The organism is Pannonibacter sp. SL95, assembly GCF_026672425.1.
In the GTDB taxonomy this organism is placed as follows: domain Bacteria; phylum Pseudomonadota; class Alphaproteobacteria; order Rhizobiales; family Stappiaceae; genus Pannonibacter.
Map to the genome: position 1 here is coordinate 283,180 of NZ_JAPPRC010000006.1, position 111,417 is coordinate 394,596.

Genomic DNA, 111,417 nt, shown 5'->3' on the forward strand with positions numbered 1-111,417 from the left:
ACCCGGTAATGCCCTTGCGGCCGGATTCCACCCGCACAAGGCAACGGCCGGGCGCGTCTGCTTCCTGGTCGCCGTAGATCTCACGCCGGACAACATTGAGATAATCGGCCCGGTCAACGACATAGATGTTGAAGTTCGCCTCGGTTCCAGCCTCGGCGAGGCGGGCATCCAGTGTGGGGATCTTGCGTGGCAGCTCGGCAAGGAAGGCCTCGACGGCGGGCGCACGGTTGCGTGAGGCCAGATTGTGGATCCGGAAGCGCACCGGCTTCACGTATTTCTTGACGAGATAGGGCTGCCAGCTCCAGGCGCGATACTCGAGCCCGAAGACGGTGTTGGTGAAGCCCTCGATCAGTTCCTCGGCGGTAAAGCTCTCCGGCCCGGCCCGCGCCGGTACGCTTACCAGCAGGCAGACCGCGACCAGCATGGAGACAGTTGGATTGGGCAGCATAGCGAGGGACTGAAGACCCAAAGGTTCATGGCCGGTTGCCCGCCATCCGGGCTTGCCTGCGCAAATGTACCCAATGCGGTAACGACTTGGAAAGCAAATCTTCTTGTTCAGGACTTCGCCGGACAGGCTGTTGCAGCAGCTCTCCCGAGGGAACATTTCCTTAAACATCGACAGATATAAATCGTGAAAAGAGGATGGATTATCTGCGCGAGCGGTGACGGTAACAGCGGGAGTTGGCATGGCTGCGGTCAAGCGTGTTTTCCGGGCGGAAAGCCTGTTTCGCGAAGCGGCAGGAGCTCAGGGCCTACCCGAGCGCAGCGAAGAGCAGCGCCATCGCGAGCTGATGGCCGAAATGGCCTCGCTGCGGGCGCTGATGAAAGGCGCCCCCGACCCCAAGGAAATGAGCGAACACGTGTTGCAGGAGTTCCGGCGTGAACTTGGCGAAGCCGCCAAGCTCAAGAAGGAACTCGATGCCATGTACGAAGCGATCCTGATGACCAAGAAGGAAATCGCGGCGCTGCATCACACCACTGGCTCCGAGGGGCCGGAAATGACCCGCGTCACCAACGAGCTGGACGCGATCGTCATCGGCACGGAAGGGGCGACCGAAGCCATCCTGTCCGCGTCCGAGTTCATTGACGAGACTGCCAATACCCTGTCCGCACGGCTGAGCGGCCAGGACCGCGACATGGCCAACGACATCCAGGAACGCGTCATCCAGATCTTCGAGGCCTGCAACTTCCAGGATCTCACCGGTCAGCGCATCTCCAAGGTGGTCGGCGCGCTGCGCTTCGTTGAAGAGCGCATCATCGACATGATGAACATCTGGGGCGGCATCGAGGCCTTCAAGGAAATCGAGTTCAAGATGCGCGAGAGCAACTCGGAAGGCGATGCGGCGCTGCTCAACGGCCCGTCGCTCAAGTCCGACACGGATACGGTCAGCCAGGACGACATCGACGCCCTGTTTGCCTGAGTGGCTCTACGCGCGGAATTCGGAAAGGCCGGCTTGTCCGGCCTTTTTTGTTGTTCGGCTGATTTCGACGAGCGAAAGTCTTGCTCCGTGTCACTCCGGGCGAGCAACGCGAGGCCCGGAGCCTACTCATTCGCAGAGCGCTCATTTCATTCGGTTCACTCTGATCGAATGCTGCCAGGCCTCGCGTTTTTCAAAGGCTCTGCAAGCGAGTAGGCCCCGGCTCTGCGCTGCGCTTGGCCGTGGTGGACGCCGGTGACTTGCTTGCATGCCCAGTGCCTATGCCCCCCCACACAAGAAAATCTCCCACGCCCTCGCTCCCCCGCCGTCCGGGCCTTTTCTGTTGTTCGATTGCTGGTTTGGTGATAGGAACAAATTAAGAACATGTCGAGGTGATGATGAACGCGCCGATGGACGAAACACTGCCGGCCGGCCTGATGTGCGGCGCTGACGGAGAGGTTCGCTGCTGGTGGCAGCAGGGGCTCGACGACTATGCCCACTACCATGACCGGGAGTGGGGCCGTCCGGTGACGGATGATACGCGGCTGTTCGAGAAGATCTGTCTTGAAGGCTTTCAGTCGGGCTTGTCCTGGCTGACCATCCTGCGCAAGCGCGAGAATTTCCGCGCGGCCTTTGCCGGGTTCGACATCGACCAGGTGGCCGCCTTTACTGAGGCTGATATCGAGCGCTGCGTGGCGGATGCCGGCATTGTGCGGCACCGGGGCAAGATCGTCTCGACCATCAACAACGCCCGGCGTGCACAGGAACTGCGTTCTGAGTTCGGCACGCTGGCGGCCTATTTCTGGGCGCATGAACCCGGCCCGGCAGACCGGCCCGAAGTGTGCGACCACGCCACGCTGAGCAAGATGGCGACGTCCCCGGCGAGCCTTGCCATCTCGAAGGATCTGAAGAAGCGCGGCTGGACCTTTGTCGGCCCGACGACTGTCTATGCCTTCATGCAGGCCATGGGCCTTGTCAATGACCACCTTGAGGGCTGCTGCGTCCGGGCCGAGATCGAGGCGGTCCGGGCAAAGTTCGCCCGTCCGAAACGCGGATAAAAAAGTCCGCGCCCTTTTTGCAAACGGCGCGGACAGTTCGTGGAGTGCATCCCTTCGGATGCTTGGCAGTCTGACCCAGGGGATCGTCAGGCTGCCTGGATCTCGCCGATGAACTTTGTCACCTGCGTGCTGAGGCGGCCGCTGCGATCGGCGAGCGCGCGGGCGGTCGACAGCACTTGTGTGGTGGCGGCGCTGTTTGTCTCTGCTGCCTCATTGAGGCTGGCGATGTTGCGGGAGACTTCGGTCGTCCCTTGTGCCGCTTCGGTGATGTTGCGGCTGATTTCATCGGTTGTCGTGTTCTGCTCCTCGGCAGCTGCCGCAACGCCAGAGGAAATGTCATTCAGGTCGGCGATGATGTTGGCGATCAGTTCGATCACGGGCACCGTGTTCTGAACTTCGGACTGCATCTTGCCGATCTGGCCGGTGATCTCTTCGGTTGCCTTTGCAGTCTGGTTGGCAAGCGACTTGACCTCGTTGGCAACCACGGCGAAGCCCTTGCCGGCCTCACCGGCGCGGGCGGCCTCGATGGTGGCATTCAGCGCCAGCAGATTGGTCTGTTCGGCGATGCTGCGGATGAGGTCGATGATCTCGCCGATGGCTTCGGCGCCGGTCTGCAGCGACGAAACGCGGGACGTTGCCGATGTCACGTGCTCCTTCGCCGTCGCAGCCAGTTTCGAGGTCTTGACGATCTGGGCGCTGACTTCCCGGATGGACGATGACATCTCTTCCGTGGCACCTGCGACCATCTGCACATTGGCCGAGGCCTGTGTGGCGGCAGATGCGATCGTGCCGCTCTGCGACGCTGTTTCCTCGGCCGTGCTGGCCATGGACTGAGCGGTCGCCTCCAGCTCGGTTGCAGAGGAATTCAACACGGTCAGAGCCTGATCGACATCTTCCTGGAAGCGGAACGTCAGCTGGCGGATCTGTTCGGCGCGTTCAGCCTTGCGGGATGCTTCGGCGACCTGTTCCTGCATCATGTTCTGACGTTCGGAGGCGTTGGTCTTGAACACTTCCATGGCCTTGGCAATGGACCCGACTTCGTCGGTCTGGTCGGCATAGTCGACCTTGAATTCGAACTCACCCTTGGCAAGGCGCTGCAGGCCGTCGACCATGACGGTCAAGGGGCGAACGATGAAGCGACGTGAGACAAAGAAACCTGCAACCAGACCGGCTCCAATGCCAATGACAGCGACGGCGATCAACAAGAAGCCGGAACTGCTGGCCATGTCGCCCGCTTCTTCGGAGCGGCGATTGCCAGTGGCTTCAGAGAAATCGACATAACGCAGCAGCGCTGTCGCGATCTTGTCGGCGAGTTCGCGTGAGGTTGCGACTTCGGTCAGGATTGCCTGCTGATCCGCGGTCAACGTTGTGTTCGAACTGCGCTCCGCCACATCAAGCGCACGGGCCATGCGCGGCGTGTATTCGTCGAACAGCTCCTGGATTTCGATCAGCATCCCGCGCTGCTCGCCTTCGGCGTTTGCAACGGCGGCGGCAATGCGTTCGCGGAAGGAGGCCTGGGTCGCCTCGATATCGCGGCGAATGGCGGCAGCTTGACCGGGATCGGCCGCAAGCCGGTATTCGGCGCGGCTGAGGGTCAGAATGTTCTGGTTCATTTGGGCGCCGAGTTTGACGTCAGAGGCCGTCCGGTTGATTGCTCCCGCTGCTGTATTCAAATGGTCAAGCGAGACGTAGCCAATACCGGAGTTGATGAGCGAGATGATGCTCAAGAGAAAGACAACCGACATGACCTTGCCGGAGACCGAGATATTACGCATGAACATTGTTCGTGCCTCCAGAGCGTAGTTGCGGAGGGTGATCAGGAAAAAGATTCTTGATATACGGAGATCATCAGCGGTCAAAATTGACCGAATGTTAAAAAGTTATAGAATTATTAACAGAGTTAACTTGAACATAAAGGCATTCCGTTTGGGAAGCTAAATCCTGCTAACCATACCGTCCAAAATACTGACGAAGCCTGTGATCCAAAACGGAATTAGCAGTTTCCGCGCTGCACCTACCGCGCCGCGGGAGGCAGGCACGAAACGAAAAACGCCACCGTGTCACAGCGACACGGCGGCGTTTACCTGCAGGCAGAATGTCTCAGCCGTTCACTTTTTCCGCAAGCGGGTCGAACAGACGGTTGGTGGCGCGGAAGATGTAGTCGGGCTTCTCGACGCTGACCGCGGTGGCGCCATGGGCGATCAGCATCTGGGCGCAATCGGGGGCGAGATCGCGCGGGCAGAGCAGGCTGAGGACGCCGCTATCGGCGGCAAGGCCGTAGATCAGCTCGGCGCCCATCGGCAGGATGTCCTTCACCGCGCCGCGGGTGTCGGGGACATGGGCGCGGACGAGCCGGCTGCCCCGGGCGGTTTCTTCGGCCGCGACCCGGTCGAGGATGGTGCGGGCGGCGGACAGCGCCTCGCCGCTCCAGTCGGCCTTCAGCGAGGCAACGAGATGCGCCTGGCTTTTCAGGATCACGCCATCGGCGAGGATTTTCAGCGCATTGGCTTCGAGCGTTGACCCGGTCGTGGTGATGTCGACGATCAGCTCGGCAGAGCCGGCCGCCGGCGCGCCCTCGGTTGCCCCGGCGCTTTCGACGATCCAGTAATCGGCAATGCCGTGACGGGCGAAGAAGGCGCGGGTGAGGTTGACGTATTTCGTGGCGACGCGCATGCGCCGGCCATGGCGGTTGCGGAAGTCGGAGGCGACATCGCCAAGATCCGCCATGGTCTCCACGTCGATCCAGGCCTTCGGCACGGCGACGACCACATCGGCCGGGCCGAAGCCGAGCGGGGTGACGACATGGACGAGCTTGTCCGGCGTCGCGATGCTTTCATGCACCAAGTCCAGACCGGTGATGCCGAAATGGATGCTGCCGGCGGCCAGCTCCCGGGCGATCTCGGAGGCGGACAGGAAAGCGATCTCGACGCTGTCGAGCCCCTTGATGGCGCCGCGATAATTGCGGTCACCGCCGGGCTGGACGATCTTCAGGCCGGCACCGGCGAAGAACTCGGAGGTGTTTTCCTGCAGGCGGCCCTTGGAGGGAATGCCAATGATGAGCCGGGTCATGCGCGGGCCTCCAGCACAGCGGTGAGACGGTCAAGCCAGAGCGAGAAACCGACGGCGGGAACCTCGTCATTTGCGCCAAGGAGACGCAGCAGCCGGTCGTAGCGGCCGCCGCCCAGAAGCGTGCCCGCGTTCGCAGCGCCGGGGGCGCTCACCTCGAAGACGAAGCCGGTGTAATAGTCGAGCCGGCGGCCGAAATCGGCAGCGAAGCGGATCTGGGTAAGGTCTAGGCCATGGCTCACCATGGCTGCCGTGCGGGCGCGGAAGGCCGCAAGCGGGGCGGCAAGATCAAGGCCATGGCGGGTCGCAAAGGCTTCGAGCGCGTCTGCGCTCTCGTCTGGGCGACCCGTGATCGCAAGGTACTCGCTGAGGATGCTGGCAGCCGTCTTGTGCGTGCCTGCGCCGCTGGCAAGCGCGGCCTGTTCCAGGAAGCGTTCGGCGATCTCGCTGGCGGTGCGGCCGCCCACGGCGGAAATGCCGGCAATGGACAGGAGATCGGCAACGACTTCCTGCGCGGCATCGGGATTGGCACCCTCCAGCGCGGCGAGGAAGCCGAGGCGGGCGTCGCGGCGCTGGTCGGACGGGGCACCTGCGCCGCTCATGCGGGTGATCGCTGCGGTCAGGCGTTCGCCTTCGCCAAAGAGATCGCGCAGGCGGCGCTGCCAGACGACCGGCAGATCAAGCCCGGCCAGAACGGCGGAAAACAGGGTCTCGTCGCCAATCCGCACCACGGGATGCTCAAGGCCGAGATCGGCCAGAACGGAAAGGGCGAGCGCCAGCATGGCGGCATCGGCGTCTTCCCGGTCGGCGCGGCCGAGGCTTTCAGCGCCCACCTGCGGGATCTCGCCCAGCTCGCCCGGCCGCTGGCGGAACACGGACCCGGCGTAACAGTAATCATCACGCCGGTAGGCCGGCTCGCTTTCGAGGTGCTGGCGGCAGACCGGGATGGTGAAATCCGGGCGCAGGCATAGCTCGCGCCCGTCGGCGCCGCTGGTCAGGAACAGACGACGGCGGATGTCCTCGCCGGTCAGGTCCAGGAACACGTCTGCCGGCTGCAGGATCGGCGGGTCGATGCGGGTGTGCCCGGAAGTTTCCAGCCGGGCAAGGGCCTTGCTTGCGAGCGCGGCGGGCGAAAGATCAGGTCTCGACATGTCCGGGTCGTCCCCTTCAGGCGTTGGCCAGCTTGCCGCGCGAGCGGTCCTCGGCCTGCGCGGCCAGCATCTTGCGCACGGTCTCGACCAGGTCGGTCTCGCGCACGGTCTCCTGCGCCGGGCGGCTTTCGCGCCATGTTACATTGTCGGTTATTTCACCTGAAAGACGCTTGCCCTCGATGAGGTCCTTGATCTGGATCTCGCCGTTGGCACGCTCCTCCGAACCCTGGATGATGGCCAGCGGGCAGCCGCGCTTGTCGGCGTATTTCAGCTGGTTGCCGAATTTCTTCCAGTTGCCCTGGTACATCTCGGCGCGGATACCGGCGGCGCGCAGCTGCTGCGTCATGGCCTGATACTTCGCAAGGGCGGCCACATCGCCGTCCATCACGGTGACCAGCACCGGCTCCAGCACTTCGGCCACATCGAGCTTGCCGAGGTTCTTCAGCGCGCTCATCAGGCGCGAAACGCCGATGGAGAAGCCGGTTGCCGGAACGTCGCGGCCGGTGAAGCGCTTGACGAGACCGTCATAACGGCCACCGCCACCGACGGAGCCGAACTGGACGACCTCACCCTTCTCGTTGGTGACCGGGAAGGTCAGCTCGGCCTCGTAGACCGGGCCGGTGTAATATTCGAGGCCGCGGACAACGGCTGGCGATATGAAAACGCGGTCAGTATAGCCAGCTGCGATAATCAAACTCGCGATTGTGTCGAGTTCATCAAAGCCTTGATTTGCAGTCTCATTATCACCGCAGATTGCCTTGATGCAATCGAGGGTCTCTTTTGCACTGTCTCGCGTGGCTTTTAGTAGCTCGACAACACGCGCGATACGCGGGGCGTCAAGTCCGGCACCTGCAGTGAAATCACCGCTGTCGTCCTTCCTGCCCGCTCCGAGAAGCAGCTCGACACCTTCGATTCCGAATTTGTCATACTTGTCCATGGCGCGCAGGACGGTCAGACGGCGTTCGGCGTTTTCATTACCGCCTAGGCCAATGATCTCCATCACACCGTCAAGCAGTTTGCGATTATTCACGCGAATAACGTACTTGCCCTTGAGGCCAAGCGCGTCGAGCGTGTCGGCGAACATCATACACATCTCGGCATCTGCGGCAGCGCCGGGCGCGCCGACGCTGTCGGCGTCGAACTGCATGAACTGGCGGAAACGGCCGGGGCCGGGCTTCTCGTTTCGGAACACCCAGCCGGCTCGGTAGCTGCGGAAGGGCAGCTGGATCTCGTTGATGTGCTCGGCGACGTGACGCGCCAGCGGCGCGGTCAGGTCATAGCGCAGGCTCATCCACTGCTCGTCGTCGTCCTGCACCGAGAACACGCCGGCATTCGGGCGGTCGGTGTCGGGCAGGAACTTGCCGAGGCAGTCGGTGTATTCGAAGGCCGGCGTCTCGATCGGCTCGAAGCCGTAGAGCTCGTAGACGCCCTTGATCTTCGCGAGCATATGCTCGCTGGCACGGATCTCCTCAGCCGACCGGTCGACAAAGCCGCGCGGCAGCCGCGCCTTGAGTTTCTGGGACTTCGGATTGGACATGGGGATCACGGTACTTTGAGGAAAGATCAATGCCTCCGCTGTCCCCGACCGGGGACAGCAGGCAGGTGTTTCCTAGACGAAACAAGGGGGGCGGGCAAGGCCGGGTGCTGTCGCGTCAGCCTGCGGGAGGCCGTCGCTGTTCCTCAGCCGTTGTCACGATCGAGCGTATCGAACACCGTCTCGATGGCTTTCAGCTGATTGCTCTGGAAAGCACGGCCAGCGGCGAACCAGTCATCAAGGATCGAACCGGCCGGCGGCGCAGCCGGGGTTTCCGTGTCCGGTTCGGGCGTCGGCGCAGCCGCAGGCTTTTGCGCCGGCCGCTGGGTTGCCTGAGGCGACGAGGGCGAGCTGGCGGACGGGGCAGCGGGAGACGCCTTGTCGCCAAGGCCGAGGAAGCTGGTCCAGAAGGACTGCACCGCACCGGCATAGCCTGCCATCATCGCGGCGGGGGTCGGCACGGGCTTGGGCCGGCCACGGGCATAGCCGGCCATGAAGGCATCGAACAGGTCGCGGGCCTGTCCATGCAGATAGGGACGGGCAACCTGTCCCATGGCAAGGGTCGCTGCGACCGGCATCAGGGCCGTGATCGCGTCCTGCTGCACGCCGGTGAGGCGGGCGACCTGATCGGCGATCGCCTGCTGCACCGGAGCTGGACCAAAGAACCAGTTGGTCGGCGCTGGCGCTGTGCCAAAGGAGAACGGATCGGCTTGCGTTGGGCTTTGCACCGACATTGGCATCGGCATCTGCCCAGCCTGTCCCTTCAGCAGGCCGAGGAAGCCCTGAAGGCCATCCGGCGCTGCGGTGGTGTGGCGCAGGCCGGTGAAGGCGGCCGGCAGCAGGGCACCCATGGCGCGGGTGACATCCGCGTCGGCAAGACCAAACTGCTGCCGCATGGTTGCGACAACACCTGCCGGGTCAAAGGAGGAAAACAGTCCGCTCGGGTCGCTCATGCTGCCTCACACCGGAATCGCATTGTTCCACATGATCAGCCTTCGCGCCCGTGCGGTCAAATGTCCTCTCTGATCAATACGCATAGTCCTGATAGGCGCGGCGGACATCACCGCCCCAGGCGCCATGATAGCGCTCCAGCATCTGGTCGGCCGGCGACTGGCCAAGGGCGAGGGCTTCTTCCAGCGAGGCAAGATGCACCCGCTCGTCCTGGCCGCCATCATTGAGGCGGGCCCGGCGCTTGAGGCCTTCGCGCGACAGGGCCAGCATCTCGCGGGCGAGATCCAGCACGGTCCCGCTGCGGAATGGGGTCTGCAGGCCGTGGATCGGCACGTCATTGCGCAGGGCGAGGCGTTCGGCCTCGGTCCAGCCTTTCACCATCTGCCAGGCGTCTTCCAGGATGCCCTCGTCATAGAGCAGGCCCACCCACAGGGCGGGCAGGGCGCAGATCCGGCGCCAGGGGCCGCCGTCTGCTCCGCGCATCTCCAGATACTTCTTCAGGCGGACATCCGGGAACAGCGTCGACAGGTGGTTGTTCCAGTCGCCGATGGTCGGCAGGCCGTCGGGCAGCTTGTCCTTCAGCGCACCGTTCATGAACTGGCGGAAGGTGGTGGTGGTCGCCTCGAAGTAGGTGTCGCCGCGCTTGACGAAATACATCGGCACGTCGATGGCCCAGTTTACATAGGCCTCGAAGCCGAAGTCCTCGTGGAAGGCAAAGGGGATCGGGCCGGAGCGCTGGTTGTCCGTGTCCTTCCAGATCTCGGCGCGGAAGGACTTGAAGCCGTTCGGCTTGCCTTCGGTGAAGGGCGAGTTGGCGAAGATGGCGGTGGCGACCGGCTGCAGCGCCAGACTGACGCGCATCTTCTTGACCATGTCCGCCTCATCGGCGAAGTCGAGGTTCACCTGGATCGTCGAGGTCCGGTACATCATGTCGAGGCCAAGCGAGCCAACTTTCGGCATGTAGCCCGACATGATGGCATAGCGCGACTTCGGCATGACCGGGACATCCGACCGGCTCCAGGTCGGGGTGAAGCCGAGGCCAAGGAAGCCGATGCCCAGGGGCTCGGCAATCTCGTTGACCTGCGCCAGATGCGCGTTGGTCTCGCGGCAGGTCTGGTGCAGGTTGTCGAGCGGCGCGCCGGACAGCTCGAACTGCCCGCCCGGTTCGATGGAAATGGCGCCGCCCGCGACCGGGTCGGCGAGGCCGATGATGTGCCCCTTGTCGGAGATGCGCTCCCAGCCGAGGAGGCCTTCCATGCCTTTCAGCAGGGCCTCGATGCCGCGCGGGCCAGCATAGGGAACCGGCGACAGGTCGGCCTTGTAGAAGGCGAATTTCTCATGCTCGGTGCCCAGGCGGAACTGGTCCTTGGGCTTGGAGCCCGAGGCAAGATGGTCAGCCAGTTCCCTGACACTGGTGATCGGCGTCGAATCGATGGTGTCGCGAGCCATGGGGGCGTCTCCGGCAGCGGGTTGGGGCGGCACAATAGCGGTGCCCCGGCCCTTGAACAAACACGTAGTTTCACAAATGCGCGATCAGTTTCGCGGACGGCATGTTGCGGGCGCGTGCCCGGTTGGCCGCGTCCTGCGGCCGATGGGTCATTTCCAGTCGCCAAGCACCGCCTGCACCACGGCAAAGGCGGCAACGGCGGCCGTGTCGGCGCGCAAGACGCGCGGTCCGAGCGGGATCGGCGTGACGAAGGGCTGGCGGCGCAGCAAGGCGCGCTCGTCCTCCGAGAAACCGCCTTCCGGCCCGATCAGCAGCGCCAGCGGACGGGCGCCATCGGCCTTCAAGGCCTCAAGCGGGCCGAGCGGATTCTGGCTTGCCTCGCCCTCGTCGCAGAAGATCAGCTGGCGGGAGGCATTGTCCTTGTCCCAGCTGCCGATGACGTCGGCAAGCTGGCGCGGTTCGCGCACCTCGGCCAGCTGCAGGATGCCGCATTGTTCGGCCGCCTCGATGACGTTGGCGCTCATCCGCTCGGTGTTCACCCGCGTCGCCTGGGTGTGGCGCGTGAGGACCGGCGACAGACGCGAGGCCCCCATCTCCACGGCCTTCTGCACCATGTAGTCGAGGCGTGCGTGTTTCAGCGGGGCAAAGAGATAGTCGAAGTCGCTCGCCGCCGGTTGCGGCCGGGTCTGTTCGGCGGGAACGAGTGCACAGGTCTTGCGCGTCGGCGTCTCGACCTTCGCCCGCCATTCCCCGTCGCGTCCGTTGAACAGCAGCACCTCGTCGCCCGCGCCGAGCCGCAGCACGTTGAGAAGGTAGTTGCTCTGGTCCTTGCTGGCCTCGACAGCGCTGTCGCCTGCAAGGGGCGCGTCCACGAAGAGACGCTGCATGCGGAATTCATAACGGGGCATGGCAGGTCGCAGGGGTCGTTGGAAGGAAAGGGCAGGTGCCAGATGTAGTTCCGCCGCCCGTCAGGTCAACGGGCGGCGGACAGGGATCAGGCCTTGGCCGGGTCAGCTTCGGTTGCCGTGTGACCGCCATGGGCAGCATGTCCGGAGGGGGCAGTTTCGCCCTCATCCTCGTCATGCTTGCGGTCGGCGTGGCCGATGTACATGTAGAACATCGGCACCACGAACAGCGTGAACAGCGTGCCCACCGACATGCCGGTGCAGATCACCAGACCGATCGAGTAGCGCGCCGCCGCACCTGCGCCGTCGGCAATCACCAGCGGAATGACGCCCAGCACCATGGCACCGGTGGTCATCAGGATCGGACGCAGGCGTTCACGTGCAGCCTCGACAATCGCCTCGCCCTTGCTCATGCCATGCAACTCGCGCTGGGCATTGGCGAATTCGACCATGAGAATGCCGTGCTTGGTGATGAGACCCACCAGCGTGATCATGCCGACCTGGGTGTAGATGTTCAGCGTGCCGGCCCCCAGGAACAGGGGGACGATGGCGCCGAAGATCGACAGCGGCACCGACATCATGATGATGAAGGGGTCGCGGAAGCTTTCGAACTGTGCCGCAAGCACCAGGTAGATGACGACGACGGCGAGGGCGAAGGCGACCAGGATGGTGTTGCCTTCCTTGACCTCGAGGCGCGACTGGCCGGCGTAGTCCTCGAAGAAGCCTTCCGGCATTTCTTCGCCCGCGATCCGCTGCAGGGTGGCCAGCGCCGTGCCCGTGGTCACGCCCGGCATCGGCAGGGCCGACAGGGTCGCGGAGTAGAGCTGGTTGAACTGGTCCACCGAGGTCGCGGTCGCGTCCGTCTTGATCGTCACCACCGAGGACAGCGGCACCATGGCCCCGCCATTGGCGCGGACATAGAGCTCGCCGAGGAGTTCCGGGTTCATGCGGAAGTCCTTGGAGACCTGCGGGATGATGTCATAGGCGCGGCCGTCACGGTCGAACTTGGACACCGAGGCACCACCGACCATGAGGTTCAGCGTCTGGCCGATGGCGGAGACGGGAACACCCAGCGCGGCAGCGCGGTTGCGGTCGATCAGGACCGTGGTGCGCGGCTTGTCGAAGGACGCCGAGTTCTGGACCACGATGAACTGGCCGGAGGCCATCGCCTTCTGGCGCACGCTTTCAGCCACTTCATAGACCTGCTCGGCCGAGCCGGTGGTCTGCAGCACGAACTGCACCGGCAGGCCGCCGCCGGAGCCCGGCAGTGACGGCGGAGCAAACACGAAGGCCTTCACGCCGGCTGACCGGTTCAGGCCCGCCTGCACCATCTGCTGCACTTGCTTCTGGCTGACGTCCCGCTCATCCCAGGGCGTCAGAACCCAGACGGCAAACGCAGAGCTTGTCGCTCCGTTTCCAACGATCTGGAACCTGGCTGCGACGCCGGGCACATCATCCGTTAGGGCGTAGAACTGATTGGTGTAGAGCTGAGTGTAATCGGAGGTGGCGTATTCTGGACCGTTGACGAGCGAGAACAGCGCGCCCCGGTCTTCGTCAGGGGCCAGCTCGGAATTGGTGTTCACGAACATGTAGCCCGTGGTGCCCATGAGCCCGAGCACCAGCACCAGCGTTGCCGGCTTGTAGCGCAGCGACGACTGGAGCCGCCGGCCGTACCAGTTGGCAAGGCCGTTGAAGATCTTGTCGATGAAGCTCTGGAACTTCGTCGGCTCGGCAGACAGCAGCCGGGCCGACATCATCGGCGACAGGGTCACCGCGACAAAGCCCGAGATGAACACCGCACCGGCCAGCGTGAAGGCGAACTCCCGGAACAGGGAGCCGGTCAGGCCCGAGGCAAAGCCGATCGGGGCATAGACCGCGCCGAGCGTGATGGTCATGGCAATCACCGGCCCGAAGATTTCCTTCATGCCGATGATGGCCGCCTGCAGCGGCTTAAGACCTTCCTCGAGATGGCGATGGATGTTCTCCACCACCACGATGGCATCGTCCACCACCAGACCGATCGCCAGAACCATGGCGAGGAGCGTCAAGGTGTTGAGCGAGTAATCGAGGCCCCAGAGGAAGAAGCAGACGCCGACAAGCGACAGCGGGATCGTGACGATGGGGATCAGAACCGCCCGGAACGAGCCCAGGAACAGAAGAATCACCAGGATCACGATGACGACGGCTTCAGCGATGGTCTTGAACACTTCCTCGATCGAGGCGCTGATGAACTCGGTCGAATCGTAGACGACGGTCAGCGTCATGCCTTCCGGCAGGTTTTCCTGCAGCTTCGGCAGCGCGTCGCGGACTCCCTGGGCAGTGTCGAGCGGGTTGGCCGACGGCGTCGGCATGATGCCGAGGAAGATGCCGCCCTCCCCGTTGAAGGACACGCGCGTATCGGTGCTCTTGGAGCCCAGTTCCACGCGCGCCACATCGCGCAGACGCACGACGTCGATGCCGTCCGAGCGGACCGGCAGGTCAGCAAAGGCTTCCGGCGACTGCAGCGTCGTCTTGGTTTCGATCTGGTAGGCGACGAACTCGTTCTCGGTCTTGCCTGGCGCGGAGATGAAGTTCGCCTGCTGGATCGCGCTGAGAACTTCGGCAGCGGTGACATTGCGCGAGGCGAGGCGGATCGGATCGATCCAGATGCGCATCGCGAAGGTCTGCTCGCCGAGGATCTGCGCGTCGGCGACTCCCTCGACGATGGACAGTTGCGGCTGGATCACGCGCGAGGAAAACTCGGTGATTTCCTGAGGCGACATCACGTCCGACAGCACGGTCAGATACATGATGGCGAAGGACTGGCCGGTGCCCTTCTGGATCACCGGATCCTCGGCCTCCTGCGGCAGCTTGCTGCGGACCTGCTGCACCTTGGAGATCACCTCGGTGAGCGCCTTGTCCGGGTCCGAGTTCAGCTTCATGTTGACGGTGACCGTCGACATGCCGAGCGAGCTGTTGGACTTCACATAGTCGACGCCTTCCGCCGAGGCGACAGCCTTGGCAATCGGCGTGGTGATGAAGCCCTGGATCAGTTCCGAGCTTGCGCCGACGAAGATCGTGTTCACCGTGATCACGGTTTCCTCGATCTTCGGGTACTGGCGGATCGACATGTTGATGATGCCCTGCGCCCCCATCAGGAGGATCAGCAGGCTCACCACCGTCGACAGCACAGGCCGGCGGATGAAGATTTCAGAGAAATTCATCGCGTCAGCCCCCGATCTTCATCTCGGCCGCAGCCGGATTGACCGTGTTGTCGATCGTCACGCTGTTGCCGACGCTGAGCTTGTTCTGCCCGGCGCTGACAATCTGGTCACCGGCGGAAAGGCCCTTCGTCACCTCGATCAGCCCGCCGAAGCGGCGGCCGGCGGTCACGAAGACCTGACGGACAACGAGCTTCGGTGCGGCGGCCGAGGTCTTGTTGGCAGCCTCGCCGCCGGTGCCGGCGGACGCCGGCGCAGATGTATTGGCCGTGGCCGGCTTGTCATCCTCGACGACCTTGAAGACATAGGTGCCGTAAAGGCTCTGCACGACAGCGGTCTGCGGCAGGGCGATGACGTCCTTTTCGGTCGGCAGCACGATGCGGACGAAAGCGAACTGGCCGGGGAACAGGGCGCCGTCCGTGTTGTCGACCTCTGCCTGCAGCGAAATCAGCCGCGACTGCGGATCGATCTTGGGATCGATGCCGGCGATCTTGCCGGTGTGGGTGTAGACGCCCTCGCTGAGGCCGATCTGCACGGCCTGGCCGATCTTCAGTTCGGTGAGCTGCTGTTCGGGAACGGTAAAGTCGACCTTCATCACCTTGAGATCCTGCAGCGTCGCGATGGCCGTTCCGGCGGGCACGTACTGGCCGACGTCGATGCGCGAGATGCCGATGGTGCCGGAGAAGGGCGCAACGATCTGCTTCTGGTTGATGGCGGCCTGCACGCGCTCGAGCTGCGAACGGGAGGCGTCGAGGGCGGCGGTCGCGTTGTCGAGGTTGGACGTGGAGTTGAAGCCACGATCGGTCAGGGTCGACGTGCGCTTCAGCGCCTGGCTGTCGCGCTCGACATTGGCCTTGGCGGCGATCAGATCAGCCTGCTCGGTCTCGTCATCAAGCTGCACCAGCAGCATGTCCCTGGCCACGTCCTGGTTGGAGGTGAAGTAGACCTGCTTGACGATGCCCGAGGTGCGCGCGGGGACGTCGACACCCTGGCGAGCCTTGACGGTGCCGATGGATTCGATGCCTGGGGTCCAGTCCTGCGGCTTCACCTCGACGGTCGACACCGTCACCGGCGGGCGCGGCTGCTTGAAGTAGGCAGCGATCATTTCGCCCTTGAAACCGACAAACCAGAAAGCGCCATAGCCAAGGCCGGCGACGACGAGAAGGGCAAGGAGAAAACGGATGATCATTGAACCTGGCCATGCGGCTGAATATGCCGCGCAAGAGAGTGAACCGGCACCCGGACGGGCACACGGTCATCATAACAGACTGAAGCGACAGACACGACACGGACCTGTTTAACCGCATGCGCACCCAATCCAGACTTGCTAACTTTACCGTCTGCACGGTAAAGTCAAGTGTCGTTGCACACAGCTGGGATCGAGCAGCCCTGTTATGCATCAGCGACATGGCGAGGGGCAGACTGGGACGAGGCCCGGGAAACAGGCAAGGCAAGCGTGACGAGCGAGACAGGCAGTTCAACGGGAAAGCGCAATCCGCGCAACCGCGAGCAGACCCGCGAGCGTCTGGTCGATGCTGCCATGGATGTTGTGTTTGAAGATGGCGCCCGCCGCCTGTCACTGGATGCCGTTGCCGAGCGCGCCGGCGTGTCAAAGGGCGGGCTGCTGTATCACTTTCCGTCAAAGTCCGAACTGCTGCAGGCCATGGTCGCCCGTCATCTGGCCCGGCTGGCTGAAGCCATCCGCGCCGCTCACGCCGATCTGACACGGGACCGGCAACCCAATGCGCTGATCCGGGCCTATCTTACCGCCGTTTCGCAGGATCTGTGTACGGAGACCCAGGCTCCGATGGGGCTGGTGGCGGCCATTGCCGAGGAACCAGGTCTCCTGGAGCCAGTGCGCCTGCACAATGAGCGCCTGCTTGTGGAACTTCGGGCGACAAGCGAGACCCCGGACCTGGCCGAACTCGCCTTCCTGGCAGTGGAAGGCATCTGGTATCTGAAACTGTTCGGCTTGAAGCATTTCAGCCAGGCTCAGCTCGAGGCCCGGCTCGAGCTGTTTGCCAAGCTTCTTGCCGTGCCGCCGAGTTGTTGCGCCTCCTCCTGCTAGATCCGGCCAACAGAGCGGGAGCCATTCACGGCCTTGCTTCAGCCGTTTCGAACAGGAAGGCCGGCGGCCGATCAAACGGTGAGCCCAGCATCGCAAGCCACAGGCTGGTGGCAATCTTCTCCGCCTGGCGGATGACCACGGCGGCGGCCTCAGGCTCCTGGAACACATCCTGTGCGGTCGAGCGGAACAACTCGAGCCAACGCCGGAAGTCGTCGGTCTCGACCTCACCTTTCATCTGCATGTGGGCGGGAACAGGGCGGCCCTTGTACTCTCCGCTCTTGAGCAGCACGGACGCCCAGAACAGTTTCATCTTGTCGAGATGCACGTCCCAGTGGCCGGCCATGCGGGCGTCGAAGATGGGGCCAAGGCGAGCGTCAGCCCGGATGCGCAGATAAAAGCTGTCGACGAGTGTGGCGATGTCCTCGCGGGTGATTGACCCATGCAGCGGAACGCGCTGCACAGCGGGGCGGATGTCGATCGGATCCATCGAAGAGCTTTCGGCCTCGGCACATTGCGGACAGCGCCAACGTACTGTCAGGCCGCAGAGATGGCGAGCAGGAACCGGGCTTCGCGACAATGCGCCGCTTGGCACGCCCTGAGGTCAGACGGGCTCTGCTTGCAAAACCCGGCCTTTTGGCTATGTTCCGCGCGCAATTGGCCAGAGGCCTCCCCATGGCGGCGAGGCCATTCAACGTGACGAACGGACCGTCTCCATGGAAGTGAGTTCCCTGCATCAGGCTGGCGCGGCAGCTGCCCCGGTCCCGGCCGGATCCATGGCGGTGCCGGAACTGACGGTCGTGCTGCCCACCTACAATGAGCGCGCGAATGTGCCGCTGATCGTGGCGGCGCTGCACAAGGCGCTGGCAGGTGTTGCCTTCGAGGTGGTCTTTGTCGACGACAATTCGCCCGATGGGACGGCCGCAGCAGCCCGGGAGATCGCTGCAACGGATCCACGCGTGCGTGTTATCCGCAGGGTCGGCCGGCGTGGTCTGGCCGGCGCCTGTATCGAGGGAATGCTGTCGTCTTCTGCCCCGTATGTCGCAGTGATGGATGCGGACCTGCAGCATGACGAGACCTTGCTGCCCAAGATGCTGGCGGCGCTGAAGACCGGTGACGTTGATCTGGCGGTCGCAAGCCGCAAGGCCGAGGGCGGTGCCATCGGCGAGGGCCTGTCGAAGGTCCGTGCGGCAGGCTCCAACCTTGCCAATGCCCTGGCGCAGAAGCTGCTGAAGGTGACGCTGACCGACCCGATGAGCGGGTTCTTCATGCTGCGCCGTCCGATTGTCGACGAGCTGGCGCCGAAACTGTCGGCGCAAGGCTTCAAGATCCTGCTCGACATCGTTGCGAGCGGCGAAGGCCGCCTGCGCATCGTCGAGTTTCCCTTTGTTTTCCGCGAGCGGCGCGAGGGCGAGAGCAAGCTCGATACGCTCGTGACGTTCGATTACCTGGGTTTGCTGGTGTCCAAATATTTCGGCGACCTCGTGTCGGTCCGCTTCCTGATGTTCTCGCTGGTGGGGGCCAGCGGTGTGCTGGTGCATCTGTTTGCGCTGCGTGGCTCCATGCTCGGGCTGGGGCTTGATTTCAACGTGGCGCAGACGCTGGCGACCTTTGTCGCGATGACGACCAATTTCGCGCTCAACAACCAGCTGACCTATCGGGATCGCCGCCTTTCCGGCCTGGCGATGCTCCGCGGCTTGTTGACCTTCTACGCGGTGTGCAGCGTTGGCGTGCTGGCCAATGTCGGCGTCGCCAACCTGATCTACGAGAATGAGCCGGTCTGGTGGCTGGCCGGCACGGCCGGTGCGGCCATGGGCGCGGTCTGGAACTACGCCGCCTCGTCGGTCCTCACCTGGCGCAAGGCATGAGTGGCCCGTACCCTGGCGCCGCCGCGCGTGACCACGGCACGCAACAGCTGCCGGCCTGGCTCGCGCCGCGTTTCGTGCTGGGGGTGGTTGTTCTTCTGACCGTGTTCCGCCTGTGGAGCGCGGACAATGCCGGGCTGGTCGAAGACGAAGCCTATTACCGGCTCTGGGGGCTCTACCCGGCCCTTGGCTATTATGATCATCCGCCGATGGTCGGCTGGTGGATCTGGCTTGGCCAGGCGGTGGCCGGTGACACGGCGCTGGGCCTCCGGCTGATCGGTGTCCTGTCGGCGGCCGTTGGATCGCTGGCGCTGTGGCGGATGGCGGACATCCTGTTTGACCGCAAGGTCGCGGGCCTTTCGGTGCTGTTTCTGAATGCGACGCTGCTGGTCGGCATTGGCGGGATCCTGATTACGCCGGATGCACCGTCCGTGCTGTTCTGGGGCCTGACGCTGTGGGCGCTGGCGGAGCTGCACGTGTCCGGACGGGCCAACTGGTGGCTGGCCGTTGGCCTGTTCGCCGGTTGTGGCCTCTTGTCGAAGTATTCCGTTCTCTTTCTCGGCGCGGGGATCGTGCTGTGGCTGCTGGCTGTGCCGTCGGCCCGGCGCTGGTTCTTCTGCTGGCAACTGTGGCTGGGCGGCGCGCTGGCGATTGCCGTGTTCGCTCCGGCGCTTGTCTGGAACAACGCCCACGACTGGGCCTCGTTCTACAAGCAGTTTGGCCGTGCCGGGCGCGGTGGCGGCTGGACGAGCAAATACATCTTCGAATTCATCGGCGCCTTTGTGGGCCTCCTCAATCCGCTGATCGCGGTGCCGGCCGTCGCCGGTGCCGGGCTGCTGGCGCGGCGTCTGCGGCACGGTGACGGGGCGGCCGGGCTGCTGCTTCTGACCTCGCTGCCGTTCCTGGCCTATCTTCTGTTCCATGCGCTGCATTCGCGGGTGCAGGGCAACTGGCCGGCACCGCTGTTCCCGGTTGCCTGCGTGATGGCGGCGGTGTTCATCAGCGGCCAGACCGGGCGGATCTGGCGCGGGGTCGCGATTGCCGCGATCGGGATCGGGCTGACGCTTGGGATCGTTGTGCAGCTGCACGCCGTCGATGCCTTTACCGGCCGGTTCGCCCGCAAGGATCCGACATTCCAGCTGCGCGGCTGGCCGGAGATCACCGGCGAGGTCGAGCGGATTGCAGCGCAGGAAGGCGCAGCCTATGTCGCGACCACCGGCTATGGCCTGACTGGCCAGCTGGCCTATGGTCTGCGCCATGCCGGCCTGCCGGTCATCCAGCTCACCGAGCGCATCCGCTATGTGATGATGCCGGCACCGGACCGGGAACGGCTGGCCGCGACCGGGCTCTATGTCGCCGAGGCGCGCCGCGACGAAAGGGTCAAGCTTGAAGCGCTCTACGGCGAGGTGACGCCCGTTGCGACCCTCACCCGCAGCGTCCTTGGAACACCGCTGGAGGAGCTGGTCGTCTACCGGCTTGCCAATCCCAGGAGTGATCCGCTGGAGCCGATCAACCCGCAGGCGTGGCTTTCCGGCAACGCACCTTGACCGGGTGATTGCTGCTCTTGCGTCTGAACGTACCGAAATCATTGCCTTTTCCCCCGATTATGCCGTAGTCAGATCACGGGGTCTCGCAGCGGCATGCGGGTGGGGGCAGACATGAAGCGCATCACGCTTGCGGCGGTCGACTATGGACTTGCCTTCGGCATTGACCGGGCCTTGCGTGATTTGCTGTCGAAAGGCCGCCTCAGCGCTGTCGGCTGTCTTGTCGCATCGGATCTGTGGAGCCGGGAATACAAGCCCTTGCGTGAAGTGGCTGACGCAGTCGGCGGGCACGGGCTCGTCGGGCTGACGGCCGTACTCAGCGGCGAAGACCTTAAGCCGCAAAGCCAGCGCTGGGTGTCGACCTTCGGCGAGACGTTCAAGTCTCCGGCATGGTACGCGCGCCGGTCGGTGACCGGGCTTCTTCCGGATGAAGTCATCGTCGCCGAACTGGAGGCGCAGATCGCGCGGTTCCAGGACTACTGGGGCGGGGCGCCGCAGATCCTGACCCTGCGCAACGGGCTGATGCGGCACCGCGCCATAGCGCGGTTGGTGCTGACCGCGCTTGAGAACCAGAAAGTTGCTCCCCTGCCGCTGCTGATCTACCCGCAGGCGGATGGATGGGAAGCGCGCCGCTTTGCCCGCTTTGCGGCGCGGCATGGGCTGGAGACGCTGCCTTGCGGGCCTAGACTGCCGGATCTTGTCGACGAAGCGTCATTGCAGGCGGCGCTGCGGCTGCATTTCGACGGGTTGCCCGATCGTGCGGTGGTCGTGTGCAGGCCGGGGGAAGCCGATGACCGGCTGCGCCGGATGGAGCGCCAGCAGCAAGTGGAGCAGCGCGAGGTGCAAAGGCGCGTGCTGGCCAGCCAGACCTTCTTCAACACGCTCGCCGAGAAGGACATTTTCCTCTACTGAGCGCAAAAGCGAAAAAGCAGCCCGCGGGGGAGGGCTGCTTTTCGGAACTGTCCTTTGGACGGACGTAAGGGGAAGCCGGAGGTCTTTTGCTTCCCTGCTTGTACATATAGGCCGAGTTTGAGACAGTGCACGTGATACAGGTCACAGATGTGCAGGGCAGGCACGTCTGACGTTGGCCACCATTCGACGTGCTGTGAGGGCATCAGCCGTGGCGGATCTCGCTGGCTTTCTGGAAAACAGTTTCACCTTGCAGGGCCTGCCTTGCGAACTCGCAGACGGGCTGAGCAAGCTGGCCCGGCCGATGAAGGTCAATGCGGGGGCGATCCTGTTCGAGGCAGGCGATCCGGGCAATGGCTGCTACGCCATTCTGGAGGGATCGCTGAAGGTTTCGATCCTCTCGGTCGAGGGGGACGAGCAACTGCTGGCCGTGCTGGGGCCGGGCGATCTCGTCGGCGAACTGGCGCTGCTGGACGGCCGCCCGCGTTCGGCAACCGTGTCGGCCCTGAAGGCCGCGCGCCTCGCCTTCATCGACAAGCAGGCCTTCGAACGCTTCGCCGATGAAAACCCGCAGCTCTACCGGCATATGCTGGCCATCGTCGGCAAGCGGTTGCGTCACTCCAACGACGTGCTTGCGGCGCGGTCGTTCCTGCCGCTGCCGGGCCGGGTGGCGCAGACGCTGTTGCAGCTGTCCGAGACTTTCGGCAAGCCGCTCGACAATGGCCGCATCCTCATCCACTACAAGCTCAGCCAGTCTGAAATCGCCAACATGGCGGGAGCTGCGCGCGAGAATGTCAGCCGCGTGCTGAACGAGTGGAAGCGGCTGGGCACGATTACCCGCATCTCCGGCTATTACTGTCTGGAACGCCCGGAAATCCTGCAAAAGGCGGCAACGCTGTAACGGCGGCCGTATTCGCGACGATTAACCTCGACCTGTTTCGTCAGACAGCTTCAGCCGGCGGGTCGATCCGTGCGGGCTGCGTGCCGATGATCATGTCGGCCAGTGTCTGGCGATCAAGGCTGTCGAGAAAGGCGCGCGTTGCCTGAGCCATGGCGTGTTTCAGCGCGCAGCGCGGCAGGAACACGCAATCCCCGGGCTCATGCTGGAGGCAGGCGACGACGCCAAGGTCTGCCTCCATTTCGCGGACAACGGCACCGAGCCTGACCTCCGCCGGGTCCTTTTTCAAGGTCAGGCCACCGCCGCGCCCGCGTGTCGTGGCAATGATGCCGGCCCGGCCGAGCTGGGCGACGATCTTCATGACATGCGATTTCGACAGCCCGAGCCGGCGGCTCAGGCCGTCCACGGTTTCCGGCTGTCGGGTCTGTCCCAGATGAACAAGGATCCGCAGGGCGAAGTCGCTGGCTTGGCTGAGGCGCATGGGGTTCTTTCAAACATTCATTTCAGATGTTGATTTTAGATCGGCGTCATGCAATAAAAAAGATGCATCTAAAATGAATGTTTGAGGTTGCAGCATGAGCATCGTCCCTGAGGCCGCGCCGGGTGGCCATCAAGAACAAGACCGGTCAATACCGGTCCGGTTCGCCCTGCATCCGTCGATCACGGAAGCCAAGATCGCGCGTCTGGTGGAACGCTTCTATGGCGAGATCCGGCAGGACCAGCGCCTGGGGCCGATCTTTGACAAGCGTCTTGCCGGCCGGTGGGAGCTGCACCTGGCGAAGATGCAGATGTTCTGGCAATCCGTTCTGCTGCGGAACGGGGCCTACAAGGGCAAACCCTTGCCGGCGCATCTTGCGCTGAAAGAGCTGGTCGCTGGGGATTATCCGGCATGGCTCAGCATCTTCCGGCCGGTTGCCTTCGACGTCTTTGGCCCGCAGGCCGGTCCTCTGGTCGTCGACTGCGCCGAACGGATTGCGCAGAACCTGCAGCTTGCCAGTTTCTTCAGCGCCAGCCAGTCAGAGCTGACGGCTGTGTCCGCGGCCCACAATAGCGAGGTGCGCGATGCTTGAGACTATTGTACTTGTGGCTGAAGTGATCACCTTCGGCTGGTTCATCGTCTTCTCGATCATGCTCGTGTCCATGTATCTCGACTCGCGACAGATGGTCAGACCGCGGCTCGACGCGATCGGGCGCAGCTTGATGTTCAATGCCCGCCTGGCCTTCACAGCCGGCATCATCGCCCTGTTTTACCTTGCACTTTCGGAGTTTGGTCTTGTCTGAGAAACTCTCCCCCGCAACACAGGCATTCATTGCGAAGCCGGCGATCCGCGTGCTGCCGTTCATCCTGATCTGGATCGCGGCTCCCATGCCCCTGTGGCTCATGCTTGTGCTGAAGTTCTTCTACTGAGGCCCGGACAGTCGTGGCCTGTCGGCGGCGCGGAGAGACTGACAGCGCTGCCCGCGGGGTAGGCAGCGTGAAAAATGCGCATTCAAACCTGCGCGAATTCCATTAGGCTCGGCACAGTGATTTGAGCGGAGACGAGCCTTGACTGACGTTGCATCCCAATCCCCTTCCGAAGTTCTGGCAGAAGCTCCGAGCGGCGACCTGACTCTTCGCACCATGGCCATGCCGGCTGACACCAATGCCGCCGGCGACATTTTCGGCGGTTGGGTACTGTCCCAGATGGATCTGGCGGGCGGTATTGCGGCAGGGCAGCGGTCCGGATGCCGCGTGGTGACGATCGCGGTCGACAAGATGAAGTTCATCCGCCCGGTGCATGTGGGCGATGTGCTCTGCGTCTATTCGCGGGTCGGCCGGGTTGGGCGCACGTCCATGGAAATCAACCTGGAAGCCTGGGCGCTGCGCCATCGGTTCGGGCACCGCGAGAAGGTCACCGAAGCAACCTTTACCTTTGTCGCTGTGAACGACGAAGGCCGGCCGGTGCCGGTTCCCCCGGCGGCTGCCTGAGTACAGGCCCCACCAAGCTTGCCTGTTTCAAGAACTGTCGCCGGGGCTTTCAGCCCCGGCATGACAATGGCATCTCCGCACATCCCGCAAATGGGCAAGCGCAGACAGTCATGAGCTGCACGCAGCGTGAAATGCGCGCGCGAGCTGTGAAAATTTTGGGAAAAATCCGGGAACTGGGACGATTATCCGCGCAGGATCTGCCGGGCGCGACGCTCGAGATCGGCGTAGAGATTTTCGTCGATGGCTTTGGAACACCCGGAGTTCCACAGGGACATGAGCCCTTCAATCCGGGTCCGGCGCATCTCTGAGGTCAGCGGCGCATGCGGACGGCGCAGGACTGAACGCAGTTTGAACTGGCGCAGACGCTGCAAGACATAAAACTCCGAGGCGGTCAGCTGGTCATAGGCAGGAATCACGCCCAGATCAGCCGGCTGCACCCCGGAAACGACAAGGAGGGGAGAAACAGTCATGGCCTTACTCTCTTTCGACATTAAAAAATCCTCCGTCGGTTGCCCGAGGAGGACTGGCGCATTGAAGTACTGACCGCTTGGTTGCCGGACGCATCGCTCCAGCCACATCCCTTTGCGGAGACCACCTTGCCCGGACAGGCAGGTTGGCGAGGGCGCCAGCCCTACTCTTGATGATGGCCGCGTTATGCCATGGACGGTGCATGGGGTCAATCACCTGAAAGGCCCGGTTGGAGCTGTTTCCCAGTGCTCCGTTTGAGCCTCGCGCGAGGTGGTCAACAACTCCTTAACGGGATGCACCGCAGGGTGTCGGCGGCGCAGGTGAGCAGCGCAGGCAGGGATGCGCGCAAGGCCAGGGGACAGCGGGAGGGGACAGATGACAGGCGAAGGGATGAGCCGCCAGGGGCTGTTTGATCCGGCCCGGCCGTTGACGGCGATGATGCTGGCCTTCTGCGCCTGCTATGTCGACGTTGTCTGCGTCCTTGGCCTGTTCCACACCTTTACCGCCTTCGTCACAGGCACGCTTGTCGTGCTGTGCACGGAGATCTTCACCTTGCCGGAGGACGCCAAGCTGAAGCTGGTGGTGCTCGCGACCTTCTTCGCCGCGACGCTCGGCTGGTACGAGCTGATCGTCCGCCTGAAGGCCGCAGGGCATCTGCGGCTGGCGCCGCTCCTGGTGCTGGAAGCCGCGTTGCTGGTCGTGTTCCTGCTGGTGACCGTGCTTGCCGGGCCTCTGGAACATCCCCTGGCGCTGGCGACAATTGCTGCCGTGATGATCTCGACCCTCGCCATGTCGCTGCAAAACGTGATCATGAGCGAGCTGCTGAACTACCACGCACCGACAACCTTCATGACCGGCAACACCATGCGTCTGATTGCCGGACTGGTTTCCGGCTGGCTGGCCACGGCACCGGCTGCACCCGAGCAGGTGGCGGATGCGCGGGCGCGCGCCATCCAGCACGCGCAGGTGATCCTTGCCTTTGTCGGCGGCGGGCTGATGGCGGGCTTCGGTATGATGCAGGTCGGCTTTTATGCGCTGCTGCTGCCGGTCGGCATCCTGCTGACCATGGCCGCGGCACAGCGGCCGCAGTCATCCGGGCAAGGCTGATCCGCCACGTCCGTCTGTCACAGCCTGCTGGCGGGCGCGTCTTTAACTCATGACCCTGTCCATATCGGGAGGCGCGGCCTCCCGCAGTCATGAGGACCTGCCATGCCGGCTCAAGATGATCCCAGCCTGATGATGATCAACGCCAACAACGTCGGCTTCGGGACGGTGCGCCTCGATCCGGCGGCAGATGCGGGGGATTATCGCAACCACCTTTCCTTGACGCCGGCGCAGATGCCAAGCGTCTATTATGGAAGCCCGCTGAACAACAATTCCGTGCGGCTGCGTCCGTTGCATGAACACGGCTTTGTTGCCACCACAGCCGGCACGCGGCTGTATTTCGCCGTGGCAGGCCTGCTCGGTGACATGCAGAACCCGCGCAACGCGCTGTCGACGAGCTGGGAGGCGGTCACGGACCCGGTCTACAAGAGCAAGTACTACGTCTATGTCCGGCTGGGTGTCTCTGGCACCGACTTTGCCCAGACGCTCGCGGCGCTGCAGAACACGGCCCAGCTGATCACCACCGACGAACTGGTGAACGCCAATGCCGCCAACAACGTTACCGGTCTCACGCGGGTTGTCTATGTCACGGCCGGAGACCTCGCCGGGACGTTCTGGGCCTTCAAGCGCTCCGGCTGGAAAAGTGACTTTATCGGGCGCAGCGATGTCAACAAGCGCTATAGGCCCCTGTGCCTGATGGATTTCCCGATCGGGGCCATGCAGGTGGCCGCCGCGCAGGCGACGGGCGCCAATTTCGGCAACGCGCTGGCGCTGATCCCGGATGACAGGGCGAATGTGCATGTCGGCCACAGCCTGATCGATGCCAACAATCTCAGGGCCTACTATCAGGCGCAGGTCTACCCAAGTCCGGCCGGGAACGTGGCCGGCAACACGATCTGGACCAACTTCAGCCGGCTGGGCACATTCCTCCAGCGAGCATCCTACCCGGGTCTGCACGGTGTCGCGGTGACTGGCCCGAACATCCGGGCAGGCCAGCAATATTATCCGCGTGACTACTTCCGCAGCTTCCCGGTCTATGACCGCAACCTGCCATCCATCCAGGTGACGGCCAACCAGGCCGGCACCATGGCGGCGATGATCAATGGCTTCGTGAACGCCTGATGTGAACTGCTGGCGCGCGCGGTCCCGCCCGCGCCACTTCGCTCAATAATGCGGCGGCTTGTCGATCCGGTGGGTCGGCAGACCTGTCTCGATCAGCTCGTCGATCTGGTCCGTCATTTCCATCAGCTTGCGCGTCAGCCGGTCGATTTGCTTGCCCTGCTCGATGACCACGGCATTGAGCTCGTCAATCGTGTGATTGGCATGAGCAAGGTCGATTTCCAGTTTCTCGATCCGCTCTTCGGACATGGTGTCTCCGGGGGCCGTCAGGGGTAACAGACGAACCGCCTACGCTCATTTCCGCGTGAGGACAAGATGGCCGGGGCTTGGAAAGCGCGGCAGGCGTGCTAGATCAAATGCGTCCTACCCTTGCCTGCGCCGCCCGGCCCGGGCAGCCCAGCGAAAGCACTGCCATGACGACCCTTGCCGATTTTCCGATCACGCGGAAGTGGCCGGCCCAGCATCCGGACCGCCTGCAGCTCTATTCCCTGCCGACTCCCAACGGCATCAAGGTCAGCGCCATGCTGGTGGAAACCGGTCTGTCCTTTGAGGCCCACCTGGTTGACTTTGCCAGCAACGACCAGCTGACGCCGGAGTTCCTGTCGCTCAACCCGAACAACAAGATCCCGGCGATCATCGATCCGAACGGTCCGGCTGGTCAGCCGCTGGCACTGTGGGAGTCCGGCGCGATCCTGATCTATCTGGCCGAAAAGACTGGCCAGTTCCTCGCGAAGGATCCGGCACAGAAGTATGAAACGATCCAGTGGCTGATGTGGCAGATGGGTGGGCTCGGTCCGATGTCCGGCCAGCTCGGCTTCTTCCACAAGTTCGCCGGCCGCGAGTATGAGGACCGCCGCCCGTTCGAGCGCTACCGCGACGAGGTCAAGCGCTTGCTCGGCGTGCTCGACAAGCGCCTCGAGGGCCGCGACTGGATCATGGGCAGCGATTACAGCATCGCCGACATCGCCTGCTGGCCGTGGCTGCGGACAATCTCCGGCTTCTATGAGGCCGCAGACCATGTCGACCTGGCGAGCCGCACCAACGTGCTGCGCTGGTTCGAGGCCTGCATGGCCCGTCCGGCCAGCGAGGCTGCGGTCAACATTCCGCCGCGCGGCTGACGCGGGGCCAGACCAGACCCGCGTCCGCTAGGGCGTCGATCAACCCGTCGCCTGCCGTTCTGCCAGTTCTGGCGGTTACGGCAGGCTGGCGTGGTCGATCACATATCGGATCGCGTCGCCGTCATGAACCTGACGGAAGATGAGATAGTGCGAGGGGCCGGCCATCTCCCCGGCCGCCAGGGGGCGGGCGGTCTTCAGCGCGGCCACCTGGGCCTTGCCGATCGGATGGACGGTGAGCTGCGTCCCGTCAGCGCCAACCATCGTGTAAGGCGCATCGCCCGGTTGCCGTGCCAGGAAGGTCGCGGCGGGTTCGGCCTGCATGTAGCCGGACAGTTGCAGCATCGTCGTTTCGGTATGCGCGAAGGGCACGCCATCCCGTTGCTTGCTGTTGTGCCAGGAACAGAGCGGCATCAGGTAACAGATGCCACCGATGGCCACAGAGCCATCGCTGTTCGGCGTCATGTGGCCGCCGACATTGAACGAGGGATGCGACGAGGCATCCGTCGGCAGGGGCGAGGTGACATAGCAGTTTCCATTGATGCCGTTGTCGATCAACAATTGCTTCCAGGTCACGCCATCGATCTTCGGGTCATCCGTGCTGCCGTCGACGTTGTAGAGCGTTCCCGGGTACTGGACGACTGTTGCGGAGGTTGACGTCAGCACCGCATCGCCGAAATCTTCGTAGAACTGCTTGAGGATCTGCGCTGCCTCAGGTGTTGCCATGTTTGCCTCCTGCCCTCAGGGTTGATTGTCCTGTCGGCAGCATCATCTCGCCGCCTTCAGGGAAAGACGTTTGGCCGTCTCTCATGTGCCAGCCAAGCACGACAGGCGTGAAATGAACGGATGACCGGATGCGCGACAGCCGCCGGTTCGACTTAAATCCCCACGGATGACAAAAATTTAACTCGGCGCTGCCTTTCGCCCGCCCATATTCAGGGTCACGCCATTGTTTCGACCGCGCGCGGCTGCTTCGGCTGCGCCAGACCGGGAGACCGAATTTCATGCGGATGACCGCCGCCTATCGCCGTTGCCTTGCCGCAACCCTCCTGTCGGCCACCTTGCTGTCGCCACTTGCCCCCGTCGCCCTGGCGCAGACCGCCGAACCGCCGCGCATTGCGGCAAACCTGTCCAGCTTTACCCTGGCCAACGGGCTTGAGGTGGTGGTGATCCCTGATCGCCGCGCGCCGGTGGTCACGCATATGGTCTGGTACAAGGTCGGGGCGGCCGATGAGCCGGCTGGCCAGTCGGGTGTTGCGCATTTCCTCGAGCATCTGATGTTCAAGGGCACCAAGACGCGGGCCAACGGCCAGTTCTCGGCCACGGTCGCCAGCATCGGCGGCCAGGAGAACGCCTTTACCAGCAATGACTACACGGCCTATTTCCAGCGCGTGGCAAAGGAGCACCTGCCGCTGATGATGGAACTTGAGGCCGACCGGATGCAGAACCTCGTCCTGACCGACGAGATCGTGGCGCCGGAACGCGACGTGGTGCTGGAAGAGCGGCGCATGCGCGTCGACAGTGACCCATCCTCGCGCCTGCAGGAGGCGCTCTCCGCCGTGACCTACGTCAACCACCCCTATGGCTCGCCGGTCATCGGCTGGGAGAGCGAGATCGAGGCGCTGAACAGCAAGTCGGCGATCGACTTCTATGACCGGTTCTACACCCCGAACAATGCCGTGCTGGTGGTGGCGGGCGATGTGGACGCCGACGAGGTGCGCAAGCTGGCCGAGGCAACGTATGGCAAGGTCGAGCGCCGGGCCGAACCGGACGCGCGGGTGCGTCCCGGCGAGCCGCTGCTGGCTGGCAGCCGGTCGGTGCATGTGGAAGACGAACGGGTGCGGCAGCCTGCGGTGTCCTGGACCTGGCTGGTGCCAAGCCAGACGACGGGCAAGGACCGGGAGCCCGAGGCGCTGGAATTGCTGGCGCAGATCCTGGGCGGCGGCCCGACGAGCCGGCTCTACAAGTCCGCGTTCCTCGACAAGCAGATCGCCGTCGACGTGGGCGCCTATTATCTCGACACAGCGCTCGATGGCACGCGCTTCATGCTGTACGGCTCGCCGCGCGGAGAGGCCACCCTCGCAGATCTGGAAGCGGAGTTCACCACAGCGCTCCGCGATATCGCCGACAAGGGCGTCAGCGAGGACGAACTGAAGCGCGCCAAGCACAGTCTCGTGTCCTCGGCCATCTACGGCCAAGACAGCCAGATGGGCCTCGCACGGTTGTTTGGCGCAGCCCTCACCAGCGGCCAGAGCATCGAGGATGTCCAGAGCTGGCCTGCCCAGATTTCCGCTGTCACGGTCGCCGATATCCAGGCCGTGGCCAAGGCCTATCTCAGCACCGACCCGATCGCCGGCTATCTGACGCCGCCGGATCAGGACCACCTGCTGAAGCCGGCTGCCAATGCCGGCGCACCGGCCGGTCAGAAGTCCTGAGTCCAGATTTCGTCCGATCCCGAGAAGGACAGACCCATGTTTCATTCCCTCGATTTTCTGAAGCGGACGGCCCGTGTCGCCTGCGTCGGCTCGGCTCTGCTGATCGCTGGCGGATGGCCGGCGCTGGCCACCACGATCCAGCGCGTCACCAGCCCCGGAGGTGTGGAGGCCTGGCTGGTGGAAGACCAGACCCTGCCGATCATCGCCCTCAATTTCGCCTTCGTCAATGGCAGCACACAGGACCCGGCGGGCAAGGAAGGCGCCGCGTCGCTGATGGCGGCCTCGCTCAATGAAGGGGCGGGCGATCTTGATTCCGCCGCCTATCAGGCGCGCATGGAAGAGCTGGCGATCAGCGTCAACTTCGATGCCGGCACGGACCAGACCTACGGCAGCTTGCGCACCCTGACCGGCACGCGCGACGAGGCCTTTGAAATGCTGCGCCTGGCCGTCAACGAGCCGCGCTTTGATGCCGACGCTGTCGAGCGCATGCGGGCGCAGATCCTGGCCGGGCTGAAACAGGCCGAGGAAGATCCCGATTCGGTGGCCTCGCGCAGCTTCATGGAGGCCGCGTTCCCGGGCCATCCCTATTCCCGGCCGGGCAACGGCACCCTGGCCAGCATGGCCACGTTGACGCCGGAGGACCTGAAGGCGCAGCGGCAGAAGCTGTTTGTCCGCGAGGGGCTGGTGATCGGCGTGGTTGGGGCGATCGACGCCAAGACACTGGCGCCGCTGCTCGACACGGTGTTCGGCCCGCTGCCGGAAAAGAGCAGCCTGCCGAAGATCGCCGACGTCACGCCGAAGACCGGCGAGCGTATCACCCGGACCATGGACGTGCCGCAGACCACGATCCTGATCGGCGTGCCCGGCTTGAAGCGCGAGGACAAGGATTACCAGGCGGCCTTTTTGATGGATCATATCCTCGGCGGCGGCAGCTTCACGTCCTGGCTCTATGAGGAAGTGCGCGAGAAGCGCGGCCTGTCCTACGGCGCGGGCTCGGATCTTGTGCCTTATGCCCACACCGGCCTGCTGTTTGCCTCCGCCGCTACCCGGGCGGACCGGGCAGGCGAGACACTCGACATCATCCTCGCCCAGTTCAAGCGGATGGCCGAGACGGGACCGACGGCGGAAGAATTGGCAAAGGCCAAGGCGTTCCTCACCGGCTCCTACGCGCTGCGCTTCGATACCTCGGGCAAGATTGCCAGCCAGCTCGTCGCGCTGCAGACAGCAAAGCTCGGGATCGACTATTTCGACCGCCGCAATGCCGAGATCGAGGCTGTGACCCTGGATGACGTCAAGCGCGTCGCCAAGCGCCTCCTCGAAAACGCCGCGCCGCTGGTCGTCACCGTTGGTCCGGCCGCAAGCTGAGTGAAGCCTGATTTCCCTAAAGGAAACCAAGGCGGCCTCCGGGCCGCCTTTTTTGTATTTTGTTGGGCCGTACCAACCTTACCTGCCGTCGTTGCGTCTTTGCGCTCGCGGAGACAGACGGAGTGAGGGAAGCACCGCAAGTTCATGACGTGGTCTTTGTCCCAGGCCTCGTGGTTCTTGCCGGCCCAACGGGTCCCGGCACAGGGCCGGGACGGATTGGAGGAGCTTGATGAGGCCGCCGCGCCGTCCAGGCAGAGGAGATCGGCAGGGCTATCAAGATGCCATGCGGGCTTGGGTTGTTCCTGCAAACAGCCGCAGAACAAACAAAAAGGGCGGCCCGAGGGCCGCCCTTTCCGTAACCAAAGCTGATGGTCGGCTTTATGGACTTGCTTGAAGTCCATGCCGCACCCCGTGCCCGCATGGCGGGCACAGGACTTAAGCTGATGGTCGGCTTTATGGACTTCTTAGAAGTCCATGCCGCCCATGCCACCCATGCCGCCGCCGCCCGGCATAGCCGGAGCGTCCTTCTTCGGCAGCTCGGCAACCATGGCGCCAGTGGTGATCAGCAGGCCTGCGACCGAAGCGGCGTCCTGCAGCGCGGTGCGCACGACCTTGGTCGGGTCGATGATGCCGGCTTCGATCATGTTGACGTAGGTTTCGGACTGGGCGTCGAAGCCGAAGCTGACGTCGTTGCTTTCCAGAACCTTGCCGACCACGATCGAGCCTTCAACGCCAGCGTTCTCGACGATCTGACGGATCGGGGACTCCAGAGCGCGCAGGACGATCTTGATACCGGCCTGGATGTCGGCGTTGTCGGAAGACAGCTTCTCGACAGCGGACTTGGCGCGCAGCAGCGCAGTGCCGCCGCCCGGGACGATGCCTTCTTCAACCGCAGCGCGGGTTGCGTTCAGGGCGTCGTCAACGCGGTCCTTCTTTTCCTTCACTTCGATCTCGGTCGCACCGCCGACGCGGATGACGGCAACGCCGCCAGCCAGCTTGGCAAGACGCTCCTGCAGCTTCTCACGGTCGTAGTCCGAGGTGGTTTCCTCGATCTGCGCCTTGATCTGTGCAACGCGGCCAGCGATGTCGTCCTTGGAACCAGCGCCATCGACGATGGTGGTGTTTTCCTTGGAGATCGAGACCTTGTCGGCCTTGCCGAGCATGTCGAGCGTGACGCTCTCCAGCTTGATGCCGAGGTCTTCGGAGATGACGGTGCCGCCGGTCAGGATGGCGAGGTCTTCCAGCATGGCCTTGCGGCGGTCGCCGAAGCCCGGAGCCTTGACAGCAGCGATCTTGAGGCCGCCGCGCAGCTTGTTGACGACGAGGGTCGCCAGGGCTTCGCCTTCGACGTCTTCAGCGATGATCAGCAGCGGACGGCCGGACTGAACAACTGCTTCGAGGATCGGCAGCATGGCCTGCAGGTTGGAGAGCTTCTTCTCGTGCAGGAGAATGAACGGCTTCTCCAGCTCGGCGAGCATCTTCTCTGCGTTGGTGACGAAGTACGGGGACAGGTAGCCACGGTCGAACTGCATGCCTTCGACGACTTCGAGTTCGGTCTCGAGCGACTTGGCTTCCTCGACGGTGATGACGCCTTCGTTGCCGACGCGCTGCATGGCTTCGGCAATGTCCTTGCCGACCTGCACGTCGCCGTTGGCGGAGATGGTGCCAACCTGGGCAACTTCTTCCGAGGTGGTGATCTTCTTGGACGAAGCAACGAGGTACTTGACGGCTTCAGCAGCAGCCATGTCGATGCCGCGCTTCAGGTCCATCGGGTTCATGCCGGCGGCAACAGCCTTGGCACCTTCCTTGACGATGGACTGAGCCAGCACGGTGGCCGTGGTGGTGCCGTCACCGGCGATGTCGTTGGTCTTCGAGGCCACTTCGCGCACCATCTGGGCGCCCATGTTCTCGAACTTGTCTTCGAGCTCGATTTCCTTGGCGACGGACACGCCGTCCTTGGTGATGCGCGGTGCACCGAAGGCCTTGTCGAGCACGACGTTGCGGCCCTTCGGGCCGAGGGTCACCTTCACGGCATTGGCGAGGATATCCACGCCGCGCAGCATCTTTTCACGGGCATCAGCGCCGAACTTTACGTCCTTAGCAGCCATTTTCTCGTCTCACTTCTAATAGGGTTGATGTCAGAAGAATCCGGAGGTCCGCCAGAAAATCAGGCGATCACACCCATGATGTCGGATTCCTTCATGATCAGCAGGTCTTCACCGTTGATCTTGACTTCGGTGCCGGACCACTTGCCGAAGAGCACGCGATCACCAGCCTTCACGTCAACCGGGATCAGGTCGCCGTTGTCCTTGCGGGCACCCGGGCCGACGGCGACGACTTCGCCTTCCTGCGGCTTTTCCTTGGCGGTGTCCGGAATGATGATGCCGCCGGCGGTCTTCTCTTCGGAGGTTACGCGACGAACAACGACACGGTCGTGCAGCGGACGAAACGTCATTTGGCTCTTTCCTCTCATGCGGCGTGCCCCCATCTGAAAGCAGCACGCAATCCATTAGGTTGATGGCTCGAGAGAGCGCGGGAGATGATCCCGCGTCCTGTTAGCACTCCTCAACAGCGAGTGCTAACGCGTCCACGATGTAGGAGCGAGCCTCTGGCTTGTCAATGGACGCAAAGGTCAAAAAATGCGGCCGCCGGGATGGCGTCGAGAAACAAGGAAAACAGGGTAAACGGTGCGCGCTTGGCGATGATCAATCCGTTGCGGCTAAGCCGCATTGATCGCGTCGGCTCGGACAAAGCCGCGCAGGGTGAGGCCGGGGCCGGTGACGAACTGCGCAGGCCGGTCCATCCCTTCATCGGCGGCAACAAAGAGGAAGCTGTCGGCTGTCAGTTCGTAGATGGCCGGCAGGCGCTTGCCGGCGTCCTCGCCGATGCCGTCGATCCAGGTGATCGACTTCGGCTTGCAGGTGGCATCAAGTTCGAACACACCCTCGAGGATCGTGTCCTGGCCGGGGACGGCCACATGAAACCCGGTGCCATTGATCGTGGTGATCGCGCCAGGCAGACCGTGGCTGTCTGGCGGGTTGATGAGGCCATTTTCCTCGAAGCGGACCTGGAGCCAGCGGCCCTGCAAGGCCTGAAGGTCGGCTAGGGTCTGCTGGTCCATGGGATCTGTCCTTCCGCGTCTTGCGCCTGGCAGTGGCTTACTGCAGCCGCTCGGACCAGGACTGCTTCTTGCGGTAGATCGTCGACGGGCTGATTTCCAGCGCGGCAGCGGCCAGGGCAATGTTGCCGTCGAAGGCGTCGAGGGCATCCTCGATGATGCGGCGTTCCTGCGCCCACAGCGGTTCGATGCTGGAATGCGGCCGGCCGGCGCGAACAGGACGGCGCTTGTCGCGGGGATCTTCCGCCGGAGACCGTCCGCGGCTGAACGTGTCGCGGATCATCAGCGGCAGCATGTCATAGGCGACAGCGGCAGCGTCATTCATGATGACGATCTGCCGGATCGTGTTCTCGAGCTGACGCACGTTGCCGGGCCAGCCGTAGCTCAGCAGGCGGGCTTCTGCGTCGGCATCAAAGCCGCGGAACGAGCGGCTTTCTTCAGCGGCAAAGCGCGTGAGGAAGCCTTGTGCCAGGGGCAGGATGTCATCGCGCCGGTCGCGCAGCGGCGGAACGACCACCGGCAGGACATGCAGGCGATAATAAAGATCCTCGCGCAGCCGTCCCGCCGCGATTTCCGCCAGCGGATCGCGGCTGGTGGCGCAGATGACACGGACATCGATCTCGAGATCGGTACCGGTCGTGCGTGACGGCACCATGCCCGTCTGCAGCACGCGCAGAAGGCGGCTCTGCAGCGCAGGGTCCATGTCGCAGATCTCGTCGAGATGCAGCGTGCCGCCGTCGCACAGGCTGAGCAGATCGCTGCGTCCGCTGCGGCTGCCGGTCAGGCCACCGAACAGCTCGGCTTCGAGTTCGTCGGCGCTGAGGCTGGCGCAGTTGATGCTGACGAGCCGGGCGTCGCTGCGGCTGGACAAGCCATGGATGGCTTCGGCGCACAGGGTCTTGCCGGTGCCGGCCTCGCCGGTGATGAACACCGGGGCGTCAGATGGAGCCAGCCGACGGATCGTTGCGTAAAGCTGGCGCATCGTCTGGGACTGGCTGCTGAACCGGCCCACCGGTTGCGCGGTCTCCAGCGCGATGGTCGCGCCGGTCTCGGACGGACGGCGCTGTCCAGTTGGCTGGAAGCGGCCGCGCTGCATGTCCAGCTGGGTCCGCACCTTGTGGGTCAGGGTTTCCAGCGAATACGGCTTGGCCAGGAAGTCATGCGCACCCGCCCGCATGGCATTCAGCGCCCGGGTCATCGACCCTTCCGCGCTGACTGCAATGATGACGGCGCTGGGGCAGCGGACGGCGAAACGTGACAGGGCGTCGTCGCCGCCGATCGTTTCCATGTCCAGCACCAGAACATCCGTCGGCGCGAGGGCGAGATCCTCGAGGCACTGACGCGCGTCGGCGTAAAGAATGGGTTCTGCGACGGTTCCGGGCAATTTCGCGCAAACCGTGGCTGCGCGCATGGCGTCAGCTGGAGTTGCGTCCAGGACTCGAACTTGGAGGGACCCATGCAGGTCCGGTATGCTCCCCATGCCCGGGATACTCCCGTTGTTGTGATGATCCATGCGGCAGGACGATCGATGTTTGTGGATCAACATTCGTCGAACAGGGTAAACAAAGCGTTGTCACACAGTCACTTTGCGCCCCAGCTGGCTTGTCCCGGGCGTAACCTGCGGCGGCGCAGGTGAGGGGGCAACGGGGTGACGTAGGGGCGCGCTGGGCGCGTGGCTGTTGAACCCTTCGCCAGCGCGAATTCGACAAGGCGTCGCGAAAGTGCCGTCCGGGAGACGATGCCCCCTAGATGCCGCCGATCACGAGCCCGGCGACAAAGGAAACGACGGCAACCAGTCCCACCAGCTCCGGCCGCCGTGAAAACAGGCGGGCGAAACCCGCTGGCTCCGGCGGTCTTGCAGCGGCGGGATGCGGCAGAGGCAGCTCAGGTCCGGGCCTTGCAGTTTGCCCGGACGGTACAGGCGGAGCAGCAGGCACAGCCGATGGCTCGATCATCTGCGGTTCGTCGGGAAGCGCGGGCCGGCGCTGCAGGATGAACTGCGGCACATAGGATCCTTTCGGGATCTCGATGCGGATCGGGTCCTCCTGCCCCGTGCCGGCATAATAGTCCTGCAAGCGTTTGCGCAGACGGGCGGCTTCGACGCGCACAATCGGGTCTGTCGTCGGATTGAAGTCATAACCGCGGCCAAGCGCTTCGGTGGCGATGGTGTAGCCCTTCAGCGTCACGGGCGGGAGCTGGCACGTGGCTTCGACCACATAACGCAGAAACGCGCGGAGCTGGTCTGCCGAGGCGAATTCCGGGCTGGACAGGATCTTGTGCAAGGCAAGGCGGATGAGGTCGGTGTCCGGCAGACTTGCTGCCGGCGTCGTCCCGTGTGATCCGAGGCTGTTCTCGGCGGCATTGGTCTGGTTGCTTGCTTCAGCCTGAGGCAGGGCATACCAGGGCGGACCGCTCGTCGGGCCGGTCCCGATCCCGTCCAGGTCGTCGCCCGCACGCCCGTTTCTCACGGGTGTCCCGTTCCTCAAAGGTATCGTGGTGTCGGCATGCGTGCCGTCCTGCACTGCCGTTTCATCCATGCCGCCGTCTCCCGTCTTTGCGGTTGAGATCGTGCGGGGTGAAGCCCTCCCGAGAATTCCCCCTCATTGAGGCTAGTGCCGCTGCGGCAAATTGAAAAGCGGAAATCGTTAACCTGTGCCATGCTGCAGCCAGGCGTCAAAGCGGCAGAACGGCGCCCGGCGCATGCCTTAACCGGGGACAATAGGCAAATATTGCCTTGTTTGTCGGCATGGAGAGTCGGAAGCCCCGGGCCTTTGGGGCAAAATCGTTAACACAATCTTGATTCGGGGCGAGTTCGACAAAACGATATGGGGCGCGGGACAACCCTTCTCATTCTGATCTGCATGGGCGTGATTGCCCTGTCGTCGGCTGCTGTCCTGGTGTTCCAGTTTGGTCGCCCGCCCGGCGAAGCCCTGTCGCTGTCCCTCGCTCTCCTGTGCACCATGATCCTCGTGCAGGTGCTGCTCAGCCGCTCCCGCGACCGGGGGGAGGTTGCCAACGCGGTTGACCGGCTCGAGGAACGTCTCGCCGAGATCGATGATGACGTCACCAATCTGGAAGGCCGTCTGACCGGCGTCGAGCACACGGTGCCGCGCCGGACGCGGGAGGCCATCGATCCGCTATTTGCGGAAATCGAGGTGCTGGGCACGCTGGTGAAGCAGATGGCCGAGGCCATGTCGGACATGGAAACCCGGCTGGAGGACCAGCAGGCCCTGGCTGCGCCGCAGCCCATGCCGGAACTCACCTACCATCCCAATTCGCCTTACGCGCAGCCGATGCACCCGCAGCAGCCTGGCTACGCGCCGCAGCCGCAGATGTATCAGCAGCCGGCCCCCGGTTATCATCCGCAACAGCCGGGCTACGCGCCCGGCTATCAGCAGGCGATGCAGCCCGCGGCGCCCCAGCCGTACCAGCCAGCGCCGCAAGCGCCGCAGCAGTCCTATGACGTCGGCGGCGTGTCGCGCATCGAACCCGTGCTGGGTGACCTGCCGCCGATGCAGCAGGAGCCGCAGTCTGATCCGGCGATGCGCGAGCTGATCCGGTCCGCGCTGAATGCCAACCGCGTTGACCTGTTCCTGCAGCCAATCGTCACCCTGCCGCAGCGGCGGGTGAAATATTACGAGAGCCTCACCCGCATTCGCGACACCAACGGCGAAATGCTCGAGGCGTCGGTGTTCCTTCCCGAGGCGCTGCGGTCCGGCCTCGTGCCACGCATCGACAATCTGCTGCTGTTCCGCTCGGTGCAGGTGGTGCGCCGGCTGGCAACGCGCAATCGCGACGTGGCGCTGTTCTGCAACATCTCGTCCCTGTCGCTGGTGGACGAGACCTTCTTCCCCGGCTTCCTCGAGTTCGTGCGCGCCAACAAGAACTTCGGCGAACTGCTGATTTTCGAGTTCACGCAGGATGATGTGGCGCAGATGGGTGTGGTGGAAATGGAAAGCCTTGGCGCGCTCGCCGAGCTGGGCTTCCGTTTCTCCGTCGACCAGATCCACGACCTGAAGATGGACTTCCGCGCGCTCGCCGAGCGCGGCTTCCGCTTTGCCAAGCTTAATGCGGACTACCTGATCGGACGGCGGCCCACTGATCACGGCCATATCCATCCCGCCGACTTCGGCGATCTGCTTGGCCGTTACGGCATGGAACTGATCGCCGATCACGTCGAGACCGAATCGCAGGTGCTCGAATTGCTGGATGCGGACCTGACCCTTGCCCAGGGCTTCCTGTTCTCGCCGCCACGCCCGGTGCGGGCGGAGGTGCTGCAGGGCGCCCCGGCCCCCGCGCCGCGCAAGCGCGCCGCAGGGTGATGCCGCGCGGATTGCAAACTGCGGCGTCTTTGCAAACAAGGTGAGGCCAGGCGCGCCAACGGGTTGGTGCTGAGTTCACTTGCTCTCCGTGTCACCCCGGACGCAGCGAAGCGGAGATCCGGGGCCTACTCGCTTGCAGAGCCCATAGAAGCAATTGAAGCGCCGCAAACGGCGGGCATGACAGCAGGCTAAATCGCGATGCCGGTATCATCGCTCTGCAAACGAGTAGGCCCCGGCTCTCGCGATGCTCGGCCGGGGTGACAAACCGGAACCGGCAAACAACAAAAAAGGCGGCCACTGGCCGCCTTTGTCGCTTGTTGACGTCCGCGCCGGATCAGCGGCGCTGGATGCAGTCTTCGGTCGGGGAGGGGGTGCAGTTCATCTTGATCTGCGCGCCTTCCATTTCGAGCGTTTCGCGGCGCTGGACGTCCTTGGTGTCGGCCGGCTTGTTGAGCGGCGCATTGGCGGCCGGGGTCGAGTAGGTGACAGGCGGCTCGACGAGGTAGCGCCGGACCGGCTGGCCATCGGGCCCGAACAGCTTCGAGGTGTCGATCTGGCCGGCACCTTCGTGCTGCTGCTTCATCTCGGCCGGGGTCATCAGCTTGCCGCTGGTCAGCTCTTCGTCGCGCTTTTCCGCTGCGATGTCGCGCGGCTTGGACGACCCGAGCTGGATGCCGCGCATCTGCTCCGGCGTCAAAAGGTCGGTGCCGTTGCCCTTGGCATAAAGTGCCTTGAGATCCTGCAGTTCCTGGTTCTGCGGCTTCGGCCAGTTGGCAGCCTGCTCGGCGGTCGCGGTTTCCGGCTGCGGCAGCTCGGTCAGCTTGGCCGGCATGGCGAGCGGTGCACGCGGCTTGTAATCGATCGGCTTCTGCTTGGGATCGACCGCGCCAAGGCCTTCCATGATCTTGCGCACGGCAGCCTGGTCGACGCCTTCCTCATGGCCATTCGGGTCGGTCACGCAGCCGGCAAGGGCGATGGCCAGAGCCACAACGGCGAGGCTGGCGCGACGCGCGGACTTGCTGCCAAGCCGTGAAACACTCTCAATATACATCAAGCGCACGTCGCCATATCCCGTGTTGCTGAAAGGCCAGAAGGCCGCCGGGCGGTCACACCCCAGTCAATCCGTCTTAGAGCCGGATTTTGAGGCATTATTTGGACCGCTTGCAAACCCGTCATACAGGAGACCGACGACGCCGGCAACGATGGCCGCATCGGCCACGTTGAAGACGTACCAGGAAAAGTCTCCCCAATGGAGATGCAGGAAGTCATAAACCGCGCCATAGGCGAAGCGATCGACACCATTGCCGAGCGCGCCGCCGATGAGGAGGCCAAAGGAAATCGCGCCGACCCGCGTGGCCCCGCGCACGGACCAGACCCAGAGGCCGATGGCGGCAACAACGGTGAAGAGCGCCAGCGCCCAGCGGCCGAGATCCGTCTCCTGCTGCATCAACCCGTAGGAAATGCCACGATTCCAGACGGTGACGAGCTGCAGGAACGGCAAGAGGTCGACCGGCGGGCGGGCTGGCAGGTCATAGACGAACAGCAGCCACAGCTTGCTGGCCTGGTCGAGGACAAAGACCAGGGCAGCCAGCCAGGCAATGCCCCGGCTGGCCGGTCCCCAGAGCCAGCGTTCGCCAAACCCTTGCGGCCCGGATGCGGGTGCAGGGGCTTCGGCCTTGTCTGACGTGTCTGCCCTGGGGGCCGGATGCTCGGTCATTGCCTCAGGTCCTCAGGCCGCCTTGTGCGCCGCATCCCACTCGCGCAGGGCCGCCGCATCGCGCAAGGTGACATCCGGATAGGCCGCATCGCTGCCGACTTCCGGAAGGATCTTCCAGGACCGGGCGCATTTCTGCCCTTCGGCCAGCCCCGGCACCACGGCAACGCCCTTGACGTCGTCCAGCGTGAAGGCACCGGCGGGAGCCGCCGCATCGCTCAAGCTCAGCTGGCTTGTGATCGAGATGTCGGCCATGTCGATGCCGGCGAGTGCCGCCATCAGCTCCGGGTCGGTCACATGCACCACCGGATGGGCTTCCAGCGACGAGCCGATGCGCTTTTCGCGGCGCTCGATTTCCAGCGCGCCGGTGATGACGCGGCGCACTTCGCGCACCTTGTCCCACTTGGCGGCCAGCACCTCGTCACGCCAGTCGGCCGGCAGCGCCGGGAACTGCTGCAGATGCACGGAGCTGTCCGCGCCCGGATGCCGCGCGATCCAGCTTTCCTCCATGGTGAAGGGCAGCATCGGCGCCATCCACACGACCAGGCAGGTGAACAGCTCCTCGATGACCTGCAACGAGGCCTTGCGGCGCACGGACGAGGCCGGATCGCAGTAGAGCGTGTCCTTGCGGATGTCGAAGTAGAAGGCGGACAGGTCCACCGTCATGAAGGTGAAGAGGTGGTGGAACACCTTCTTGTAGTCGAAGGCGGCGTAGCCCTCGCGCACCAGGGTGTCGAGGTCGGCCAGCCGGTGCAGCATCAGCCGCTCCAGCTCGGGCATGTCGGCAAGCGCCACCTTCTCGCTGGTGGCGTGGGCGAGCGAGCCCAGCATCCAGCGCAGGGTGTTGCGCAGCTTGCGGTAGCTGTCGACGGAGGTCTTCAGGATCTCCGGCCCGATGCGCTGGTCTTCGGCATAGTCGCCGGAGGCCACCCACAGGCGCAGGATGTCGGCGCCATACTGCTTGATGACATCCTGGGGGAAGACCTGGTTGCCCAGCGACTTCGACATCTTGCGGCCGTCCTCGGCCATGGTGAAGCCGTGGGTCAGGACCGCGTCATAGGGCGCATGGCCGCGCGTGCCGCAGCTTTCCAGCAGCGAGGAATGGAACCAGCCGCGATGCTGGTCCGAGCCTTCCAGATAGAGCACATAGTCGTTGCCGCCATCGACCTTGCGCTTGGGGCTGAGGTCGGCGCGCTTTTCCAGGCAGAAGGCGTGCGTCGAGCCGCTGTCGAACCAGACGTCGAGGATGTCGTCGATCTTGATCCAGTCACCGGCGTTGTAGCTGTCACCGAGGAAGCGCTCCTTGGCACCTTCGGCGAACCACACGTCGGCGCCTTCCGCACGGAAGGCCTCGGCGATGCGGGCGTTGACCGCCGGGTCCTTGAGGACTTCAGCCGTGTCCTTGTGGATGAACACGGTGATCGGCACGCCCCAGGCGCGCTGGCGCGACAGCACCCAGTCCGGACGGCCGGCGATCATCGAGCGCAGGCGGTTCTGGCCGGTGGCCGGCACGAAGCGGGTCTCGTCGATGGCCTTCAGCGCCCGGGCGCGCAGGGTGTCGCCGGCGCCGTCGCCAGAACCGTCAATGGCGCGGTCCATGTAGACGAACCACTGCGGCGTGTTGCGGAAGATCACCGGCTTCTTCGAGCGCCAGGAATGCGGATACTGGTGCTTGAGACGGGCAAGCCCGATCAGCGCACCGGCTTCCTTCAGCTTCTCGATGTTGGCCTTGTTGGCCGTGCCCTTCTCGCCCTTGTGGGTGATGACCTGGTGGCCGTCAAAGCCCGGTGCATCCTTGGTGTAGAAACCGTCGTCGGCAACGGTGAAGGGGATCGTGGTGTCGATGCCGCGCGCTTCCAGATCGTTGCGCTTGGCGATCCAGATCTCGAAGTCGTCGGCGCCGTGGCTCGGCGCGGTGTGGACGAAGCCGGTGCCGGCATCGTCGGTGACATGGTCGCCGTCGAGCAGCGGCACATCGAACTGGTAACCGCCCAGATCCAGGTCGCGGTAGGGATGGGCGCAGGTCAGCGCGCCGAGTTCGTCGGCGGTGACAGTACGCCGCTTCACGAAATCGGTGATGCGGGCGTTCTTGAACACCTCCTCGGCCAGCTTGTCGGCGAGGATGAGCTTGTCGCCCTTCTGCACCCAGTTGTCGTCGGCCAGACCGTCCTGCGTCACCTCATAGAGGCCGTAGGAGATGGCGGAGGAATAGGAGATCGCGCGGTTGCCCGGGATGGTCCAGGGGGTGGTGGTCCAGATGACCACGGCCGCATCGAGCAGTTCCTCGGCGGCGGCCTCGTCCTGGCCGCCGGCTTCGACAACCGGGAACTTCACCCAGATCATGTCGGACTGGTAGTCCTGATACTCGATCTCGGCCTCGGCCAGCGCCGTGTTCTCGACCACGGACCACATCACCGGCTTGGAGCCGCGATAGAGCTGGCCGGACATGGCAAACTTCATCAGCTCCTCGGCGATGACCGCCTCGGCGTCGTAGTTCATGGTCAGGTACGGATTGTCCCAGTCGCCCTCGATGCCGAGGCGGCGGAACTCGTCGCGCTGGATCGCAACCCATTTCTCGGCATAGGCGCGGCATTCCTGGCGGAACGCGATCATGGCGACCGAATTCTTCAGGTCCGGCTTCTGCTTGCCCTTGGAGCGGTAGTTCTCTTCCTCGATCTTCCACTCGATCGGCAGGCCGTGGCAGTCCCAGCCCGGAACGTAGTTGCTGTCGAAGCCCATCATCTGCATCGAGCGCGTGACGATGTCCTTCAGCGTCTTGTTCAGCGCATGGCCGATGTGGATGTTGCCGTTGGCATAGGGGGGGCCGTCGTGCAGCAGGAACTTCGGCCGGCCCTGTGCCGCCTCACGCAGGCGCTTGTAGAGGTCCATCCCCTGCCAGCGGCTGATCAGCTCGGGTTCCTTTTGCGGCAGGCCGGCGCGCATCGGAAAATCGGTGACGGGCAGATAGAGGGTCTCGGAATAGTCGCGGGATGTGGTTTCGCTCATGACGGCAATCCGCAGAAAAGGGGCGCTGGCCGCGCCCGTATCGCAAGGAGAAACCCGGCGCGCCAGACAGGCTCTGGCCGGGAGAATTCACGGCAGGTCTCCCGGTCCCTCGGCGCCGCAGGATGCGTCAGCCGAAGGCCGGGCAGCTAATTCGTGAGACACCGGGCCGCACGAAGCGGCCGGTCAGCGCAGGAAAACTCATGCTGGCTCTACTACCAGTCCGGCTGGCCTGAATAAAGCGGCAATTGCTGGAAACACTGTCGGGGCAATTTCGTTCGATCAACAGGCAAGCAGGCCCGTCGAATGACGAGCCTGCTCTGGTCGTAGGGATCAGCGGCCTGGACGTGGCGACTTGTCGAGCTGGATTTCCCGGATGATGCGGGCCAGTTCCCGCTTGTCATTGATCCAGTCGCGCGGATCGGGTCCGCCGGCAACAAGCTCTTCCTGAGGACTGATCCAGCCATCGCCGCCGCAGAAACCGCAGCGCTCCGTGTAGGGCATGGCCATGTCGGCGTGCACCTTGCCCGGTTCGTACACATCCCTTAGCGGGTGTGCATCGGCGCGATGCGGGAAGACCATCACGATCCCGGTTCCTTGGCACTCGGGGCATTCATGTCCGGGGCCCTGGTGCCGGGTATCGGGATGGCGCGGTTCGTTGCGGCCCATGATTCAGCCTCCCCGTTCCACCTCGTCACGGATGTCCTGCACGCTGCGGCCCGGGTTGCGGCGCTTTTCCGCGACGACACGCTCCTGAACCGCTGCATCGTGTTCTGCCCGCGCCTGCTGGTCCTGTGCCTCGCGCATGCCGCTGTAGGCGTCGACGACTTCGTTGACCTTGCGACCCACCTTCTCGCCCGCCTCGAGAGCGCCTTCGACAGCGCCGCCGATGACGCCCTTCACGGTTTCGCCGGTCGTCTTGCTGATGTTGCTCATTTTTCTCTCCCTGTCGTCCGGGCTCAACCGCCTCTCGTGAGGGGATGACCGAACATTTTCAATTTAATGAAAATAACGATAGGGAAGTTTGATGTGGATCAACTCATTCGCCTTATGCGAGTTTGTGGCGTGTCATGTCTACTTTTGAGGGAAGGTTGGCGCGGATCTTCGCCTTGCAGCAGGCAAGCCAGATCCCTGACGCACGCGGGCATGGGGTGTCAGGCTGTGGCCCGGAGCCGTTCGCGGTGGGCGATGTAGAGGCCGCTGGCGACGATGAGGGCGATGCCGCCCCAGGTCGGCAGATCCGGGAAGTCACCGAACACCAGATAGCCGAACAGGGTGGCGCTGACGATCTCGAGATAGTTGAACGGCGCCAGCACGGACGCAGGCGCCAGCGCAAAGGCCCGCACGATGAACCCGTGGCTGATGAAGGAGATGAGGCCGATGCCGATCATCATGGCCACATCGAGGTTCGCCGGCATGACCGGCACGAAGCCGCCGATGCCCGTGAGCGAGGCGATGAGAAGCACAACGCCCAGTGTCGCGCCGCCGCCGATTGCCGTGGTGAACTGCATCGACAGCAGGCTGTCCTCGCCGGCCAGCTTGCGTGTGATGAGCAGATAGAGGGCAAACAGCGTCGCTGTGACCAGCGGCAGCAGGGCCGACACGCCAAAGGCCGCAAAGCTTGGGCGGACGATCAGCATCGCCCCGATAAGGCCGACCGCCACTGCCGCCCAGCGGCGCGGGCCGACCTTTTCCTTGAGGAAGATCGCGGACAGGGCCGTCAGGATCATCGGCTCGACAAAGAAGATGGCGATGGCATCGGCCACCGGCATGACCTTCAGCGCGGTGAAGAAGCACAGCGTCGCGCCGGACAGCAGTGCGCCGCGCAACAGGTTGACACCCCAGCGCTGCGGCCGGAGCGTGGATAGGTTGCGGGTCCAGACAACGGCAATCAGCACCGTGATCAGGGCCTGGAAGAAGAACCGGGCAAAGGAGACCTCGAGCGCAGGGATGTGACCGGCCAGAACCTTGGCCAGAACATCCATCAACGGCACGACGCCCATTCCGGCGGTCATAAAAAGGATGCCCTGGAAGACGTCGCCCGGCTTTTCCGGGCGGGAAGCGCCTGAGGCTGGGGTGCCTTTGCTCACAACGGCACGCTGCCGAGCGCAAGGTCGAGCGGCGACAGGGGCTGCATGGCCGCAAGAGCCGCCCGCGCCTCGGCGCTGTCCCGGTCCATCTGCTCGATCAAGGCTTCCACGGAGGTGAACCTTTCCTCTGGCCGCAGGTAGGAGACAATGCTCACCCGCAGTTGCTTGCCATAGAGATCACCCGAAAAATCGAACAGGAACACTTCCAGAAGCGGCGCGCCATTGTCGAAAGTCGGCCGGCGGCCGTAGCTGGCGACCCCGTCCACCGGCTTGCCATCGACCAGCACGCGGACGGCATAGATGCCATGGCGCAGCGGGCATTCGTCGGCCAGGCGCAGGTTGGCGGTGGGGTAGCCCAGCTCGCGGCCGCGCTTCTCGCCGTGGCGGACTTCGGCCTCGACAAACCAGCGGTAGCCGAGCAGGCCGTTGGCGAGCGCGATGTCACCTTCCGCCAGCGCCTCCCGGATGCGAGAGGAGGAGATGGTGGTTCCACCCTCGTCGGTCTCGGCTTCGACAATCGTGACGCCAAAGCCATGCGCCTCACCCGACTGGCGCAGGAAGTCCGGGGTCCCGGCGCGGGCCTTGCCGAAATGGAAGTCGTGCCCGGTCACGGCATGGCGGATGCCAAGCGTGCCGATGAGGATGCGCTCGACGAAATCGGAGGCGGCAAGCCCGGCAAAATCCCGCGTGAAGGGCAGGACCAGGACACCATCCAGCCCGAAGGCCTGCATCACTTCGGCCTTGGCCTGCTGCGGCGTCAGCCGGAACACCGGCTTGTCGGGATTGAACACCGTGCGCGGATGCGGCTCGAAGGTCATGGCATAGACCGGAGCCTTGGCCGCTTCGGCAATGTCGATGGCGTGCTGCAGCACAACCCGGTGCCCGCGATGGACGCCATCGAAATTGCCAATCGCGACCACGCCGCCTTTCAGATGCTGCGGAAACCGGTCGAGGTCTTCGGCATGGGTGAAAGGCAGACGGATATCAGACATGGGCAATGCAAACCTGGCGGGACGGGACCAGCCTGATTCCGCCACGACAGGCAGCGATACATGAGATCAGGCAGCGCGCGGACCCTGCCGGTTTCACGCCCAAAGGTCAAGCACAGGGACGCCAGGCCGCAGTCAGATGCGCAGCGCCTCATCGTCGCGCGACGGCACCTTGACCATCGCCTCACCCTCCAGAACCACGGTGTCGCCCACGCTGCAGATGCAGCTCAGTTTCGCCCGGTTGCCCCGCTCCAGCAGCTCGGTGACCGTGACGGTCACGGTGACGTCGTCGCCGATGCGCACGGGCGCCTTGAAGTTGAGCGTCTGCGACAGATAGATCGCGCCGGGGCCCGGCAGCCGGGTGCCCAGAACCGCAGAAATCAGGCTCGCCGTGTAGAGGCCATGCGCGATGCGCGTGCGGAACGGGGTGCGCGCGGCGAAATGTTCCGACAGATGGATCGGGTTGCGATCCCCTGAAACCTCGGCAAATCCGACAACATCGGAAGAGCTGACATGTTTGGTCAGAGTCTCCGACAAGCCTACGGCAAGGTCTTCGTAACACAGTCGGCGTAATTCAAGCATTCTGGTGTGTCCTCTGTGCCGGAAGCTTGTTCAGCATGGACGGGAAGCTAGGCGGGAGACGCGAGCGCTTCAATACGGCTTTCGGCCAAGAAAAAAGCCCCGCGTCATTAACGCTCTTTTCAGGGCCACCCTTTAAATTGACCAGAGTATGGGGAGGCGAGGACACAGGAACGTGTCACTCTCCTGGTTGGTCAGATCGCGTCAAAAAGACCTCGTGAGGGGTCGCGTATTGACAGTATGGAGTAGACGATGGCCCTTGATCTTCAGATGCCGGTCCTCGTGGTCGATGATTACAAGACTATGATCCGGATTATCCGGAACCTGCTCAAGCAGCTCGGTTTCGAAGATATCGACGACGCTGCCGACGGCACCGAGGCGCTGGAGAAGATGAAGCAGCGCAAGTACGGTCTGGTTATTTCGGACTGGAACATGGAGCCGATGACCGGCTACGAGCTGCTCAAGCAGGTTCGCGCCGATGCAAGCCTCTCGAAGACCCCGTTCATCATGGTCACGGCAGAGTCCAAGACCGAGAACGTGATCGCGGCGAAGAAGGCTGGCGTCAACAACTACATCGTGAAGCCGTTCAACGCCCAGACCTTGAAGGGCAAGATCGAAGCGGTTTTCGCGGACTAAGCCACGTTTTGCACCCAGGCGGGACGCAACCGCGCGCCCGCCCGAGTGCCACAAACCGAATGACGAACACCACGCGGGCGCCTGCAAGCCGGATGGCACATAACCGGCAGGGCGCCGGATCACGCGGCCACGTCCAAGGCAGATGGACGGGACAGTCGTCGTTCGGACACAACAAGGAGGGCTGAACAAATGGCCACGATGACACGTGAAAACGTGGTGCGCGTGATCGAGTTTCTCGAGCAGAACCGCGACCGCGGACGGGATGTCGGACTGACGGACGTCATGCAACTGGCGGAAGTGATGTCCGGCTCCATGCATGAATTCCTGCTGGCTGTACAGCCAGCAGTGACCGGAGAACTCACCGCAATCGCGACCGAGATCTCCAAGATGAAGGAAGAGATCGTCTCCCTTCGCGCCAACGACATGAAGTCCCAGCGCATCCCGGAAGCCGGGCGCGAGCTGGACGCCATCGTCGAATCGACCGAATCGGCAACGCACACGATCATGGCAGCCGCCGAAGAGATCATGGGCGCCGATACGTCAGACGCAGCTGCCTATCAGGATCTGGTCAACAACAAGATGATCGAGATCTTCGAGGCCTGCGCGTTCCAGGACATCACCGGCCAGCGCATCTCGAAAGTCGTGTCGACGCTGAACTACATTGATCAGCGCGTTTCGACCTTCGTCGAGAAGCTGCGCATCATCGAAACCATGGAGCCTGAGATTGAGGAGACCGATGAGGAGCGCCGCAAGCGCGAGCTGATCCTCCACGGTCCGCAGATGGCTGGCGAAGGCGTGTCGCAGTCCGACATCGACGCCATGCTCGGGGACAGCCAGGCTGACATCGACAAACTGTTCGCCTGAGAGCCTCCAACGATCCAACAAAAAAGCCGGTGCAGCTTCTGCACCGGCTTTTTGTTTTCTGTCCCTTACCAGACGAGGCGCGGCAGGGCGGCGCGGGCGGAGAGGCCTTCTTCCGCAAGGCGGCGGCGGATGAGGGCCTCGTCGGGCGCGTCGCTGGCACCGAAGTCGGCGGCGTGAATGCCGCCCGTCACGAACAGAACATCGATGCCTTGCGAGTCCGCGCCGCGAATGTCGGTGGGCAGGCCGTCGCCGATGGCCAGTACCCGGTCACGAGAGAAAGCCACGCCCTGGATCCCGGCCATGCGCGCAAGGGCCGCGTCATAGATCGGCTTGTGCGGCTTGCCGAGGAGATGCACGGTCCCGCCGAGGTCCTCATACAGCCGGGCCAGCGCGCCGGCGCACCAGATCAGCTTCTCACCGCGTTCCACGACGATGTCCGGGTTTGCGCAGACCATCGGCAGGCCACGGGCAACAAGCCGGGTGAGCTGGTCACGGTAGTCGTCCGGCGTCTCGACCTCGTCGTCGAAGAGGCCGGTGCAGCTGATGAGGCCAGCGTCTTCCTCGCTCGACAGGACAATGTCCAGCCCGTCATAGATCGGTACATCACGATCGGCGCCGATATGCAGCACCTTGCCGCCCGGCTTGGCTGCAATCATCGCGCGGGTGACATCACCGGAGGTGACGATGTCGTCATAGGCATCGCGCGGCACGCCATAGTTGGCCAGCTGCTCGTGGATCTGCTCGGCCGGGCGCGGTGCGTTGGTGATGAGGATGACGCAGCCGCCGGTCTCCGCGCGGTAGCGCGACAAAGCCTCATGCGCAGCATCAAAGGCCTTCAGGCCGTTGTGCAGGACGCCCCACACATCGCTGAGCACCCCGCTGTAATCCGGCGCAAGCGTGCGCAGGCCTGGGACGAGGAGCGGGGCAATGGCGTTCATGGGGATCTCTCGAGCTGATCTGATATGATGGCGGGGAATCGGCTCTTGTCCGATCCGGATGCGGCGGACCATATACGAAGCCGGCGTCCGGCGGAACCGGGCACAAACCAGCAGCTGCCGCGTCCCTGGGAGGGCGCGGCCTGCAAGCGGAGATCTGGAACGGACATGGCAGTCAGGCAGCTCGGCGAGGCGGTGATCAACCGCATTGCCGCCGGCGAGGTGATCGAACGCCCGGCCAGCGTGATCAAGGAACTGGTCGAGAACGCCGTGGATGCCGGTGCGCGCAACATCGAGATCGTCACGGCGGCCGGCGGCAAGACGCTGATCCGCGTCTCCGATGACGGCGCAGGCATGACCGCGGCCGATCTGGCACTGGCGGTGCGCCGGCACTGCACATCGAAACTGTCGGACGAAAACCTCTTCGACATTCGCACGCTGGGTTTTCGCGGCGAGGCGCTGCCCTCGATCGGCTCCGTCGCCCGGCTGACGATCACCACAAGGCATCGGGACGAAGCCCACGCCTGGCGGATCGAGGTGGCTGGCGGCATCGAGAGCCCGCTGGAGCCAGCCGCCCGCAGTCTCGGGACCCAGGTCGAGGTGCGGGATCTGTTTTTCGCCACGCCAGCCCGTCTGAAATTCCTCAAGACCGACCGCGCCGAGGCTGCGGCGATCACCGAAGTCGTGCGCCGCATTGCGTTGGCCTATCCCGAAGTGGGCTTCAGCCTCGGCGGCTCCGACCGGCAGTCGATCATCTGGCCGGCCGCACGCGGCGAAGACCCGCGCATGGCCCGGCTGGCGCAGGTGGTTGGCGATGACTTCGTCGAGAATGCCATGCGCATCGATGCGGTGAGAGAAGGCGTACGGCTGACAGGGTTCGCGGGTTTGCCGACCTATCACCGTGGCACGGCGCAGCAGCAGTTCTTCTATGTCAACGGCCGGCCGGTGAAGGACAAGCTGCTCCTGTCCGGCCTGCGCGGCGCCTATGCCGACGTGCTGGCCCGCGACCGGCATCCGGTTGTCGTGCTCTATGTCGATCTCGATCCGGCCTTTGTTGACGTCAACGTGCACCCGGCCAAGGCCGATGTGCGCTTCCGCGACGGGCAGCTGGTGCGCGGGTTGCTGGTGGGGGCCATCAAGCATGCGCTGGTCCAGGCCGGGCATCGCTCCTCGACGTCCAATGCAGCCAGCGCCCTCGATGTGCTGCGGGCCGGCGGCGCTGGCGCAGGCGCAGCGGCAGCAAACGGGCAGGGCTGGGCGCGGCCGCATGGCCCGGTACAGGACTGGCAGGCCTCGCCCTATCGCCCCTTGCGCGAGACGTCCGGCTTTGCAGAAGCTTACCAGCCCCGGCTCGAAACAGGTGCTGATGCGGGCGGCATGGCGGCCGCTCTGGCCGGCCTGCCGCTGGCCGATCTCGCCCGGCCATCGGCCGATGCGCGGGCGCATGGTGCGGTCATTTCCGAGGATCTGATGGCGCGCCCTCTCGGGGCTGCCAGGGCACAGGTGCACGAAACCTATATCGTGTCGCAGACGCTGGATGGTGTCGTCATCGTCGACCAGCACGCCGCGCATGAGCGCCTGGTCTATGAACGCCTCAAGGAAGCGCTGGCGCGCCGCGACGTGCCGCGCCAGATGCTGCTGATCCCGGAAGTGGTGGAACTGCCCGAGGAAGATGTCGGCCGTCTGGCTGATCACGCCGAAGCCCTGGAAGGAGCAGGTCTCGTGCTGGAGCCATTCGGCCCCGGCGCGGTGGCCGTGCGCGAGACGCCCGCGCTGCTGAAGGGGCTTGATGTCCGCGCGCTGGTCCGGGATCTCGCCGATGAACTGGCCGAATGGGACAGCGCAACCGGGCTGAAGGAGCGGCTGGACCACGTTGCCGCGACCATGGCCTGCCACGGCTCCATCCGCGCCGGACGCCGGCTGCGCGTCGAGGAAATGGATGCCCTCCTGCGCGACATGGAGGCAACGCCCCTGTCCGGCCAGTGCAACCACGGCCGCCCGACCTGGATCGAGCTGAAACTCTCCGACATCGAGCGGCTGTTCGGGCGCAAGTGAGCGCAAGCGTCGGCGGCGCGATCTGGGAAAACAAAAGGCGGCCAAGGCCGCCTTTTGCGTATGCAATTCTGAGTCTGGGTCAGAACGTCCGCTCGACACGGATGGTCGTGTAGATCTCGTTGCGGTCCTTCTGCACCGAGCTGCGGTGGAAGTCGAAGTCGCGATAGGCGACTTCCGCACCGATCCCGAGCCCGCTCACCGGCTTCCAGATCAGGTTGATGTTGCCGCCCCACATGCTGAAGTCGTTTGCAGAGCGGAAGGCATCCGCATTGGCGTAGTTGGCTTCAATCGAGCCTTCCAGCTGGTCGGAGAAGTTGTGCAGGAAGCCGGCGCCGATTGCCCAGGTCTTCGTGGTGTGGCTCTTGCCACCCGAGAAGATCGCATCGGTGATCTGCGGCGTTGCCGAGATGTCATCCCAGGTGTCCTGAACGTAGCCGGAAGCTCCGTCCGCATAGACCGCCTGCAGGGCAATGTTGTCGGTCGCCCCGAACACCGGAACGTTCAGCTGAACGCCTGCACCGATGGCATAGCCGATATCGCCCTTGGTCCGGGATGCCGCGTAGCGCACGTCATGCAGCGCGCCCATGATCTGGGCGCTGCCCCAACCCTGCTCGATCCGGAGATTGGCGACGAGGTCCGGATACCGGTGACCGGCATAGGCGTCGCCGCCGCCAACCAGGTTCCAGCGTCGTGTGGTGCCATCTTCAACCGAAAGGGTCGCCGACATGCCGTTGCCAAAGGCCGCCGTGTAGGACGCCAGCCAGGTCTTGTAGTCGGTGTAGACCGTGTGGAAGTTGCCGTAGGAATAGCCGGTCCAGAAGTCGAACATCGACTGGGTACGGCCGAAGGTGAAGTTGCCGAACTGGATGAAGGCCTGATCCAGCGCATAGGCAGAACCGGTCGAGTCGCGCTGCATGTACATGTCGATGTACGAGCGGACGAGGCCATACTCGCTGTTCGTGCGGGCATCCAGACGAATGTAACCGCGGGCACGCGTTGACGTGCCGTTGGCAGCGCGCGCCCAGTTGTTCGGCTTGTCGCCGAAGTTGTTGAACCGGTACTCCACGCGAACGCGGCCTGAGATCCTCAGGCAGGTCTCGGTGCCCGGGATGTAGAAGAAGCCGGTGCCGAACGCATCACAGACACGGACGTAGTCGACCGGCTCCGGTGCCACCGGAAGGTCGGCAGCCATTGCGCCAGTCGCACCAACGGATGTGGCCATCAGGCCAGCGGCGATCAAAGTCTTGAAGTTGCGCATCACATGTTCCCCATGCTCGCATGACAACACCTCGATCCGCGACGACCAGTCCAACGACATGATTGCTGCAAGATCGAAGCTACCCACCACCTGCGAACGAGGATAGGCCAGCAATCGTCCAAGGCGATGGTCAACTTCTGTGCATCGCAATCATTCCATTGTGGCGATGCAAGCGTGCCACAGATCGCATTTTTGCTTATATTCTTAACTTGGAAAGTAGTATGTCTCTGAAATCGCAAAGGAACTGATTGGCCACTGTCCCGGTGGTCCGGTCGACGGCGGCAGATGATTGTGCGCCGCACCCTGAACCGTCGTCCTGTCATCGCCCTGTCGTGATGCTGACGCATGGCTGATTGCGGCAGCTGGAGGGACGTGGCTTGTTGCGAATCGCGATCTGGTGTGTGGCTGCGGTGATGATCGTTCTGGGCCTGATTACCCTGCCGTTGCCGATCCCGACGGGGGTGCCGCTGCTGGCCGGGGGCACGATGCTCATTCTGGCCAACAGCCGGGCGGCGACACGCTGGCTGCGTCAGCGCCGCCGGTCCAACGGACACATCAACGGCGCCTTTGCGTGGATCGAGGCCCGCGCGCCGGGGCGGCTCGGCCGGATCATCCGGCGGTCGCGGCCGCGCATTGATGTGAGCGGTGCGCCCCAGGATGTGCGCAAGCCAGCCGCCACCTCCGGTGCAAGCCCAGAGCATTGAGCTGGGTGGCTAACCGGAGGAGTGACGTCAGGCCTTGAGGAACAGCACCTGGCTGTCACCGGCGCTGCGCTGGTCCAGGATCTCGAAGCCGTCCGGCAAGGCGATGACGGCGTTGGCGCGCTCTTCCAGCACGCAAATGGCTCCGGGTGCGAGCCATCCGCCCACCTTGGCCGAGGCCAGAGCCAGCTCGCCGAGGCCCTTGTCATAAGGGGGATCGGCGAAGACGAGATCGAAGGGTTCGATGGTGCCAGCGGCCCCGAGCTTCGTTGCATCCCGGCGCAGGATCTTGGCGACGCCGTTCAGCCCCATCGTTTCCATGTTGCGGCGGATCAGGCCGCGCGGTTCGACGGCCTCATCCACGAAGGTGGCGTGACGTGCGCCACGGCTGATCGCCTCGAACCCAAGGGCACCCGTGCCGGCGAAGAGATCCAGAACCCGCACCCCGTCCAGATCCAGACCGATGCCATGCGCGAGGATGTTGAAGATCGTCTCGCGCAGGCGGTCGCTGGTCGGGCGCGTGGCGTCCGACCGGGGCGTTGCAAGTGCGGTTCCCTTGAACCGTCCGGCGATGATGCGCATCGTCAGCTGCCAGCCTTAGCTGCGGCCGCGCGGACGCGGGCCACCGGCGCCGCCGCCCTTGGGACCACCGCTGCGGGGACCACCGGGACGCGGGCCACTGCGGGGACCGCTGCGCGGTCCATTGCCGGGGCCGGAGCCCTTCGGGCCGCCGAAGCCGCGCCCGCCGCCACCAGCGCCGCCGCCGAAGCCACGGCCACCGCCGCCTCCGCCGAAACCACGGCCGGGACGTTCCGGACGATCGCCCCGCTCGGGGCGGTCCTGACGCTCAGGCCGGTCACCCCGGGCCGGACGGTCACCCCGATCCGGGCGCTCGCCCCGATCCGGGCGGCCAAAGCTGCGCTCGGGACGCTCGCGGCGCTCCGGTCGATCGGCACGGCTGAAGCCGCGCGGGCCTTCGTAGGCGTCATCCCGGTCACGCGGCGGGCCCTTGCGGGCGTTGCCGAGGCGGTTTTCCTGCTGCTTGTCGGCAACAATGCCGTCTTCGCTCCAGATCCGGCGTTCCGGCTGCGGCCGCTCCGGACGGCCAGTCTGCTGCGACCTTGCATCGGGGCGCGGTTCGCGCGTCAGGCGGAAACGGCTGCGCGGCGAGATCTTCATCGGACGCTGTGCATCGCTGCGCTCGCCCCTGCCGCCATCCCGGCCACCATCCCGGCCACTGTCACGCCCACCGTCGCGGGCCGGGCGGTCGCCACGGTCCTGACGCTTGCGGCCGCCAACGGCAGCGGCGCCGTCGCGCGCGGTCATCCATTCGCCACGGCCCTGCTTCTGCGGTGCCGGGCGGTCCTTCTTCTTCGGCTTGTCGCCCTCTTCACCCGGAATATGGGTGAGAACCGGGGCGTCGAAGTCAGCGCCGGCTTCCGACGTTAGCTTCTCGCCGAGCTGGTCGCGCAACACGCGGCCACGGATCTCGCGCACGTCGCCCTCGGGCAGGTCCATCAGCTGGAACGGGCCGAAGGAGAGGCGGATGAGGCGGTTCACGGACAGGCCGAGATGCTCGAGCACGCGCTTGATTTCGCGGTTCTTGCCTTCGCGCAGGCCCATGGTCAGCCAGACGTTGTCGCCCTGCACCTTGTCCAGCGTTGCCTCGATCCCGGCGTAGAACACGCCGTCGATGGCAATGCCCTCGGCCAGTGCGGTGAGCTGGTCCTGCGAGACCTCACCGAAGGCGCGCACGCGGTAACGGCGCAGCCAGCCGGTGGCCGGCAGTTCCAGCACGCGGGCGAGGCCGCCGTCATTGGTCAGCAGCAGCAGGCCTTCGGTGTTGATGTCGAGACGGCCGACGGTCAGCACGCGCGGCAGTTCCTTCGGCAGCGCGTCGAATACGGTCGGGCGGCCCTCCGGGTCGTGGTTGGTCGTCACCAGGCCGCGCGGCTTGTGGTAGAGCCAGAGACGGGTCCGCTCTTTCTGCGGCATGGGCTCGCCGTCCACGAGGATGACGTCATCCTCGGTCACGGTCACGGCCGGCGTCGTCAGGACGGTGCCATTGACGCTGACGCGGCCGTTGGCAATCCAGACCTCTGCGTCGCGGCGCGAGCACAGGCCGGCACGTGCCATCACCTTGGCGATGCGCTCTGCCTCACCGGCAAAGGAAATCGACGACGGTGTCTCGGAGGGAACGCCAGCGCCCTTGGCCGGGCGCTCGGCTGCCGTCTTGCGCGGGAACGGCTTGCCGCCGGGACGATCGCCGGGATGGGCGCCCTGGCGCGGTCCGCGTGCCGGACGGTCATCGCCGAAGCGGCCGCCGGACGGCTTGCCACCAAAGGACTTCGCCGGGCGCGGGCCACGGGGGCCATCGCCGCGCTCAGGCCGTTCCTGCCACTGCGGACGGTCGGAGCGGAACGGGCGGTCCTGCCGCTCCTGCGAACCGGAGCGCTCGGCAAAGCCGCGCGACGGACGGCTGTCACCGCCCTCGCTGCGCTGGCCGAAGCCACGCTGCGGACGGCCTTCGCCGCCTTCGCTGCGGTTGCCGAAGCTGCGCTGCGGACGGTCGGAGCCGCCGGCTGCGCCAGGTTTGCGGGGAGCACGGAATGCACCATCAGAGGCGCCCGTACGGCGAGACGGTCCGCCGGGCTTGCCGCCGCGGGGCCGGGAAGGGGTTTTCTTGTCGGTCATGCCCGCGTCATAGCAGAGCTTTCCCCCTTTAGGAATCGGACAAATGCAGGCTTTGCGCAAATTGCATGCCTGATCTGCCAAATGGTTTATAACGCGAGCGCAAAATGCCCCGACTTGACGGGGACGCACGACCTCATGAGACGGCGCTGGACGAGGCCCTGATGGATGAGACCCAAGAGACGGCGCAGGCTAGCGGTCCTGTGGCATCTGTCTCCAGCTTCATGGATCTGGCGCTGGCCGAGGCGCGGGCGGCGGCAGCGCGCGGGGAAGTGCCTGTTGGCGCCGTCATCGTACGGGACGGCGAAATTCTGGCTGCAGCTGGCAACCGGACGCTGGAGCTGAATGACCCCACGGCCCACGCCGAGGTGCTGGCGATCCGGATGGCCTGCGCCGCCGTTGGCTCGCAGCGCCTGCCGGGATGCGATCTCTATGTGACGCTGGAGCCCTGTCCGATGTGCGCCGGCGCTATCTCCTTCGCGCGGCTACGCCGGCTCTATTATGGCGCGGGCGATGAAAAGGGCGGGGCGGTGGACAATGGTGTCCGGCTCTACACGCAGCCGACATGTCATCATGCGCCGGAGGTCTATTCGGGATTTGCCGAAACGGAAGCGGCCGGGCTGCTGCGGACGTTCTTTCGCGAACGCCGGGATACGATCGAGCCTGGCCAGGGCTGAGAAAGAAAAGTGGCACCGCCCCGGGGTTGAAACTTGGGAGAACGGTCGGGGCGGTGCCAGTCGGGGGCAGGTGGGAGGAGAACCTACCCCTTGATGCTGCACAAGGTGACCGGCCGGCGTTGGGTCCGGGCGGCCAGATACGGTTCGACGCCGGCGTTCCCCGACGCGGCGCGCGATTGCTGGAAGAGAAGCTCACCGGCATGGCCGGCTTCCTCGACGAGGGCGCGGCGGCTGCATCCGGCCGCGATGGCAAAGCCGAGAGGTCGCAAGTGCGCCTTGCGGTAACAGAAGACAGCAAGCCGCGCTCGCTGGTCTTCCGGCAAGGTATCTGCGACCGAGGCGGCAGACGCTGCGTTCTGACGCATCAAGGCCTGGAAGGTCTCTTCAGAGACCGGGCAATGATCCTCGTTCAAGGATTCTGGGGCCACGCGGTTCATCCGCTTTCTCCTTCTGGATATGCCCCAATGGTCCAGCGCAGCGGTTAATCTTGGGTTAACATGCTGTATATGTTGAAAAACTGACGCAAAGAATAACTAAAAACCTGCCAATTGCCGTCAAAAAAGACATGGCGAAAATCTTGGTCTATTGCGAAAGTTGCTTATCCAGCGCCTCTCCGAGACGCCGCTTCACCTCCTCGCGCAACGGCGCTGCAGCATCGAGAACGCCCCGGGTTTTCATGAAGTCGAGCACGCGGATGTTGCCGACGTCCGGCCGCACGAGAATATGCGGCATGCGCTGCTTGACCTTTTCGGCGGTGATCGACCGCATCAGGATCTGGGAGGCGCCGAACAGGGCATCCAGGGTGGTCGGAAAGTGTTTGCCGGGCCGCGGCACCGGTGTGCCGACAACATCGACCGCGACAATGATGTCGCAGGCCTCCGGCAGGGCATCGAAGGGCAGTGGATTGGCAACGCCGCCATCGATCAGCACCTTGCCCTGCAGCCGAACGGGGCGGAACACGGCCGGAATCGCAATGGAGGCGGCAATCGCCGGGGCCAGAGGGCCGCTGCGGATGTCGACCTCGCCGCAGCCATAGAAGTCCGTCGCCAGAATGGTGAGAGGGATCGACAGGTCGGCAAAGGTTTCAGGCAGATGGTCGCCGGCAAACAGGTTGAGCACCCTTAGCGGGTCGAACTGGGCCAGACCGTTGCCGAAGACATCCGCCAGCCGGCGCGGACGCAATTGCCAGAGTTTCGCCAGCAGGGCATTGCGGTGGCGGAAGGTTTCGATCGCCAGGTTGTGCAGGTCCTGGCCGGAAAGGCCAGCGGCATAGCCGGCCCCCAGCAGGGCGCCAATGGACGAGCCGGCGATGAAGTCCGGCTTCACGCCCAGGTCGTCAAAGGCCTGCAGCACCGGAATATGCGACATTCCACGCGCGCCGCCGCCGCCAAGGGCAAGACCGATCCGGGGGGTAGGCATCACGCTGTCTCCTGGCACTCTCTCGTGTCGGGAGGGTTATGCCTGCCCGGTCAGGAAGGGCAATAGCACCGAAAGCGTTGCAGCCGGGTTTTCTTCGACAAGGAAATGTCCGCCGTCGATTGCCGCCCCGCGAACGTCGGTAGACCAGCGGCGCCAGACATCCAGCGGCGTTCCGGCCCCCGGCGCAATACCGTGGCCGCCCCACAGTGCCAGTGTTGGAGCGGTGATCTGGCGGCCGGCAGCCAGATCGGCAGCGTCGTCCTCGAAGTCAGTCGTCGCACCAGCGCGGTAGTCCTGGCAGGCGCCATGGACGCGATCCTCGGAGCCGAAGGCCTGACGATAGGCCGCGAGAGCGGCCGGTGCAAAAGCCGAGAGGTCACGCCTTGCGGTCCAGCTGGCCATGGTGTGGTCCAGGTAGAAGGCCGGATCTGCCGAGATCAACCGTTCCGGCAGGGGGGAAGGCTGGGCGAGAAAGGCCCAGTGATAGACCTCCAAAGCAAAAGTCCGGTCCATGCGCTGCCAGTAATCATGCGTCGGCAGGATGTCGAGCACGGCCAGTCGCTGCACCCGGTCCGGATGATCCAGCGCCATCCGGTAGGCAACGCGGCCACCACGGTCGTGACCGCATACGGAAAACGAGCCGTGGCCAAGGTCAGCCATCAGGTTGCACATGTCCCGGGCGATCAGGCGCTTGCTCATGACTGCGGCGCTGCCCTCTGGCAGGTCACTCGCGCCGTAACCGGGCAGGTCGGGCAGGATGACGGAAAAATGCGCGGCCAGCGCTTCGGCAATTGGGTGCCACATGACATGGGTCTGCGGGTAACCGTGCAAAAGCAGCAGCGCCGGGCCGGATCCGCCCATTCGTCCGCGGTCGCCGTGAAACTCAAATGACTCAAATGCTTGCGGAAAAAGACCGGAATTTTCAGGCAGATCGCTGACAGGCACGCCAAGGCTCCCAGGACACGAGTGACCGCCCGCTAGCCTGACTGCAGACGCACCGGCACACAACCCCGTCCCTGCTAACGCTAAGGAAGGGGTTGCAGCGCAAGGCAGTCAGCGCATCATGGGGCAAACGCAGCGGATGGCGTGCCACGTGTCTCCAGATCTTTCAGCGATCGCGCGCAATGGCCTGCCAGCCGATGTCGCGCCGGCAGAAGCCCTCAGGCCATTCGATCCGGTCGACGGCTTCATAGGCACGGGCTTGCGCCTCGGCAACCGTGCGTCCCAGCGCGGTGACATTGAGAACGCGCCCGCCATTGGCGCGGATCTTTCCGTCCTTCGCAAGGGTGCCAGCATGGAACACCTTGACGCCTTCAAGCGCATTTGCTGCGGCGATGCCGTTGATCTCGCTGCCCCGGGCATAGTCGCCCGGATAACCGTTGGCGGCCAGCACCACGGTCAGGGCCACCTCGTCACGCCAGCGTACGGACATCTTGTCCAGCGTGCCGTCGATGGTCGCCTGCAACAGGGTGACGATGTCATCCTTCAGCCGCATCATCAGCACCTGGCACTCGGGATCCCCGAAGCGAGTGTTGTACTCGATCAGCTTCGGCCCCGTGTCGGTGATCATCAGCCCGGCAAACAGCACGCCCTTGAACGGGGTGCCGCGCCGCGCCATCGTGTCGATGGTCGGCTGGATGATCTCGGCCATCGTGCGGGCAATCATCGCCGCGTCCATGACCGGCGCCGGGGAGTAAGCGCCCATGCCGCCGGTGTTCGGGCCCTTGTCGCCGTCGAACACGCGCTTGTGGTCCTGCGCGGTCGCAAGGGCAAGACCGGTGCGGCCATCGGACAAGACGAAGAAGCTGGCCTCTTCGCCCGTCATGAACTCCTCGACAACGACCTCTGCGCCGGCAGCGCCGAAGCTGCCATCAAAGCAGGCGGCGACGGCTTCCTCGGCTTCGGCAAGCGTCATGGCGACGACGACACCCTTGCCGGCTGCGATGCCATCGGCCTTGACGACGATCGGGGCGCCGGTCTGGCGCACATAGGCGAGTGCTGCGTCCCTGTCCGTAAAGCGGCCATAGGCTGCAGTCGGAATGCCGGCTTCCTGGCACAGGTCCTTGGTAAAGCCCTTGGAGCCCTCGAGCTGCGCCGCCGCCCGGTTGGGGCCAAAGGCACGGATGCCGGCAGCTGCCAGGTGGTCGACGAGACCGGCAACAAGCGGGCCTTCCGGGCCAACCACCACGAGGTCAATCGCCTTTTCCTGGCAGAACGCAATCACGGCCGCCGGATCATTGACGTCCACAGAGACGGCTTCGGCCTCTTCCGCAATGCCGGCATTGGCAGGCGCCGCATAGAGGCGCGTGGTCAGCGGCGAGGCGGAAATGGCATAGGCGAGGGCGTGTTCGCGGCCACCGGATCCGATGAGAAAGATGTTCATGGGCGAAGTCTCGGCCGTTCGGGGGACTGGGAGCGGCGAAGGATGGGCGCGCCCGTCCTTGCGGTGGCTGCGCTCTAGCATGGGCGCGTGCCTGCGGCAATCGTGTGGGGGCGTTGCGGGGGAGAGAGGGAAACAGGATGAACAGGGCAGGAGGGTTTGCATTGTTGCTTGGCGGGCCGGCAACCAGCGAGACAATCATCGGACTGGCGCGGCAGTTCTGGACTGAAGCCGGAGAGACCTTTGCACGCCGGCAGGAGGACGCGCTTCGCACCCTGATGGTCGATGCCAGCCTCGGACGGGCCTGGCTCGCCCTGTACCGCGGTGAACCGGTGGGCTTCGCCGTTGCGCTCTATCGCCACTCGATTGGCTATGGCGGCCGTGTGGCGCTGCTGGACGACCTCTATCTGGTCGAGCGCGTGCGGGGACGCGGTCTCGGTCGCCGGATGCTGAAAGCTCTCAGTGCCGATCTCGAAGCCTTCGGCTTGCTGCAGTTACATGCCTTTGCGCCACGCAACTCTGCTGCGGCTTCACTGTACGAAGGGGAAGGCTTCCTCCGCTCTCAAATGCAACTTTACGAAAGACCGTTTGATCAAGAGAACCCGGACTAGCAACAAGGCCTCATGCATATAGTGGATTACGCTGCGTTATTTTGTTTGTGGCGCGATTTTGTGCGTGCGGCAGAAAAGTTTAACTTGTTTTATTGATGTTGCGCGCTACCACAGCGGGCATGGCTTTTACAAACGCACTCCTACTCGTTGCCCAGGCAGCCCTATACTTCACGGTGATGATGACCCTGTTGCATCAACGCCGAAGCATCGGGTTGGGCGTCTTCATGTGCGCGCTGGGCGTGATGCATTTCCTCGAAACCTATCTCGCCAGCGTGTTTTACGTGCAGCTTCCGCACGGCATCATCTCGCCCGGCTCGACAGTGCTGTTTTCCGGCAAGCTGCTGATGATCCTCCTGCTCTATGCGAAGGAGGACGCAGCTACCGTGCGCCAGCCGATCCATGGCCTGCTGTTCGGCAACTTCCTGATTGTTGGCCTGGTGATGCTGCTGCGCAATCACGAGACGGTCCAGGTTGTGGCTGGCCGTGTCCCCGATATCGCCTTTGTCGACGAAATCGGCCTGTTGATGGTCTGGGGTACGCTGCTGCTCTACATCGACAGCCTCGCCATCATCCTGTTGTACGAGCGGCTCGGGCGCTGGCTCGGGCGGCATTTTGCCTTGCGCGTGCTGATCTGCGGTGCGGTCGTGCTGACCTTTGACCAGCTCGGCTTCTTTCTCGCGCTGCATCTGGTGTCCGATGCGCCGCTGTCGGTGCTGTTTGGCGGATGGGTGGCCAAGATGCTGGCAACCCTGGTCTATGCCGGTTTCTTCATGATCTATCTGGCGCTGTTTCCGGCGGATGAGGAACAACCCCGTCCCGGACGGTTCAGGGATCTGTTCCAGGTGCTGACCTACCGGGAGCGCTATGAAGACCTGCTCAAGAGCGCGCACCTCGACTTCCTGACCAATGTCGGTCACCGACGCCAGTTCGATACGACCGCGCAGACCCTGATCGACGCTGCCGCCGACAAAGGCTATTCGACCAGTCTCATCCTGATCGACATCGATCATTTCAAGGCAGTCAACGACACCTATGGCCACCAGGCGGGCGACGAGGTGCTGGCAACGGTCGCCCGGGTGCTGAAGGACAACCAGCGCTCCGATGACCACGTCTTCCGCTATGGCGGTGAGGAATTCGTCGTGCTCAGCCAGCGCATGTGCGGGGAGGCTGCGGAATCCTTCTCGAACCGCCTGCGCCGCCAGATCGAGGACGTCACACGGGACGCGTTTCTGGAGCCGGTGACCGTGAGCATCGGTGTCGCCACAGCTCCGACCGAAGGACGCAAACTCGAGACGCTGTTCGAACTGGCGGACCAGCGGCTCTACGAAGCCAAGGCAGCCGGGCGCAACCGCGTGGTCGGGTTGCGCAGGACACCGGTGATGGCCTGAGAAGGTCCGGAGAATGGCGCGGCTGACGGACCCCGGGGGCTCGTCAGCGCCGCAGGCCCGTGGTAACCAACGGCCATGAGCTTCAAGATCTTTGGTACACAGGACACCGGCCCCGTCGCCGACGCGGTCAAACGCCACTGGGTCGACACACGACTGCCGCCCTGGGCGCGCCCCTATGCGCGTTTGGCGCGCTGGGAACGGCCGATCGGCTGGTGGCTGTTGCTGTGGCCGTGCTGGTGGTCTGCGGCACTCGCCGCGATTGCTGCCGGGTCCCCTTGGCCCAATCCCTGGCATCTCGTGCTGTTCCTCATCGGTGCCGTCGCCATGCGTGGGGCGGGCTGCACGTTCAACGACCTGGTGGACGAGGACATCGACGCCAAGGTCGAGCGGACGCGCTCACGGCCCATTCCGGCCGGACAGGTCAGCCGCGGGCAGGCGAAACTGTTCATGGCGCTGCAGGCGCTGGTCGGCGCCGTGGTGCTGATCCAGTTCAACCTGTTCACGATCCTTCTCGGCCTCGCCTCGCTGCTGGTCGTGGCGATCTACCCGTTCATGAAGCGGTTCACCAACTGGCCGCAGCTGTTCCTGGGCTTTGCCTTCTCCTGGGGGGCGCTGATTGGGCTGGGCCGCCGCATTTGGCCGCCTCGACTGGGCCCCGATCCTGCTTTATGCGGGCGGGATCGCCTGGACCATCGGCTATGACACGATCTATGCCCATCAGGACAAGGAAGACGACGCCATGGTCGGCGTGCGCTCGACCGCGCGCCTGTTCGGGGCCTGGACCAAGCCGGCGCTTGCCTTGCTGTATGGGCTTGCGACCGCGCTGTTCATGCTGGCTGCAGTGATGGTGGATGCGGGCCCGCTGGCCTTTGCGGGCTTTGCCGTTGGCGCGTTGCATCTCGTCTGGCAGATCATCGTGCTCGATATCGATGATCCGGACCAGTGCCTGAAGCTGTTCCGGTCCAACACGCTCTATGGCTGGATCGTCTTTGCCGGCCTGTGCGGCGAGGCGCTGATCTCGTCCCTGTAAGCGGCGAGGGTCAGGTTCCGACCATGCGCAGCGGCTCGGCCTCGGTCGCTGCCGGTTCGTCGTGCCAGTCGATGTCCGGCGAGATCAGGCTCGCCAGCTGCGTCCGGTCGACGCTGTCATTGTCGGGGCTGGCCGCTGCCGGTGGCGGGCTGCCCGCACTGAGCACGACCTTGTTGCGTCCGGAGCGTTTTGCCCCATAGAGCGCGGCATCGGCATGGGCCATGGCCGCGTCGAGTGTGTCGATCGAGGCGCGGCCCGCGTGGATGCCAGCGCTTGTGGTGGTGATCAGAATGCCGCCTGTCGCTGCCCGCACCTCGGCCGCAAAGCGCTGACGCAGGCGATCGGCGAAGTTGAAGGCAGCCGTCTCATCCGCATCCGGCAGGAAGACGACAAACTCCTCGCCGCCGAGGCGTCCAGCAATGTCGCCAGGGCGGCGCATCTGGTTGCAGGTCGCGGCAAACAGCAGCAGCATCTCATCGCCCATGGCGTGGCCGTAGCGGTCATTGACCGACTTGAACTCATCGAGATCAAACAGGGCGACCGCGAAGTTGCGCTGCCGGGCGGCGCCAAGCTCCAGCCATAGCTGGACGCTTTCGAAGAACTCACGCCGGTTGGCAAGGCCGGTCAGGGGGTCGCGCCTGGCCTGCTCGCGCAGCAGGCGCTCTTCCTGTTCGATGACCATGGCAAAGGCGCAAATGATCGTCGCCATGACCGACATGATCATCCAGAGCACGTAGACCGCAAAGACCTGCGAGGCCAACGCCTGCTCGAAGCTCTTCATGCCTTTCACATAGACGCCAACAAACATCACGCTCTGAAGCACCAGCTCCAGCGTCATCACCCAGCTCAGCCAGCGTGCGGCGCGAATGCGGTTGGTGTTCAATGTCACGCAGAGATAGATCGCGGCCATCGCCGTCATGGTCAGGCAGATGTGGAGATAGATGCTGCGGGCCAGATAAGTGTCGTAGAACGGCGGGTACAGGCATAGAGCCAGCCAGCCGACAGTTGGTGCCGCGGCCAGCAGATTGTATTTGTCGATGCGCCAGAACGCCGAGAGCGCCGCCACCCGGAAACCCATTCCACCCAGGATGAGCGCGTTGCCGATGACGATGCTGAGAAGGTCGGAAATCTGGCCGCGCAGGCTGACCAGCAGCATGCCAAAGCCGACCATGGTGAGGGCGATGGACCACAGGCGGATGGAATCCTTCTGCGCGCCGCTCTTGTGCATGGAAAAGCGCCACACAAAGAACAGCATGCCGGCACCGACCATTTGCATGACGGTGAGAGCTGCGTTCAACGTGACGATATCCAGCCGCATCAGTCGCTCTTGGTGGGAGGGGGGCAACCAGTCCGGGCAATGATAAATTCCAGCCCGTTAATTTTTCCAGTATTTTGACAAGAAAATAGGCCGCTTTCCTGCGGCCCATTGTTTCGTCCTGTCAGGTCCTGGCGATGATCTCGCGTTCGCCGCGATGCACCGCCATTGGCTGGCTGCGCTGACCGGTCTTGCGCCGGTTGAGGAAGCGCGGTCGGCGGGCGGTCAGGGCATAGACCCGGCGACGCTGCGGAGCAAAGCTTGCGCCTGGCGCTTCGCTGATCGTGGAAATGGTGCCGTCCGGTTCGCACATGAGCAGTGGCAGCTTGAGGCTTTCGCCCCACATCGCCCAGTCATCGGCCAGATCTTCGGCGTTGTCGGCCTCACGCAGGGTGACGCAGAGGGCCGGATCAGGATGGCGCAGGAACAGGCGCGCATTGAGCGTGCCGGGCAGGGCGCCCGGTGCAATTTCGACCGCCACGCCCTGGAAGACATGGATCGGGACCACGAGGGTCAAGGGCAGGCCGGCGAGCGGTCGCTTGATGATGGCCGTATCCCGGTCGAGATAGATCCGGGCGGCAACCCGGGCAGCGCCGCCGGCGGGCGGGGCGCTCATGGTGGTGTCGAATTTGATCGGCAGGGAGGCCGGGTCGAGCCGCTTTGCGCTGCCCGACCCGGTTCCATGTGCTCCGTCAATGGCTGTCTGACGTCCCAATTGCCTCTCCATCGGGCCCTGGTTTTTTTAGTTCGGGCCTCGTGATGACTTCACCTTAGAGCGGCACTGCTACCCGCCCGCTTAACAGGCACGGTTAAAAAACCTTGATTTCAAAGAGGGTTACGAAAGGCTTGCGCGAATTGGTCAACGCATCGGAAACGTCTTTTGCGTCAATGCGGCTCTTGTTCGATGGCCCCCGCACGCCTAAACAGGGAACACCACCTCAAGACGGGATTCCGCGATGACGCAAGCGATCGACAAGAGCGAACTCGAGACCCGCGCGGCCCGGCTGGTCGAAGCCGCGCTGAAGGCCGGAGCCGATGCCTGCGACGCCGTCGCGGTCACCGGCATGTCGCTGTCGGTCGAGGTGCGCGAGGGCAAGGTCGAGGAAACCGACCGGGCCGAAGGCGACGATGTCACCCTGCGCGTGTTCATCGGCCGCCGCAGCGCTTCCGTGTCTGCCAACACCATGGATGACCCGGCCGCGCTCGCCGAGCGGGCCGTCGCAATGGCGCGAGTGACCCCGGAAGACCCTTATGCCGGGCTGGCGGATCCGGCGCATCTCCTGCGGCAATTGCCGGAGCTCGACCTGCTGGATACGACTGAACTGTCGGCGGCTGATCTGAAGGATCTGGCCCTGGCGGCAGAGGCCGCCGGCCTGGATGTGGCCGGTGTCTCGAAATCCGGCGGGGCGAGTGCGTCCTGGCGTCTCGGCGGCATGGTCCTAGCCACCAGCCACGGCTTCACCGGAGCCTACACGACCTCGCGCTATGGCCTGTCGATGACAGCAGTCGCCGGCGAAGGCACCGGCATGGAGCGCGATTACGACTACGATTACCAGACCTTCTTCGAGGACATGGAGGATGCGGCGCTGATCGGCCGACGTGCGGGCGAACGCGCGGTGCGCCGCCTGAAGCCGCAGAAGCTGACCACGCGCACGGCAACCGTGCTCTACGAGGCGCGGGCCGCTCGCAGCTTCCTTGGGCATCTGGCCGGGGCCATCAACGGCGCAGCCATCGCGCGCGGGACCAGCTTCCTCAAGGATCGCATGAACCAGGCGGTATTTGCACCGGGCATCCGCGTGACTGATGATCCGCTGAAGCCGCGCGGGGCTGCAACCCGGCCCTTCGACGGAGAGGGACTTGGCGGCGTGCCGCTCGACATGATCGAGGACGGGATCCTGCGCCACTGGTATCTGGACAGCGCCACCGCGCGCGAACTGGGCCTGACCCCGAATGGACGCGCCCATCGCGGCGGCGCCGGCACCTCGCCCGGAGCGACGAACCTGACCCTGCATCCGGGCAGCGATAGCCTCGAAGACATGATGCGCGCCGCCGGTAGCGGACTGGTCGTGACGGATCTGATCGGCCATGGCGTCAATGGCGTCACCGGTGACTATTCCCGTGGCGCGTCCGGCTTCTGGTTCGAAAACGGTGAGATCGTCATGCCGGTCAGCGAGATCACCATCGCTGGCAACCTCAAGGACATGTTTGCCCGGCTGCGGCCCGGGTCGGACCTCGATGCGCGTTACTCGGCCGCCGCTCCCAGCATTGCCATCGAGGGGCTGACCATTGCCGGCGCCTGACCGTTCCCACGCCGAGGATCTGGCACTGCTGGAGATGGCGGCGCGCAAGTCCGGCGAAATCGCGCTCGGCTTCTTTGGAAAGGACCCCAAGACCTGGATGAAGGAGGGCGTTTCGCCGGTCTCCGAAGCCGATCTTGCGGTGGATGCCTGGCTGAAGGACGCGCTGCGGTCGGCCCGGCCGGACTATGGCTGGCTGTCGGAGGAAACCGCCGACACGCCCGACCGGCTCGACCGGCGGCGGCTGTTTATCGTCGACCCTATTGATGGCACCCGGGCGTTTCTCGCCGGCAAGGACGAATGGACGGTTTCGCTGGCGATGGTTGAGGATGGCCGGCCCCGCGCGGCTGCCCTGTTCAATCCGGTGCGCGGCGAGATGTACCTGGCGCAGGAGGGGGGCGGCACGCGCCTCAATGGCCGCCTGATCCAGACCGGCGAGCGTCAGAGCCTCGTTGGCGCCCGTGTCTGCGGACCGGCCAGCCTGCTGACGCCGGCCACCCGGGCAGGGCTCCTCGCCGCCGGCACGATCGGCTCTCTCGCCTACCGGATTGCGCTGGTCGCCAAGGCAGATGTGGACGTGGCCGTTGCCCGGGCCCGCTCGCACGACTGGGATCTTGCGGCAGCCGATCTTTTGGTGCAGGAAGCGGGCGGAAGGCTGACCGACCTGAGCGGGATGCAGCTGCGCTACAATCGCCAGACCCTGCGCCATCCGGAGCTGGTCGCCGCCGGGGAAACCCTGCTCGAGCCAGCGGTGCGCCTGTTTGCGGGCTTCGCCGACAAGGCGTCCTGACCGTTTGCAATTCACCTGACCGGCCAGACGGCCCCTGAGGAGCAAGAACCGACGATGAGCACCGAAACCGAGCCGAAGCAGCTTCTGCATCTCGTGTTTGGCGGCGAGCTGGAAAACCCCGCTGGCCTCACGTTCCGCGATCTCGACAAGCTCGACATCGTCGGCATCTTCCCGAACTATGCCACCGCCTATGTGGCGTGGAAGTCCAAGGCCCAGGCAACGGTGGACAATGCGCATATGCGCTACTTCATCGTGCACATGCACCGCCTGCTGGACCCGCACACCCAGGCCTGAACCGGGTCGGCTCCGGTTGCCTGCGCGAGGGCGGAAGGAACTCCATGCTGAAGAAAATTGGCCGGCATCCCCTGTTGCTCAAGGCTGTCGGCACCACGATGGCGGCCTGGCTTCGCTTTGTCCGGCGCACCAACAGCATGGTCATCGATCCGCCCGATGCCTATGAACGGCTGAAGCCGGAACTGCCGGTGATCGTGGCCATGTGGCATGGCCAGCATTTCATGATGCCCTTCACCCGTCCGGACGGATGGTCGGTGCATGTGATGATTTCCCGCTCGGCCGATGGCGAGATCAACGCCATCGCCGCCGAGAAGCTGGGGCTGCAGCTCATTCGCGCCTCCGGCAGCCAGAAAGCGCACCAGATCACCAAGCGCGGCGGCCTGCGCGGCTTCATCGAAGCCATGCGTGTCCTGCGCGAAGGCAGCAGCATGGCGCTGACCGCAGATGTGCCGAAAGGCCCCGCCCGCGTGTCCGGCCCTGGCATCGTCCAGCTGGCGCGCCACTCGGGCAGGCCGATCGTGCCTTTCGCCATCGCCACCAGCCGCTCCATCGAACTGAATTCCTGGGACAAGGCCAGCATCAACCTGCCGTTTGGCCAGGCTGCCATTGCGATTGGCGATTTCATCCACGTCAGCGCCGAGGCCAGCGACGAGGAAATGGAACAGGTGCGTCTCGCGGTCGAGGCCGGATTGAATGCGGTCACCCGCCGGGCTTACGAGCTGGTCGGGCGCAGCGATGGCTGATCGGGACAAGGTCGCCCGCTCCCTGACCTTGCGCGTCTGGCGCGCGCTTGCCAGTCTGGCCATGCCCGGCCTGAAACTCGTGCATGCCTCGCGGCTGAAGTCCGGCAAGGATGATCCTCAACGCGGCGACGAACGCTTCGGACAGGCAAGCCTTCCGCGTCCGGCGGGCCGGCTTGTCTGGGTCCACGCGGCCAGCGTCGGCGAGACCAATTCCATCCTGCCCTTGATTGAACGCCTGACGGGTGACGGGCACGCGGTGCTGCTGACCACGGTCACGCGCACATCGGCGGAAGTGGCCGCGCAGCGTCTGCCGGCCGGCGCCCTGCACCAGTTTGCCCCCTATGATGCACCGCAGCTGGTCAACCGGTTTCTGGATCACTGGCGGCCAGACCTTGCGCTGGTGGTCGAGTCCGAGCTGTGGCCGTCGACGTTCTCCCTGCTGGCTCTGCGCGGTGTGCCACTGGTGATCGTCAATGGCCGCATGTCGTCCCGCTCCTTTGCCGGCTGGCACCGGGCTGGACGGATCGCCCGGGCCCTGTTTTCCTGTGTTGACCTGTGTCTGGCGCAGAGCAATGGCGATGCCGCCCGCTACCGGGCGCTGGGCATTGCCAATGTCCGCTCGCCGGGCAACCTGAAATACGACGCCGAACCGCCTGCTGCCGATCCGGATGCTCTGGCCGAGCTTGCAGCCAGCCTGTCGGACCGTCCGGTCTGGCTGGCGGCCTCTACCCATCCCGGCGAGGAAGAAATCGCGCTGGACGCGCAGGCTGAGCTTCTGCGCCGCCACCCCGATCTCCTGCTGCTGCTGATGCCACGCCATCCGGCGCGCGGGCAGGAAGTTGCGCTCCAGTTGACCGCCCGCAACCTTGGTTTTGCCCGCCGGTCGGCCGGCGAGCTGCCGAAGCCGGAGGATACGGTCTATCTGGTGGACACGCTGGGCGAGATGGGCCTCGCCCTGCGCCTGTCGCGGGTGGTGTTCCTGGGCGGGTCCTTTGCCCGCGTCGGCGGGCACAACCCGGTCGAGCCGGCCCAGCTGGCCGTGCCGCTTGTGACAGGCCCGCATGTTGCCAACGCCCGGGCCCTCTACCGCGATCTCTGGGAAGGCAAGGCCTCCCTGCGTGTGGCCGAACCCGAAGGCTTGGCGGCGGCAATCGATGGCCTGCTGGCGGACCCGGCTGCCGCCTCCGCCATGGCTGCGCGGGCCCTTGCGGTGGCCGGTGAGGGCGCCGGGGCGCTGCAGCGTGCATTGGACGAGCTTGCCCCGTTCCTTTACCCTAAACCGGCGATGACGGAGCCGGGAGACACGCGATGAAGACCGCGCCATCGTTCTGGTGGCAGCCGGGCCTTGGTCCGAAGGCGCTTCTGCTCGGCCCCCTTGCCGCAGTCTATGGCCTTGTCGCCGGCCGGCGCATGCTCTCCGCCCCCTCCAGCCAGAGCCGGTTGCCGGTCATCTGCATCGGAAACTTCACCGTCGGGGGAACCGGCAAGACCCCCTTTGCCCTCAGGCTTTGCAGCCTGTTGCAGGCCGCCGGCCATCGACCGGTGTTCCTGCTGCGCGGGTATGGCGGCAGCGAACGGGGGCCCTTGCTGGTCGATCCTGCGGTTCACACCAGCAGCCAAATCGGCGACGAGGCATTCCTTCTGGCTGCCGCTGCCCCGACGATCATCGCCGCCGATCGCCCGTCGGGAGCAAGGCTCGCCGAGACGCTGGACGCGGATCTCATCCTGATGGACGACGGCTTCCAGAACCCGGCGCTCGCCAAGGACCTTTCCCTGGTGCTGGTTGATGCGGCCGTCGGTGTCGGCAACGGCATGGTCCTGCCAGCGGGGCCGCTGCGTGCGCCTCTGTCCGTGCAGATCCGCCGCGCCGATGCGCTGGTTGTCGTGGGCGAGGGAACAAGGGCTGATGCGGTCATCCATCAGGCCGCACGGCGGGCATTGCCGCTGCTTCAGGCGCGGATCGTGCCGCAATCAGGGGGCCGCTTAGACGGCCTGCGCGTCCTGGCCTATGCCGGCATCGGGCGTCCGGAGAAGTTTTTTGCCAGCCTTGCCGGCTGCGGCGCGATCCTGGCCGAAACGGCGTCCTTTGCTGATCATCATGCGTTTTCGCAGGCGGATGCCGAGGCCCTGCTTACCCGGGCCCAGTCCCAAGGCCTGCAGCTTGTAACCACCGCCAAGGACATGGCGCGGATAGCCGCCAGTGAAGGCGAGATCTTCCGCTGGCTCGCGCGGGAAAGCGACGTTCTGGATGTGTCCATGGAGATCGAGCCGGAAGACCGGCTCATGACCCTCATCACCGACGCCTTGCGCCGGCGGGCATTCCGGGCCTGAGACGGATCAGCCGGCCTTGCCTTCGAACTGCATGAAGCGGTTGTAGGCCGCTTCCGCGTCGACATAGGCTTCCTGGCGTTCAACGCTCCAGTATTTCAGTTCATCCAGCGGGATCGCCTGACCGGTCACGGCGCAGCGCACGAAGGTTCCCGGCGCTTCGACCTGGTAGTCGCCGTCAAGGTAACGGATGCGGGCCTCGCCCGGCACGCGCGGCGTTTCATAGCGGTTCATCGGCGTCTCTCGCAGTCTGACAGCGTGTGGTTCGCCGGTTATGGGCGAGGCGGGGCCTGCGGTCAATCGGTTGGCCTTGCCAGGGACAGGAAGAACGCAATCCGGATCGAGTGTCCTGCCGGGGATGAAATCATCGGCGAAGTGGTTATGTTAGGGACATGATGCGCGGGAGTCGCCGCGCCAATCTGTTTGACCGCCCTCTCGAAAGGCCACCGATGAGCGAGATCCCGTCCTCTGTTCCAGACCTCCTGGACGCCTCAGGCCTTGGCCTTGAAACCGCCCGCCGCATCACCGCCGAGGCCCTGTCCGGCGCCGATGACGGGGAACTTTTCGTCGAGTACCGCCAATCGGAAGGGCTGGTGTTCGACAACGGCCGTCTGAAGTCCGCCAGCTATGACACGGCGCAGGGCTTTGGCCTGCGGGCGGTTGTGGGCGAGGCAGCCGGATACGCCCATTCGGGCGATATTTCCGAGGCTGCCCTGAAGCGGGCGGCAGATGCGGTGGCAGCCGTGAAGTCCGGCCATGCCGGCAGCTATGCTGCGGCCCCTGCGCGCACCAACACGCGCCTCTATGCCGATCTCAACCCGCTGGCCAGCCCGAGCTTCGAGGACAAGGTGAAGCTGCTGCAGGAGATCGACGCCTATGCCCGCGCGCGTGACCCGCGCGTGCGGCAGGTCACGGCGTCGGTCGCCGGCTCCTGGCAGGTGGTCGACATCCTGCGCGCCGATGGCCACCGGGTGCGCGACATCCGCCCGATGGTTCGGCTGTCCATTTCCGTTGTCGCTGCCTCCGGCGACCGGATGGAAGCCGGCTCTTATGGCTGCGGCGGCCGCGAGGGCTTTGCCCGCTTCATCACCCCGGAAACCTGGCAGGCCGGCGTGGACGAAGCGCTGCGTCAGGCCCTGGTGAATCTCGAGGCGGTTCCTGCACCGGCGGGCACCTTTGATGTGGTGATGGGACCGGGCTGGCCCGGCATCCTGCTGCATGAGGCTGTCGGCCATGGCCTTGAGGGTGATTTTAACCGCAAGAAGACCTCGGCCTTCGCGGGGCTGATGGGCCAGCGCGTCGCCGCTCCCGGCGTCACCATCGTGGATGACGGCACCATCGCCGACCGGCGCGGTTCGCTGACGGTCGACGATGAAGGCACGCCGACCAACCGCACCACGCTCATCGAGGACGGCATTCTGGTCGGCTACATGCAGGACCGGCAGAACGCCCGGCTGATGGGCATGGCGCCCACCGGCAACGGCCGCCGCCAGTCCTATGCCCATATTCCCATGCCGCGCATGACCAACACGGTGATGCTGGGCGGTGACAAGGACCCTGCGGAAATCCTCGCCTCGGTCAAGAACGGCATCTTCGCCGTCTCCTTCGGCGGCGGGCAGGTCGACATCACCTCCGGCAAGTTCGTGTTCTCCTGCACCGAGGCCTACCGCATCGAGGACGGCAAGATCGGCGCGCCGGTGAAGGGCGCGATGCTGATCGGCAACGGGCCGGACGCCCTGACCCGCGTCAGCATGATCGGCAATGACATGAAGCTCGACCCAGGTCTCGGCACCTGCGGCAAGCAGGGGCAGGGCGTTCCGGTCGGCGTCGGCCAGCCGTCGATGCGCATCAACGCCCTGACGGTTGGCGGGACGGCGGTCTGACCATGCCCCTGATCCGCGATGCCAAGGCCGTCACCTTCGTCGTCTTCGACATGGACGATGTGCTCTACGACTTTGACCACGAGCTCCGCATCGCCGCGCTGGAGCGGCTGACGGGCCGGGGGCGGCAGACGTTCGAACACGCCATCTGGCACTCGGGCTGGGAAACCGCAGCCGAAGCCGGGGACCCGGCAACGCCGGAGGCCTATCTCGCCGGCTTTGCCGAACGGCTCGGCTATCCCATCGATGCCCCGACCTGGATGTCGATCCGCGCCGCCATGATGCGGCCAAGACCGGCTGCCCTGGTGCTGGCCAATGCGGCGGCGGAACAGGCCGATGCGGCGCTCCTGACCAACAACGGCATGATGCTGAAACAGGCGCTGCCGGTCTGCGCCCCGGAGATGCTCGATATCTTCGGCGAGAAAGCGCACGTCTCGGCGGAGTTCGGCGCCCGCAAGCCCGATCCGGCCGTCTTCTTGCGCCTGTGCGAGCGCTACGGCCACGATCCGCGCCAGACCTTCTTCGTCGATGACCGGCCGGAGAACATCGAGGGCGCCGAGGCCGCAGGCCTCATCGCCCATCTCTACGAGACCCCGGACGGCCTGCGAAAGGCCATGCGTGCGCTGGATTTCGAGGTGTGAGCAGGGCGTTGAGTTTCTCCGCCAATGTGGCGGGCCCTGTCCGAAAAAGGCAACTGAACGGGAACCTTGATGGCCGCTGACGCCGTCCCACCCCTCTTCGCCGAAGCCCTGATCTTTCTGGGCGCGACGGTGATCGCGGTTCCGCTGGCGCGCCGGCTGGGATTAGGCTCTGTGGTTGGCTACATTGGCGCGGGGCTGGCGATTGGTCCTTATGCGCTGAATGCCTTCGGCTCGGCGGATCATATCCTGCCCGTTGCTGAGCTCGGTGTCGTGCTGCTGCTGTTTGTCATCGGTCTCGAACTGGATGCGGCGCGGCTGTGGCGCATGCGGCGCGACATCATCGGGCTCGGCGCGGCCCAGGTGCTCGTGACCGGCGCCTTGCTGTTTTCGCTAGTGGGCCTTGCCGGGCTTGCCCTGCCCGTCGCGCTTGTCGCGGGGCTGGGGCTGGCCCTGTCGTCGACGGCCTTTGCCCTGCAGATCCTGCAGGAGCGCGGCAAGCTGGCAACGCCCTATGGCCAGCGCGGCTTTGCCATCCTGCTGTTCCAGGACATCGCCATCGTGCCGCTGCTGGCGCTGGTGTCCATTCTCTCGCCGGTCACGCAAGGCCCGGGCGGAGGGTCGGTGCTGGGCGAAATCGGCTTCACGGTGCTGGCGGTGGTTGCCGTCATCGTCACCGGGCGGTTTCTGATCTCGCCCATTTTCCTGTTTCTCGCCCGCACCCGCGCCCGCGAGGTGATGCTGGCAGCCGCCTTGCTGGTGGCCCTCGGCAGTGCCGGGGTGATGCATATGGTTGGCCTGTCGATGGCGCTGGGTGCGTTCCTGGCCGGCGTTCTCCTGGCCGAATCGAGCTTTCGCCATGCGCTGGAAGCGGACATTGAGCCGTTTCGTTCCCTTTTGATGGGCCTGTTCTTCGTCGCCGTCGGCATGTCGCTGGATCTGGGGCTCATCGGGCGGCAGTGGTATGTGGTGGCGGTTGCCGTGCCCGCCCTGATGCTGGTCAAGGGGCTGGTGCTGTGGGGCCTTGCCCGGCTGTTCGGCTCGCCCAACGCCGATGCGCTGCGCATCGCGGTGACGCTGCCCCAGGGCGGGGAGTTTGCCTTTGTCGTTTTCTCGGCTGCGACCGCGCAAGGGATCCTGCCGGGCGAAACGGCCAATCTCCTGACCGCGACGGTCATCGTCTCCATGGTTCTGACACCGGTCGCCTGTCTCGGGCTCGACTGGCTGGCGGCCAGGCTGAAGGCAAGTGGCGGAGCCCATTCAGCCGTCGAGAGCTTTGACGCGGCAACTCCGACGGTGCTGATCGTCGGCTTTGGCCGCTTTGGCCGCACGGTGGCCCAGGTGCTGACGTCGGAAGGCCTGCCGGTCACCGCGATCGACAACCATCCTGACCGGCTCGCCTATGCCCGCCAGCTCGGCTACCGGGTCTATTACGGCGATGCCACGCGCGCCGATGTGCTGGCTGCAGCTGGTGCGCGGGAGGCGGCACTCGTGGCGCTCTGCGTCGAAAACGAGGCCGTCATGGCAAAGGCGATCACCGCCGTTCGCAGCCTCAGCCCTCAGGCGCGGCTGTACTGCCGGGCAACCAACCGCAGCCATGCCCTCTCGCTCACGCGGCTGGGGGTGGATTTCCAGATTCGCGAAACCTTCGAATCGGGTCTGGCGTTCGGCCGGGCGGCGCTCATCGGCCTTGGCCTGTCGCCCGAACGCGTGGCGCAGATCGAGGAAGACGTGCGGCGGCGCGATGAGGAACGGATGCTGCTGCAGCTGGAGCAGGGCGAGGCGGCGGGCAATGACCGCCTGCATGCGGTGACGCCTCGCGGCCCGGCAAGACACGCTGGTACCGGTTCGGATCAGGACCCCTGAAACAAAAGCCCCGCCGGAGCGGGGCTTGAGGTTGAGCCTTACGGCAGGGCGTCGAAGCCGGCCGAGAAGCCGTTCAGCGAGATCGGGATACCGATGCCTTCTTCCGGCGTCTGGAAGATGATGAAGGTCGCCTGCTTGCCGCCCTTGAGCTTGCCGACCAGATCATCCTGCAGGATGACCTCGGCGATGCAGCCGTTGGGCAGGCAGCGGACGAAGCCGGCGCGGCCGATGTCGGCGTCATCGACGCGCAGGCCAAGGCCGGACGGCAGCAGCACGCCGAGCGGAGCCAGCACGCGCAGGATCTTCGCCTGCTTGTCGGCGGTCTTCAGCACGATCACCGACAGGCCGACGTTCTCGCGGTCTTCGGCTGTCACGTTCTGGATCAGGGCACACTGTTCGCTGGCGGCACCCGGAGGCGTGTCGCAGCGCATCTGCCAGTCACCATGCACGGCCTTCACCTCGCCCTGCGCAAGGGCGGTCCCGCCGGATGACAGGACGACGGCGCCAAACGCAAGGCCGGCCAGCATCCGGACCACGGAGAGGGGGCGGGCAAAAGAGTTAGGCAAGGAATGTCCTCCGGACAAAGGGGCGGGCTACGGCCCACACTCGAATCAGGACTGAAACTGGCACGCAGAATAGCCGCAGCCTGCTGCCTCATTCCAGTGCGCAATCCGCCTTCTCCCTGTCTTTCCCGGCAGGATTAAGGCCATTGCGCAAAAGAGGCCTGCTGCCCCGGTTCCAAGGGCCGGATTGCAGCGCCGGGCTTTGATGCGGATCAAACAGCAAAATTGACGAGGATCAATTGAAGGTCGGGGGACGAGCTGTTCCGGCGGCCACAAACCCGTTGCAGGACAAGGATTCTTGTGGTTTCTGTGCCCTGTCCGAGGGGTCTGTGACAGCCTGCGGCAGAACGTCGCTGTTTCTGCTGGCGCGTCGCGATATATTCGGGTTTGTGCGTAAGATGCACAAAACAGGACGCGAAAGACTGGCTTTCCCCGCTGCGCATCGCAAGGTGCCCTCCGGGTTTGAAAGCCGTCGAATGCGTCCCATTGTGGTTTTTCCGGCGATCCGGTCGCCGGTACGAGCAGGGGCCGGCGTTTGTCCGGACCGGGGTTTCGCGTCGGCGGACAGGCAACTGGCTCCGGCGCGTGGACGAAGTGAGAGAGAGCCGCCGTTGGCGGACAGGGAAGGGAGCGTGGACGTGAAGGCAATCTTCAAGCGTCTCATGGCGGCAGCCGCAGGCGCCGCAGGTCTGGCCGCAACGGCCGGATCGGTGATGGCCCAGGATGCGGCAGGCGGCATGTCGCCTTGGCAGCTGGGGTTCCAGGCCTCGGCCTCCAGTGTGATGGATGACATCCACTGGTTCAACAACATGACGCTCGGCATCATCACCGTCATCACGCTGTTCGTGCTGGCGCTGCTGATCATCGTGATGGTGCGCTTCAACGCGCGGGCCAACCCGAACCCGTCGCGCACGTCGCACAACACGGCGATCGAGGTTGTCTGGACTGTGGTTCCGATCCTGATCCTGGTGGTCATCGCGGTGCCGTCCTTCCGGCTGCTCTACAAGCAGCTCGAGATCCCGGCCTATGACATGACCATTAAGGCCACCGGTTACCAGTGGTACTGGGGTTACGAGTACACGGACGAAGCCCTCGCCGGCATCGGCTTTGACAGCATCATGGTCAAGGAAGAAGAGCGTGCAGCTGTTGCTGCGGCACGTGGCGTGCCTGTGGCCGACGTGCCCCGTCTGCTGGCGACCGACTATGACGTCGTGGTTCCGGTCGGCAAGACCGTCCGCGTGCAGGTCACTGCCGCCGACGTGCTTCACGCCTTCGCCATGCCGTCCTTCGGCGTCAAGATCGACGCCGTCCCGGGCCGTCTGAACGAGACCTGGTTCAAGGCCGAAAAGACCGGCGTCTACTACGGCCAGTGCTCGGAGCTGTGCGGCAAGGACCATGCGTTCATGCCGATCACGATCCGCGTTGTCACCCAGGAGCAGTTCGATGTCTGGGCTGCCGCAGCCAAGACCGATCTCGACGGCGCCAACAAGCAGCTGATGGCTGCTCTGGCCGCCGCCGGCAAGGTTGCGGACGCGACCGCTCCGGCTCAGGTGATCGCTCGCTGAGCGACTGACGTTTCGCACGGCCGGCCACGGCCGTGCGGTTCCAGTTTGGTAGCGATGTGCGCCGCAAAGGCGCCCGCTGGTTCGAAATTACACGAGGGAGCACGACCATGGCTGCGACCGCTGCACATGCCGCGCATGACCATCCGACCGGATGGCGCCGGTGGGTCTATTCGACCAACCACAAGGACATTGGTATTCTCTACCTGATCTTCGCGATCATCGCCGGGATCATCGGCGGCGCGCTCAGCGTCGGCATCCGCATGGAACTGCAAGAGCCTGGCATGCAGTTCTTCGCCGATCCGCACTATTTCAACGTGTTCACGACGGCCCACGGCCTCATCATGATCTTCTTCATGGTGATGCCGGCCCTGATTGGTGGCTTCGCCAACTACTTCGTTCCGATCATGATCGGTGCGCCGGACATGGCGTTCCCGCGCATGAACAACATCTCCTTCTGGCTGCTGCCGCCGTCCTTCGCGCTGCTGCTGCTGTCGCTGTTCGTCGAAGGCCCGTCGGGCGCAACCGGCGTGGGCGGTGGCTGGACCATCTACCCGCCGCTGTCGACCTCCGGCCAGCCTGGCCCGGCCGTTGACCTCGCGATCCTGGCGCTGCACGTCTCGGGCGCGTCCTCGATCCTCGGTGCGATCAACTTCATCACCACCATCTTCAACATGCGCGCGCCTGGCATGACCATGCACAAGATGCCGCTGTTTGCCTGGTCGGTGCTGATCACCGCGTTCCTGCTGCTGCTGTCGCTGCCGGTTCTGGCTGGCGCCATCACCATGCTGCTGACGGACCGCAACTTCGACACCACCTTCTTCAACCCGGCTGGTGGCGGCGACCCGATCCTGTACCAGCACCTGTTCTGGTTCTTCGGTCACCCGGAAGTGTACATCCTGATCCTGCCGGCCTTCGGCATCATCAGCCACATCATTTCCACCTTCTCGCGCAAGCCGATCTTCGGCTACCTCGGCATGGCCTATGCCATGGTCGCCATCGGCGTCGTCGGCTTCATCGTGTGGGCACACCACATGTACACGGTCGGCATGTCGGTCGAGACGCAGGCCTACTTCGTCGCCGCGACGATGGTGATCGCCGTTCCGACGGGTGTGAAGATCTTCTCCTGGATTGCCACGATGTGGGGCGGCTCGATCGAGTTCCGCACGCCGATGGTCTGGGCGATCGGCTTCATCTTCCTGTTCACGGTTGGTGGCGTCACGGGCGTTCAGCTCGCCAACGCCGGCCTCGACCGTGCGCTGCATGACACCTACTACGTGGTGGCTCACTTCCACTATGTGCTGTCGCTCGGCGCCGTGTTCGGCATCTTTGCGGGCTGGTACTACTGGTTCCCGAAGATGTTCGGCTACATGTACAACGAGACCATCGGCAAGCTGCACTTCTGGATCACCTTCATCGGCGTGAACCTGGTGTTCTTCCCGCAGCATTTCCTTGGCCTCAACGGAATGCCGCGCCGCTATGCCGACTACCCGGATGCGCTGGCTGGCTGGAACTTCGTCTCGTCGATCGGTTCCTACATCTCGGCCTTCGCGGTTCTGGTGTTCCTGTTCGGCATCGTCGAAGCCTTCGCCAAGAAGCGCGTTGCCGGCAACAACCCCTGGGGCGCCGGTGCGACCACTCTGGAGTGGACGCTGACCTCGCCGCCGCCGTTCCACCAGTTCGAAACCCTGCCGCGCATCAAGTAAGCGCCGCTTCGAACGACAAAGACTGGTCACCGCGCCCTCCGCGCGGTGACCCTTCAACAGGAGGTCGCCACCCGCAAGGGCCAAGGCAGACCCCCCACCAGAGATCCCCGGACTGAGCCGGGACACGAATTCAAAGGGTTGGCTGATGTCGCTCGCCGAGCGCCCCGATTTGATGACGACCGATCCGGTCACCTGGGATGGTGGCATGGGCTCGGTTGGCGACTACATCGCGCTGCTGAAGCCGCGTGTGATGTCGCTCGTCATCTTCACCGCGTTTGTCGGCATGATGCTGGCGCCGGGCTCGATCCATCCGGTTCTGGCCGCTGTCGCGCTGCTGTGCATCGCCATTGGCGCCGGTGCGTCCGGGGCGCTGAACATGTGGTACGATGCCGACATCGACCGCGTGATGTCGCGCACCGCCAAGCGCCCGATTCCGGCCGGCAAGATCACGCCGAGCGAAGCGCTTGCCTTCGGCATGACGCTGTCCGTCGGCTCGGTCGTGCTGCTCGGCCTGCTGGTCAACTGGTTCGCCGGCGCGTTCCTTGCCTTCACGATCTTCTTCTATGCCGTCGTCTACACGATGTGGCTGAAGCGCTCGACACCGCAGAACATCGTCATCGGTGGTGCGGCTGGCGCCTTCCCGCCGATGATCGGCTGGGCCGCGGTCACGGGTGGGGTGAGCCTTGAAAGCTTCATCCTGTTCCTGATCATCTTCATGTGGACGCCGCCGCATTTCTGGGCTCTGGCCCTGTTCAAGAGCGGCGACTATCGCGCCGCCGGCATTCCGATGCTGCCGGTCGTGGCCGGCGAGGACGCAACGCGGACCCAGATCCTGCTCTACTCGCTGGTTCTGGTGCCGATCGCCGTCAGCCCCTGGTTCCTGGGCTTTGCCGGCGTCACCTATGGCATTGCCTCGGCGGTGCTGGGCGCAGGTTTCCTCGGGCTGGCGCTGCAGGTCTACCGCCTGCGGACCGGTGAGGCGGCTCGCAAGGCGGCTGTCCGCCTCTTCAGCTACTCCATCCTGTATCTGTTCCTGCTCTTTGCCCTGCTGCTGGGCGAGAGCCTCGTAACCCGGATGATCTGATGATGACCGAAGACGGCATCCGCCTGACTGGCGAACAGAAGCGTCTGCGGCGGGCCCGGTCCATCGCGATCGCCGTGGCCCTCGCGGCCATGGTGGGTCTCATCTACTGGGTGACAATCGTCCGCCTTGGCGCCAACGTTCTCAACCGCCCGCTCTAGGAGCAAGCTGTGACCGGTGTAAACGACCCCCGTCAGGACAAGGACATCTCGCGCAGCAACCGCCGTGTGGCAGTGATGTGCGGCGGGATCTTCTTTGCCATGGTCGGCCTCGCTTACGCGGCCGTGCCGCTCTACAACCTGCTGTGCCAGGTGACCGGCTTCGGCGGAACGACCCAGCGCGCCGAACAGGCGTCCGAGGAAATCATCGCCCGCAAGATCACCGTGCGGTTTGACGGCAACGTCACGCCCGGCCTCGGCTGGGATTTCCGTCCGGAACACCGCACTGTGACGCTGAACATGGGCGAGACCGGACAGATGGCCTATGTCGCGACCAATATCGGCAGCAACCCGTCGGTTGGAACGTCGGTGTTCAACGTCGCGCCCTTCGAGGCAGGCGTCTATTTCAACAAGCTCGAATGCTTCTGCTTCACCGAACAGCCCCTGGCTGCCGGCGAAAGCGTGAACATGCCGGTGGTGTTCTTCGTGGACCCGGCCATGGACAAGGATCCGGAACTGAAACACGTCACCGAGATCACCCTGTCCTACACTTTCTACCCGGCCGAAACGCCGGTCAAACCAGTCGCGGCCAAGTCGGAAGACGCCGCTGCGGCAAACAGGCTCTGAACGCCGGGCGCAACGGCGCTGGCGTTCGATGAATGACATTGGAACTTTGGGGAGCACGCCCATGGCTGAGGCACATAGCAAGAACCACGATTACCACCTGGTTGATCCCAGTCCGTGGCCGTTCCTGGCGTCGGTTGGCGCATTCCTGATGGCGATCGGCGGCATTGCGTTCATGCGCTTTGCAGCTGGCAAGGATTTTGACCTGTTCGGCACCAACATTGCCGGCCGTGGCATCTTCTTCGTCGGCCTCGCCATTGTGCTCTACGTGATGATCGGCTGGTGGCGCGACACCATCAAGGAATCGCAGCAGGGCCATCACACCCGCGTGGTCAGCCTGCACCTGCGCTACGGCATGATCCTGTTCATCGCTTCGGAAGTGATGTTCTTCGTCGCCTGGTTCTGGGCTTTCTTCGATGCCTCGCTGTTTGTCGGCGAAGCCATCCAGTACCAGCGCGTCGAGGCCACCGGTGGCGTCTGGCCTCCGCATGGCATCGAAGTGTTCGACCCCTGGCACCTGCCGCTCCTGAACACGCTGATCCTGCTGACCTCTGGCACCACCGTGACCTGGGCACACCATGCTCTGCTGCACAATGATCGCCAGGGTCTGAAGTGGGGTCTGATCCTCACCGTCGTTCTGGGTGTGATCTTCACGATCTGCCAGATCTATGAATATGGCCATGCCGCTTTCGCCTTCTCGGGCAACATCTACGGCGCGACCTTCTACATGGCGACCGGGTTCCACGGCTTCCACGTCTTTGTCGGCACCGTGTTCCTGCTGGTCTGCCTGATCCGCGCGATGGCCGGTCAGATGACCCCGGAAAAGCACTTCGGCTTCGAAGCTGCTGCCTGGTACTGGCACTTCGTTGACGTGGTCTGGCTGTTCCTGTTCGCCACCATCTACATCTGGGGTGCCTGGGGCGTTGTGCCTCACGGCTGATCTCCGGATTGCCATGTAACATCGGCAGGCCCGGTCCGGACATCCGGATCGGGCCTTGCCATTTGCGGCGCTGCCGGAAGGAAAACCCATGCAGGATCAGGCTCACTATCCACCGCAGGATCCATTTCGGTCTGGACTGTCCGGCCATTGCCCACGTTGTGGCGAGGGGCGGCTGTTCAAGGGCTTTCTTGCCACGCGGCCTGCCTGCAGCAATTGCGGGCTGAGCTTTGACTTCGCCGACAGTGGTGATGGCCCGGCCGTCTTTGTCATCATGCTGGTCGGCTTCGTCATCGTCGGACTGGTGTTGTGGGTCGAACTGGCGTTCATGCCTCCGATCTGGCTGCATCTGGTGATCTGGTTGCCGCTGACGGCAATCCTGGCCCTGTCAGTGCTGCGCCCGCTCAAGGGGCTGATGATCGCGCTGCAGTACCGCAATCGCGCCGCCGAAGGACGGCTGGAAACGGATGACTGATCACATGGCAGATCGACGGCCCGACCCTGCAACGGCAGTCTGGCGCAGACTGGCGCTGCCGACGGTCCTGGCACTGATCGGCCTCGCCATCCTGCTGCGTCTCGGCTTCTGGCAGGTCGATCGTCTCGCCTGGAAGGAAGCGCTGATCCGCCAGGTCGAGCAGAACATGACGCTTGCACCCGTTCCGGCGCCCGGTCCGTCCAGCTGGGACAGCGCCCAGGATCCCGCATCCGACTACCAGCGGGTCACGGTCTCCGGCCGGTTCCTGCCCGGCGAAACCTACTACTACAACGCGCTGACCAAGCCGAAGGGCCGTTTCGGTGGTCCGGGCTATTTTGTCCACGCACCGTTCCAGACGCGCGACGGTTGGATCGTCATGGTCAATCGCGGTTTTGTTCCAGACATGTATCTGGACCCGCAGCGGCGGCCCGAGAGTGCGCCCCTAGCTGGCGATGTGACCCTGACCGGGCTGCTGCGTCTCGGCGAGGAACCGAACCTGACCACGCCGGTGCCCGACCCGCAGAAGCGGATCTGGTTTGCCCGTGACCCGCGCGCCATGGCTGCCGTCCTCGGCCAGTCGGGCGAGGTTGCACCCTTCGTGATCGATGCGGATGTGGAAGCGACGCCGGTGAGCGGCCTGCCTCAGGCCGGCGAAACCGTCGTCCGTTTCAAGAATGACCACTTGGGCTACGCATTGACCTGGTTTGGCCTGGCGGCGACCCTTGCCGGGGTCTATCTCGCCTACGCGTGGTCGCTGCTGCGCCGCCGGCCACCCGTTGCCGAGCCCGGCAAAAAGCCGGAGGCCTGAGGCCCCCGGCTGATCCTGAACTCAAAAGGCAACTGACGCGAAATCAGAGTGCCTCGAGCAGGGCTGCAGCGCCCGAAACGGTCGCCTGACCCGGCGCGTCTTCGATGTTGAGGACGCTGACAACGCCGTCCTTGGCAAGCAGCGCAAAGCGCTCGGAGCGGATGCCCATGCCAAAGCCCGAGGCGTCCAGTTCCAGTCCCATCGCCTTGACGAAATTGGCGCTGCCGTCGGCCAGGAACAGGATCTTGTCGCCGGCGCCGGTCGACTTCTTCCAGGCATCCATGACGAACATGTCGTTGACCGACAGGACCGCAATCGTGTCCACGCCCTTGGCCTTGAACGCGTCGTGATGCTCGACGAAGCCGGGCAGATGGTTCATGTGGCAGGTCGGGGTGAAGGCGCCGGGCACGCCGAAGAGAACCACGGTCTTGCCATCAAAAATCTCGGCAGACTTCATTTCCACCGGGCCATCGGAACCAATGACCTTGAACACGCCGTCCGGCAGACGGTCGCCAATAGTGATGCTCATCCTGAAATCTCCGCGTCGGGAAGCTGAATGATTGCAGCATCCAGAAAGGCACCGCAACCCACTCCGAGATAGAGTGCGCAACGACCGCCGTCGAGCCCTGGCTTCAGGTTTTCTACGGATGCGGCGGGATTGACCTAGCGCGGCTGCGCCGGGTGGATCTCGGTTGCAGTGCCGGTCTTGCGGTTCAGCTCGAAGCGTTGCTCGATGGCGTGTCGCCCGGCAACAAGGACGAACCGCAGGGGCACGACGTCGAGGTCTTTCGGCAGGCCGCCGAGGGAAAGGACCCAGTCGCCCGTTGCCTGTTTCCACTCGGGCTTGGTCCGGCGCGGCACGCCGATCGACGCACCCTCCGGCCCGGCCGCATAGACTTCAATATCGTCCGCTGTGACGTCGGCTGGCAGCGCAAGGCTGATATCAAGCTTTTCCTTCTTGCCATCATTGCGCAGGAACAGCCTGGAAATGACCGGGTCACCGTCCTGTGCCGGCATTGGCACATCGGCCCGCGCCCGGGCGATCATCCGCGCGCTGGTCTTGTCGTCCGGGGCGGAGGGGTCAAGCGTCAGCTCAAGCCGCGCGGTGCCGGGAACGCAGACCTCCTTGCAATTGCCAAAGGCGAGATCGAGTTCCAGCCGCACGGCTTCATCCGCCTTCGCTGGCGTCACCGTCAACGGCAAGACGATGCCATCCTGGTAGATGTTGGAGATGCTGAAGCCATCATCATAGCGCTGCGGATAGGGATACTGCAGCCGTGCCGAGCCAAGATTGCCGGACTGGGTCCAGTCTACTTGCGGCGGGATGCCAGCCTCGCCCGGGCTCTCCCAATAGGTGTGCCAACCTGGATCCAGCGCGAATTCGATGGCTGCATCATACCGGCCGTCCGCCAGAGGACCTGCCGATATAACCCGGACAGCGCCACCTTCAAACTTTGCCCAAGGGCTGACGGCTGCCAGCGAGGGTGTCGCGACGGCTGTGAGCAACAGCAGACCAAACGAAGCAGGGAGCAGGCGGCCGGGAATGAACATGCCGATGAGATAACCGAATTCGCGCGCCAAGTCGTGTCCCGTGCAGTCACATGGGGGTCATAAACCCGTGAGTGGCGCACAAACCATGTCGCACCTGCGAACAACCCCGTTAACAAAGCGGAGTTGAAGGACTAAGCTCTGATTCCATGAATTGGCCTCATGAGGAGATGATGGGTCAAAGGCTGCAGGAGCAATGGCTCGACGGCAAGTTCCTCATCGCCATGCCCAACATGGTCGATGGCCGGTTTGCCCATACCGTGATCTATGTCTGCGCGCATTCCTCCGAAGGCGCGATGGGCCTTGTGCTCAACCAGCCCTCGCCGCATCTGTTCATGCCGGATCTGCTGGCCCAGCTGAATGTTATCCCCGAACACGATGGCATAAACCTGCCGCACCGGGTGCGCCGGATGAATGTGCATCGCGGCGGTCCGGTGGAGACGGAGCGCGGCTTCGTGCTGCATTCCGACGACTTCAGCATCGAAAGCTCGACGCTGCCGATCCAGGACGGCATCTGCCTGACCGCGACACTCGAAATCCTCAGGGCAATTGCCGAAGGGCGTGGCCCCTCGCGGGCGATGCTGGCGCTTGGCTATGCGGGATGGGCCCCAGGCCAGCTCGAGCAGGAGATCCAGGCCAATGGCTGGCTGACCGGCCCAGCGGATGCCGATCTCATCTTTGACCCCGACCAGACCGCCAAATGGGAACGTGCCCTCTGGCGCATCGGGGTGGATCCGGCGATGCTGTCGACCGACGCCGGTCATGCCTGAAGGGGAGGCACGGACGGTTTCAGCAACAAATGCAGTTTGCGCCGCCTTGCGATCTATTTTAAGGGTCGCAAGCAGGCAATAATGTCTCTTCCCGCCCAGCTGACGGTGCGCAGGGCAGGGATATGTAAAGTCAGACGACAAGGGATCCGGCCCGGTGAAATACATCAGTACGCGTGGCGAAGCACCCGTCCTCGAATTCCAGGACGTTCTCCTGCAGGGCCTGGCCCGTGACGGTGGCCTGTATCTGCCGGAGACCTGGCCGACCTTCGACGCCGCGACGATCGCCGGGTTCGCCGGCAAGCCCTATGCCGATGTCGCCCTTGCCGTGATCCGCCCCTTCGTCGGCACGTCCATCAAGGAAGCCGATCTGAAGCGGATGATCGACGAAGCATATGCCGGTTTCCGTCACAGCGCCGTGACACCGCTGATTCAGATCGCGCCGAACCGCTTTGTGCTGGAGCTGTTCCACGGTCCGACCCTTGCGTTCAAGGATGTGGCGATGCAGCTGCTTGGCCGGTTGATGGACCATGTCCTCACCGAGCGTGGCCAGCGCGCCACCATCGTTGGCGCAACCTCCGGCGACACCGGCGGCGCGGCAATCGAGGCCTTCCGCGGGCGTGAGCGGACCGATGTCTTCATCCTGTTCCCTGAGGGCCGCGTCTCCGACGTCCAGCGCCGCCAGATGACCACGCCGACCGAAGCCAACGTCCACGCGCTGGCGATCAAGGGCAACTTTGATGATTGCCAGGCGCTGGTGAAGGGCATGTTCAACCATTTCGCCTTCCGCGACCGGGTTGGCCTGTCGGGTGTCAACTCGATCAACTGGGCCCGCATCCTGGCGCAGATCGTGTACTATTTCGTCGCTGCCGCTGCGCTCGGCGGGCCGCACCGGCCGGTCTCCTTCACGGTGCCCACCGGCAACTTCGGCGACATCTTTGCCGCCTATGCCGCGATGCGCATGGGCCTTCCGGTCGGCCGGCTGGTCATTGCCACCAACGTCAACGACATTCTGGTGCGCACGCTGGAAACCGGGCGCTACGAGACCCGCGGCGTCAATGCGACGATCTCTCCGTCGATGGACATTCAGGTCTCGTCGAACTTCGAGCGGCTTCTGGCGGAAGTCCATGGCCGCGACGGTGCGGCCGTGCGTGCCATGATGGCCTCGCTGGGCCAGTCCGGCAGCTTCTCCATCGCGCCGGGACCGCTGGCCGAGATCCTGAAGACCTTCTCCGGCGGGCGCTGCAACGAGGCGGAAACGGCCGCGACCATCGCCGGCACGCTGCGCGACACGGGCTACCTGCTCGACCCGCACACGGCCATTGGCGCGCATGTGGCGCGCGAATTCGACGAGCCGGGCGTGCCGATGGTGGTGCTGGGAACGGCCCATCCGGCGAAGTTCCCGGTCGCCGTCGAAGCTGCGTCCGGCATCCACCCGGACCTGCCGGACATGCTGAAGCCGATGATGAGCGCGCCCGAGCGGCAGACCATCCTGCCGGCGGATCTGGCGGAACTGGAAAAGCATATCGAGGCCAACGCCCGCGCGGTGAAGAGCCTCGCCTGACGACAGGCCGTCGGCGCTGGACTTCACGCGCTGACGACCCTGGCCAAATGGCCGCCCAAGCCGGCTTCGGCGGCAGGGTGCGGCGGCGAGAACGAGAAGACGAGAACGGGGGAAGGGCTGGTTGCGAGACGCTGCCAGCCGCGCCCGCCGTGCCTCGCCGGGAGGACGCGCATGGATGTACAGATTACCCGGCTCGACAATGGCCTGACTGTCATTACGGACCGCATGCCGCACCTGCGCAGTGCCGCGCTTGGCGTCTGGGTGCGCACCGGCTCGCGCGCCGAAACGGCCGAGCAGAACGGCATTACCCACCTGCTCGAGCATATGGCCTTCAAGGGCACCAAGACCCGCACCGCGCGGTCCATCGCCGAGGAGATCGAGGCGGTCGGTGGTGAGCTGAATGCCGCCACCAGCGTCGAGCACACCAACTACTACGCCCGAGTTCTGGCTGAGGACGTGCCGCTGGCGGTCGATCTTCTGGCGGATATCCTGCAGAATTCCGTGTTCGATCCCGAGGAGCTGACGCGCGAACAGCACGTCATCCTGCAGGAGATCGGCGCGGCGCAGGACAGCCCCGACGATCAGGCCTTCGACCTGTTCCAGTCTACTGCCTGGCCGTCGCAGCCGATCGGGCGCGCGATCCTTGGCACGCCGGAAAGCGTCACCAGTTTCTCCCGCGAAGCGCTGGAGGCCTATCTGGCCGAGCGGTATCGCGGACCGGAGATGGTGCTGGCCGCCGCCGGTGCCGTCGATCACGACGATCTGGTGCGCCGCGCCAGTGACCAGTTCGGCGGCCTGAGCTCCGCGCCGGCGCGCGAGGTCGAGCAGGCCGTCTATCACGGCGGCGAGGGCCGGGTCGTGAAGGACCTGATGGAGGCGCAGATCCTCATCGGCTTCAAGGGCCAGCCCTACAAGTCCAAGGACTATTACGCCGCGCAGATCCTGGCGTCGGTCCTGGGTGGCGGCATGTCCTCGCGTCTGTTCCAGGAAGTGCGGGAAAGCCGCGGCCTCTGCTATGCCATCTATGCCTTCCACTGGGCGTTCCACGACACTGGTCTGTTCGGCGTGCATGCCGCAACGGGCGAAGCGGACATCGCCGAACTGATGCCGGTGCTTGTCGGCGAACTGGAGCGCGCCTGCTCCGATATTTCCGAGGCAGAGGTGGCCCGCGCCAGGGCGCAGATCCGGGCCGGTCTGATGATGGCTCTGGAAAGCCCCGCAGCCCGTGCCGGCCAGATCGCCCGGCAGATGCTGATCCATGGCCGCACGCTGACGCTGGAGGAGATCACGGCACGCATCGACGCCGTCACGGCCGAAAGCGTGCGTGAGGTGGCGATCACCACGTTCGTCAATTCGGCGCCAACGCTGACGGGCCTCGGGCCGGTCGGCTCGATGCTGTCGCTTGACCAGGTGGCGGAGCGGCTGGGCAAGCCTGTTCGCCATCTCGCTTCGGCCTGACTTCTGCGGAGCGCGCACCATGGCCCTGCTTCGCTCCTTCGGAGTATCGGAAGCCGAGCCGTTGCTGCAGGGCGAAACGGTTTATCTGCGGCCGCCCGTGATGGCGGACTACCGGCAATGGGCGGAGCTGCGTGAACTGAGCCGGGGGTTCCTGACCCCCTGGGAGCCGGTCTGGCCTGCGGATGACCTGACCCGCTCGGCCTTCCGCCGCCGCTTGCGACGCTACGCTGCCGAGCGGCGGGAAGGGCGCAGCTACCCCTTTTTCCTGTTTTCTGCCGGCGGCGACCAGCTGCTGGGCGGCGCGACCCTGTCCAACATCCGCCGCGGCGTGTCGCAGGCCTGTTCGCTGGGCTACTGGATGGGCGAACCGCACGCAGGAAAAGGCCACATGCGCCGGGCTGTCGCCTTGATCATGCCATTCTGTTTCGATGTTCTGCAGCTGCACCGGATCGAAGCCGCCTGCCTGCCATCGAACGCGCCGTCGATCCGCATCCTGCAGCGGAGCGGCTTCGTTCAGGAGGGCTACGCACGCCGCTATCTGCACATCAATGGCGCCTGGCAGGATCACCTGCTGTTCGCCCGCCTCGCCGATGATCCGCTGGTCTCCGGGGCGTTCTCCCCACAATGGACCGCAGCGTCATGAAAGACCCCTTGTGACATGGCAGGCAACCCGGTAGTTCTTCGGGCCATGCTTGGCTTTGTTTTTGGGTCGGCGAGCATGCTGCTCCGCCGTGCCGCCGTGTTTCTTGTGCTCGTGCTTGCGCTCCTCGTTGCCGGGCGTGCCCATGCGCTTGAGCCGATTCCGGTGCCGCTTGACGTCGAAGCGCTGGAACTGACCAAGGCCATCGACATGTATCCGGGCGCCGGTCCGCGCCTGCAGGTGTCGACCGCTCCCGGGCAGGACGGCATCGTCCGCCGCATCGAGGTGGTCTCGCGCGACGGCATCAACAGCGACTGGGCAGTCTTCGCCCTGACCAACACCTCGGACGAGCAGGTCGACCGCCTCATCGTCGCCCCGTTCTATCAGCTCGTCGGCTCGCGCATGTTCTGGCCGGATCTCGGCAAGTCGCGTGTTGCCTCGATCACCCCCAGCCAGGGCATCGCACCGGAACGGCAGAAGAGCCTTGAGGCGGACGTGTTCCTGGTCACCCTCGACCCTGGCGCCATCGTGACCTTTGTCGTCGAATTGACGACACCGGAACTGCCGCAGATCCGCCTGTGGGAACCCGATGCCTACAAGGAAACGGTCAACGCCTACACGCTCTACCGCGGCATTATTCTGGGCATCTCCGGCCTGCTGGCGCTGTTCCTGACCATTCTCTTCGTGGTCAAGGGAACCGTGATGTTCCCCGCAACCGCGGCGCTCGCCTGGGCGGTTCTGGCCTATCTGTGCATCGACTTCGGCTTCTGGAGCCGGGTGTTCAACCTGACCCAGGGCGAGGACCAGCTCTACCGCGCCTCGGCGGAAGTGATGCTGGCAGCCAGCCTGATCATCTTCCTCTACGCCTATCTGAACCTGAACCGCTGGCACATCCGCTATTCGCATCTGGCGCTTGGCACGCTGACGCTGCTGCTTGGCCTGCTGGGTGTTGCCGTCTGGGATCCCTCGATCGCCGCCGGCATTGCCCGCCTGGCGCTCGGCATGATCGGCATCATCGGCTTTGCCACGGTGCTTGTCCTGGCGCTGCAGGGCTATGACCGCGCGATCATGCTGATACCGACCTGGTTCCTGCTGATTATCTGGCTTGTCGGTTCCGGCATGACGGTCACCGGCATCATCGCCAACGACATCGTCCAGCCGGCTCTTGGCGGTGGTCTGGTGCTGGTCGTGCTTCTGATCGGCTTCACGGTGATGCAGCATGCCTTTGCCGGCGGCGCCATCGTGCAAGGTCTGATTTCCGACGTGGAGCGGCGGGCGCTTGCGCTCACAGGTGCCGGCGACATCATCTGGGACTGGGATATCGACCGCGACCGGATCTTCACCGGCCATGAAGTCGAGGATCTGCTCGGCCTGCGCCATGGCACCCTCGATGGTCCCGCGCGCGACTGGCTTGACGTCCTGCACCCGCAGGACCGAGACCGCTTCCGCGCCACGCTGGACGCGGTCATCGACCAGCGCCGCGGCAAGGTGCAGCAGGATTTCCGTCTGCGTTCCGAAGATGGCCATTTCCGCTGGTTCCGCCTGCGCGCCCGTCCGATCCTGGGATCGGATGCGGAAGTCATCCGCTGCGTCGGCACGCTGCTCGACATCACCGAGCAGAAAACTGCCGAAGAACGCCTGCTGCATGACGCCGTGCATGACAACCTGACCGGCCTCGCCAACCGCGAGCTGTTCATGGACCGGCTCAATGCGGCGCTGGCCCGCGCGCGCGCCGATGGCGCGATCAAGCCTTCGGTGCTGATCCTCAATCTCGACCGGTTCAAGCAGATCAACGACGGCATTGGCCTGTCGGCAGGCGATTCCATCCTGCTGACCATTGCCCGCCGGCTCGACCGCCTGATCCAGCCGCAGGATTCACTCGCCCGCCTCAACGGCGACCAGTACGGCCTGATCCTCCTGTCGGAGCAGGAAGCCGACCGCATTGCCCAGGTGGCGGACGCCTTGCGCAAGGCCGTGCGCGCGCCGATCACCTATGGCGACCGCGAGGTCTTCCTCACCTGTTCCATCGGTTTTGCGTTGCATGACGGCGGCAAACAGACCTCGGAAGAACTGGTGACCGATGCCGAGATCGCGCTGAACCACGCCAAGCGCCTTGGCGGTGACCGTCAGGAAGTGTTCCGTCCGATCCTGCGTCCGCTTGGACGCAACGTGATCGACCTGGAAGGCGACCTGCGCAAGGCAATAAAGGACGGCGAGCTCGGCGTCTATTTCCAGCCCATCGTGCGCCTGTCGGACCAGTCGGTGGCCGGCTTCGAGGTCCTGTCGCGCTGGAAGCATCCCAAGCGCGGCCAGATCGCGCCCAGCGAGTTTATCCCGATTGCCGAGCAGTCCGGCCTGATCAACGAGCTGGGGCTCTATGTCCTGACCAAGGGCGCAAAGCAACTGGCCGAGTGGCAGGACAAGATCCGCACACCTGTGCCGCTGTTTGTCTCGGTCAACATCTCGTCCCGCCAGCTGCTGCGCCATGACCTCATCAACGAGGTGAAGGCGATCCTGTCACGCAGCCGCATCGCGCCGGGCACCCTGAAGCTGGAACTGACCGAATCCATCGTCATGGCCAATCCGGAGTATTCGGCCAAGGTGCTGGAGCGCCTGCGGGCGCTCGGGGCCGGCCTGTCGCTGGACGACTTCGGCACCGGCTATTCGTCGCTGAGCTATCTCCAGCGCTTCCCGTTCGATACGATCAAGATCGACCAGTCCTTCGTGCGCCCCAATGGCCGTGCGGCCCGCCCGGTCATCCTGCGCTCCATCGTTGCCCTTGGCCACGACCTCGGCATGGCCGTGGTGGCGGAGGGCGCTGAGGGCGAGTCCGATGCGCTGGAACTGCTGCAGCTCGGCTGCGAATACGCGCAGGGTTATTTCTTCGGCGAAGCAATGACCGCCGAGGAAGCAACCGCCTACATCCGCAAGGCCTATGACGCCTTGCCGGCGTGAGACTTTGAGCCACGCAAGCGTGAAGTACCGGCTCAACCAGCCCAGCCATGACGTCGGGCGGCGCACAGATCCTCTGCCGTCATCCCCGCCTTGTGCGGGGATCCATTCCGCAGCGCTCTAATGACGCCCGAACGCGCTGGCATTTGCGATTAGATCCCCGCACAAGGCGGGGATGACGACCGTGTTGGGGATTATCCGGTATCTGCACCGCTAGCGCGATGCCATGCCAACTGGCTTGCCGCCGGGCTCAGGGAACGATGATGGAGACCGGCAGCGGGGCCGGCTCGATGGTCAGCGGCGTGACGCCGAACGGGTCGCCGTCCACCTGTGCCGGCACGCGCCGGGCTGCGGTGATGCTGATGCGCTCCGCACTGAAGACCTTGACGCCGCGAGCCCTGTCGAGCCGTCCCATCATCAGCGCCAGCCCGTAGCGCAGCGCCGAGAGCGCGTTGTCCTCAGCAAGCGTCACCAGATGCAGCCCGGGCTCGGTCACCGACGCCTCACGGCACACGACGAAGGGGCCGCCATAGCAGCGGCTCTTGGTGGCAATGGCGAGCCGGCAAGTCATGAGTTCCCCGTCCGCCTCGACGATGAGATCCTCCCCCTTGCGCGACAACGCGACTTCCACCCCGATCATGCCGTAGGCGAGCTTGCCCAGCCGTCGCTTCAGCGACAGCGGCACGGCATGCACCACTTCCGCGTCGAAACCGGCCGAGGCCATCAGCACGAAGGGCCGGCCGTTGGCGAGGCCATAATACAGCGGTTTGGTCCGGCGGCGGGCGATCATGGCCGCAATGGCATCCGCCTTGCGCGGCAGGTCAAGCTCGGCGGCAAGCACATTCGCCGTCCCGGACGGGATCACGGCCAGGGCAGGGGGATTGGCGTTGTGCTGAAAACCGGTGATCGCCTCATTGACCGAACCGTCGCCGCCTGCGACTGCAAGAATGCCGGTGGCAAGGCCGGGGTTGGCGGCGATCTCGCCGATCTCACCGGCGCGCTTGGTCAGGTGCAGCGTGACTGCATAGCCGCTGTTGGTCAGCCCCTTGCAGATCGCCTCGAGGCGGGCAGGGCGATAGCTGCCGGAGGTCGGATTGGCCAGGATCAGCACCGTCCGGGCCGCATCTGCCGTCATGTCCGTCTGCGACGGGCTGACCGTGTCCGGCTGCGGATCGGCTTTACGCAGGGCCATCATGCGCCGGTCTCCGCCGCGCCTCCACGGCCCCGCTGGTACGGCTTCATGCCGAGCCGGGCGAGTTCATCGGCGCGCTCGTTTTCCGGATGGCCGGCGTGGCCCTTGACCCAGTGCCAGGAAATCTGGTGCCGGCGCTGCGCCTCATCCAGCGCCTGCCACAGCTCGGCGTTCTTCACCGGCTTCTTGTCCGCTGTGCGCCAGTTGTTGCGCTTCCAGTTGAACAGCCACTTGGTGATGCCATCGCGCACATAGACGCTGTCGGTGTAGAGATCGACAGTACAGGCGCGTTTCAAGGCATTCAGCGCCTCGATCGCGGCCATCAGCTCCATGCGGTTGTTGGTGGTGTCGGCGGCCCCGCCATTCAGCTCGCGCTCATGCGGGCCGAAGCGCAGGATCGCGCCCCATCCACCCGGCCCGGGATTCCCCGAACAGGCACCGTCCGTATAGATCACCACGCGCTCGCCATCGCTCTCGCTCATGCGCTCAGACCATAGTCGCGGCCAGACCGGGCGCTGCGGTGGAAGCGGAGCTTCTTGAGATATTCCATCGGATCCTTGGGCGTCACCAGCGCACCGGGGGGCACGCGCAGCCAGTCGTACAGGCGGGTCAGCAGGAAGCGCAGGGCCGCGCCGCGCGCGAGCACCGGAAGCGCTGCAAACTCGGCTTCCGTGAAGGGCCGGACCTTGCGATAGGCATTGAGCAGCGCCCGCGCCTTGGTCACGTTGAACGAGCCGTCGGCCTCGAAGCACCAGGCGTTCATGCAGATGACCACGTCATAGGCAAAGGCGTCGGTGCAGGCGAAATAGAAGTCGATCAGGCCCGACAGCTCGTTGCCGAGGAAGAACACGTTGTCGGGGAACAGGTCGGCGTGAATGACGCCAGACGGAAGCCCCTTCGGCCAGTTGCCCTCCAGGAACGTCAGTTCGTCGGCAAGTTCCTGTGCAAGGCCGGGCGACACCGTATCAGCCTGGGCTTCGCAGCCCTCGTAAAGCGGCCGCCAGCCGGTCACGTCCAGCGCGTTCTTGCGCGTCATGGCAAAGTCGCTGCCGGCAAGATGCAGCTGCGCCAGAGCCTCGCCGAGCGCTGCGCAATGTTCCAGCCTTGGCCGGCGCACCCACATGCCATCAAGGAAGGTCACCATGGCGGCCGGGCGCCCGGCCAGTGTGCCGAGCATGGCGCCATCCTCGGTTTCCAGCGGCTGCGGGCAGTTGATGTCCTTCATCGCCAGATGCTGCATGAGGCCGATGAAGAACGGCAGGTCATCCGGGTTCACGCGCTTCTCATAGAGCGTCAGGATGAAGTGCCCGGCCTCGGTGTGGACGAGGAAATTGGAATTCTCCACGCCCTCGGCAATGCCCTTGAACGAGAGGAGACGGCCAATGCCGTATCGGGCGACAAAGGCGGCAAGGTCTTCGTCGGCAACTTCGGTATAGACGGCCATGTCGGGCTACTCGGCGGCGCTGGCGCTGGGGGCGTCCGCCATGGGGCGAAGCTCGCGCGGCAGGTTGAAGGCGATGGTTTCTTCCGCGGTCCGGACTTCTTCCACCGAAACGGTGAAGCGCTCGGCAAAGGCGGCGATGATTTCCTCGACCAGGGTTTCCGGTGCCGATGCACCTGCGGTCAGACCGAGGCTGGTGATGCCGGCAAAGTCGTCCCAGTTCAGCTCGCAGGCGCGCTGCACCAGCACCGCCGTGGCGCAGCCGGCCCGCTCGGCCACTTCCCGCAGCCGCTGCGAGTTAGACGAGTTGGGGGCACCAACGACGATCATGGCATCCACCTGCGGCGCGACCACCTTCACCGCATCCTGGCGGTTGGTGGTGGCGTAGCAGATGTCTTCCTTGTGCGGGGCGACGATATCGGGGAAGCGCTCTTTCAGCACCTCGACGATGCCCTTGGTGTCGTCAACGGACAGGGTGGTCTGGGTGATGAAGGCAAGCTGCAGACCGGTGCGCGGCTGATAGTTGCGCGCGTCGTCTTCGGTCTCGATCAGCGACACGGTTCCGGCAGGCAGCTGGCCCATGGTGCCGATCACTTCCGGATGGCCGGCGTGGCCGATCAGCAGGATCTCCCGGTCGCGGCGGAAATGGATCTCGGCTTCCTTGTGCACCTTGGAAACGAGCGGGCAGGTGGCATCAAGGTAGAACATGTTGCGCCCGCGCGCGTCTTCCGGCACGGACTTGGGCACACCATGGGCGGAAAAGATCACCGGGCGTTCGCGGTCCTCAACCGGGATCTCGTCCAGCTCCTCGACGAACACGGCGCCCTTGGCCTTCAGCCCGTCAACGACAAAACGATTGTGCACGATTTCGTGGCGCACGTAGACCGGACGTCCGAACCGGGCAAGGGCCAGTTCGACGATCTGGATGGCGCGATCAACGCCCGCGCAAAAGCCGCGCGGCGCACACAGTTTTACTGCCAGAGCCGGAAGGGCTCCCGCTGGCTCGGTCATGTCGGATCCTTGAGCATGGCTCATGGGCGCAATAGAGGGTTGCCCCCCGTGCCTGTCAAGTGAAATGCCTTTCCTGATCAACGCCAAAGGCCGCTGATGCGGCTCCCGGCCTCGCCAAGCATCAGGTGACCTGATATAGACACGGGTCGATTTCTTCGTGAACGAGTGGACAATCGCATGCTGAACGCCAAGTGCCCTGCCGTCCGTAAGTCCTTTTCCCGTACGGCGCTTGCCCTCGTTCTGGCCGCATTGGTGGCCGGGTGCGGTCTGACAGGGGACGACACGAGTTCGTCCACGCCGTCCTCGGGAACGGGCAGTGTCGTCACCAGCATCGTCACCACCGGCCAGGGTCCGATCAAGGTCGACCCGCGCACCTTCGAGCAGCAGCCCAACTGCCCGCGTCTCGAACTTCGGTCCGAGACGTTCCTGATCATGAAATACGAGAAGGGCAAGCAGGACGATCCGCGCCATCTGCTCTACCAGGCCAGCGTCGAGAACTGGGCCCGCGAGTGCATCCGCGTTGGCGATCAGGTCCAGGTCAAGATCGGCCTGTCCGGCCGTGTCACGCCGGGACCGGTGTGGCCGGGCGGCGAGATCGTGCTGCCCTTGCGCGTTTCGCTGATCAGCGGCAGCTCGGACGACAAGCCGCTGCGCAGCGAACTGTTCTCCATCCCGGTCACCGTCGGCTCCGGCGCGCCGGCCGAGATCTGGACGCTGGTCGATGAGTCCTTCACGGTCTCGTCCGAACCCGGCCAGCGGGTGATCTTCGGTTTCGATGAAAGCAACCAGAAGCCCGGCAAGCGCCTCTGAAATCCGCGCTGCGCCGCCGTTTTCCGGCAAAGAAACCATGCACGCGGCGCGTATTGACAATCGCAGGGCGGAATCAGACAATCCGCGCGCCGGTTCGGGTCGTGACGAGTCGGTGAGGGGCAGGTTTTGCCCTTGAAAAAGCGACAGCGGGAGAGGCTGGACGAGGGGGCATTGCCAGGCATGGCAGGGCTCGCGGGCGCCAGCGCCGAAGGAGCAACCGCCCCGGAAACTCTCAGGCAAAAGGACCGCTTCGCTTCGACGCTCTGGAAAGCAGTGCGCAGGCTTATGCCCGCGTGCTCACCGAAGGAGTAACCGGTGCTGCGCAGGAACTAGACCTGCGCGATTGCCGGGAAATCTCTCAGGTACTCGGACAGAGGGGGTGGTGGATGGGTCGCTTGCGGTCCGTTCCGGCACCCTTGCGACGAGGACCTTTGATGGGCACGACCGATTCTCACGCCGCTGACGCGGCGGATCTCAAGCGCACTCCCCTTTACGATCTGCACGTCGAGCTTGGCGCCCGCATGGTGCCCTTCGCCGGCTACGACATGCCCGTGCAGTACCCCACCGGCATCATGACCGAGCACCAGCACACCCGTGCCGCCGCCGGTCTGTTTGACGTGTCGCACATGGGCCAGGCCTGGCTCATTGGCCCCGATCACGAAACGACCGCCCGCGCTCTGGAAGCCCTGGTGCCGTCGAACATGGTCGAACTCGGCCGCGGCAAGCAGCGCTACACGGTCCTCCTCAACGCCGAAGGCGGCATCGTCGATGACCTGATGGTGACGCGCCCGGTTGCCGACGCGCAGGACGGCCGCCTGTTCCTCGTCGTCAATGCCTCGCGCAAGGACGTGGATTACCCGCTGATCCGCGCCGCTCTGCCGGCCAATGTCCGTCTTGAGCTGATCGAGGACCGTGCGCTGATCGCGGTGCAGGGTCCGCAGGCAGTTGCAGCCGTCGCAGCCCATGCGCCGAAGGCCGCCGAGCTTGCCTTCATGAGCGCCGACTGGATGGAATTCGACGGCATCACCTGCCACGTCTCCCGCTCCGGCTACACCGGCGAGGACGGCGTGGAAATGTCCGTTCCGGCCGACAAGGCCGAGGCGATCACCCGGGCGCTTCTGGCGGACGAGCGCGTCAAGCCGATTGGCCTTGGCGCCCGCGACAGCCTGCGCCTCGAGGCCGGTCTGTGCCTCTACGGCCATGACCTCGACGAGACCACCTCGCCGGTCGAAGGCGACATCACCTTCATCCTGCAGAAGCGCCGCCGCGAGGAAGGCGGCTTCCCTGGTGCTGCCCGCATCCAGCGCGAATTCGCCGAAGGCCCGGCCCGCAAGCGCGTCGGCCTGAAGCTCGATGGCCGCGCCCCGGCCCGCGAAGGCGCCGAGATCAAGGTCCCAGGTGGCGACACCGTCGGCATCGTCACGTCTGGCGGCTTCGGTCCGACGGCTGGCGTGCCCGTTGCCATGGGCTATGTCGCGGCGGCCCATGCGGCCCCCGGCACGAAGCTCGCGCTTGTCGTGCGTGGCAAGGACCTCGAGGCGACCGTCGTCGAGATGCCCATCGTCCCGCACCGCTATTACCGCGCCCCCAAGGCGTGACCTCAACCGATCCGAACAGCATTACTTCCGGAGACTGACCACATGACCACCTACTACTCCAAGGACCATGAATGGATCGCCGTTGACGGCGACACCGCCACTGTCGGCATCACCGACTACGCCCAGAGCCAGCTCGGCGATGTCGTCTATGTCGAGCTGCCGGACACCGGCAAGGCCCTGAAGAAGGGCGACGAGGCCGCCGTGGTGGAATCGGTCAAGGCCGCCAGCGAAGTCTATGCCCCGATCGACGGTGAAGTCGTCGCCACCAACGCAGCGCTGGTGGACAGCCCGGCCAATGTGAACGAGGATCCGGAAGGCGGAGCCTGGTTCGTGAAGCTGAAGATCGCCGACAAGGGCCAGTTGGCGGATCTGATGGACGAGGCGTCCTACAAGGCCTACGTGGAGACGCTGTAAACCCATGGCTGGACACATCTACAAGGCTGGCGTCTTCTGGCGCATGGAAGGTGACTTCAAGCCGGGCAAGTACTCGCGCGGTCACCTCTGGCGCTTTGACGGCGGCGTGGATGTGCCGGCCTCGTCCTCACCCCATGTCGTGCCGCTGCCCTATTCGGTGACAGCGGCGGTCGACCCGGAGGAGGCGCTCATCGCGGCCCTGTCCTCGTGTCACATGCTGACCTTCCTCGACCTTGCCCGTCGCGGAGGCCTCATGATCGATGCCTACGAGGATCAGGCCGAAGGGCTGATGGAGCGGATCGCTCCCGGCCGCATGGCCATCACCAAGGTGACCCTGCGCCCGTTGCTCACCCTTCGCGCGGCCGAGCTGCCGGATCCCACCTGGCTGACCGATTTGCACGACAAGGCGCATGAGGTCTGCTTCATCGCCAATTCGGTGAAGTGCGAAATCAGCGTGGCGCCCGAACCCGTGCGCCTCGTGGCTCCCTGAGCCAATACCGAGCCAATACAACGCCCTGTTCCGCTGAAGAAGGACGCACCCGACGATGCGTTATCTGCCGCTTTCCGACACCGACCGCGCCGATATGCTCGCGCGCGTCGGCGTGTCATCCATCGATGAGCTGTTCGCCGATATCCCGGAAGCCGCCCGTCTCAAGGGCCTCGTTGATCTGCCGACCCGCAAGTCGGAGATCGAGGTCGAACGTCACCTCAACCGCATGGCAGCCAAGAACGTGGCGGCCGGCTCGGTGCCCTTCTTCGTGGGTGCCGGCGCCTACCGCCACCACGTGCCGGCAACCGTTGATCACCTGATCCAGCGCTCGGAGTTCCTGACCTCCTACACGCCGTATCAGCCGGAAATCACGCAGGGCACGCTGCAGTACCTGTTCGAGTTCCAGACCCAGGTTGCCCGCCTCACCGGCATGGAAGTCGCCAACGCCTCCATGTATGACGGCTCGACCGGCACCGGCGAAGCCGTGCTGATGGCGCACCGCGTCACCCGCCGCAACAAGGCGGTGATCTCCGGCGGCCTGCATCCGCAGTACCGCGCCGTGGTCGAAGGCCTGTCGAACCTCTCCGGCGACAAGGTCGTGTCCCTGCCGGCCGACCCGATGGGCACCGAGGACATTCTCGCCGCCATCGATGGCGAGACTTCCTGCGTCGTCGTGCAGTCGCCGTCCTTCTACGGCCAGATCATCGACCTGAAGCCGATTGCCGAAAAGGCGCAGGCCCATGGCGCGCTGCTCATCGCCGTCTTCACCGAAGTCGTCTCGCTCGGCCTGATCGAGTCGCCGGGTGCGCAGGGTGCGGACATCGTCGTCGGCGAAGGCCAGTCCATCGGCAACGGCCTCAACTTCGGCGGCCCCTACGTCGGCCTCTTCGCCACCAAGCAGAAGTACATGCGGCAGATGCCGGGGCGTCTGTGCGGCGAGACCGTGGACGCGGAAGGCAAGCGCGGCTTCGTGCTCACCCTCTCCACCCGCGAGCAGCACATCCGCCGCGAGAAGGCGACGTCGAACATCTGCACCAACTCCGGCCTCTGCGCGCTGGCCTTCACGATCCACATGACGCTGCTCGGCGAAGCCGGCCTGACGCGTCTGGCCCGGATCAACCACGCCAATGCGGTGAAGCTAAAGAAGCAGCTGTCGGCAATTGCCGGCGTCGAAGTCCTCAACAAGGCCTATTTCAACGAGTTCACCGTCAGGCTGCCGAAGCCGGCGCATGACGTCGTTGAGGCACTTGCGGCCCGTGGCATCATCGCCGGCCTGCCGGTGTCGCGCCTGGAGCCGGGCAAGGCTGACCTTGCCAACCTTCTCGTGGTCGCCTCGACCGAAATCAACACCGACGAAGACCGTGCTGCCTTTGCAGCCGCCCTCAAGGAGGTGCTGGCATGAGCTTTCATTGGATCTACTGCTACGAGAAATGCTCAGAAGCAATGCGATTGATGCTTTCGCCGCGTTATGATCATCGAGAAGCTATCGCAATTGCCTATAAGGATCAGCTTATTCATCTTCGGGATGAAAATATTCCTGAGGAGTGCAAGGCTGAATACCTTGAGTTTAAAAAATTGTTCGAAAAACACAGGAAAATAGATCAGTATACTGGGGTGAATTTTTATAACGTAAAGAAGAGCTCTCTTGAGCGAATTACAAGTGCATACGCGGATTTCTTCTTAGGTTTCTTGCGAGTTTATCACGAGAAGAGGGGGGCTTTGGCATGAGCATGAACACCCAGGGCCGTCCGACGGCCGCCGGCGATGCCGGTTCTGCATTCCGTCCCAAGACCTTCACCGGCAACCGCGCGCTCGACATGGAAGAGCCGCTGCTGTTCGAGATCGGCCGCCTGGATGTGACCGGCGTCGATCTGGACGAGCCGGAAGCCTTCGAGGCCGAGCTTGGCGCCCATGCGCGCAAGTCGGGCATCGGCCTGCCGGGCCTGTCCGAGCCGGAGACGATGCGTCACTACGTGCGCCTGTCGCGCAACAACTACGCCATCGACGCCGGCCTCTATCCGCTCGGCTCCTGCACCATGAAGCACAACCCGCGTCTCAACGAGAAGATGGCGCGCGTGCCGGGCTTCGGTGACATCCACCCGCTGCAGCCGCTGTCCACCGTCAAGGGCGCCGTCGAGCTGATCTCGGAGCTGGGCGACTGGCTGATGGAACTGACCGGCACCTCCGCCGTCGCCATGAGCCCGAAGGCCGGCGCGCATGGCGAACAGTGCGGCATGATGGCGATCAAGGCCGCGCATATCGCCGCCGGCCGTGATCCGAAGATCGTGCTGGTTCCCGAAAGCGCCCATGGCACCAACCCGGCCACGGCCGCGCTGCTCGGCTTCAAGGTCGTCACCATCGACGCCAAGGAAGACGGCACCGTGGACCTGACCTCGGTGAAGAAGGCCATTGCCGACAACGCCGGCAACATCGCCGCGATCATGCTGACCAACCCGAACACCTGCGGGCTGTTCGAGCGCGACATCATGGAAATCGCCGCCGCGATCCACGAAGCCAACGCCTATTTCTACTGCGACGGCGCCAACTTCAACGCCATCGTCGGCAAGGCCCGTCCGGGTGATCTCGGCATCGACGCGATGCACATCAACCTCCACAAGACCTTCTCCACCCCGCATGGCGGCGGTGGCCCGGGCTCCGGTCCGGTGGTCCTGTCGGACCGTCTCGCCCCGTTCGCCCCGCTGCCCTTCGTGCGCAAGTCGGCCTCGGGTCTGGAAATGGTCGAGACGGAAGCCGGTCTCAAGGACGGCGAGAAGCCCTTTGGCCGCATGACCGCCTTCCACGGCCAGATGGGCATGTTCGTGCGCGCGCTGGCCTACATGCTGAGCCACGGCTCGGACGGCCTGCGCCAGGCGTCGGAAGACGCGGTGCTGAACGCGAACTATGTCCGCGTCGGCCTGCAGGACCTGATGACCCTGCCGTTCGGCGTGCGCCCCTGCATGCACGAAGTGCTGTTCGACGACAGCTTCCTGAAGGACACCGGCGTCACCACGCTCGACTTCGCCAAGGCGATGATCGACGAGGGCTATCACCCGATGACCATGTACTTCCCGCTGGTGGTGCATGGCGCGATGCTGATCGAGCCGACCGAGTCCGAAAGCCGGGCGGCCCTCGACCTGTTCGTCGCCACGCTGCGTGACCTCGTCATGTCGGCCAAGCGCGGCGAGACGGAGCGCTTCACCGGCGCGCCGTACCTTGCCCCGCGCCGCCGCCTCGACGAGACCCGCGCCGCGCGCGCGCCGATCCTGACCTATCAGGACCCGGTCCCGGCCATGGTCACCCCGGCCGCCGCCGAGTAAGCCCCGGCAAGGCCAACGACAAGAAAGCCCCGAAGCGTCACCGCTTCGGGGCTTTTTTGTTGTGAAGTCAGCCCGTCATTGCGGCGGCCATCGTGCTGCCCCAGGCGTTGGCATTGGCACTGGTCTGTGACGACAGCGAGAACTGCCAGCCCATCACCCCGCCAAACTGCGCTCCCAGCGATTGCTTCAGGGGCGTGACCAGCGCGCTTGCCGTATCCTGAGCATCCAGATAGCCCGACCCGCCATTCGACGTCGACGTGATCCGTCCCAGCACCAGCTTGCCCGGTGCAATCGTCTTGGACAGGTTCATGATGCTGGAGGGGAAGCCGCCGCCGCTGATCCCGGCGACCTTCTGCGCCTGATCGGTCGTGGAGGTCCCGACATACCAGGGATTGTTGTAGTACTGGATGTTGAGCCAGTCGATCGACGCGCCGCCCTCGGCCATCACCGCCTGATAGGTGCCCTGCGGATAGGACGCGTAAGCGCCGGGGTAGAGATAGGGCGGCTGCGGCGCGTGGCTGATCAGCCGGCCGGCAAAGCCGGGCTCTGCCTTCAGCAGGTTGGACAGGCCAGCCAGAAACGCAGCCGGATCATAGCCTGCGGTCGACGGCGAGGTGATGGCGTCGGTGTCCTCATAGTCGATGTCGATGCCATCGAGCTTGTTCGTGTTGACGAAGTTGATGATCGAGGCAACGGCCACCTGAAGGTTCTGTGCCATCCCCTTCCAGCCGCCGTCCGGCACAATTCCGCCGCCGATGGCAACCATCACCTTGCGCTTGCCGCCTTCCTTGAGCTGGCTGATCGTATTCGGATCGGCGATGAAATGCTGCAGCTCGCTGCTGGGCACCACGGTTCCGTTTACCTGCGGCAGCAGGAAGCTGAGAATGACATGGGTGAAGTCGCTGCCGACGATCCCGGTGATCGGCGTGCTCTGGCGCAGGGCATAGATGATGTTGCGCGGGGTGGTATCCGTCATTGTCAGGCTCCTTGCACGGTCGGGATGACCTTGGCTTGCAGCGCGGGCTGCACTGACAGGAACGCCTGACGGCAACAAGTGTGATCTGACACACCGGATTGCCCGGATTACGGTTACCGGCCCGTTAGCGCAAAAGGCAGGTCGCGCCCAAGACGCCAGATCCCGTAACCGGTAGCGAGCAAGGTCAGGCCGCTGACCACCGTGCGGGTCTGGTTGAAGGCCTGCCAGGTGGGGGAGTAGGCCTGCCAGATCGCGCGCGCCTCATCGATGCTGTCCGGCACGCGCACCAGGGCCAGGGCCTCGTTCATCGGCACGTTGAAGCGCATTGTCAGAACCAGGCCACCCAGAAAGTACAGGAGCCCCCCTCCCAGGAAGGCAACACCGGCGCCGCGCGCATTCAGCCGCAAAGCCAGCAGCCCGGTCAGGGTCAGCACCACGGGTGTTGCAAAGAACGCCGGCGCGAAGACGGCATTGCGGACGGAGCCGTTCATCGCCTGCATCGCAGCGATTGCAATGCGCGGATCGGCGGCATCCAGTCCCCACATGGTCGAACAGACCCAGGCATAGAAGAAACCAAAGATCGCCCCGGAAAGGACAAGCGACAGGCCGGCGGCGGCCAGACAGATGCGTTTCATGCGATTCAACTCCCTCGCATGGCTGCCCCCAGCCATGTCCGTCTGCCCATCGGCATCCTAGCAGCGACGGCTGCGCCGGTTCGTCGCAACTTGTCGCAGCGGGTAACTGGTTGTCGCAGGAGAGTTGCAGCCGTCAGGTCACTGCTTTTGACGGGCGCTTGACAGCAGGGCAGGGAGCAGGCATCAAAAGCGCCATGAGCAGAAACCTGACCACCTTTGCATCGGTCTATTACTTTACGGCGCCCTTCTAGGCGGCCGTGTTCGATCCTGCTCGATTATCAAACAGCATGAGATGAACCACATAGCCGCCGCGTCAGGCGGCTTGCATGGTTCAAGGTCCCTGGCGCGGCCAGGAGACCAGAATGACCCAGCATGTTGATGAAGCCACCGGTCGCGCCACGCGTCTGAAGTCCGAAGCCCTTCGCGTCCTCCTGGACCGCGGTCTCGTCAATCAGGCGACCGATCTCGAGGGGCTCGACGCCGCCTTCCACGCAGGTTCTGTCACCTTCTACGCCGGCTTTGATGCCACCGCCGCCAGCCTGCATGTCGGTCATCTGGTTCCGCTCGTCACCATGCGCTGGCTGCAGAAGCTTGGCCATCAGCCCATCGCCGTGCTTGGCGGCGGCACCACGCTGGTCGGCGATCCGAGTTTCCGCAATGACAGCCGCCCGCTGCTGACCGAGGCACAGATCCGCGAGAACATGGCCGGCATCCGCCGGTCCATCGAGGGCATCCTCGATCTGGAGGGGACCGACGGGGCATTGCTCGTCAACAATGCCGAGTGGCTGACCGAGTTCCGCTTCCTCGAATTCCTGCGCGATTACGGCACCCAGTTCACGGTCAACCGCATGATGAGCTTCGACAGTGTCCGCACCCGTCTGGAAGCGCAACAGCCGCTGACTGTGCTGGAGTTCTGCTACATGATGCTGCAGGCGGTCGATTTCCTGGAGCTTGCCCGCCGGCACGGCTGCACGCTCCAGATCGGCGGTTCCGATCAGTGGGGCAACATCGTCAATGGCGTGGACCTCGGCCGCCGCGATGGTCGCCAGCTTTTCGGCCTCACCGTGCCGCTGGTCACCGCCGCCAATGGCCAGAAGATGGGCAAGACCGCCGCCGGTGCCGTCTGGCTGCATCCGGACAAGCTGTCGCCGGCCGGTTTCTGGCAGTTCTGGCGCAACACCGCCGATGCGGATGTGGCGCAGTACCTGCGCCTCTTCACCGAGTTGCCGCTGAACGAGGTCGCCCGGCTGTCGGCCCTCAAGGGGGCTGAGCTCAACGAGGCGAAGAAGATCCTGGCGACTCAGGTCACAGCCCTGGTGCATGGCGCAGCTGCCGCAAGAGGCGCGCTGGAACAGGGCGAGGCGCTGTTCTCCGATGACGAGGACGGTGCCGAGGCAACCCATACCCTGCCGCTGGCAAGCCTTGCCTCTGGTCTGGGGCTGCTCGAACTCGTCGTCGCGACCGGCTTCGCCCAGTCAAATGGCGAGGCGAGGCGCCTTGTCGAGGCGGGCGGCGTCCGCCTTAACGGCTCAACTGTCGATGACCCGCGCCGCCGCATCTCGCCGGGGGATCTGGCCGCCAACGACCGCCTGACGCTGGCCATCGGCCGCCGCCGCAAGGCCCTTGTCGCTTTCGGGTGAGGGACGGGGCTTCGCCTGAACGAAAGGCCTCTCCGCTCCACGAGGCAGGGCCAACGCGTATGTGGCCAGACGGCTGTCGAGGCGTCGAAGCCCCCCTCCCCCTCGTGGGGAGGGGTAAGGGGTGGGGGGCTTCGGCGGCCAACAGCTCACCAAGCGTCTGAAGCAAGCCTAGTAAAGAATGTTAGTGGCCTGGATTTAAGTCCACTTCCCCCCACCCCCAAACCCCTCCCCACGAGGGGGAGGGGAGCGGAGAGGCTCCCACACGGTAAAACTCCTTGGGCGCAGTTCGTCACATCGAACGCTTGTCAGACTTCATATGCGATACCGCTGCCCCTTGGAGGTAAGGGGGACGCGACGCCCCCAAGCTCAAAAAAGGCTGCCTCAGACGAAGCTGCCGAAGAACCGGCACATGAACTCGAGTTGACGCTGGCGGTCATCATTGAAGTTGGAAACCGGAAAATACCCGCGATCCGTGGTGATCTGTTCTGTCACCGGCAAACCGTTGGAACCGATAGCGATGGCGACGGACTGCGCCGAGTACCCAAGACGCATCATCTGGTCGAGAAGCCCCGGATAGTACTGGGCGTAGAACTGCTCGGCCAGCGGGCGCGTGGCAAAGGGATGCCCTGTATGGGCGGTGCTGTTGATGGTGGTCGCATCGACGACCTTCATCGGCTGGTAGCGGTCAGCGGTGACATTGTGATCGCCGCCCCAGATGGTTCCCTCCATCGCCCCGGCATTGATGTAAACGACAGATCCGTTGAGTTGAGGCGGGTTTACGCTCGTATTTTGCGTGATGAGTTGCGCTGTCGAAATCCCCGGGCCGGTTACGATGTTCTGGATCGCCGTCTTGATGTCTGCCACCGTGCTCCCGAGATTGCGGAAGAGAACCTGCGCGCTCTGGGAGTTGGTCTGGTAGCTGGCATTGCGCGCCCATTGACCGGTGTAGATCCCGACCACGCGTGTGGCCCTCTCGTACATGGCAAAACCTGATGAATGCAGCGGCCGCAACCTCAGGAAGTTGTTGGCGTCATTCATGTAATACGTGCTGGGGAGCTGATCGGTATCAAACGACATGCTCGCATTGTTCGGCGCGATCGTGATGTCGATGCTGCCGAACAGGCGGTTGAGGGGTTTGATCAGCGATACGGGGGTCGGGGTCGGCATGGCTCACTCCTTGATCGGCCGCACGGGGCGGGTTGATCAGGAGGACGCACAGCGAGGCGATCCGTGAGCCAGCCTTCAGGCTGCGAGCCGCGACAAGCAAAAACACCCCCGGCCCTTTCGAGGCCGGAGGTGTTCCTGTCAATTCGCGGGGACGCGAATGTCCGCGTCCGGAGGAGTGACGGACAGACGAGGGCTGTGGCCAACCCTCCCCCGTCACATCAGGCGCCGCATCGGCCTGATGTCATTCCGCCAGACGGGATCTCAGCAGCTTGCGCAGGTCATCGACCGGATTGCGCGCGCCATTGTCGTTGATGTGCCAGAACGTCCAGCCGTTGCAGGCCTCGGCACCCTGGACCAGCGCCCCGACCTTGTGGATCGAACCGGAATGGCTGCCGCTGATAAGCGAGCCATCCGCCCGCACCACGGCCTGATGCTTGCCTTTCGGGCAGGTCAGTTCCGTTCCCGGGGCCAGCAATCCGGCTTCCAGCAGAGAGCCGAAGGGAATGCGCGGTTCGGCGCGCTTGCCCTTCTGCATGTCGAGGCTCGCGCCGCTGCCGGCCTCGATCGCGTCGATTCGCTTGCGGGCAGCCTCGATGTAGGCCTCCTCGCGCTCCACGCCGACAAAGTTCCGGCCAAGCCGCTTGGCAACCGCACCGGTCGTCCCCGTGCCGAAGAACGGGTCGAGCACCACATCCCCGGGCTTGGACGAGGCCGTCAGCACCCGGTAGAGCAGGGATTCCGGCTTCTGTGTCGGATGCACTTTCTGACCGTCATCGTCCTTCAGCCGTTCCGATCCGGTGCACAGCGGCAGCTGCCAGTCGGAGCGCATCTGCAGGTCGTCGTTGAAGGTCTTCAGCGCATCGTAATTGAAGGTGTACTTGGCCTCACGCGACGGCGCGGCCCAGATCATCGTCTCATGCGCATTGGTGAAGCGTTTGCCGCGGAAGTTCGGCATCGGGTTCGACTTCAGCCAGACGATGTCGTTGAGGATCCAGAAGCCCAGATCCTGCAGGATCGCACCGACGCGGAAGATGTTGTGGTACGAGCCGATCACCCAGATCGAACCGTCCTTCTTCAGGACACGCTTGACCGCCATCAGCCAGGCGCGGGTGAAGGCGTCATAGGCTTCGAAGCTGGCAAACTGGTCCCAGTGATCGTCGCAGGCATCCACCTTCGACTGGTCCGGCCGGTGCAGGTCGCCGCCCAGCTGCAGGTTGTAGGGCGGATCGGCAAAGACGAGATCGACCGACTTGGCCGGCAGCTTCTCCAGGGCAGCGACACAGTCGCCCTTGAGGATGGTGTTCAGCCACGAGGGCCGGGCAGCCGGATCCAGTGCATCCAGCGGGCTGACTTGGCTCGCAGAGGCCGGGACGGCAGACGATCGGGTTTTAAGGGGTGTCCGCGAGGACACCCCGATACGCAGAACTGTCATTGCGACGCAAAACCTCACGCAATTTCGAGGTTCATGGTTACCGGTCTTGGTAAATCGCCAGTTAAGCGCCGGGACTTATTTTCTTTTTGATTTCAAGAGTTTCTTTACCGAAGTAAAGACTTGCGCTCGCGAATTGCGACAGGGCTTGAAACCGCGCCAAGGAATGCGCGGGATTATGCTGCCGCCGGCCTGCGCGGGCAGTCGCCCGCGTTAACGCTTGCGGACCACTCCCAAAAAACTTCCGATCCGAAGATTTCTGCGCACTGCGAAAAAATTTTCAAAAACCTGTGTCACACTCCTTGACGAAGCGTAGTGCGATGCTGATCCTATACGGTTAATAACAAGAAGGAGAAATGAGTTGTCGAATCGATCTTATCGCAATCCTCTGTTGCGGCCGCGCAATCTGATCCTGGCGCCGGAGGCCCCGCTCCAGCCTTACATGAAGGCTGAGGAAGCGGTCGCCCGCCTGATCGAGCTGTTCGAGCGCAACACGGCGTTCATCCGCAATGCGTTCAATGATTTGCTGCAGGGCAGGGTGCCGGACGGGCGGGTCCGTGCCTTCTATCCGCAGATCCGCCTGATCACCGACAGCCATTCGCGCCTCGACAGCCGTCTTGCCTATGGCTTCGTCTCCGGCCCCGGCATCCATGGCACGACGATCACCCGGCCGGACCTGTTCCGCCAGTATCTGACGCACCAGATCTCGCAGCTTATCCGCAACCACGATGTGCCGATCCTTGTTGGCGACAGCGAGACGCCGATCCCGCTGCACTTTGCCTTCTATGACGGCACCCACGTGGAAGGCGCCGCCTCGGCAAAGCTCGAAAGGCCGCTGGCCGACACGTTCGACCTGCCGGACCTGACCCTGATGGACGACTCCATCGCCAACGGCACCTATGAACCGCTCGACGGCGTCATGCCGCTGGCGCCCTTCACTGCGCCGCGCGTCGACTATTCCCTGCACCGGCTGCAGCACTACACCGCCACAGCCGCCGAGCATTTCCAGAACTACGTGCTTTTCACCAACTACCAGTTCTACATCGACGAGTTCTGCCGCATGGCTGAAGACGCGATGGCCGATCCGGACAGCGGCTACGAGGCCTTTGTCTCGCCTGGCAATCTGGTGACCCTGCATGGCGCCTCCGAGCCGAGTTCCGGCATGGCCCCGGCCAAGCTGCCCCAGATGCCGGCCTATCATCTCAAGCGCGCTGACAACTCCGGCATCACCATGGTCAACATCGGCGTCGGCCCGTCCAACGCCAAGACCATCACCGACCACATCGCCGTGCTGCGCCCGCATGCCTGGTTGATGCTCGGTCACTGCGCCGGTCTGCGCAACAGCCAGACCCTGGGTGACTACGTCCTCGCCCATGGCTATGTCCGCGATGACAACGTGCTGAACCAGGATCTTCCGGTCTGGGTGCCGATCCCGCCTCTGGCCGAGGTGCAGGTGGCGCTGGAAGACGCGGTGGCGGAAGTGACCGGCTACACCGGCTATGAACTGAAGAAGGTCATGCGCACCGGCACCGTTGCCTCCATCGACAACCGCAACTGGGAACTCTGGGACCAGCGCGGCCTGGTGCAGCGCTTTTCGCAGTCCCGCGCCATCGCCCTCGACATGGAAAGCGCCACCATCGCCGCCAACGGCTTCCGCTTCCGCGTTCCCTACGGCACGCTGCTCTGCGTGTCCGACAAGCCGCTGCACGGGGAGCTGAAGCTGCCGGGCATGGCAACGGACTTCTACAAGCGGCAGGTCGCCCAGCATCTGGAGATCGGCATCCGCGCCATGGAAAAGCTCCGCGCCATGCCGCATGAACGCCTGCACTCCCGCAAGCTGCGCAGCTTCGCGGAAACCGCGTTCCAGTAAGTTGGCCTTGACCGGGTCTCGGAATGAGGCCCGGTCAGCCCGTTGTGCCGCCCCGCACCTGCCTGTCGGATACCCTAAATTCCGCCCTCAGCGGTCATCCCCGCCTCGTGCGGGGATCCATCCGGCCTCGGCTCACCGGTCCCGGGTCTCGCTACACTGCGCCCGGGATGACGCCGAAGGACAAAAAAAGCGCGGCCCGGAAGGGCCGCGCGTCGGTCTGATGGGGCTTGTTCGAAGGGATCAGTCGCCGACTTCGTTGGCCGGCTCTGCCTGCAGGAGGCCGTAGCGCTCTTCGCCGATCTTCGACAGCAGTTCCAGCTGGGTTTCGAGGAAGTCGATGTGGCCTTCCTCGTCGCGCAGCAGTTCCTCAAAAATCTGCATGGAGAC

General features: G+C 64.4%; 107 protein-coding genes, 1 pseudogene and 3 riboswitches (2 of these 111 cut by a window edge). Of the genes and pseudogenes, 56 read left to right on the forward strand and 52 right to left on the reverse strand.

All coding sequences use genetic code 11. The features are described 5' to 3' along the window. Positions 1 to 448: the 5' portion of a DUF2927 domain-containing protein gene (locus tag OVA12_RS18365; protein WP_268139860.1), read on the reverse strand. 272 nt of this gene lie to the left of the window's left edge; only the first 448 of its 720 coding nucleotides appear in the window; its start codon is at positions 446 to 448; its stop codon lies off the left edge, out of view. A 238-nt stretch (positions 449 to 686) separates the two neighbouring features. Between OVA12_RS18365 and OVA12_RS18370 the strand changes: the two genes are divergently transcribed. Together OVA12_RS18370 and OVA12_RS18375 are read left to right on the forward strand one after the other, a co-directional pair. Next, complete coding sequence (locus OVA12_RS18370) at positions 687 to 1,421, forward strand: protein phosphatase CheZ (RefSeq protein ID WP_268139862.1); 735 nt, start codon at positions 687 to 689, stop codon at positions 1,419 to 1,421. 395 nt (positions 1,422 to 1,816) lie between these two features. Further along, positions 1,817 to 2,476 (forward strand): DNA-3-methyladenine glycosylase I, encoded by a 660-nt coding sequence (locus OVA12_RS18375; protein ID WP_442793896.1) that lies wholly within the window; start codon positions 1,817 to 1,819, stop codon positions 2,474 to 2,476. An 86-nt stretch (positions 2,477 to 2,562) separates the two neighbouring features. On the opposite strand, the gene OVA12_RS18380 is transcribed toward OVA12_RS18375, so the two are convergent. From OVA12_RS18380 to OVA12_RS18420, 9 genes are all read right to left on the reverse strand, one after another. Next, complete coding sequence (locus OVA12_RS18380) at positions 2,563 to 4,257, reverse strand: methyl-accepting chemotaxis protein (protein ID WP_268139864.1); 1,695 nt, start codon at positions 4,255 to 4,257, stop codon at positions 2,563 to 2,565. Between the two features lie 319 nt (positions 4,258 to 4,576). After that, complete coding sequence (gene hisG, locus OVA12_RS18385) at positions 4,577 to 5,545, reverse strand: ATP phosphoribosyltransferase (RefSeq protein WP_268139866.1); 969 nt, start codon at positions 5,543 to 5,545, stop codon at positions 4,577 to 4,579. Next, on the reverse strand, positions 5,542 to 6,693 hold the full coding sequence (locus OVA12_RS18390) for an ATP phosphoribosyltransferase regulatory subunit (RefSeq protein WP_268139868.1): 1,152 nt from the start codon (positions 6,691 to 6,693) through the stop codon (positions 5,542 to 5,544). Before OVA12_RS18390 ends, hisG begins: the two co-directional genes overlap by 4 nt. A gap of 16 nt (positions 6,694 to 6,709) precedes the next feature. Continuing rightward, positions 6,710 to 8,230, reverse strand: coding sequence for a histidine--tRNA ligase (gene hisS, locus OVA12_RS18395; protein ID WP_268139870.1), 1,521 nt, complete (start codon positions 8,228 to 8,230; stop codon positions 6,710 to 6,712). A 143-nt stretch (positions 8,231 to 8,373) separates the two neighbouring features. Further along, positions 8,374 to 9,180 (reverse strand): DUF937 domain-containing protein, encoded by an 807-nt coding sequence (locus OVA12_RS18400; protein WP_268139872.1) that lies wholly within the window; start codon positions 9,178 to 9,180, stop codon positions 8,374 to 8,376. 73 nt (positions 9,181 to 9,253) lie between these two features. Next, positions 9,254 to 10,627: a glutamate--cysteine ligase gene (locus OVA12_RS18405; protein ID WP_106752164.1), complete on the reverse strand. Its 1,374-nt coding sequence runs from the start codon at positions 10,625 to 10,627 to the stop codon at positions 9,254 to 9,256. 147 nt (positions 10,628 to 10,774) lie between these two features. Next, a complete protein-coding gene (locus OVA12_RS18410) occupies positions 10,775 to 11,533 on the reverse strand; it encodes a 16S rRNA (uracil(1498)-N(3))-methyltransferase (RefSeq protein ID WP_268139875.1) in 759 nt (252 codons plus the stop codon). 86 nt (positions 11,534 to 11,619) lie between these two features. Continuing rightward, positions 11,620 to 14,733: an efflux RND transporter permease subunit gene (locus OVA12_RS18415; RefSeq protein ID WP_268139876.1), complete on the reverse strand. Its 3,114-nt coding sequence runs from the start codon at positions 14,731 to 14,733 to the stop codon at positions 11,620 to 11,622. Between the two features lie 4 nt (positions 14,734 to 14,737). Then, positions 14,738 to 15,919 (reverse strand): efflux RND transporter periplasmic adaptor subunit, encoded by a 1,182-nt coding sequence (locus tag OVA12_RS18420; RefSeq protein WP_268139878.1) that lies wholly within the window; start codon positions 15,917 to 15,919, stop codon positions 14,738 to 14,740. Between the two features lie 267 nt (positions 15,920 to 16,186). Between OVA12_RS18420 and OVA12_RS18425 the strand changes: the two genes are divergently transcribed. Next, positions 16,187 to 16,798: a TetR/AcrR family transcriptional regulator gene (locus OVA12_RS18425; protein ID WP_268139880.1), complete on the forward strand. Its 612-nt coding sequence runs from the start codon at positions 16,187 to 16,189 to the stop codon at positions 16,796 to 16,798. Positions 16,799 to 16,823: 25 nt separating this feature from the next. Here OVA12_RS18425 and OVA12_RS18430 read toward each other — a convergent pair whose 3' ends face one another. Next, entirely contained in the window at positions 16,824 to 17,285 is a 462-nt protein-coding gene (locus OVA12_RS18430) for a group III truncated hemoglobin (protein WP_268139885.1), read from the reverse strand. A gap of 286 nt (positions 17,286 to 17,571) precedes the next feature. On the opposite strand from OVA12_RS18430, the gene OVA12_RS18435 reads away from it, so the two are divergent. From OVA12_RS18435 to OVA12_RS18450, 4 genes are all read left to right on the forward strand, one after another. Beyond that, positions 17,572 to 18,663, forward strand: coding sequence for a glycosyltransferase (locus OVA12_RS18435; RefSeq protein ID WP_268141415.1), 1,092 nt, complete (start codon positions 17,572 to 17,574; stop codon positions 18,661 to 18,663). Then, entirely contained in the window at positions 18,660 to 20,207 is a 1,548-nt protein-coding gene (locus tag OVA12_RS18440; protein ID WP_268139887.1) for a glycosyltransferase family 39 protein, read from the forward strand. Before OVA12_RS18435 ends, OVA12_RS18440 begins: the two co-directional genes overlap by 4 nt. A 111-nt stretch (positions 20,208 to 20,318) precedes the next feature. Beyond that, positions 20,319 to 21,116 carry a ChbG/HpnK family deacetylase gene (locus tag OVA12_RS18445; RefSeq protein WP_268139889.1) on the forward strand — a complete coding sequence of 266 codons (798 nt, stop codon included), beginning with the start codon at positions 20,319 to 20,321 and terminating at the stop codon, positions 21,114 to 21,116. 208 nt (positions 21,117 to 21,324) lie between these two features. After that, a complete protein-coding gene (locus tag OVA12_RS18450) occupies positions 21,325 to 22,014 on the forward strand; it encodes a Crp/Fnr family transcriptional regulator (RefSeq protein WP_268139891.1) in 690 nt (229 codons plus the stop codon). Positions 22,015 to 22,054: 40 nt separating this feature from the next. On the opposite strand, the gene OVA12_RS18455 is transcribed toward OVA12_RS18450, so the two are convergent. Next, positions 22,055 to 22,492, reverse strand: coding sequence for an RrF2 family transcriptional regulator (locus OVA12_RS18455; RefSeq protein WP_268139893.1), 438 nt, complete (start codon positions 22,490 to 22,492; stop codon positions 22,055 to 22,057). A gap of 94 nt (positions 22,493 to 22,586) precedes the next feature. Between OVA12_RS18455 and OVA12_RS18460 the strand changes: the two genes are divergently transcribed. The 4 genes from OVA12_RS18460 to OVA12_RS18475 all read left to right on the forward strand — a co-directional run bounded on the left by OVA12_RS18460 (position 22,587) and on the right by OVA12_RS18475 (position 23,980). Continuing rightward, positions 22,587 to 23,081, forward strand: a complete 495-nt coding sequence (locus tag OVA12_RS18460) for a group III truncated hemoglobin (RefSeq protein ID WP_268139895.1) — start codon at positions 22,587 to 22,589, stop codon at positions 23,079 to 23,081. Continuing rightward, the gene (locus OVA12_RS18465; RefSeq protein WP_268139897.1) at positions 23,074 to 23,292 is read left to right on the forward strand and encodes a hypothetical protein; all 219 of its coding nucleotides are present in this window, start codon (positions 23,074 to 23,076) and stop codon (positions 23,290 to 23,292) included. Before OVA12_RS18460 ends, OVA12_RS18465 begins: the two co-directional genes overlap by 8 nt. Continuing rightward, positions 23,285 to 23,419 (forward strand): hypothetical protein, encoded by a 135-nt coding sequence (locus OVA12_RS18470; protein WP_268139899.1) that lies wholly within the window; start codon positions 23,285 to 23,287, stop codon positions 23,417 to 23,419. Before OVA12_RS18465 ends, OVA12_RS18470 begins: the two co-directional genes overlap by 8 nt. Before the next feature lie 213 nt (positions 23,420 to 23,632). Then, positions 23,633 to 23,980, forward strand: coding sequence for an acyl-CoA thioesterase (locus tag OVA12_RS18475; RefSeq protein WP_268141417.1), 348 nt, complete (start codon positions 23,633 to 23,635; stop codon positions 23,978 to 23,980). 182 nt (positions 23,981 to 24,162) lie between these two features. Here OVA12_RS18475 and OVA12_RS18480 read toward each other — a convergent pair whose 3' ends face one another. Further along, positions 24,163 to 24,450 (reverse strand): hypothetical protein, encoded by a 288-nt coding sequence (locus OVA12_RS18480; RefSeq protein WP_268139901.1) that lies wholly within the window; start codon positions 24,448 to 24,450, stop codon positions 24,163 to 24,165. Positions 24,451 to 24,517: 67 nt separating this feature from the next. After that, positions 24,518 to 24,629: riboswitch (SAM-I-IV-variant riboswitch) on the reverse strand. Positions 24,630 to 24,823: 194 nt separating this feature from the next. Here OVA12_RS18480 and OVA12_RS18485 point away from each other — a divergent pair. Both OVA12_RS18485 and OVA12_RS18490 read left to right on the forward strand, forming a co-directional pair. Then, positions 24,824 to 25,555 (forward strand): YoaK family protein, encoded by a 732-nt coding sequence (locus OVA12_RS18485; RefSeq protein ID WP_268139903.1) that lies wholly within the window; start codon positions 24,824 to 24,826, stop codon positions 25,553 to 25,555. 102 nt (positions 25,556 to 25,657) lie between these two features. Beyond that, a complete protein-coding gene (locus OVA12_RS18490; RefSeq protein WP_268139905.1) occupies positions 25,658 to 26,674 on the forward strand; it encodes a hypothetical protein in 1,017 nt (338 codons plus the stop codon). A 42-nt stretch (positions 26,675 to 26,716) separates the two neighbouring features. On the opposite strand, the gene OVA12_RS18495 is transcribed toward OVA12_RS18490, so the two are convergent. Next, on the reverse strand, positions 26,717 to 26,920 hold the full coding sequence (locus OVA12_RS18495) for a SlyX family protein (RefSeq protein ID WP_268139907.1): 204 nt from the start codon (positions 26,918 to 26,920) through the stop codon (positions 26,717 to 26,719). Positions 26,921 to 27,084: 164 nt separating this feature from the next. Here OVA12_RS18495 and OVA12_RS18500 point away from each other — a divergent pair, with 164 nt between their 5' ends. Then, entirely contained in the window at positions 27,085 to 27,789 is a 705-nt protein-coding gene (locus tag OVA12_RS18500) for a glutathione binding-like protein (protein ID WP_268139909.1), read from the forward strand. 75 nt (positions 27,790 to 27,864) lie between these two features. On the opposite strand, the gene OVA12_RS18505 is transcribed toward OVA12_RS18500, so the two are convergent. Together OVA12_RS18505 and OVA12_RS18510 are read right to left on the reverse strand one after the other, a co-directional pair. Then, complete coding sequence (locus OVA12_RS18505; RefSeq protein ID WP_268139911.1) at positions 27,865 to 28,512, reverse strand: hypothetical protein; 648 nt, start codon at positions 28,510 to 28,512, stop codon at positions 27,865 to 27,867. Beyond that, positions 28,499 to 28,792, reverse strand: a complete 294-nt coding sequence (locus OVA12_RS18510) for a hypothetical protein (RefSeq protein WP_268139913.1) — start codon at positions 28,790 to 28,792, stop codon at positions 28,499 to 28,501. The genes OVA12_RS18505 and OVA12_RS18510 overlap by 14 nt, the downstream gene beginning before the upstream one ends. Here OVA12_RS18510 and OVA12_RS18515 point away from each other — a divergent pair. Both OVA12_RS18515 and OVA12_RS18520 read left to right on the forward strand, forming a co-directional pair. After that, a complete protein-coding gene (locus OVA12_RS18515) occupies positions 28,791 to 30,221 on the forward strand; it encodes a M16 family metallopeptidase (protein WP_268139915.1) in 1,431 nt (476 codons plus the stop codon). The two genes, OVA12_RS18510 and OVA12_RS18515, sit on opposite strands and share 2 nt — an antisense overlap. A gap of 36 nt (positions 30,222 to 30,257) precedes the next feature. Continuing rightward, a complete protein-coding gene (locus tag OVA12_RS18520) occupies positions 30,258 to 31,586 on the forward strand; it encodes a M16 family metallopeptidase (RefSeq protein WP_268139917.1) in 1,329 nt (442 codons plus the stop codon). Positions 31,587 to 32,050: 464 nt separating this feature from the next. Here the strand turns inward: OVA12_RS18520 and groL are convergent, their stop codons facing one another. The 5 genes from groL to OVA12_RS18545 all read right to left on the reverse strand — a co-directional run bounded on the left by groL (position 32,051) and on the right by OVA12_RS18545 (position 37,241). Continuing rightward, positions 32,051 to 33,694, reverse strand: coding sequence for a chaperonin GroEL (gene groL, locus OVA12_RS18525; protein WP_268139919.1), 1,644 nt, complete (start codon positions 33,692 to 33,694; stop codon positions 32,051 to 32,053). Between the two features lie 59 nt (positions 33,695 to 33,753). After that, on the reverse strand, positions 33,754 to 34,041 hold the full coding sequence (gene groES / locus OVA12_RS18530; RefSeq protein ID WP_268139921.1) for a co-chaperone GroES: 288 nt from the start codon (positions 34,039 to 34,041) through the stop codon (positions 33,754 to 33,756). A gap of 264 nt (positions 34,042 to 34,305) precedes the next feature. Continuing rightward, a complete protein-coding gene (locus OVA12_RS18535; RefSeq protein ID WP_268139923.1) occupies positions 34,306 to 34,707 on the reverse strand; it encodes a TIGR03067 domain-containing protein in 402 nt (133 codons plus the stop codon). A gap of 37 nt (positions 34,708 to 34,744) precedes the next feature. Further along, positions 34,745 to 36,115: a sigma-54-dependent transcriptional regulator gene (locus OVA12_RS18540; RefSeq protein ID WP_268139925.1), complete on the reverse strand. Its 1,371-nt coding sequence runs from the start codon at positions 36,113 to 36,115 to the stop codon at positions 34,745 to 34,747. Between the two features lie 334 nt (positions 36,116 to 36,449). Next, the gene (locus OVA12_RS18545; RefSeq protein WP_268139927.1) at positions 36,450 to 37,241 is read right to left on the reverse strand and encodes a hypothetical protein; all 792 of its coding nucleotides are present in this window, start codon (positions 37,239 to 37,241) and stop codon (positions 36,450 to 36,452) included. Positions 37,242 to 37,529: 288 nt separating this feature from the next. Between OVA12_RS18545 and OVA12_RS18550 the strand changes: the two genes are divergently transcribed. Next, entirely contained in the window at positions 37,530 to 39,026 is a 1,497-nt protein-coding gene (locus OVA12_RS18550) for an EAL domain-containing protein (RefSeq protein WP_268139929.1), read from the forward strand. Between the two features lie 334 nt (positions 39,027 to 39,360). Here OVA12_RS18550 and OVA12_RS18555 read toward each other — a convergent pair whose 3' ends face one another. The 8 genes from OVA12_RS18555 to OVA12_RS18590 all read right to left on the reverse strand — a co-directional run bounded on the left by OVA12_RS18555 (position 39,361) and on the right by OVA12_RS18590 (position 47,404). Continuing rightward, the gene (locus tag OVA12_RS18555) at positions 39,361 to 40,077 is read right to left on the reverse strand and encodes a hypothetical protein (protein ID WP_268139931.1); all 717 of its coding nucleotides are present in this window, start codon (positions 40,075 to 40,077) and stop codon (positions 39,361 to 39,363) included. A 66-nt stretch (positions 40,078 to 40,143) separates the two neighbouring features. Beyond that, positions 40,144 to 40,743 (reverse strand): signal peptidase II, encoded by a 600-nt coding sequence (gene lspA, locus OVA12_RS18560; RefSeq protein WP_268139933.1) that lies wholly within the window; start codon positions 40,741 to 40,743, stop codon positions 40,144 to 40,146. A gap of 12 nt (positions 40,744 to 40,755) precedes the next feature. Further along, a complete protein-coding gene (ileS, locus tag OVA12_RS18565) occupies positions 40,756 to 43,746 on the reverse strand; it encodes an isoleucine--tRNA ligase (RefSeq protein WP_268139935.1) in 2,991 nt (996 codons plus the stop codon). Between the two features lie 330 nt (positions 43,747 to 44,076). Further along, the gene (locus OVA12_RS18570) at positions 44,077 to 44,412 is read right to left on the reverse strand and encodes a hypothetical protein (protein WP_268139937.1); all 336 of its coding nucleotides are present in this window, start codon (positions 44,410 to 44,412) and stop codon (positions 44,077 to 44,079) included. A 3-nt stretch (positions 44,413 to 44,415) separates the two neighbouring features. Then, positions 44,416 to 44,679 carry a hypothetical protein gene (locus tag OVA12_RS18575; protein ID WP_268139939.1) on the reverse strand — a complete coding sequence of 88 codons (264 nt, stop codon included), beginning with the start codon at positions 44,677 to 44,679 and terminating at the stop codon, positions 44,416 to 44,418. A gap of 218 nt (positions 44,680 to 44,897) precedes the next feature. Further along, entirely contained in the window at positions 44,898 to 45,758 is an 861-nt protein-coding gene (locus OVA12_RS18580; RefSeq protein ID WP_268139941.1) for a DMT family transporter, read from the reverse strand. 71 nt (positions 45,759 to 45,829) lie between these two features. Next, on the reverse strand, positions 45,830 to 46,825 hold the full coding sequence (locus tag OVA12_RS18585) for a bifunctional riboflavin kinase/FAD synthetase (RefSeq protein ID WP_268139943.1): 996 nt from the start codon (positions 46,823 to 46,825) through the stop codon (positions 45,830 to 45,832). Between the two features lie 132 nt (positions 46,826 to 46,957). Next, the gene (locus tag OVA12_RS18590) at positions 46,958 to 47,404 is read right to left on the reverse strand and encodes a MaoC family dehydratase (RefSeq protein WP_268139945.1); all 447 of its coding nucleotides are present in this window, start codon (positions 47,402 to 47,404) and stop codon (positions 46,958 to 46,960) included. Positions 47,405 to 47,653: 249 nt separating this feature from the next. Here OVA12_RS18590 and OVA12_RS18595 point away from each other — a divergent pair, with 249 nt between their 5' ends. After that, positions 47,654 to 48,037 carry a response regulator gene (locus OVA12_RS18595; RefSeq protein WP_106754919.1) on the forward strand — a complete coding sequence of 128 codons (384 nt, stop codon included), beginning with the start codon at positions 47,654 to 47,656 and terminating at the stop codon, positions 48,035 to 48,037. 189 nt (positions 48,038 to 48,226) lie between these two features. Beyond that, on the forward strand, positions 48,227 to 48,901 hold the full coding sequence (locus OVA12_RS18600; protein WP_268139949.1) for a protein phosphatase CheZ: 675 nt from the start codon (positions 48,227 to 48,229) through the stop codon (positions 48,899 to 48,901). Between the two features lie 65 nt (positions 48,902 to 48,966). Here OVA12_RS18600 and OVA12_RS18605 read toward each other — a convergent pair whose 3' ends face one another. After that, a complete protein-coding gene (locus OVA12_RS18605; protein WP_268139951.1) occupies positions 48,967 to 49,839 on the reverse strand; it encodes a TIGR01459 family HAD-type hydrolase in 873 nt (290 codons plus the stop codon). A 165-nt stretch (positions 49,840 to 50,004) separates the two neighbouring features. Here OVA12_RS18605 and mutL point away from each other — a divergent pair, with 165 nt between their 5' ends. After that, the gene (gene mutL, locus OVA12_RS18610; RefSeq protein ID WP_268139953.1) at positions 50,005 to 51,891 is read left to right on the forward strand and encodes a DNA mismatch repair endonuclease MutL; all 1,887 of its coding nucleotides are present in this window, start codon (positions 50,005 to 50,007) and stop codon (positions 51,889 to 51,891) included. A gap of 79 nt (positions 51,892 to 51,970) precedes the next feature. Here the strand turns inward: mutL and OVA12_RS18615 are convergent, their stop codons facing one another. Beyond that, positions 51,971 to 53,149 carry a porin gene (locus tag OVA12_RS18615; RefSeq protein ID WP_268139955.1) on the reverse strand — a complete coding sequence of 393 codons (1,179 nt, stop codon included), beginning with the start codon at positions 53,147 to 53,149 and terminating at the stop codon, positions 51,971 to 51,973. A gap of 377 nt (positions 53,150 to 53,526) precedes the next feature. On the opposite strand from OVA12_RS18615, the gene OVA12_RS18620 reads away from it, so the two are divergent. After that, positions 53,527 to 53,853, forward strand: a complete 327-nt coding sequence (locus OVA12_RS18620; protein ID WP_268139957.1) for a hypothetical protein — start codon at positions 53,527 to 53,529, stop codon at positions 53,851 to 53,853. 27 nt (positions 53,854 to 53,880) lie between these two features. Here OVA12_RS18620 and rsmD read toward each other — a convergent pair whose 3' ends face one another. Together rsmD and OVA12_RS18630 are read right to left on the reverse strand one after the other, a co-directional pair. After that, complete coding sequence (gene rsmD / locus OVA12_RS18625; protein WP_268139959.1) at positions 53,881 to 54,432, reverse strand: 16S rRNA (guanine(966)-N(2))-methyltransferase RsmD; 552 nt, start codon at positions 54,430 to 54,432, stop codon at positions 53,881 to 53,883. A gap of 15 nt (positions 54,433 to 54,447) precedes the next feature. Then, on the reverse strand, positions 54,448 to 56,544 hold the full coding sequence (locus OVA12_RS18630; RefSeq protein ID WP_268139961.1) for a pseudouridine synthase: 2,097 nt from the start codon (positions 56,542 to 56,544) through the stop codon (positions 54,448 to 54,450). Between the two features lie 221 nt (positions 56,545 to 56,765). Here OVA12_RS18630 and OVA12_RS18635 point away from each other — a divergent pair, with 221 nt between their 5' ends. After that, positions 56,766 to 57,218 carry a nucleoside deaminase gene (locus OVA12_RS18635; RefSeq protein ID WP_268141419.1) on the forward strand — a complete coding sequence of 151 codons (453 nt, stop codon included), beginning with the start codon at positions 56,766 to 56,768 and terminating at the stop codon, positions 57,216 to 57,218. An 83-nt stretch (positions 57,219 to 57,301) separates the two neighbouring features. Here the strand turns inward: OVA12_RS18635 and OVA12_RS18640 are convergent, their stop codons facing one another. The 4 genes from OVA12_RS18640 to purD form a co-directional block, all read right to left on the reverse strand. Next, complete coding sequence (locus OVA12_RS18640) at positions 57,302 to 57,655, reverse strand: hypothetical protein (protein WP_268139963.1); 354 nt, start codon at positions 57,653 to 57,655, stop codon at positions 57,302 to 57,304. Positions 57,656 to 57,800: 145 nt separating this feature from the next. Continuing rightward, positions 57,801 to 58,637, reverse strand: coding sequence for a patatin-like phospholipase family protein (locus OVA12_RS18645; protein ID WP_268139965.1), 837 nt, complete (start codon positions 58,635 to 58,637; stop codon positions 57,801 to 57,803). Positions 58,638 to 58,673: 36 nt separating this feature from the next. Beyond that, the gene (locus tag OVA12_RS18650; RefSeq protein ID WP_442793922.1) at positions 58,674 to 59,567 is read right to left on the reverse strand and encodes an alpha/beta fold hydrolase; all 894 of its coding nucleotides are present in this window, start codon (positions 59,565 to 59,567) and stop codon (positions 58,674 to 58,676) included. Positions 59,568 to 59,745: 178 nt separating this feature from the next. Next, the gene (gene purD, locus OVA12_RS18655) at positions 59,746 to 61,020 is read right to left on the reverse strand and encodes a phosphoribosylamine--glycine ligase (protein ID WP_268139969.1); all 1,275 of its coding nucleotides are present in this window, start codon (positions 61,018 to 61,020) and stop codon (positions 59,746 to 59,748) included. Positions 61,021 to 61,157: 137 nt separating this feature from the next. Here purD and OVA12_RS18660 point away from each other — a divergent pair, with 137 nt between their 5' ends. From OVA12_RS18660 to ubiA, 3 genes and pseudogenes are all read left to right on the forward strand, one after another. Beyond that, positions 61,158 to 61,628, forward strand: coding sequence for a GNAT family N-acetyltransferase (locus OVA12_RS18660; protein WP_268139971.1), 471 nt, complete (start codon positions 61,158 to 61,160; stop codon positions 61,626 to 61,628). 119 nt (positions 61,629 to 61,747) lie between these two features. Then, positions 61,748 to 63,016 (forward strand): GGDEF domain-containing protein, encoded by a 1,269-nt coding sequence (locus OVA12_RS18665; protein ID WP_268139973.1) that lies wholly within the window; start codon positions 61,748 to 61,750, stop codon positions 63,014 to 63,016. Positions 63,017 to 63,091: 75 nt separating this feature from the next. Next, positions 63,092 to 64,046: pseudogene (gene ubiA, locus OVA12_RS18670) on the forward strand (4-hydroxybenzoate octaprenyltransferase). A 10-nt stretch (positions 64,047 to 64,056) separates the two neighbouring features. Here ubiA and OVA12_RS18675 read toward each other — a convergent pair. Then, on the reverse strand, positions 64,057 to 65,364 hold the full coding sequence (locus OVA12_RS18675) for a GGDEF domain-containing protein (protein WP_268139975.1): 1,308 nt from the start codon (positions 65,362 to 65,364) through the stop codon (positions 64,057 to 64,059). A gap of 121 nt (positions 65,365 to 65,485) precedes the next feature. Beyond that, a complete protein-coding gene (locus OVA12_RS18680) occupies positions 65,486 to 66,076 on the reverse strand; it encodes a DUF6101 family protein (RefSeq protein ID WP_268139977.1) in 591 nt (196 codons plus the stop codon). Between the two features lie 241 nt (positions 66,077 to 66,317). On the opposite strand from OVA12_RS18680, the gene OVA12_RS18685 reads away from it, so the two are divergent. Genes OVA12_RS18685 through lpxK form a run of 6 tightly spaced genes read left to right on the forward strand, consistent with a single transcriptional unit; the run spans position 66,318 to position 71,816 of the window. Further along, positions 66,318 to 67,661, forward strand: coding sequence for a TldD/PmbA family protein (locus OVA12_RS18685; RefSeq protein WP_268139979.1), 1,344 nt, complete (start codon positions 66,318 to 66,320; stop codon positions 67,659 to 67,661). Further along, positions 67,648 to 68,448: a 3'(2'),5'-bisphosphate nucleotidase CysQ gene (locus tag OVA12_RS18690; protein ID WP_268139980.1), complete on the forward strand. Its 801-nt coding sequence runs from the start codon at positions 67,648 to 67,650 to the stop codon at positions 68,446 to 68,448. Before OVA12_RS18685 ends, OVA12_RS18690 begins: the two co-directional genes overlap by 14 nt. 54 nt (positions 68,449 to 68,502) lie before the next feature. Further along, entirely contained in the window at positions 68,503 to 68,742 is a 240-nt protein-coding gene (locus tag OVA12_RS18695; protein ID WP_268139982.1) for a DUF4170 domain-containing protein, read from the forward strand. 44 nt (positions 68,743 to 68,786) lie between these two features. Further along, positions 68,787 to 69,485 carry a lysophospholipid acyltransferase family protein gene (locus tag OVA12_RS18700; protein WP_268139984.1) on the forward strand — a complete coding sequence of 233 codons (699 nt, stop codon included), beginning with the start codon at positions 68,787 to 68,789 and terminating at the stop codon, positions 69,483 to 69,485. Then, entirely contained in the window at positions 69,478 to 70,797 is a 1,320-nt protein-coding gene (locus OVA12_RS18705; protein ID WP_268139986.1) for a 3-deoxy-D-manno-octulosonic acid transferase, read from the forward strand. The genes OVA12_RS18700 and OVA12_RS18705 overlap by 8 nt, the downstream gene beginning before the upstream one ends. Next, positions 70,794 to 71,816: a tetraacyldisaccharide 4'-kinase gene (gene lpxK, locus OVA12_RS18710; protein WP_268139988.1), complete on the forward strand. Its 1,023-nt coding sequence runs from the start codon at positions 70,794 to 70,796 to the stop codon at positions 71,814 to 71,816. Before OVA12_RS18705 ends, lpxK begins: the two co-directional genes overlap by 4 nt. 6 nt (positions 71,817 to 71,822) lie before the next feature. Here lpxK and OVA12_RS18715 read toward each other — a convergent pair whose 3' ends face one another. Continuing rightward, on the reverse strand, positions 71,823 to 72,047 hold the full coding sequence (locus tag OVA12_RS18715) for a DUF2093 domain-containing protein (protein ID WP_106754899.1): 225 nt from the start codon (positions 72,045 to 72,047) through the stop codon (positions 71,823 to 71,825). Positions 72,048 to 72,262: 215 nt separating this feature from the next. Between OVA12_RS18715 and tldD the strand changes: the two genes are divergently transcribed. The 3 genes from tldD (at position 72,263) to OVA12_RS18730 (ending at position 76,197) form a co-directional block, all read left to right on the forward strand. Further along, positions 72,263 to 73,696 carry a metalloprotease TldD gene (gene tldD, locus OVA12_RS18720; protein ID WP_268139990.1) on the forward strand — a complete coding sequence of 478 codons (1,434 nt, stop codon included), beginning with the start codon at positions 72,263 to 72,265 and terminating at the stop codon, positions 73,694 to 73,696. A gap of 2 nt (positions 73,697 to 73,698) precedes the next feature. Then, entirely contained in the window at positions 73,699 to 74,334 is a 636-nt protein-coding gene (locus OVA12_RS18725; protein WP_268139993.1) for an HAD-IA family hydrolase, read from the forward strand. A gap of 69 nt (positions 74,335 to 74,403) precedes the next feature. After that, complete coding sequence (locus OVA12_RS18730) at positions 74,404 to 76,197, forward strand: monovalent cation:proton antiporter-2 (CPA2) family protein (protein WP_268139995.1); 1,794 nt, start codon at positions 74,404 to 74,406, stop codon at positions 76,195 to 76,197. A 38-nt stretch (positions 76,198 to 76,235) separates the two neighbouring features. Here the strand turns inward: OVA12_RS18730 and OVA12_RS18735 are convergent, their stop codons facing one another. Then, a complete protein-coding gene (locus tag OVA12_RS18735) occupies positions 76,236 to 76,724 on the reverse strand; it encodes an invasion associated locus B family protein (RefSeq protein WP_268141421.1) in 489 nt (162 codons plus the stop codon). 674 nt (positions 76,725 to 77,398) lie between these two features. Here OVA12_RS18735 and coxB point away from each other — a divergent pair. From coxB to OVA12_RS18775, 8 genes are all read left to right on the forward strand, one after another. Next, entirely contained in the window at positions 77,399 to 78,325 is a 927-nt protein-coding gene (gene coxB / locus OVA12_RS18740) for a cytochrome c oxidase subunit II (protein WP_268139997.1), read from the forward strand. A 107-nt stretch (positions 78,326 to 78,432) separates the two neighbouring features. After that, on the forward strand, positions 78,433 to 80,028 hold the full coding sequence (ctaD, locus tag OVA12_RS18745; RefSeq protein WP_268140000.1) for a cytochrome c oxidase subunit I: 1,596 nt from the start codon (positions 78,433 to 78,435) through the stop codon (positions 80,026 to 80,028). A 145-nt stretch (positions 80,029 to 80,173) separates the two neighbouring features. Further along, positions 80,174 to 81,112 carry a heme o synthase gene (locus tag OVA12_RS18750; RefSeq protein ID WP_442793897.1) on the forward strand — a complete coding sequence of 313 codons (939 nt, stop codon included), beginning with the start codon at positions 80,174 to 80,176 and terminating at the stop codon, positions 81,110 to 81,112. Beyond that, positions 81,112 to 81,270, forward strand: coding sequence for a hypothetical protein (locus tag OVA12_RS18755; protein WP_268141516.1), 159 nt, complete (start codon positions 81,112 to 81,114; stop codon positions 81,268 to 81,270). The genes OVA12_RS18750 and OVA12_RS18755 overlap by 1 nt, the downstream gene beginning before the upstream one ends. A 75-nt stretch (positions 81,271 to 81,345) precedes the next feature. Continuing rightward, positions 81,346 to 81,894, forward strand: a complete 549-nt coding sequence (locus OVA12_RS18760; RefSeq protein ID WP_442793923.1) for a cytochrome c oxidase assembly protein — start codon at positions 81,346 to 81,348, stop codon at positions 81,892 to 81,894. Between the two features lie 61 nt (positions 81,895 to 81,955). Continuing rightward, positions 81,956 to 82,831: a cytochrome c oxidase subunit 3 gene (locus OVA12_RS18765; RefSeq protein ID WP_268140004.1), complete on the forward strand. Its 876-nt coding sequence runs from the start codon at positions 81,956 to 81,958 to the stop codon at positions 82,829 to 82,831. An 88-nt stretch (positions 82,832 to 82,919) separates the two neighbouring features. After that, on the forward strand, positions 82,920 to 83,303 hold the full coding sequence (locus OVA12_RS18770; RefSeq protein WP_268140006.1) for a DUF983 domain-containing protein: 384 nt from the start codon (positions 82,920 to 82,922) through the stop codon (positions 83,301 to 83,303). Between the two features lie 4 nt (positions 83,304 to 83,307). Continuing rightward, complete coding sequence (locus OVA12_RS18775) at positions 83,308 to 84,111, forward strand: SURF1 family protein (RefSeq protein ID WP_268140008.1); 804 nt, start codon at positions 83,308 to 83,310, stop codon at positions 84,109 to 84,111. Positions 84,112 to 84,154: 43 nt separating this feature from the next. Here the strand turns inward: OVA12_RS18775 and OVA12_RS18780 are convergent, their stop codons facing one another. Both OVA12_RS18780 and OVA12_RS18785 read right to left on the reverse strand, forming a co-directional pair. Continuing rightward, positions 84,155 to 84,640, reverse strand: a complete 486-nt coding sequence (locus OVA12_RS18780; protein ID WP_268140010.1) for a peroxiredoxin — start codon at positions 84,638 to 84,640, stop codon at positions 84,155 to 84,157. A gap of 134 nt (positions 84,641 to 84,774) precedes the next feature. Beyond that, the gene (locus OVA12_RS18785) at positions 84,775 to 85,692 is read right to left on the reverse strand and encodes a protein-disulfide reductase DsbD domain-containing protein (protein ID WP_268140012.1); all 918 of its coding nucleotides are present in this window, start codon (positions 85,690 to 85,692) and stop codon (positions 84,775 to 84,777) included. A 137-nt stretch (positions 85,693 to 85,829) separates the two neighbouring features. Here OVA12_RS18785 and OVA12_RS18790 point away from each other — a divergent pair, with 137 nt between their 5' ends. From OVA12_RS18790 to OVA12_RS18810, 5 genes are all read left to right on the forward strand, one after another. After that, complete coding sequence (locus OVA12_RS18790; protein ID WP_268141424.1) at positions 85,830 to 86,429, forward strand: YqgE/AlgH family protein; 600 nt, start codon at positions 85,830 to 85,832, stop codon at positions 86,427 to 86,429. A gap of 154 nt (positions 86,430 to 86,583) precedes the next feature. After that, positions 86,584 to 87,990, forward strand: a complete 1,407-nt coding sequence (gene thrC, locus OVA12_RS18795; protein ID WP_268140013.1) for a threonine synthase — start codon at positions 86,584 to 86,586, stop codon at positions 87,988 to 87,990. Between the two features lie 171 nt (positions 87,991 to 88,161). Then, a complete protein-coding gene (locus OVA12_RS18800) occupies positions 88,162 to 89,448 on the forward strand; it encodes a M16 family metallopeptidase (RefSeq protein ID WP_268140015.1) in 1,287 nt (428 codons plus the stop codon). 19 nt (positions 89,449 to 89,467) lie between these two features. Continuing rightward, positions 89,468 to 90,091, forward strand: coding sequence for a GNAT family N-acetyltransferase (locus tag OVA12_RS18805; RefSeq protein WP_268140017.1), 624 nt, complete (start codon positions 89,468 to 89,470; stop codon positions 90,089 to 90,091). A gap of 75 nt (positions 90,092 to 90,166) precedes the next feature. Continuing rightward, a complete protein-coding gene (locus OVA12_RS18810) occupies positions 90,167 to 93,043 on the forward strand; it encodes an EAL domain-containing protein (RefSeq protein WP_268140019.1) in 2,877 nt (958 codons plus the stop codon). Positions 93,044 to 93,290: 247 nt separating this feature from the next. Here the strand turns inward: OVA12_RS18810 and OVA12_RS18815 are convergent, their stop codons facing one another. From OVA12_RS18815 to ispH, 4 genes are read right to left on the reverse strand one after another with little or no spacing between them, the layout of a single operon-like run. Continuing rightward, on the reverse strand, positions 93,291 to 94,235 hold the full coding sequence (locus OVA12_RS18815) for a diacylglycerol/lipid kinase family protein (RefSeq protein WP_268140021.1): 945 nt from the start codon (positions 94,233 to 94,235) through the stop codon (positions 93,291 to 93,293). Further along, a complete protein-coding gene (gene rnhA / locus OVA12_RS18820) occupies positions 94,232 to 94,714 on the reverse strand; it encodes a ribonuclease HI (RefSeq protein WP_106755203.1) in 483 nt (160 codons plus the stop codon). The genes OVA12_RS18815 and rnhA overlap by 4 nt, the downstream gene beginning before the upstream one ends. Further along, positions 94,711 to 95,676, reverse strand: a complete 966-nt coding sequence (locus tag OVA12_RS18825) for a homoserine kinase (protein WP_268140025.1) — start codon at positions 95,674 to 95,676, stop codon at positions 94,711 to 94,713. The genes rnhA and OVA12_RS18825 overlap by 4 nt, the downstream gene beginning before the upstream one ends. A 6-nt stretch (positions 95,677 to 95,682) precedes the next feature. Next, positions 95,683 to 96,684: a 4-hydroxy-3-methylbut-2-enyl diphosphate reductase gene (gene ispH, locus OVA12_RS18830; RefSeq protein WP_268140027.1), complete on the reverse strand. Its 1,002-nt coding sequence runs from the start codon at positions 96,682 to 96,684 to the stop codon at positions 95,683 to 95,685. Between the two features lie 177 nt (positions 96,685 to 96,861). Between ispH and OVA12_RS18835 the strand changes: the two genes are divergently transcribed. From OVA12_RS18835 to gcvPB, 7 genes are all read left to right on the forward strand, one after another. Continuing rightward, positions 96,862 to 97,494, forward strand: coding sequence for a hypothetical protein (locus tag OVA12_RS18835; RefSeq protein WP_268140029.1), 633 nt, complete (start codon positions 96,862 to 96,864; stop codon positions 97,492 to 97,494). A 136-nt stretch (positions 97,495 to 97,630) separates the two neighbouring features. Next, positions 97,631 to 97,752: riboswitch (glycine riboswitch) on the forward strand. Positions 97,753 to 97,755: 3 nt separating this feature from the next. Next, positions 97,756 to 97,870, forward strand: a riboswitch (glycine riboswitch). Positions 97,871 to 97,928: 58 nt separating this feature from the next. Continuing rightward, a complete protein-coding gene (gene gcvT, locus OVA12_RS18840; RefSeq protein ID WP_268140031.1) occupies positions 97,929 to 99,092 on the forward strand; it encodes a glycine cleavage system aminomethyltransferase GcvT in 1,164 nt (387 codons plus the stop codon). 42 nt (positions 99,093 to 99,134) lie between these two features. Continuing rightward, the gene (gene gcvH, locus OVA12_RS18845; RefSeq protein WP_106755210.1) at positions 99,135 to 99,506 is read left to right on the forward strand and encodes a glycine cleavage system protein GcvH; all 372 of its coding nucleotides are present in this window, start codon (positions 99,135 to 99,137) and stop codon (positions 99,504 to 99,506) included. Between the two features lie 4 nt (positions 99,507 to 99,510). Further along, positions 99,511 to 99,996: an OsmC family protein gene (locus OVA12_RS18850; protein WP_106755209.1), complete on the forward strand. Its 486-nt coding sequence runs from the start codon at positions 99,511 to 99,513 to the stop codon at positions 99,994 to 99,996. A gap of 55 nt (positions 99,997 to 100,051) precedes the next feature. Beyond that, the gene (gene gcvPA / locus OVA12_RS18855) at positions 100,052 to 101,398 is read left to right on the forward strand and encodes an aminomethyl-transferring glycine dehydrogenase subunit GcvPA (RefSeq protein ID WP_268140035.1); all 1,347 of its coding nucleotides are present in this window, start codon (positions 100,052 to 100,054) and stop codon (positions 101,396 to 101,398) included. After that, entirely contained in the window at positions 101,395 to 101,724 is a 330-nt protein-coding gene (locus OVA12_RS18860) for a hypothetical protein (protein WP_268140037.1), read from the forward strand. The genes gcvPA and OVA12_RS18860 overlap by 4 nt, the downstream gene beginning before the upstream one ends. Further along, entirely contained in the window at positions 101,721 to 103,313 is a 1,593-nt protein-coding gene (gene gcvPB / locus OVA12_RS18865) for an aminomethyl-transferring glycine dehydrogenase subunit GcvPB (protein ID WP_268140039.1), read from the forward strand. Before OVA12_RS18860 ends, gcvPB begins: the two co-directional genes overlap by 4 nt. Positions 103,314 to 103,380: 67 nt before the next feature. Here gcvPB and OVA12_RS18870 read toward each other — a convergent pair whose 3' ends face one another. Then, the gene (locus tag OVA12_RS18870) at positions 103,381 to 104,289 is read right to left on the reverse strand and encodes a glycoside hydrolase family 18 protein (RefSeq protein WP_268140041.1); all 909 of its coding nucleotides are present in this window, start codon (positions 104,287 to 104,289) and stop codon (positions 103,381 to 103,383) included. A 113-nt stretch (positions 104,290 to 104,402) separates the two neighbouring features. Continuing rightward, on the reverse strand, positions 104,403 to 104,924 hold the full coding sequence (locus OVA12_RS18875; RefSeq protein ID WP_268140043.1) for an anthrone oxygenase family protein: 522 nt from the start codon (positions 104,922 to 104,924) through the stop codon (positions 104,403 to 104,405). Positions 104,925 to 105,286: 362 nt separating this feature from the next. On the opposite strand from OVA12_RS18875, the gene tyrS reads away from it, so the two are divergent. Beyond that, entirely contained in the window at positions 105,287 to 106,564 is a 1,278-nt protein-coding gene (gene tyrS / locus OVA12_RS18880; protein WP_268140045.1) for a tyrosine--tRNA ligase, read from the forward strand. Positions 106,565 to 106,945: 381 nt separating this feature from the next. On the opposite strand, the gene OVA12_RS18885 is transcribed toward tyrS, so the two are convergent. Then, entirely contained in the window at positions 106,946 to 107,731 is a 786-nt protein-coding gene (locus OVA12_RS18885) for a hypothetical protein (RefSeq protein ID WP_268140047.1), read from the reverse strand. A gap of 241 nt (positions 107,732 to 107,972) precedes the next feature. Further along, positions 107,973 to 109,163: a site-specific DNA-methyltransferase gene (locus OVA12_RS18890; protein ID WP_268140048.1), complete on the reverse strand. Its 1,191-nt coding sequence runs from the start codon at positions 109,161 to 109,163 to the stop codon at positions 107,973 to 107,975. 439 nt (positions 109,164 to 109,602) lie between these two features. On the opposite strand from OVA12_RS18890, the gene OVA12_RS18895 reads away from it, so the two are divergent. Continuing rightward, positions 109,603 to 111,030 (forward strand): AMP nucleosidase, encoded by a 1,428-nt coding sequence (locus tag OVA12_RS18895; protein ID WP_268141426.1) that lies wholly within the window; start codon positions 109,603 to 109,605, stop codon positions 111,028 to 111,030. A gap of 240 nt (positions 111,031 to 111,270) precedes the next feature. Here the strand turns inward: OVA12_RS18895 and bfr are convergent, their stop codons facing one another. Beyond that, positions 111,271 to 111,417, reverse strand: the 3' end of a protein-coding gene (gene bfr, locus OVA12_RS18900) for a bacterioferritin (protein ID WP_106755220.1). It continues 342 nt past the right edge of the window; the window shows 147 of its 489 coding nt (coding positions 343-489); the start codon falls outside the window, past its right edge; its stop codon occupies positions 111,271 to 111,273.

Excerpts from the sequence above, each read along its gene's own strand:
- OVA12_RS18780 (WP_268140010.1), bottom strand. The coding sequence starts at position 84,640 with ATGAGCATCACTATTGGCGACCGTCTGCCGGACGGCGTGTTCAAGGTC.
- OVA12_RS18430 (WP_268139885.1), bottom strand. The coding sequence starts at position 17,285 with ATGGATCCGATCGACATCCGCCCCGCTGTGCAGCGCGTTCCGCTGCAT.
- OVA12_RS18535 (WP_268139923.1), bottom strand. The coding sequence starts at position 34,707 with ATGGACCAGCAGACCCTAGCCGACCTTCAGGCCTTGCAGGGCCGCTGG.
- hisG (WP_268139866.1), bottom strand. The coding sequence starts at position 5,545 with ATGACCCGGCTCATCATTGGCATTCCCTCCAAGGGCCGCCTGCAGGAA.
- OVA12_RS18750 (WP_442793897.1), top strand. The coding sequence starts at position 80,174 with ATGTCGCTCGCCGAGCGCCCCGATTTGATGACGACCGATCCGGTCACC.
- OVA12_RS18510 (WP_268139913.1), bottom strand. The coding sequence starts at position 28,792 with ATGAAATTCGGTCTCCCGGTCTGGCGCAGCCGAAGCAGCCGCGCGCGG.
- OVA12_RS18890 (WP_268140048.1), bottom strand. The coding sequence starts at position 109,163 with ATGACAGTTCTGCGTATCGGGGTGTCCTCGCGGACACCCCTTAAAACC.
- mutL (WP_268139953.1), top strand. The coding sequence starts at position 50,005 with ATGGCAGTCAGGCAGCTCGGCGAGGCGGTGATCAACCGCATTGCCGCC.
- OVA12_RS18370 (WP_268139862.1), top strand. The coding sequence starts at position 687 with ATGGCTGCGGTCAAGCGTGTTTTCCGGGCGGAAAGCCTGTTTCGCGAA.
- OVA12_RS18645 (WP_268139965.1), bottom strand. The coding sequence starts at position 58,637 with ATGCCTACCCCCCGGATCGGTCTTGCCCTTGGCGGCGGCGGCGCGCGT.
- gcvH (WP_106755210.1), top strand. The coding sequence starts at position 99,135 with ATGACCACCTACTACTCCAAGGACCATGAATGGATCGCCGTTGACGGC.
- OVA12_RS18420 (WP_268139878.1), bottom strand. The coding sequence starts at position 15,919 with ATGATCATCCGTTTTCTCCTTGCCCTTCTCGTCGTCGCCGGCCTTGGC.
- OVA12_RS18500 (WP_268139909.1), top strand. The coding sequence starts at position 27,085 with ATGACGACCCTTGCCGATTTTCCGATCACGCGGAAGTGGCCGGCCCAG.
- OVA12_RS18895 (WP_268141426.1), top strand. The coding sequence starts at position 109,603 with ATGAAGGCTGAGGAAGCGGTCGCCCGCCTGATCGAGCTGTTCGAGCGC.
- OVA12_RS18800 (WP_268140015.1), top strand. The coding sequence starts at position 88,162 with ATGGATGTACAGATTACCCGGCTCGACAATGGCCTGACTGTCATTACG.
- purD (WP_268139969.1), bottom strand. The coding sequence starts at position 61,020 with ATGAACATCTTTCTCATCGGATCCGGTGGCCGCGAACACGCCCTCGCC.
- OVA12_RS18590 (WP_268139945.1), bottom strand. The coding sequence starts at position 47,404 with ATGCTTGAATTACGCCGACTGTGTTACGAAGACCTTGCCGTAGGCTTG.
- OVA12_RS18810 (WP_268140019.1), top strand. The coding sequence starts at position 90,167 with ATGCTGCTCCGCCGTGCCGCCGTGTTTCTTGTGCTCGTGCTTGCGCTC.
- OVA12_RS18445 (WP_268139889.1), top strand. The coding sequence starts at position 20,319 with ATGAAGCGCATCACGCTTGCGGCGGTCGACTATGGACTTGCCTTCGGC.
- OVA12_RS18475 (WP_268141417.1), top strand. The coding sequence starts at position 23,633 with ATGGCCATGCCGGCTGACACCAATGCCGCCGGCGACATTTTCGGCGGT.
- OVA12_RS18715 (WP_106754899.1), bottom strand. The coding sequence starts at position 72,047 with ATGAACCGCTATGAAACGCCGCGCGTGCCGGGCGAGGCCCGCATCCGT.
- OVA12_RS18580 (WP_268139941.1), bottom strand. The coding sequence starts at position 45,758 with ATGACCGCCGGAATGGGCGTCGTGCCGTTGATGGATGTTCTGGCCAAG.
- OVA12_RS18600 (WP_268139949.1), top strand. The coding sequence starts at position 48,227 with ATGGCCACGATGACACGTGAAAACGTGGTGCGCGTGATCGAGTTTCTC.
- OVA12_RS18520 (WP_268139917.1), top strand. The coding sequence starts at position 30,258 with ATGTTTCATTCCCTCGATTTTCTGAAGCGGACGGCCCGTGTCGCCTGC.
- lpxK (WP_268139988.1), top strand. The coding sequence starts at position 70,794 with ATGAAGACCGCGCCATCGTTCTGGTGGCAGCCGGGCCTTGGTCCGAAG.
- OVA12_RS18400 (WP_268139872.1), bottom strand. The coding sequence starts at position 9,180 with ATGAGCGACCCGAGCGGACTGTTTTCCTCCTTTGACCCGGCAGGTGTT.
- gcvPA (WP_268140035.1), top strand. The coding sequence starts at position 100,052 with ATGCGTTATCTGCCGCTTTCCGACACCGACCGCGCCGATATGCTCGCG.
- OVA12_RS18460 (WP_268139895.1), top strand. The coding sequence starts at position 22,587 with ATGAGCATCGTCCCTGAGGCCGCGCCGGGTGGCCATCAAGAACAAGAC.
- OVA12_RS18455 (WP_268139893.1), bottom strand. The coding sequence starts at position 22,492 with ATGCGCCTCAGCCAAGCCAGCGACTTCGCCCTGCGGATCCTTGTTCAT.
- OVA12_RS18660 (WP_268139971.1), top strand. The coding sequence starts at position 61,158 with ATGAACAGGGCAGGAGGGTTTGCATTGTTGCTTGGCGGGCCGGCAACC.
- OVA12_RS18375 (WP_442793896.1), top strand. The coding sequence starts at position 1,817 with ATGAACGCGCCGATGGACGAAACACTGCCGGCCGGCCTGATGTGCGGC.
- OVA12_RS18490 (WP_268139905.1), top strand. The coding sequence starts at position 25,658 with ATGCCGGCTCAAGATGATCCCAGCCTGATGATGATCAACGCCAACAAC.
- hisS (WP_268139870.1), bottom strand. The coding sequence starts at position 8,230 with ATGTCCAATCCGAAGTCCCAGAAACTCAAGGCGCGGCTGCCGCGCGGC.
- OVA12_RS18870 (WP_268140041.1), bottom strand. The coding sequence starts at position 104,289 with ATGACGGATACCACCCCGCGCAACATCATCTATGCCCTGCGCCAGAGC.
- OVA12_RS18485 (WP_268139903.1), top strand. The coding sequence starts at position 24,824 with ATGACAGGCGAAGGGATGAGCCGCCAGGGGCTGTTTGATCCGGCCCGG.
- OVA12_RS18640 (WP_268139963.1), bottom strand. The coding sequence starts at position 57,655 with ATGAACCGCGTGGCCCCAGAATCCTTGAACGAGGATCATTGCCCGGTC.
- OVA12_RS18480 (WP_268139901.1), bottom strand. The coding sequence starts at position 24,450 with ATGACTGTTTCTCCCCTCCTTGTCGTTTCCGGGGTGCAGCCGGCTGAT.
- lspA (WP_268139933.1), bottom strand. The coding sequence starts at position 40,743 with ATGACCGAGCATCCGGCCCCCAGGGCAGACACGTCAGACAAGGCCGAA.
- gcvT (WP_268140031.1), top strand. The coding sequence starts at position 97,929 with ATGGGCACGACCGATTCTCACGCCGCTGACGCGGCGGATCTCAAGCGC.
- tyrS (WP_268140045.1), top strand. The coding sequence starts at position 105,287 with ATGACCCAGCATGTTGATGAAGCCACCGGTCGCGCCACGCGTCTGAAG.
- gcvPB (WP_268140039.1), top strand. The coding sequence starts at position 101,721 with ATGAGCATGAACACCCAGGGCCGTCCGACGGCCGCCGGCGATGCCGGT.
- OVA12_RS18545 (WP_268139927.1), bottom strand. The coding sequence starts at position 37,241 with ATGGATGAAACGGCAGTGCAGGACGGCACGCATGCCGACACCACGATA.
- OVA12_RS18775 (WP_268140008.1), top strand. The coding sequence starts at position 83,308 with ATGGCAGATCGACGGCCCGACCCTGCAACGGCAGTCTGGCGCAGACTG.
- OVA12_RS18465 (WP_268139897.1), top strand. The coding sequence starts at position 23,074 with ATGCTTGAGACTATTGTACTTGTGGCTGAAGTGATCACCTTCGGCTGG.
- ctaD (WP_268140000.1), top strand. The coding sequence starts at position 78,433 with ATGGCTGCGACCGCTGCACATGCCGCGCATGACCATCCGACCGGATGG.
- OVA12_RS18700 (WP_268139984.1), top strand. The coding sequence starts at position 68,787 with ATGCTGAAGAAAATTGGCCGGCATCCCCTGTTGCTCAAGGCTGTCGGC.
- OVA12_RS18440 (WP_268139887.1), top strand. The coding sequence starts at position 18,660 with ATGAGTGGCCCGTACCCTGGCGCCGCCGCGCGTGACCACGGCACGCAA.
- OVA12_RS18705 (WP_268139986.1), top strand. The coding sequence starts at position 69,478 with ATGGCTGATCGGGACAAGGTCGCCCGCTCCCTGACCTTGCGCGTCTGG.
- OVA12_RS18605 (WP_268139951.1), bottom strand. The coding sequence starts at position 49,839 with ATGAACGCCATTGCCCCGCTCCTCGTCCCAGGCCTGCGCACGCTTGCG.
- OVA12_RS18505 (WP_268139911.1), bottom strand. The coding sequence starts at position 28,512 with ATGGCAACACCTGAGGCAGCGCAGATCCTCAAGCAGTTCTACGAAGAT.
- OVA12_RS18725 (WP_268139993.1), top strand. The coding sequence starts at position 73,699 with ATGCCCCTGATCCGCGATGCCAAGGCCGTCACCTTCGTCGTCTTCGAC.
- OVA12_RS18630 (WP_268139961.1), bottom strand. The coding sequence starts at position 56,544 with ATGACCGACAAGAAAACCCCTTCCCGGCCCCGCGGCGGCAAGCCCGGC.
- OVA12_RS18555 (WP_268139931.1), bottom strand. The coding sequence starts at position 40,077 with ATGTATATTGAGAGTGTTTCACGGCTTGGCAGCAAGTCCGCGCGTCGC.
- OVA12_RS18760 (WP_442793923.1), top strand. The coding sequence starts at position 81,346 with ATGTGCGGCGGGATCTTCTTTGCCATGGTCGGCCTCGCTTACGCGGCC.
- OVA12_RS18635 (WP_268141419.1), top strand. The coding sequence starts at position 56,766 with ATGGATCTGGCGCTGGCCGAGGCGCGGGCGGCGGCAGCGCGCGGGGAA.
- rnhA (WP_106755203.1), bottom strand. The coding sequence starts at position 94,714 with ATGAGCGAGAGCGATGGCGAGCGCGTGGTGATCTATACGGACGGTGCC.
- OVA12_RS18875 (WP_268140043.1), bottom strand. The coding sequence starts at position 104,924 with ATGAAACGCATCTGTCTGGCCGCCGCCGGCCTGTCGCTTGTCCTTTCC.
- OVA12_RS18595 (WP_106754919.1), top strand. The coding sequence starts at position 47,654 with ATGGCCCTTGATCTTCAGATGCCGGTCCTCGTGGTCGATGATTACAAG.
- tldD (WP_268139990.1), top strand. The coding sequence starts at position 72,263 with ATGAGCGAGATCCCGTCCTCTGTTCCAGACCTCCTGGACGCCTCAGGC.
- groES (WP_268139921.1), bottom strand. The coding sequence starts at position 34,041 with ATGACGTTTCGTCCGCTGCACGACCGTGTCGTTGTTCGTCGCGTAACC.
- OVA12_RS18850 (WP_106755209.1), top strand. The coding sequence starts at position 99,511 with ATGGCTGGACACATCTACAAGGCTGGCGTCTTCTGGCGCATGGAAGGT.
- OVA12_RS18665 (WP_268139973.1), top strand. The coding sequence starts at position 61,748 with ATGGCTTTTACAAACGCACTCCTACTCGTTGCCCAGGCAGCCCTATAC.
- OVA12_RS18575 (WP_268139939.1), bottom strand. The coding sequence starts at position 44,679 with ATGAGCAACATCAGCAAGACGACCGGCGAAACCGTGAAGGGCGTCATC.
- OVA12_RS18835 (WP_268140029.1), top strand. The coding sequence starts at position 96,862 with ATGCTGAACGCCAAGTGCCCTGCCGTCCGTAAGTCCTTTTCCCGTACG.
- OVA12_RS18435 (WP_268141415.1), top strand. The coding sequence starts at position 17,572 with ATGGCGGTGCCGGAACTGACGGTCGTGCTGCCCACCTACAATGAGCGC.
- OVA12_RS18390 (WP_268139868.1), bottom strand. The coding sequence starts at position 6,693 with ATGTCGAGACCTGATCTTTCGCCCGCCGCGCTCGCAAGCAAGGCCCTT.
- OVA12_RS18730 (WP_268139995.1), top strand. The coding sequence starts at position 74,404 with ATGGCCGCTGACGCCGTCCCACCCCTCTTCGCCGAAGCCCTGATCTTT.
- OVA12_RS18540 (WP_268139925.1), bottom strand. The coding sequence starts at position 36,115 with ATGCGCGCAGCCACGGTTTGCGCGAAATTGCCCGGAACCGTCGCAGAA.
- OVA12_RS18515 (WP_268139915.1), top strand. The coding sequence starts at position 28,791 with ATGCGGATGACCGCCGCCTATCGCCGTTGCCTTGCCGCAACCCTCCTG.
- OVA12_RS18410 (WP_268139875.1), bottom strand. The coding sequence starts at position 11,533 with ATGCCCCGTTATGAATTCCGCATGCAGCGTCTCTTCGTGGACGCGCCC.
- OVA12_RS18675 (WP_268139975.1), bottom strand. The coding sequence starts at position 65,364 with ATGCGGCTGGATATCGTCACGTTGAACGCAGCTCTCACCGTCATGCAA.
- OVA12_RS18790 (WP_268141424.1), top strand. The coding sequence starts at position 85,830 with ATGATGGGTCAAAGGCTGCAGGAGCAATGGCTCGACGGCAAGTTCCTC.
- OVA12_RS18770 (WP_268140006.1), top strand. The coding sequence starts at position 82,920 with ATGCAGGATCAGGCTCACTATCCACCGCAGGATCCATTTCGGTCTGGA.
- OVA12_RS18765 (WP_268140004.1), top strand. The coding sequence starts at position 81,956 with ATGGCTGAGGCACATAGCAAGAACCACGATTACCACCTGGTTGATCCC.
- OVA12_RS18860 (WP_268140037.1), top strand. The coding sequence starts at position 101,395 with ATGAGCTTTCATTGGATCTACTGCTACGAGAAATGCTCAGAAGCAATG.
- OVA12_RS18735 (WP_268141421.1), bottom strand. The coding sequence starts at position 76,724 with ATGCTGGCCGGCCTTGCGTTTGGCGCCGTCGTCCTGTCATCCGGCGGG.
- ileS (WP_268139935.1), bottom strand. The coding sequence starts at position 43,746 with ATGAGCGAAACCACATCCCGCGACTATTCCGAGACCCTCTATCTGCCC.
- OVA12_RS18495 (WP_268139907.1), bottom strand. The coding sequence starts at position 26,920 with ATGTCCGAAGAGCGGATCGAGAAACTGGAAATCGACCTTGCTCATGCC.
- groL (WP_268139919.1), bottom strand. The coding sequence starts at position 33,694 with ATGGCTGCTAAGGACGTAAAGTTCGGCGCTGATGCCCGTGAAAAGATG.
- OVA12_RS18405 (WP_106752164.1), bottom strand. The coding sequence starts at position 10,627 with ATGGCTCGCGACACCATCGATTCGACGCCGATCACCAGTGTCAGGGAA.
- OVA12_RS18805 (WP_268140017.1), top strand. The coding sequence starts at position 89,468 with ATGGCCCTGCTTCGCTCCTTCGGAGTATCGGAAGCCGAGCCGTTGCTG.
- OVA12_RS18825 (WP_268140025.1), bottom strand. The coding sequence starts at position 95,676 with ATGGCCGTCTATACCGAAGTTGCCGACGAAGACCTTGCCGCCTTTGTC.
- OVA12_RS18685 (WP_268139979.1), top strand. The coding sequence starts at position 66,318 with ATGACGCAAGCGATCGACAAGAGCGAACTCGAGACCCGCGCGGCCCGG.
- OVA12_RS18755 (WP_268141516.1), top strand. The coding sequence starts at position 81,112 with ATGATGACCGAAGACGGCATCCGCCTGACTGGCGAACAGAAGCGTCTG.
- OVA12_RS18815 (WP_268140021.1), bottom strand. The coding sequence starts at position 94,235 with ATGATGGCCCTGCGTAAAGCCGATCCGCAGCCGGACACGGTCAGCCCG.
- OVA12_RS18570 (WP_268139937.1), bottom strand. The coding sequence starts at position 44,412 with ATGGGCCGCAACGAACCGCGCCATCCCGATACCCGGCACCAGGGCCCC.
- OVA12_RS18695 (WP_268139982.1), top strand. The coding sequence starts at position 68,503 with ATGAGCACCGAAACCGAGCCGAAGCAGCTTCTGCATCTCGTGTTTGGC.
- OVA12_RS18585 (WP_268139943.1), bottom strand. The coding sequence starts at position 46,825 with ATGTCTGATATCCGTCTGCCTTTCACCCATGCCGAAGACCTCGACCGG.
- OVA12_RS18615 (WP_268139955.1), bottom strand. The coding sequence starts at position 53,149 with ATGCGCAACTTCAAGACTTTGATCGCCGCTGGCCTGATGGCCACATCC.
- rsmD (WP_268139959.1), bottom strand. The coding sequence starts at position 54,432 with ATGCGCATCATCGCCGGACGGTTCAAGGGAACCGCACTTGCAACGCCC.
- OVA12_RS18885 (WP_268140047.1), bottom strand. The coding sequence starts at position 107,731 with ATGCCGACCCCGACCCCCGTATCGCTGATCAAACCCCTCAACCGCCTG.
- ispH (WP_268140027.1), bottom strand. The coding sequence starts at position 96,684 with ATGACCGAGCCAGCGGGAGCCCTTCCGGCTCTGGCAGTAAAACTGTGT.
- OVA12_RS18415 (WP_268139876.1), bottom strand. The coding sequence starts at position 14,733 with ATGAATTTCTCTGAAATCTTCATCCGCCGGCCTGTGCTGTCGACGGTG.
- OVA12_RS18550 (WP_268139929.1), top strand. The coding sequence starts at position 37,530 with ATGGGGCGCGGGACAACCCTTCTCATTCTGATCTGCATGGGCGTGATT.
- OVA12_RS18380 (WP_268139864.1), bottom strand. The coding sequence starts at position 4,257 with ATGTTCATGCGTAATATCTCGGTCTCCGGCAAGGTCATGTCGGTTGTC.